The organism is Geothrix rubra, from assembly GCF_030268065.1.
GTDB classification, from domain to species: Bacteria; Acidobacteriota; Holophagae; order Holophagales; family Holophagaceae; genus Geothrix; species Geothrix rubra.
This window is the reverse complement of the sequence record NZ_BSDD01000005.1, coordinates 55,984-168,659: the sequence shown is the minus strand read 5'-3', so window position 1 is coordinate 168,659 and position 112,676 is coordinate 55,984. Positions and strand designations below refer to the sequence as shown.

Genomic DNA, 112,676 nt, shown 5'->3' with positions numbered 1-112,676 from the left:
GGTGAGGCAGAGCTGGGCCCCGGCCTCGGCCACCTTCTGGGTGATGCCCCAGGCGATGGAACGCTTGTTGGCCACGCCGATGATCAGGCCCCGCTTGCCTTCCAGCAGCCCGCCCTTGATGGTCATGGGTTCTCCTCCAGAGCCGTGTCCAGACAGTCACCCAGCATACCGCAAACCCGCGCCACTGCGCTATACCCGGAGTAAAGAGCCAGCAATCCCATCCTGAATCCTGTTCATCCGGCCCCGCAATCCTGCTAATCCTGTCCCAGCGTTTCCCGAGGGCCACCATGCTGCTTCCCGCCCCGCCCGCCCTCCTCGCCCAGGCCCCGACCTATCGGGCCGACCTGGACGTCGGCCACTACCTCCAGGTGCTGGCGGCCGCCGAGGCCCGCCTAAAGCAGGACGCTGGCGATGCCCCGGCCTGGGCCGCCAAGTCCCAGGCCCTCGCCAGCCTCCAGCGCTTCGGCGAGGCCCGCGCCGCGGCGGACCGCGCCCTGGCCCTGAACCCCGGCCTTGCCGACGCCCTGCTGGCCCGGGGCCTCGCCCGGGCCGGCACCGCCATCGCCCAGCGGAACCTGGGATCGCTGCGCAAGGCGCTGGGCGCCATGGACGATCTCCGGGCCGCCACCCAGGCCGACCCCACCCTCGGCGACGCCTGGATGAGCCTGGGCCTGGCCTACGAGATGCTGCCGGGGCTCCTCGGCGGCAGCACGAAGAAGGCCCTTGCCTGCGCCGAATCCCTCCGGCGGGTGGCCCCCGCCCGGGGCGACCTGCTCCAGGCCCTCGTCCTGGTGGAGGAGGACCGCTGGCGAGATGCCGAGCCCTTCTTCGGCCGCGCCCTGGCCCAGGCCCCGAAGGATCCCGAGGTGGTCGGCCAGTACCTCGACGCCCTGGACCGGCGACCGGCCAAGAAGGCCCTGGGCGAGGCCGGGAAGAACGCCCGCCTGCTCTCCGAGGCCGCGCGGCTGCTGCCCGGCGTGTCCACCCGGGCCCGGGGCGTGACCGCCGTTAGCGATGCCTACCTGAATGCCGGCCGCCCCGACCTGGCCTGGCAGGTGGTGCAGGACCACCTGGGCCGCACGGACGCCCCCAGCCTCCTCCGCCTCCAGCTCGGCAAGGTGGCCGCCCGGTCCGGCCAGCACCTCCCGGAGGGCCTCGCCGCCCTGGACCAGGTCCTGCGCGAGCCCCTCGAAGGCGGCAGCGCCGGCTACGCCGGCGCCTGGTGGCGCAAGGGCCAGGTCCTCCAGGCCCTCGGCCGCAAGGACGAGGCGAGGAAAGCCGCCCAGGAAGCCCTCAAGATCGACCCGAACCACCGGGGGGCGAGGGAACTGCTGGAGGCGCTGGGAGACTGATCAGCTCGCCCCGGCTTCCCTGAGAGACGGAATTGCCTCGGAGCCTGGTGTTCGAATCCGGCTCCACAGGGTCTGGCGCTTCGGAAGCTTCCCTTTCGACCGTTTGGACACGCCTTGGCCTTAGAATCACGCCATTGTCTAACACCAGACCAGGAGCGAGGTTGATGTCCAGCAGACGACCGGTTGAACCAAAGGACACAGAGAGATCAACCTTGGTGTCATCCACGGTCGCTGCGGTCTGGGGCCTCATGCTGGTCCTGTTCGCCTTCGTGTCCTGGCAGGCCCGGTTCGTCATGGACGAATTCAATCTGTTCCAGGGTCTCCGCAGTTTTTCGAAGCATACGCTCTACCAGACGCTCGATCCCATCAAGACCGTCTTCGGGACCGAGCTCTTCCGGATTGCCAACCTGGCCTCCGGTTCGGTCGGCATCATGCGGGCGGGTCGGATGCTCGGCCTGTGCGCCACCCTGGCGACGATGGCCGCCATCCTCCTCATCTCCCGCGAGCTGTGGCCGCACGCCCGGCATAGGCTGCTGGTACTCGTGAGCGCCCTCTCCTATTCCAACCTGTTCGAAGGGGCCTTCAGTATCCGTACGGACACGGTCGCTCTGACCTTCGCCGCCGGTTCGCTCCTGTTCCTGGTCCGGTCCAGGCGCCGAAGGTCCCACCTCGTGGTATCCGGCTCCCTCATGGGCCTCTCGTTCCTCTGCACCCAGAAGGCCGTCTACCTCCTGGCAGCCTACTTCATCGCCCTGGTCGTGGCCACCTGGCTCGATTCGGGCTGGCGCAGGGCGCTCCAGGACAGCCTGCTCTTTGCCGGCGGCTGGCTGGCGGTCTTCGTGGGCTATGCCATCTACTTCGGCGGCACCCACGGGTGGCGGGTCATCACCATGGTGCTCCTCGGACCGAGGTTCGTGCTGGAGGGCACGGCCGCCTTCTCGGGCCTCGGCATGTTCATCTACCAGACGCTGACGCGGAACCTGATCCCCTACGCCATCTCCCTGGCGGGCCTGGGCATCGCCCTCGCCCGCTGGAAATCGGCCGGATTCTCCATCCGCGTGGCCCTTATCGCGACGGTGATCGTCACCATCCTGATCTTCCACCACGATCAGCCCTGGCCGTATGTATTCGTTTGGCCCCAGATGCTCCTGTCCCTCTGGGTGATCCCGCTCGCGGACTGGGTTGCGGAGAGGAGGTGGCTGGCCCGCGACCAGGCGGTACTGGCCCTCACCTTCCTGGCTGCGCTTTCCCTGCCCCGCCAGGTCCGCTACCTCAACCACACCAATGCGGAGCAGATCTCCGTCATGGTCCAGGCGGAGAACCTGCTGGAACCGGGAAGCACCTACTTCGATGGAATCGGGATGATCGTGGACCGCGACATCGCCGGGGACTACCCGGGATGGTGGTGGGACACGCCCACGATCGCGCGCATCCGCGCCGCCCTGAGATCCGGGAATGTGAGCGCCCTCCAAAGCGTCATGGATGACCACCCGAAACTTTGGATCCTCAATTATCGGATCCTCATCATGTCCGACGTCGTCCAGCGGATGGTCGCGGGCGGCTATGTCCGCATTTCGCCGAATCTCCTGCTCAGCGGGGTCGAATTGAATCCCGGAGCTCCGGAAACGCCGTTCGCTTGCCACTGGGCCGGCCGTTATCGATTGTTCAATCGACATGGAGGGGCGGTGGCAGGCCCCGTAGGCCTCGACGGCCTAGCTCCGGCGGAGGTCGTCAGCATCTCGCCGGGCTTGCACCGAGTGCGTGGACCGCAGAGCAAGGAACCCCTCTTCCTGCTACCGGCAGACACCCCCGTGAGAAACCCCTTGGCCCCCCAAGGGCCGGTGCCCGATTTATTTGCAGAAGTCTACACCTATTAAATTCAATAAATTGCGTCCAAGACTTCATGTAATACATATGAAAACGGATCGACAATAAGGGGCCTATTGATGGTCAATTCTAGCCAAACCAAAGAATATGCAGATCGATTGGTTCGGCTGCAGCAGAGCCCATGGAAACGCCTCTTGGATGTTCAGGCCCCGTACCGGTGGAACCTTAAACGCCTCAAGCCAGGGAAAACACTGGATATTGGATGTGGGATTGGCAGGAATTTGATAAATTTAAGCCAAGGGGTCGGCATCGACCCAAATACCCGTGCAATCGAGGTTGCTCGCTCCTTCGGGTTGACGGCCTACACACCGGAAGATTTTGAAAATTCGCCCGATTACCAACAAGAATTCTATGATTCGCTTCTGCTAGCACATGTTGCCGAGCATATTGGCTTGGACTCAACCATTTCACTGATTGGACGCTATTTAAACCTATTGAAATTCAACGGCAAGCTGATCATCATCACCCCGCAAGAGGCGGGCTATCAAAGTGATGTAACCCATACTGAGTTCATCGACTTTGACAAACTAAGCACAATCAATAAAGCATTAGGGCTTTTGGAAAGTCGCCGCTACTCGTTTCCATTCCCTCGCATCTTTGGTAAACTATTCCGTTATAATGAGTTCGTATTCGTATCCAGAAAAATGGCATGAAGATCGACGCGAACCAGATGATGAGGTACCTCCTGGTCGGTGCCTTCAATACCCTCCTGGCCTACGGCGTGTTCTCCCTCCTGCTCAGTCTGGGAGTGCACTACACCTGGGCGACGCTCCTCGGAGGCATCAGCGCCATGCTGGCGGGATACAAGTTCATGAAGGAGCTGGTCTTCAAGAACAAGTCCAGGTATGCCTTCCTGAAGTTCATCCTCATCTTCGTGACGATGTACTTCGTGAACATCCTCACCCAGTATGTGGCCCGGAAGACCCTGAATCCCTACCTCGCCGGAGCCGTCGCCAGCCTCGTCTGCGCGGCGCTCTCCTATGTACTCAACCGGAAGTTCGTCTTCGGGGCCCGGACGCCCCCACTGACTCAGGACGACGGCCTGGGGTGAGGCGCTCCCTTCTCAGCGCCCGTTCCTGAAGGTGCCACCCGCCAGCCGCCGCACCCAGGCGTTCAGCCGGACCGTAGGATGGAGCCAAGCCATCGCGGCGGCCATCCACCAACCCTTTTCCTTCGAAAGCCGGCCCATGCTCAGACTCAAGGCCCGCTCATTTCCGAAGCGCACACCGCGTCCCGCTGAGACCTCGGAAGCGCTGCTCGCATGGCGCCGGTAGAGGAAGACCTTGGTCCGGTTGTCCACCACGACAGACCTGCCTTCCATCGCGCACACAAACAGCCGATGCCAATCCGCCGCATCCGACCACGCCGGGTCGAAGGGTCTCCGCTGCAGGTCCTCCGTCCTCCAGCACAAGGCCGGAAAGTAGAGGAAATCGCCGATGGCGAGGCGAAGGGCCAGGCGGCTCCCACTTAATTCGACCATGCGGAACCGCGCCAGAAGGGGGGAGATGGCCCGCTTGATGAGAAAGGAGAGTGAGATCCGCCGTCGTCCGCCCGCATCCACCTCCGCGACCCCGGGGGCATAGACCCCTGCGTCGGGGTGCCTGGCGATCATGGCCTGGGCCGCTGGCCAATAGGAGGGGAGCACCAGATCGTCGGCCCCCAGGAACATCACCAGGGGGGCCCGCGCCAGGCTGACGCACCGGTTGAAGTTCGGGATGATGCCGAGGTTCGTCTCATTCCGGACGTACTCCACCCAGCCACCGCCGCTCGAGTGCACCACCGGCTCCAGGGGCTCGGGACTGGCGTCGTCCACGCAGGTGGCGAGGACCTCACCTTCGCGCAGCTCCGGGCCCATGGCCCTGACCAGAGCCTCCAGGGTTTCCGCGAGCAGGCCCGGGTTCCGGTAGCCGGGGATGAAAACATGGAGCCGGGCCGGCTGTGCTTCCCGGACCCGGTTCATGGCCTTCCCAGCGGCCTTCGGGGCACGGAGGCGATATCAAAGGCCAGAAACGCCAGCAGCAGCTGGACCCCCAGCAGGAGGGGCAGGACGGAGAGCATCACGGTCCCCGTGGGCGTGGGCCGCGTGCCCCCGATCGCCTCCATCCACTTGACGCCCCCGAAGACGAACCCAAAGACCGACAGCCCCAGCCCCACCGGCAGCTCGATGGAGGCGATGGACATGTCCCGGAGGTAGTAGTTGTAGACGATCCGCTTCAGGAGGTTACGAGCATGCTTGGCCAGGAACTCGCCGAGGATCACGCGGATCCGGAGGCTGCTGACCTCTCCCGAATACCGGGCCGGAAGGGGCACATCGGCGACCACGGCCCGGGTTGTGTTCAGCCGGAACAGCATGTCGGTTTCAAAAAAATAGCTGTCGCTGATCTTGTCCAGCGGCAGGTGCTTCAACGCCGTGTCGGTGATGGCGGTGTACCCGTTCGTGGGGTCGAAAATATCCCAATAGCCCGTGGAGAGCTTGGTCATCAGCGACAGAACGGCGTTCCCGAACAACCTTTGGCCGGGCATCTGCCGAACGTGCTCGATGTCAAAAAAACGGTTGCCTTTGGCATAGTCGGCCCGCCCGGCCAACAGGGGCGCGATGAGGCGTGAGAGATCCTTCGGGTCCATCTGCCCGTCTGCATCAAGCTTGACGATGATGGCTGCACCCTCCTCCAAGGCCACCAGGTAACCCGCCTTGACCGCGCCGCCAACCCCCAGGTTCCGTGCATTTCGGAGGACCCTCACGCGAGGATCGGTGCAGATCTGCTGCACCCAGTCACCCGTGTGTTCGGGGCATCCGTCGTCGACGACATAGATCCTGCCGACCTCGGGTCCGATCCCTCCGAGCACATGCTCGATGGTGGACCGGGCCCGAAAGCATGGGATGACTACGGCCACCGATCCGCAATCGGCCTGACGGTTAGAGATGGGTTCTTGTCTGCTCATCGGAAATGGACGGGGGGTTCAACCAAGCGTGCGTAAGATCCTGGGGCAGGGGTGAACCTTGTAAGGTATCGCCGAGCGAGTCGAAGGGTGTCCAGTTCTTTCTACCCCACCAGAGCACCTGCGGGATCCAGCGGATAGGGTTAGGGCATTCGCCCAGTTTCACCCCCCCCTGCGCCTCCTGCGTCACCCCGGTGACGCAGGAGGGCTCCAATCGACCGATCCAGCACATGGTCCGTGTTCCCAGAAGCGGATCCCACAGCTCGGAGGGCTTGAATTACCCTGGGACCCCTGCCAGATTTGGACACCCCCACTTCCTGGCACGAGACTTGAAACCAGAGCTCGGCCCTATCCAAAGGAGACGCCCATGAAGAAGCAGTCCGGCTTCACCCTCATCGAGCTGCTGCTGGTCCTCGCGATCATCGGCATCATCAGCGCCATCGCCATCCCGGCCCTGCTCAGCCAGCGCGCCCGGGCCCGCGACAAGGCCGCCATCGACAACACCGTCGGCCGTGTGGGCGACCTCGTGGGCCAGTGGGACAAGTCCCGCGAATCCGGTATGTCGGCCGCCTCCGCCATCACCGCCATGCAGACTTACCTGACGAACACTGGCAACGCCGATAAGAACCCCTGGAATGGGACCGCCGGTGCCCCCTCTACGGCTTTCAATTACACCTTTGCCACCGTGGCGGGAACCACTGCCAGTACCTTCGCCACCAACCTCGAGACCAAAGCCACCACGGCCACCCTTGGCCAGGCTCAGTTCGGCTACGTGCTGCCCACCGCCTCTGGCCAGCCTGGCTTCTTCGGTGGCGCCGTCTACGTGCAGGGCAAGATCAACAACAAGAACGTGGTCTCCAAGGTCTCCAGCCTCGAGTAGGGTGAACGCCAGATCGCACCACCGGAACGGGGGGCCACGGCCCCCCGTTCCTTTGCTGGAGCCCCCATGCCCCTGTCGCGCCGCCTGCGCCTCCTGGCCCCCTTCGCCGCCGGGGCCCTCGTCCTGCTGCTGAGCCTGCTCGCCCTCGGGGCTTACTATCAGGGTCCCTCGACCGGTCTCTCGGGCTTCGTGGCGGACGGATTGCACAATCCCACGGCTCAGGCCTTCGCCTTGCGGCTGTTAGCCCGGGAGGTCCTGCCCCTCTACCTGGGTGGCGGCATCCTGCTGTGGCTGCTCACCCTGGCCTGGGGCGTGCTGCTGGACCGGGGCTGGGCCCACCAATGGGGCTTCGGCACCGCCTTCGGTCTCACCTTGGCGGCCTTCGGTTGGATCCACCTTGTGCTCTGGTGGCGGGTGCCCACCACCCTCTGGGTGATCCCCGTGGTCCAGCACCTGCCCTTCGCGCTCGGCCTCCCCCTACTGGTCCTGGTCATCGCGGGCCCCGTGGCCCACCGGGCCTTCCACCACTGGGGCCGCCGTGCCTGGCTGATAGTGCCCGGCTGGCTGCTGCTTTGGACCCTCCTGGCCCAGGCTCCTCTGGTGCTGGGGCGGCGGGTGCCTACGGATCCCCCCGGCCACCACCCGGTTCAGGCTCTCCTGGTGGGGGTGGATGCCCTCCGCCCGGACGTGGCCGAGTCGCAAGGCATGGCCGCCTGGACGGGCACGCACTACCCCAATGCCTACACGATGGTCCCCGCCACCCGTCTGTTCTACAGCCTGCTCTGGGGGGGCGACCCCGCTGAATATTCCATCGGCAACGCCCTACCCTCCGAGGAAGAGCTGAATGGTCAGCTCCGCTACGCCCTGCTGGACGCCTACAAAGCGAAGGGGCTGAAGGTCCGGTTCTACATCGACGACGGCGGCACCATCGGCCTGGCGGGCCGGGGTTCCGGCTTCTTCGATGAGGTGGCCATGCCCGCCGCCGGCTGGGAGAACTTCGTCAACTCCAACCTGGCCGTGCATCTCCCCTTCTACGCCAGCTGGATGGATGCCCTGCGGGTGTTCCCCTCCACCAACCCCTGGGCGGGCCTGGACGCGGGACTGCGGGAGGCCCTGGAACGGGGCCGGGGCGCGGACCTGGTGATGTTCCACACCTGTCACCTGCACCAGCCCATCTTCCTCAGCCGATCCGAACTCCAGGACCTGCCCCGCTGGTGGACCCTGAAGCCCCTCGACCTGCGCCCCGTGGCGGGCCTGCCCCTGGTGACGCCTTCAGAACTGGCGAACACGGATCCCCGCCGGGACCCCCTCCTGGCCTACCGCATCCGGGTTCGGCACCTCCTGGCGGCCTGGAAGCCCCTCTGGGAGGGCCTGGCCAAGGATCCGGACTACGCCCAGGCAACCCGGGTGCTCTTTTCCGACCACGGCGAGCGCTTCTACCACGTGACGCCCGAATTCCAGCTCCAGGGCATCCACGGCTACGATCTGGACCCCTGGGAGCTGCGCATCCCCTTCCTGGTGGCCGGTCCCGGCTTCCCCAACGGACCGGGCACGGACCGGGCCGTCGACACCCTTGAGCTGCGGGATGCCCTGGCGGAGAAGCTCCTCGGGAGCAAACCCATCTCCCCGTCCAGTTTTGGCACCCGGCCCTTCGCCGCCGTGCGCTACCACACCATCCGAGCAGACTTCCTGCGGCCCGAACCGGAAGGGGTCCACTACCTGAGCTACGACTCCAAGAAGATCGTCCAGGGTGCGGCCCTGCTCCCCCACGGTGTCTGGGTGATGCGCTACCAGGCCACCCTGGCGGAGCGGCAGCACGAGGTCAGCGTGGCCCGGGCCGAGGGGGACCATCTGGACGTGTACAAACCCCTGGAAGGGGGCGGGGCCCACCACTTCAGCTACCACGGCTACCGGCTGGAGGGCGTGGAACCCATCACCCAGGCCGATTTCGAGAAGGTGAAGGCCCAGATCGACGCTGAATACCTCCGACCGGTGCCGGAGGTGCCCGGCAAGTAGGAGGACCCCGGGCCGGGACGGATCAATACTTGATCAGGACCGATCCGGCCCCGGCCTGGTTCAGGGTGTACACATTGGCGCCCAAGCTGGGGTCGTTCACGGTGATGGTGTAGCCCACCCCGCCGTTGGTCACGGCCACGCTGTAGTTCATGCGGGAGGCGCCCTTGGCCGAGAAGACCGGGGCGCCCACGCTGGCGGTGGGGGCGGTGCCGCTGGCGGTCCAGCTCCAGGACGTGCCGGAAGCGGCGTAGAGCCCATTCTCGGCCCGCCGGCTCTCCAGGGCCATGGCCAGGGCACGGGCGTTGGCCTCTGCATCCCCGATCATCATGGCCCGGCGCCGCTGCCCCAGGTAGGCGGGGATGGCGATGGCGCTGATGATGCCGATGAGGGCCAGCACCAGGAGGAGTTCCACCAGGGAGAATCCCTGGACGCGGGAGGAGCGGCGGGTCAGTCGGGGCATGGGGCGACCTCCGGGGGTTCCGGGAAGGATAGCAAGGTCCGTGCTGGGAATCGCGGAGGGCGCCCCGGAATCCTCAATCCTTGCCGAAGACGTTGGCCAGGTTGAAGATGGGCAAATACATGGCGATGACGATGAAGCCGATGATGCCGCCCAGGATGGCGATCATGATGGGCTCCATGAGGCTGGTGAGGTTGGCCACGGCGTTGTCCACCTCGTCCTCGTAGAAGTCGGCCACCTTGGACAGCATGGCGTCCAGGGCGCCCGTGGCCTCGCCCACGCCCACCATCTGCACCACCATGGCCGGGAAGACCTTGGTCTCGGCCAGGGGGGCGCTGATGTTCCGCCCCTGCTCCACGGCATCCTTCGACTTGAGAATGGCGTTGTGGATGACCTGGTTGCCCGCGGTGCGGGCCGTGATGTCCATGCCCTCGAGGATGGGCACGCCGGAGCTGATGAGGGTGCCCAGGGTGCGGCAGAAGCGGGCCACGGCCACCTTCCGCAGCAGGTCCCCGATGACGGGGATCCGCAGCAGGACGGTGTCGATCTGGAGCTTGCCCGTGGGCGTCTTGTAGTACTGGCGCAGGCCGATGACGATGCCGGCGATGGCGATGGCGAGCAGGTACCAGTAGTTGATGATGGCGTTGGACAGGGCGATGCAGACGAGGGTGGGATAGGGCAGCTTGCTGCCCAGGCCCTCATACATGGCCGAGAACACGGGGATGACCTTCACCATGATGATGACCACCACGATGATGGCGATGGAGATGACGGCGATGGGGTAGGTCATGGCCCCCTTCACCTTGGCCGTGAGCTTGACCGCCTTCTCGATGTAGCCGGAGAGCCGCTGGAGGATGACGTCGAGGATGCCGCCCGTCTCGCCGGCCCCCACCATGTTCACGTAGAGGTCGTTGAAGGCCTTGGGGTGCTTGGAGAGGGCGGCCTGGAGGGTGAGGCCCTTCTCCACGTCGTCCCGCACGGCCTCGATGATGCGCTGGAAGCCCTTGTGCTTCTGCTGGGCGCCGAGGATCTCCAGGCACTGCACGAGGGGCAGGCCGGCGTCGATCATCACGCTGAACTGCCGGGTGAAGATGGCGAGGTCCTTGGCGGGCACCTTGCCGAAGGACTTGCCGCCCTCGGAGGCCATGAGGCGCACGTTGATGACCTCGATGCCGTTCCGCTTGAGGGTGTTGGCGGCGGCATCCCGGGAATCGGAGACCAGGACCCCTTCCTGGACCTCGCCCAGCCTGTTCTTGCCTTTCCATGCATATGCGGGCATGTGGACCTCGGGGTGCGGGCAGGGATGGTGATGGATTCAGGATAGGCAGGAATGGCTGGCTGGTGAAGTCCTAGGTGTACTTGATGTTGGGGTTCCGCCCGCCCAGCAGGGGGCTGCCGGGCTTGGCGGCGGGGGCGGGGGCGGCGCCCCGGCCGCCCGCGGCGGCGGTGCCCACCCCGCGGTTGATGAGCTCCCGCAGCTCGTCGGTGTTGGAGCTGTACTCGTAGGCCTGCTCCTGGGTGATGTCGCCCTTGAGGACGAGGTCGGACAGGCTCTGGTTGAAGGTCTGCATGCCGTACTTCGCCTGGCCGGACTGCATGACGCCGTAGATCTGGTGGATCTTGTCCTCCCGGATGAGGTTCCGGATGGCGGGGTTGGGGAGCATGATCTCGAGGGCCAGGGCCCGGCCCTTCCCGCCGGCCTTGGGGATGAGGCTCTGGCAGATCACGCCTTCCAGCACCAGGGAGAGCTGGGCCCGGATCTGGGCCTGCTGGTGGGAGGGGAAGACGTCGATGATGCGGTTGATGGTCTGCACCGTGCTGTTGGTGTGCAGGGTGCCGAAGGTCAGGTGGCCCGTCTCGGCGATGGTGAGGGCCGATTCGATGGTCTCCAGGTCGCGCAACTCGCCCACCAGCACCACGTCGGGGTCCTGGCGGAGGGCCGAGCGGAGGGCCTTCTTGAAGCTGTGGGTGTCGGCGTGGATCTCCCGCTGGTTCACCAGGGCCCGCTTGTGCCGGTGGACGTATTCCACGGGATCCTCGATGGTGAGGATGTGGAGGGGCTCCTCGGTGTTGATCTTGTCCACCATGGCGGCCAGCGTGGTGGACTTGCCCGAGCCGGTCACGCCCGTGACCAGCACCAGGCCGCGGGGCTTGTCGCAGAGGGCCTGGACCGAGGGCGGCAGGCCCAGCTCGTCGAAGCTGCGGATCTTCTCGGGAATGGTGCGGAAGACGCCGGCGGTGGCGCCCCGCTGGTTGAAGACGTTGGCGCGGAAGCGGGCCACGCCCTGCAGGCCGAAGGAGAAGTCCACCTCCAGGTCCTCCTCCAGGCGGTGCTTCTGCTGGTCCGTCATGACCCCGTAGCAGAGCCAGCGCGTCTGGGAGGCGTCCAGGGGGGGCAGCTTGAGGGGCACCATGCGCCCGTCGATGCGGATCTGCGGCGCCGTGTCCGTGGTGAGGTGCAGGTCCGTCCCGCCGTACTCCACCATGGTCTTCAGGAGCTGCTGCAGGGGGACGACGTAGTTGGAACCGACTTCGCTCATGGATGGCCTCGGGAAGGAGTGGGGGCGATCGATCGGGCGGTACTTTAGAGCACGGTTTCCCGGATGATCTCCTCGATGGTGGTGACGCCGTCGAGGACCTTGCGGCAGCCGGAGCGGCGGAGGGTGATCATGCCCTCCTTCTGGCCCTGCTCGCGCAGCTCGATGGCGGAAGCCCCGGTGAGGATCATGTCCTTGAGGGTCTCGGAGATCTCCAGCACCTCGTAGAGGCCCACGCGGCCCTTGTAGCCGCGCTTGTTGCAGGCCTCGCAGCCCACGGGCTTGTAGAAGGTGATGCCCTTCTGGATCTCCTCCGGGGTGAACCCCACCTTCATCAGGGCGTCCTCCGGCTGGTGGTGCGTATCCACGGCCTTGCAGTTCGGGCAGAGGCGGCGGACGAGGCGCTGCGCGCAGATGATGTTCACCGAGGTGGCCACCAGGAAGGGCTCCACGCCCATGTTCATGAGGCGGTTGATGGTGCTCGGCGCGTCGTTGGTATGCAAGGTGGAGAGCACCAGGTGGCCCGTGAGGGAGGCCTTGATGGCGATCTCGGCCGTTTCGAAGTCGCGGATCTCACCCACCAGGATGATGTTCGGGTCCTGCCGGAGGAAGGAGCGGAGGGCGGCCGCGAAGTTGAGGCCGATCTGCTCCTTCATCTGCACCTGGTTGATGCCGGGGAAGTTGAACTCCACCGGATCCTCGGCCGTGAGGATGTTGGTGTCCGGCGTGTTCAGCTTCGCGATGGACGAGTACAGGGTGTTGGTCTTGCCGGAGCCGGTGGGCCCGGTCACCAGGACCATGCCGTAGGGCTTGGAGATCTGCCGGTCCCAGCGGTCCAGGCTCTCCTGCTCGAAACCCAGCTTCGTGAGGTCCAGCATGAGCTTGTCGGAATCCAGCAGCCGCAGCACGATCTTCTCGCCGAAGAGGGTGGGGAGGATGCTGACGCGGTAGTCGATGACCTTCTGGCGGCCGCCCATGTTGACCCGCAGCTTGATGCGGCCGTCCTGGGGCAGGCGCTTCTCGGCGATGTTGAGCTTGGCCAGGATCTTCACGCGGGAGGTGAGGGGATCCTTCAGCTTCAGGTTCGGCCGCATGACCTCCATGAGGATGCCGTCGATGCGGAACCGGATGCGGTAGTTCTTCTCGTAGGGTTCGATGTGGATGTCCGAGGCCCCGCGCTTGATGGCGTCGATGAGCACCATGTTCACCAGCTTGACGACCGGCGCATCCTCGCTGCCCCGCTTGAGGGCCCCGACGTTGATGCTCTCCTCGTCGTCGTCGGTGGTGTCGAACTCCGCGTCGGCATCGAGCTGCTGCTCCAGCTCGGAGAGGTCGATGTGCTCCTCGGCCTCGTCGAAGGCGCTGAAGGCCGCCGCTGCGGAGCCGGCTGGCGGCCCGCCCATGCCGGACCCGCCACTGGTGGCCGAGCCACCCCGGGTGGCGGTGCCATCCCCCCGGAGGGCCACCTGGCTCGATCCCCCGTAGTAGCGCTCCACGGCGCGAATGAGACCCATCTCGCTGGAGACCACCGGATCCACGTTGTAGCCCGTGTGGAACCGCACGTCGTCCATGGCGAAGATGTCCGTGGGATCGGACATGGCCAGGGTCAGCACGTTGCCGGTGCGCTGGAGGGGCAACACCTTGTGCCGCTGGGCGAGTTCCGCGGGAATCAACGCCACGACGGCCGGATCGATGGGCGGCCACTGCTCCAGGTCGGCCGCCGGCACGCCGTACTGCATGCCCAGGAAGCTCACGATGTCCTGATCGGAACAGTAGCCCTGGCGGACGACGATGCTCCCCAGCTTGCCGCCTTCCCGCCGCTGAACTTTGATGACTTCTTCCAGCTGGGCCTCAGTGATGAGCTGGGCCTTGACGAGCATTTCGCCGAGCTTGCTGACCACCGAACGCCTCCGGGATTGGGGTGAGGGGATGGTAACACCCTTAACTTGCATCCAATGTATGCTTTTGCCATGTCCTCCCCAGGGAGCCAGCCCCAGCGCCTGCTCTTGGCCCGGCAGCTCGTCCGGGAGAAAGGCCTATCCCGGGGCGATCTGGCCCTGCTCGAGGATGTCCTGAAGGCCGGCGCCGGCGACCTCGAGCCCCTGGTGGAGGCGCCGCCCGCGGGTCCGCGGCCCGGGGAGGAATCCCCGGCCCAGGCCACCCTCCGGCGGAACCTCGGCACCTTCCTCGCCTTCCTGCACCAGTTCTCCCCCCGGAGGCTGGGCGAGGCCCGACCGGCCATGGGGCTGGTGCTGCAGCACAGCCTCGCGCGCCTCGGCATGCTGGCGGAGGCCGCCCACCGGGAGCTGCTGGCCGAGCAGGAGCAGCCCGAGTGGGTGAGCCTCCTCCTGGACCTGCTGGCCTCCCTGCGCGCCATGTCCCTGGCCCCCACGGAGGACGCGGACCACCTGCGGGCCCTCTGGAGCACCTTCCTGGCGGACCACAAGGCCCCCTTCCGGCGCATCCTCGGCGCCCTCCAGGCCTGCGAGAACGGCCCGGCCGCCGTGGCCCGCCTCAATGCCCAGATGAAGGCCGTGAACCGCGCCATCCAGGGCCAGGGGCGGCTGGAGGAGGCCCTGGCCCGCCTGGCGGAGCTGCTCGAGGCCTGCATCCCCTCCGAGATCCACGCCCGCGTGGCGCCGCTGCTCCTGCTGGAGCACGTGGTGTCGAACCTCCGCCTGAGCCTCATCCGGCCCCTGGACCGGGGCGTCCACTGGCCGGCCGTGGAGCAGGTCCGGGGCAGCCTCCGCTGGCTCTGGGATCATCTCGGCTGGACCCTGCCCCGCATGGAGGGCGACCGGCTGAAGGAGGCCATGCCTCCCGAAATGCGCCGCCTGCTCCAGCAGCTGCGCCGGGAGGATCAGCCCACCTTCACCCTGGTGGCCCGGGCCCTGGCCAGCCACATCGCCTTGACGGGGCTCATCGAGTCCCTCGAGCCCGCGGCCACGGCGAGCCCCAGGGACCGCTACGCCACCGTGCCCACCTGCCTCGTCATCGAGTCCGAGCTGGGCCGCATGGCGGACCGCGCCTACCATCCTTCGGGCATCGAGTCGCTCCCGCCGGAGGCGGAGGACACCCCCCGGCTGCGGACCTTCTTCCGCCAGGCCGTGCTGGCCCTGCGCCAGGACCAGAGCACCCTCAGGAGCCTCCTCCAGCAGGCGCTCGCGGGCCAGGACGCCGACCAGCTGGCCCAGACCCTCGACAGCCTCCGGGGCCTCCTCCTCAACCACCAGCGGCAGCTCATGGGCGGCCTCGTGGGCATCTTCTCCCCGGAGCTGCAGCAGCGCCTCTTCCCCGATTCACCCAACCTCATGGAGGAGGGGGAGCGGCTCCGCCAGCGGCTCCAGCGGCTGTGGGAGCAGGTCTCGCCCCTGCACGGACAGCTGCTGCTCCACCTTGAGCTGCAGGACTGGCCCCGCCTTGCCCTCGGCCTCTCCCAGGCCCACCAGCACGTGCAGTCCTTCCGCCGCAGCCCGGAGTTCCCCCTGATGCGCCGCCCGGACCGGGAGGAGGCCGAGGGGCTCGTGCAGCAGCTGAGCCGGCTGCTGGAGAGCCCCGAGGACGTGCCGCAGGCCCTCCGGGACGGCATGGACCTGCTGGGCGACCTCCTGCGCTTCCTCGAGCTGTTCCTCCTCCGGATCAACGCCCGGATCCCCCTCATCCGCCAGGACCTGGAGGTGGCCCAGGAGGCCCTCCGGCTCGTGGCGGAACTCAAGGAGACCCCCGATGCGGAGCGCACCCGGCTCTCCCACAAGCTGATCCAGACGGCCAAGCGGCTGGGGGTCCGGGATCCCCAGTCGCTGGCCCTGCTCAAGCGGTGGATCCGCGCCGAGCGGGGCCAGAAGGACACCCTCCCGGCCCTCGAGCAGTTCGCCTCCCACCTCAGCCACCTCGCCCTGCGCCTGGAAGCGGCGCTCGGCTGAGCCCGCCGATCCCCCCGACCATGTCCATCCACTGGCTGGAACCCCACCCCTCCCCGGCTGGCGACGCCCTCCGGAAGGCCCTGGCCGCCTGGGGCCATCGGGTGGTGGACGGGGCCGGCAAGGGGACCGTGGTGCTGGTGGCGGAGCGCCCGGATCCCCGGCTCATCCCCATGGAGGGGACGGAACTGCTCTGGTGGGTGCAGGAGGGCGATCCCGAGGAGGTGAGCACGGTGCTGAACCTCCGCCCCGGCTGGGTGCTCCGGCAGGACCGCCCCCTCGAGGCCGCCCGGGCCGCGCTGGAGCACCTGCGGCAGCGGGACCTGGGCACGGACGGCTGGCTCCGGCGCATGCTCCACCAGGCCACCCTTGATGAGCTGCTGCGCCTGGTGCTGGACCGCGCCATCCGCCTCTCCGGCGCGCGCGGGGGGGCCATCTGGCTGCGCCGGGAGGACACGTTCTACCAGCAGGCCGGCGACGGCAGCTACCCTGAGGCCCCGCTGCCCGGCCAGGAGGCGGCCGACTTGGTGCGCCGGGGAGAGGCCACCCTGCTCTGCCCCTCGGAACAGATGGGCATCCTGCGCCTGCGCGACCCGCGGGAGCGTCCGGAGGCCCTGCTGGCGAGCATCGCGGACGTGGAGCCCCTGCTCCTCAACGCCTGGCGCCTAGAGGAGAGCCGTGCCCTCTCCTTCAAGGACGACCTCACCGTGGCCCAGAACCGGCGCTGCCTGGAGGCGGAACTGCCCCGGGCCGTCCGGGCCGCCGCCGCCAAGGGCGAGCCCCTGTCCCTCCTCTTCCTGGACGTGGACAACCTCAAGGCCGTGAACAGCCGCTTCGGCCATCCCACCGGCAGCCACATGCTGGAGCGCGTCGCCCGCACCGCCCAGCGCCTCTGCCGCGCGCACGACCGCCTCTACCGCTACGGCGGCGACGAATTCTGCATCCTCATGCCCGGCACCACCAGCCAGGGCGCCCGCAAGCTGGGGGAGCGCCTGATCCAGGTGCTGAAGGAGGCGCCCCTGGATCTCGACGGCGTGCAGGTGCCCGTGTCCCTCAGCGCCGGGATCGCGGCCTTCCCCGACCAGGCGGATGGCGCGGAGCACCTCATCGAGCGGGCAGACCGCGCCCTCTTTCAGGCGAAGTCCGCCGGGAAGGGGCAGGTGGTGGTGGCGGAGTAGCGGGAAGGGTCCCGCCTACTTCCGCTTCTTCTTCCCGTTCTTCTCCGAGCCGCCGAACACCTTGGAGAGGAAGCCCTCCTCGGACTCGCCGGCCGCCTCGCCGTCCAGGCTGCGCCGGAGCTGCTCGAGCAGCTCCCGCTGTTCGGCCGTGAGGGTCTTCGGCACCGCCGCCCGGAGGTGGAGGTAGAGGTCGCCCCGACCGCCGCCCTGGAGGCGCGGCACGCCGGCGTTCACGAGCTTCACGACGTGGTCGGCGGGGGTGCCGGGAGCCACCTTCACCTTGTCGGCGCCGTAGGGCGTCTCCACGGGGAGCGTCCCGCCCAGCACCAGGAGAGGCCAGGAGACATCCAGCCGGCGGTGGAGGTCGGAGCCGTCCCGCTCGTAGGCCGGATCCGGCTCCACGTCGAACACGATGTAGAGGTCCCCGGCCCGCCCGCCGAAGCGGCCCGCCTCGCCCTGGCCCTGGAGCCGCAGCCGCGTGCCGCGGTCCACGCCCGCGGGGATCCGGAAGCCGACCTTGGTCTTCCGGTGGACCCGTCCTTCGCCGCCGCAGGCCTTGCAGGGCTTCGGGATGAAGCGGCCCCGGCCCTCGCAGCGGGGACAGGGGGCCAGCATCTGGAAGAAGCCCTGGCGCACCGCCACCTGGCCCTGGCCGCGGCACTGGGGGCAGGTCTCGGGCCGGCTGCCGGCCTCGCAGCCGGACCCGTGGCAGGTGTCGCAGGCCTCGAGGCGGGGGATGGAGAGCTCCATGGCCTCCTGGCCGAAGATGGCGTCCTTGAAGCCGATGCGGAGGTTGTACTGGAGATCGGATCCCCGTTCCTCGCCCGTGGACCGCCGCCGCCCCCCGCCGAAGAGGTCGCCGAAGAGGCCGCCCCCGAAGAAGCTGCCGAGGATGTCCTCGAAATCCGCGAACTGGCTGGGATCGAACTGGAACTGCTGCCCGCCGCCGCCCCCGGCGCCACCCAGCCCGGCATGGCCGAACTGGTCGTAGACCTTCCGCTTCTCCGGATCGGAGAGGACGCTGTAGGCCTCCGCGGCCTCCTTGAACTTCTCCTCCGCTTCCTTGTTGCCCGGATTGCGGTCGGGATGCAGCTCCATCGCCAGCTTGCGATAGGCCTTCTTCAGCTCGTCGGTCCCGGCGTCCCGGGCCACCCCGAGCACCTCGTAGTAGTCACGCTTCATGCACCCATCCTGGCTTCCAGGATAGCCGATGACGCGGGACTAGTTGGGCGGCGCGGCGGCGTCCCCCTCCCCTTCCAGGGAGGCCATCATGGCCTCGCTCGCGGCGAGGACGGCGTCCGTCAGGAGGTTCTGCGCCTCCAGGAGCTGGGACTCGCAGGCCCGCAGGGCGTCGCTGTCCTGGGCCGCCACGGCCTGGCGGGCCCGGGAGAGCACGTCGCGCACCATGGCCTGCTGGTCATCCGCGAGGTACTTGCCGCACTCGGCGAAGCTCTTGTCGCAGGAGAAGATCAGCCCCTCCGCCGAGGCGATGTACTTCAGGGCGTCCCGCTTCTTGACGTCGGTCTCGGCATTGGCCAGGGCCTCGCGGATCATGCGCTGGATCTCCAGCTCGGACAGGCCGGAGCTGGGCCGGATGCTCATGCTCTGCTCCAGCCCGGTCATGAGGTCCCGGGCGGAGACCTTCACGATGCCGTTGGAATCGATGTCGAAGCTGACCTCGATCTGCGGTACGCCCTTCGGGAGGGGCGGCAGGTTGATGAGGTCGAAACGGCCGAGGCTCTTGTTGTGCTCCGCCAGTTCGCGCTCGCCCTGGAGGACGTGGATCTCCACCCGGGCCTGGTTGTCCGTGACCGTGGTGAACACCCGGGAGTCCCGGAGGGGGATGGTCGCGTTGCGCTGGATGATCTTCACGAAGCCGCCGCCCTGGGTCTCGATGCCGAGGCTCAGGGGCGTGACGTCCAGCAGGACCAGGTCCTTGATGTCGCCCTTGAGCACCGCCCCCTGGATGGAGGCCCCGGTGGCGACCACCTCGTCGGGGTTGATGTTCCGGTTGGGCTCCTTGCCGAAGAAGTCGCGGACCAACCGCTGGACGAGGGGCATGCGCGTCTGGCCGCCCACGAGGATGATCTCGTCCACGTCCTTGGCCGTCTTCCCCGCCTGCTGGAGGGCGTCCTTGATGGGCAGGAGCGTCATCTCGACCAGCCCCTTCACCATGCCCTCGAGCTGGTCCCGGGTGAGGGTGGCCTCCAGGTGCTGGGGGCCGCTGGTCCCCTGGGCGATGAAGGGGAGGCGGATGTCGACCTTGTCCAGGGTGGACAGCTCGCACTTGGCCTTCTCGCTGGCCTCCTTCAGGCGCTGGAGGGCCATGCGGTCCGTGGTGAGGTCGAGGCCGGTCTTGTCCCGGAACTGCTGCACCAGCCAGACCTGGATGGCCTGGTCGATGTCCTCGCCGCCCAGGAAGGTGTCGCCGCTGGTGGCCAGCACCTCGAAGACGCCGTCGTTCATCTCCATGAGGGTGAAGTCGAAGGTGCCGCCGCCGAAGTCGTAGATGGCCAGGATCTGCTTCACGCCCTTCTTGTTGAAGCCGTAGGCCAGGGCCGCGGCCGTGGGCTCGTTGATGATGCGCTGGACATTGAGGCCGGCGATCTTGCCGGCGTCCTTGGTGGCCTGACGCTGGGCGTCATCGAAGTAGGCCGGCACCGTGATGACGGCGTCCGTCACCTCCTCGTGGAGGAAGGCTTCCGCGGAGGCCTTGATGTTCCGCAGCACGATGGCAGCCACCTCGGGCGGGGCGTAGTCGCGGTCGCCCACGCGCAGCCAGGCGTCCCCGTTGGGGGCGGCCACGACGGGGAAGGGCAGCCGGGTCAGGGCCTCCTGCACCTTGGGGGCGTGGAACCGCTGCCCGATGAGGCGCTTGACGGCGAAGAGGGTGCGCTGGGGGTTGGTCACGGCCTGGCGCTTGGCGATGTGCCCCACCAGGACATCGCCCTTGTCGGTGAACGCCACCACGGAGGGGGTGGTCCGGCTCCCCTCACGGTTCGCGATCACGCGTGGATCACCGCCTTCCATGACGCAGACGCAACTGTTGGTCGTGCCCAGATCGATGCCGATCAGCTTGCCTGCCATGGGTTGAACTCCGGGGTTGTCGAATTCATGCTACCTAGATCTCCCTGGGCCAGCCAGCGCAAGGGCTCGCCCGCATCGAGACCGGACTAGGATTTTTCCGCATCGGAAAGGCGATTCACCACCACCCGGGCCGCCCGCAGGAGCTGTCCCTTGAGGTTGAACCCGCGCTCGTAGATGGCCGCCACCGCGCCGTCCGCCAGGGCCGGGTCGCTGAAGGTGGTGAGCGCCTCCGCGTGCAGGGCATCGAAGGGATCGCCCACCTGCAGGGGGAGGGGCTCGACATTGAGGCGCCGCAGGGCCTCCAGGAACTGCCGGCGGATGAGCTCCACGCCGGAGCGGAAGGTCTCCACATCCTGGTAGGAGGCGCCGAGCCCCCGGTCGAAGTTGTCCAGCACCGGAAGCATTTCCAGGAGGATGCGGCGCTCGGCCTGCTCCACGGCCAGGGCGATGTCCCGCTGGACCCGGTTCCGGAAGTTGTTGAAGTCCGCAGCGAGCCGGCGGTGCTGCTCCATGAGTTCGGCCTCGCGCTTCAGCATCTCCCCGAGCTGCCCCTCGGCCTCGGTGAGGGCAGACTCCAGATCGACCCGACGCTCCCCGTCCGGGGATTCGTCCCCGAGCTCGGCCAGGTCCATCTCCGGAACCATCTGGGTCTTGTATTCCGAGGCGGCCGCGTCGGCGAGGGCCTGGAGATCGGGCTCCCCCACTTCGTCCAGGTTCAGATCCACAAGGTCTTCGACCTCGCCGGGGGCGACGGATTTCGGGTCAGGATGGTTCGGCGTCTCGGGATTCATCGGAGCAGTATAAGCAGCAAAAGTGCCAGACAGAAAACGGGCCCGGGCGGTTCTACACCCGGGAGTGGCGTTTCAGGACCTGGCCCGACCACCAGCGGAGTCCGCCCATGATCCGGCCGTAATCCATGCGCAGGGGGCCCACCAGGGCGAAGGTGACGTAGCCGGCGGGGCCGAGGTGGAGGGTCCGGACGGCCGTGGCGAGGGGCATGCCCTCCAGGTAGGGGTTCTCCGACCCCAGCAGCAGCTGGATGTCCGCCGAGGCCCGCTCCGCGAAGGCGTCCAGGAGGCGCACCAGCCGCCCGTGCTCCTCGAAGGCGGCCACCAGTTCCCGGAACCGGGCCACGTCGTCGAATTCGGGAAAGCTGCCCAGCCGCCCGAGGCCCGAGACCACCACCGGCGCCTCCGTCGGGCCCGCCTCGCGGGGCCAGCGGACGGCCAGGTCGCGGAGCCGGGTCCGCAGCGTCTCCCCCTCCCGCGCGGCGGCCTGGAGGGTGTCCAGCAGGCGGGCCCGCATTTCGGGGAAGGTCAGCCCGGCGAATTGCGCCGTGGCATAGTTGCCCAGTTCCGTCAGCACCGACTCCCCGTAGGCCCAGGGGTTCTCCATGAGGCGGTGCTCCACCTCCCCGCGGCTGCCCACCCACACGGCCACCAGGCGTCCCGGCCCCACGGGCACGAATTCCAGGCGCGCGAGCCGGCTCTGGGAGAGCCCCTGGGGCAGGGCCACGCAAACCCCGCCCATGACCTCGGCCAGGGTGCGGCTCGCATGCCGGGCCCAGGTCTCCGGATCCAGGTCCAGGCCGTCCAGGGCCTCGGCCAGGCGGGCCTCCGCGGCCGGATCCGGCGGCGTGGGATCCAGCCAGCGGTCCACGTAGTAGCGGTAGGCGCGTTCCGTGGGCACGCGGCCCGCGGAGGTGTGCGGCTGGGCGACCAGGGCCTCCTCCTCCAGGTCGGAGAGGACGTTCCGGATGGTGGCGCTGGACAGGGGTTCGGGATAGCGCTTGGCCAGGAGGCGCGAGCCGACCGGCTCCCCCTCGCGGAGGTAGGTCTCGATGAGGGTCTTGAGGACCGACTCACCGCGGGGATTGAGGCTGGGCTGCGTCATGGATCAAAGCCGCTCCGGGCTGCCATACTATACGGCAAGTCCGCCCATCTCCTGGAGGTTCCCATGCCATCCGCCGCGTCCCACGCCTTCTCCCGGCTTTCGCTCGTCGCCGCCCTGACCCTGGGTCTCGCTTCGGGCATCGCCTGCAACCGCAAGAGCGAGGCCGCCCTCCAGGCCGAGGCCGCCGCCAAGGCCGCCGACGCCAAGGTGGCCCAGCTGGAACAGCAGCTGGCGGACGCCAAGGCCGGCAAGCACACCCCCGAGTCCGGCGAGACCGCCAAGGAACTCACCAAGGGCCAGGTGAAGTCCCTGGAGCGCCAGGTGGCCGATGCCAAGAAGCGGGCCCAGATGGCCAAGCAGGAGGCCGCCCAGCTGGAGACGGCTCCCGCGGCCAAGGCCACCCCCAAGGCCATCGTGGTGGACGTACCCGTGGGCACGAAGCTCGAGGTGGCCCTGGGCCGCGACCTGGCCACCGACAAGGACCAGGCCGGCGACCCCTGGGATGGCACCCTGGCCAAGGATGTGACCGTCAATGACCAGCTGGTCTGGAGCGCCGGCACCCGGGTCCGCGGGGTCGTTTCCCAGAGCGTGCCCACCGGCCGGCTGAGCAGCGGCAAGGGCGTCCTCAGCATCAAGGTGACGGAGATCGGCGGCGTGGGCGTGGACACCGACACCCATGCGATGGTGGCCGAGGCCAAGGGGACCCGGAACGCCAAGTACATCGGCGGCGGCGCGGCCCTGGGCGCCCTCATCGGCATCCTCTCCGACAAGAAGAACCAGGGCGACCATGCCCTGGGCGGCGCGGCCCTGGGCGCCGCCGCCGGCACCGCCGTGGCCGCCGGCACCGCCGACACCATCATCCGGATCCCCGCTGCCCAGCCCCTCACCTTCAGCCTCACCTCGCCCGAGCAGGTGACCCTGAAGAAGTAGCCGTCATCCTCGATCGGCCCGCCGCCGATCGGTACCGAAAACGGGAGGCTCCGCCTCCCGTTTTCGCATGTTCAGGCCTCGATCGCCTGCAGGCGCTCCGCTTCGAAGGCGGAGCGCAGGGGCTCGAGGATGGGTTCGATCTGGCCGGACATGGGGGGACCCGCTCCGTGAGCGCAGCGCCCGCAGGGCCCAGCGAACGGGAGGGCGGTCCGGGGGACCGCCCGATCGCGGGCTGCCAGCTGCCGCGTGCGCGAGTCGCCCCGCGGCGAGCGCCCAGCGGCGGGGCTTCAGGCCTCGATCGCCTGCAGCCGCTCCGCTTCGAAGGCGGAGCGCAGGGGCTCGAGGATGGGTTCGATCTGGCCGGACATGAAGCTGTCGATCTGGTGGATGGTGACCCCCACCCGGTGGTCGGTCACGCGGCCCTGGGGGAAGTTGTAGGTGCGGATCTTCTCGCTCCGGTCGCCGCTGCCCACCTGGGACTTGCGCAGGGCCGAGTGGGCCGCGTCGGCCTCGTCCTGGGCCTTCTGCAGGAGGCGGCTGCGGAGCACGGTCATGGCCTTGGCCATGTTCTTGATCTGGCTGCGCTCGTCCTGGCAGCTGACCACGGTGTTGGTGGGCAGGTGGGTGAGGCGCACGGCGGAGTAGGTGGTGTTCACGCTCTGGCCGCCCTTGCCGCCGGAGCAGAAGGTGTCGATGCGGAGGTCCTTCTGCTGGATGTCGATGTCCACCTCTTCGGCCTCCGGCATGACGGCCACGGTGCAGGCGGAGGTGTGGATGCGGCCCTGGGTCTCGGTCTTGGGAACCCGCTGGACCCGGTGGACGCCCGATTCGAAACGGAACAGCGAATAGGCGCCGTCGCCCTGGATCTCGGCCACCACTTCCTTCAGGCCCCCCTGCTCCGCCTCGCTCTCGTCCAGCACCGTGACCTTGAAGCCCCGGCGCTCGGCGAAGCGCACGTACATGCGGAAGATCTCGGCGGCGAAGAGGGCCGCCTCCTCGCCGCCGGTGCCAGCCCGGACCTCCAGGATCACGTTCTTGGCGTCGGCGGGATCCTTGGGCACCAGCAGCCGGCGCAGCTCCGCCTCGCCCTCGGCGAGGGCCTTCTTCAGGTCGGGGATCTCGGCCAGGGCCATGTCCCGCAGGTCGGCATCCATGGACTTGTCCGCCAGGATGCCCTCGGCCTCCTCCAGCTGCTTCAGGATGCTCCGCTGGGCCTGGAAGGCCTGCACGACCGGCTCCAGCTCCGCCCGGAGCTTGGTCAGCTCCCGCAGCCGCTTGGGGTCCGAGACCACGGCCGGATCCTGGAGCTGCGCCTCCACTTCCTGGAAGCGGGCATCCACGGCTTCAAGCTGGTCGAGCATCGGTCCCTCCCCTTGCGCTGCGCCCAAACAAAAAGGACGGGCCGAGGATTCGGCCCGTCCTTCGGAATGCAGCAGCTAGGCTTCGGTCGTCTCGGCGGCAGCCGGGACGGCCTCCTTCTTCGCATACTTCTTGTTGAACTTCTCCACACGGCCCTCGGTGTCCATCAGCCGCTGCTTGCCCGTGAAGAACGGGTGGCAGGCGGCGCAGACTTCCACGCGGAGCTCCTTCTTGGTGGAGCGCGTCATGAATTCGTTGCCGCAGGCGCAGTGGACCTTCACGTCGTGCAGCTCGGGGTGGATCTTTTCCTTCATCTTGGCCTCCTGGGACCGACCGGATGCCCCCGGGAATGGGGTGCGCGCACGCGGCTTGTCCACGCAAGACAGCCAGTCTACCGTCCGGGGGCCTGCAGCTCAAGGGGGAAGGCCCAGGGGGCCCCTACCCCTGTTCCTGGGGCATGAACACCCAGCGCTCCGAGAGGAGCCGCTTGAGGCGCAGGGCCCCGAGGACGCTCAGCAGAAGCGTGCCGTTGAAGCTCAGCTCGTACAACACTTTCCACCACTGGAAGCGGACCCGGCCGAGGAGCACCACCTCCACGAAGAACATGAAGGCCGTGAAGAGGACCGGCTCGAGCATCGCCTGCCAGAGGGGGCGCTCCTGGGAGTGGCGCTCCAGCAGGTAGCCGGTGTAGGCCCCGTAGAACAGGCGGGTGGGCTTGAAGCCGTGCATGGTGGTGAACCCGAGGGGGATGGAAAGCAGCGTGGTGATGACCACGGCCACCAGCATCCGGGCCACCGGGCCGAGCCGCGCCCAGCGCCGCCGGGCCCAGAAGAAGCCCGCCCCCACCGCCAGCCCCTGGGCCGCGGCGAAGGGCAGGCAGATGAACCAGTGCCAGCCCTCGATCCACATGTGGCCGCCGGTGGCGAGCCCGATGATCATCCCTGCCACCAGGGCCGTGCTGCCGCGGTGGTTGGCGTCCTGGCCCTCCCCGCTGGAAAGCTCCAGGGCCAGGGCGCCCGGGCGCTCCTTCTCGGCCAGGAGCACGGCCATGCCGTTCTCGCCCTCCAGTCCGCGGGCCTCGGCTTCGTCCATCAGATGGGATTCCAGCTCCCGGAGCAGCATCGCCCGGCGGCGGCGGGAAACCCCCCGGAGGCCCGCCTCCACCTGCGACAGATAGCTGGTGAGGGCCCGGGTCATGGTGTCGTCAGGCCCTCGGCCCCACGAAGGCCTCGACCATGTCCACGAACTGGTTCCACTCCTTCTTCTTGGCCTTCAGGAAGGCCGCGCCCGCGGGCTGGATGGCGTAGTAGCGCCGCTCCCGGCCGTTCTGCTGGGTCTCCCAGTAGGAGGTGATGAACTCGGCCGCCTCCAGCTTGTGGAGCGCCGGATAGAGGGCCCCTTCCTTGAGGGTGTACGTGCCGCCCGTGCGCTGTCGGACGGTCTCGATGATCTGGTAGCCGTACATGGGCGCCTCGGACAACAGCGACAGCAGGAGCAGGGGGGTGCTGCCCTTCAACAGTTCACGGTCCACGGTTGCCTCCAGTTTAGGCTCTGATTCGTGGAACATTGTGCCTCGCAACACGATACGGCGCAAGGGCCAGACCGGCACATTCCAGCGACAGTCCAGCCGGCAACCAGCTCCGCCGCCCCCTCAGGCCCCGGGGGAGGGCCCACGGAGGCGGGCCAGGACGCGGAAGAGGGGCAGGAGCAGGAGGCCCACCAGGATCACCCCGAGGGGGGCGAGGATGAGCCAGCCCAGGCAGGCGTGCCCCAGGAGGGGACCGAGGCCCGCCAGGGCCTTGAGCGGCTCAGCCCGGGCGGAAGCCACCAGGCTGCCCAGGGACAGGGGCATCCGCGGGGACCCCAGGAGCCACTCCCCCAGCCGCACCTCTGGCACCAGCAGGGCCAGCTGGAGGGGGTAGGCCAGGTAGTTGGCGGTCTGGAGGGCCGGATGGTTCAACCGGAAGGCGAGGCCCGCCCCCAGGCAGAGGAGGGTCGTGGTGCCCAGCACCGGGAAGGTCCCCAGGCCGAGGCCCACCGCCAGGCTCCAGGCCAGGCCGGCCGGGCTGAGGCCCTGTCGGACCTGGCTCAGCAGGGGATCCACCACCCGCCGGCGGAGCCGCGCCTTCACGGCCTCCTCCGGCTCATCGAGGAACCATGGGGAGGGAAGGGACGGTGCATGGGGCTCCAGGCTGCCCCCAGGTTACCCCGGGCGGTAGCATGGGGGCTTCGTCAAGCCCCCGACGCCGGCGCAGGTCGCCCCGGCGCACGTCCCAGGAGAATGTCCCCCATGCCTTCGATCCGACCCGTTCCCCTTCCCCTGGCCTGGGCGCTCACCGCCTGTGCCATCGCCTTCGCAGGCACCCCGCCCGGAGCGCCCTTCATGAAGCCGAGCCCCCTGCCCTTCCAGGCCCCCCAGTTCGACCGGATCCAGGACAGCGACTTCCTCCCCGCCCTCGAGGCCGGCATGAAGGCCCACCTGGCCGAGGTCGCGAAGGTCGCGGCCAATCCGGCGGCCCCCACCTTCGAGAACACCCTCGTGGCCCTGGAGCGCTCCGGCGCCGAACTGACCCGCGTGAAGAAGGTCTTCTTCCACCTGACTGCGGCCAACACGAACCCCGGGCTGCAGAAGATCCAGGAGGAGGTGGCCCCCAAGCTGGCCGCCCACGACGACGAGATCTACCTCAACGCCCGCCTGTTCCAGCGCATCAAGGCCATCCACGACCAGCGCGCCCACCTCAAGCTCGGGCCCGAGGGCCAGGAGCTGGTGGAGCGCTACTACCAGACCTTCGTCCACGCGGGCGCCGAGCTCTCCGCCGCGGACCAGACGAAGCTGCGCGCGCTGAACCAGGAAGAGTCGAAGCTCACCACCGAATTCAGGAACCGCCTGCTGGCCGCCACCAAGGACGGCGCCCTCGTGCTCGACCACGAGGCCGACCTGAAGGGCCTGTCCAAGGGCGAGATCGAGGCCGCCGCCGCCGCGGCCAAGGCCCGAGGCCTGGAGGGCAAGTTCGTGCTCGCCCTCCAGAACACCACCCAGCAGCCGGCCCTGGCCTCCCTCGAGGATCGCGCCGTCCGCGAGCGGCTCTTCAAGGCCTCCGTGGACCGGGCCAGCCTGGGCAACGCCGACGACACCCGTGCCATCGACCTGCGCCTGGCCCAGGTCCGCGCCCAGAAGGCCGCCCTCTTCGGCTGCAAGGATTTCGCCACCTACGCGATGTACGACCAGATGGCGAAGACCCCCGAGGCCGCGGAGAAGCTGATGACCTCCCTCGTGCCCGCCGCCACGGCCAAGGCCCGGGCCGAGGCCGCGAAGATGCAGGCCCTCATCGACCAGCAGAAGGGCGGCTTCCAGCTGGCCCCCTGGGACTGGCAGTACTACGCCGAGCAGGTGCGCAAGGCCGAGTACGACCTGGACGAGGCCCAGATCAAGCCCTACTTCGAGCTCGACCGCGTGCTGCAGGACGGCGTCTTCTATGCCGCCCACCAGCTCTACGGCCTCACCTTCAAGGAGCGGAAGGACATCCCCGTCTACCAGCCCGACGTGCGGGTGTTCGAGGTCTTCGATGCCGACAGGAAGCCCCTGGCCCTCTTCTACGCCGACTACTTCAAGCGCGACAACAAGTCCGGCGGGGCCTGGATGGACAGCTTCGTGGACCAGTCCGGCCTGCTGAAGACGAAGCCCGCCGTCTACAACGTCTGCAACTTCAGCAAGCCCGCCCCCGGCCAGCCCGCCCTGCTCAGCTTCGATGACGTGACCACGATGTTCCACGAGTTCGGCCACGCCCTGCACGGCATGCTCTCGAACGTGAAGTACCCCCTGCTCGCCGGCACCAACGTGCCCCGGGACTTCGTGGAATTCCCCTCCCAGTTCAACGAGAACTGGGCCCTCCAGCCCCAGGTGTTCGCCCACTACGCGAAGGACTACCGCACCGGCAAGCCCATGCCCGATGCGCTGGTGCAGAAGATCCGCAAGGCCCGCACCTTCAACCAGGGCTACGCCCTGACGGAGTACCTGGCCTCCGCCCTCCTCGACATGGCCTGGCACACCCTGCCCGCCACCGAGCAGGTCAAGGACGTCCAGGCCTTCGAGGACCAGGCCCTGAAGGGCTTCCACCTCGACCTGTCCCAGGTTCCGCCGCGCTACCACACCCCCTACTTCGCCCACATCTGGACCGGCGACTACGCCGCCGGCTACTACGCCTACCTGTGGAGCGAGGTGCTGGACCATGACGCCTACGCCTGGTTCAAGGCCCACGGCGACCTCACCCGCGCCAACGGGGACCGCTTCCGCCGGATGATCCTCTCCCGCGGCAGCACCGAGGACATGGCCAAGCTGTACCGGGCCTTCCGCGGCGCCGACCCCAGCGTCGAACCCCTCGAGGTGGCCCGGGGCCTGAAGGACGCCCCGGACGGCAAGTAGGAAGCGAAAGGCTGAAGTCGTGCGAAGGGGGCCCTCCGGCCCCCTTCGCGCGGCTGGGCAGGAACTGCAGCGGGCGACCGATCCTTCCGTTGGGCCCCCGGATTGATACCGTTCGGGGGAATCGCTGATGGCCGGGCCGGGGCGGCCGATGAGGCCTCCATGCCCAAGGTCTTGGTGATCGACGACTGCCAGATGATGCGGACCTACCTGCGCCGGTCCCTGGAGAAGGGCGGCTACGAAGTGGAGGAGTGGGTCCCCGCCAGTGCCGGAGAGATCCCCGATCGCATCCAGGACTCCGCCCCGGACCTCCTGCTCACGGACTTCTCCATGGCGGGCTTCAACGGAGCCACCGTGGTCCGCCTGGCCCGGAAGGCTAACCCCGGACTCCCTGCCATCGTCCTCACGGCCTTCCGGACCGAGGACATGGAGGCCAGCCTGCTGCGCCTGGGGGCCCATCGCGTCTGCGCCAAGCCCATCGCCCCGGACGCCCTCGTGGAAGCCGTCCGGACGACCCTGGAGGACCTCCAGGACTAGAAGCGGAGGGACGGTCCCCGGTCGCCCCCTCCGCGGCCAGGGCCGCCGGTAGGATCGAGGGACAACTCCCGGAGAAAGGTCCGCCGATGCCCCCTGCTCGAATCGCCTGGCCCTGCATCCTGGTGCTCCCCCTCGTCCTGGCCTGCGTGCCGGCGGTCTACCCGCGGACGCAGCCGGACGGCCCGCGGGTCTCCGCAGCCCTGGTCGCCTACGGCCAGCCGGAGCAGCATCTCTGCATCCTCAAGATCCCGCGACAGGAGGGCGAACCGACCTGGCAGGGCCTGTTCACGGACGGTTCCACGGACATCCTCCAGGCAGAGGACATTCCTGGTCTGACCCTCCTGAAATGGCCCGTCACCCCCGACCGGATGGCTACGCTGACCCGGAGGCCCTACCACCTGCGGATCCAGAACGGGAAACAGGCGTTCGAGGTGACCCTCACCTTCACGTCGGCCGGTCGGGACTTCACCGCCAAGCTCCTGCTGCAGTTGATCGCCGCCGGAGTCCGGTAGGCAGGAGATCTCACTGCATCTTGAAGGCGTCGTTCGTGATCAGCGTGCCCAGTTCCTCGCGGATCACTCGGGGCGTCTTGGGGTCCTGCCTCCATGCATCCACGTAATCTGCGACCAGCGGATGGTTCCGGAAGAAGGACCCCAGGGACCAGCCGCCCGCGCCGTACGCCAGCCCATGCAGGAGCCCTGGCGTGATGGCATCGATCTTCTTCTTCGACTTCCTGATCTCCAGGACGGCCTTGCCGTCCTCTCGCCACGCCAGGGTATCTGCGATGGCACGAACAGGCTTCTGATCGCCTGTGGCGAGAAAGAGGCTCCAGAGCATGTCCATGCGGGTGGTGATCTGATAGGGATCGTCCAGGTTCACCGAGAAGTCGTAGGGATCCGGCAGGGGCGAAGCCGAGGTTCGGATCTGCTTGAAGGTGTCCTGATCCTCCCGGGGCAAGGCGGCAAGGCAGCCTGAGAGGTCGCATCCCGCCTCGCTCAACACGAGCAGGGCGTAGATCCTGAGCGAGCGATCCTCCTGCGCCAGACGCTTCATCAGGTCCCCGGCGGCGAGGGGCGACGACTTCAGGATCTGGACGTAGAACGCGAGGATGTTCGGCTGGGTGGCGGTCCTGTCTCCCTTCATGGCTCGCAGTTCGTGAAGGAGCCGGAAGGGATTCGGATGCTGGTAGTAGGTCATCATCCATTCCCCGCCCGCCTTCGGATCCTTGAAGGCGCCGTCCTTGGCGACCCGGTCGGCGGACTGGATTTCCAGAGTGGCGGGCTTCAGGGGCACGGTCTTTCCGTCTGCCATCGTGACGCTGCCGGTGAACGTGGCAGTGCCATCGTGAGCATCGGCGGGCACCTGCCAGTCCAGGTCGAAGAGCCCGAGACTCACCAAGGAGAGCATGTTGTCTAGGTCCTTCGTCGGTGACTGAACCTCTCCCGCCTCAAGGACTCGTCGCACCATGTCCGCACCCTCCGCCTTGATTCGGCGGACCTGGCTCGGGTGGATCGCCTTGAACGCCTTGGTGGTGCCCGCGAAGGAGACGGTGAACGTACAGGTGGAACCCGCCAGGAGCGTGTCCCGTCCCTCGCCCTGGGCGCCGAGGGCAACCGTGAGGTGCTGCCCCGGGAACGCCTGGGTCCGCAGATCCGGGGCGTTGACGGTCAGCGGAAGCCCCTTCCAGTGGTCTGCCGTCTCGGATCCGATGATCCACGGCGTCGTCCTCAGCTCGGTGGGCTGCGGCTTGGCTGGCTGGACTTTGCCCTGCGCCGACAGCGAAGCAGGTGTTAGTGAACAGACGAGGAGGAGGAACAGGGAGAAGAAACGCATGCCAGGGCTCCGGCTTGAAGGGGGGTGTTCCCTGGAGCCTAGCTGGGTACCGAAGCAACCGGGTGAAGAGGCCCGTGGTGGTTGCCTCCCGCCCCGATCACCGATATTACAATATATTGCCTGTTTTCATCGCTTTATGACTATCTTTCCGGGTATCCTCAGCAGTGCTGATCCCGAGGGGAAGATCTACACTTAAGGCTCACTCGCGGGTGGCGACCGGGAACTTTGGCTGGAATAGGGGAAACCCCCGAAACCGTTGATTCACAAGGTTTCAGGGGTTCCGGTGGTGCACCCGACTGGAATCGAACCAGCGACCTTTGGCTTCGGAGGCCAACGCTCTATCCAACTGAGCTACGGGTACCGCAGCCCTCCATGATGACGATGTTCGCGGTTCCATTCAAGGTCACCGCCTACTTCGGCCCCTCCACGGCCCGCCGGCGGACGGTGCCGTTGCCGGCCGCGAAGTAGCGGCGGACGCCCTGGGCGATGGCATCGCCCACCTTGGCCACGAACTTCGGATCCTTGAGCTTCTGCTCCTCCCGGGGGTTGGAGATGAAGGCGGTCTCCACCAGCACCGCGGGCATGGCGGCGCCGCGGAGGACGATGAAGGGGGCCTGCTTGACGCCCCGCTCCTTGATGCCCGCCAGGCGGTTGAGCTGGTTCTGGATGGCCACGGCCAGGCGCTCGGAATCTTGGAGGTAGGCCTTCTGGGCGAGGTCGTCGAGGATGCTGGCCACCACGCTGTCCGGGCTGGAACCGCCCGGCCCCATGCCGGCTCCGGCGTTCTCCGCCGCGGCCAGTTCGTCGTCGTCCCCCTGCCCCAGGCTCAGGAAATACACCTCCGAGCCCCGGGCAGCCCGGGCCCGGGCGGCGTTGAGGTGGAGGCTGATGAAGAGGTCGGCCCCCTCCTCGTTGGCCTTCCTGGCCCGGTCCCACAGGGGGATGAAGGTGTCGTCGTCCCGGGTGAAGTCCACCTGGAACCCCGCCGCCTCCAGCTTGGCGGCCACGGCCCGGGCAATCTCCAGGGCGGCGGCCTTCTCCGCCAGGCCCTTGGGCCCGTGGGCGCCCCGGTCCTCCCCGCCATGGCCCGGATCCAGCATGATCCTGAGGCGGGGTGCGGGGGTGCGGGGGATCGGCTTGGGGGTCTCGCCCCATGCCAGTAGGCTGAAGGTGGCGAGCAGGATGCTCGGGAGTCGGATCATGGCCCAGTCGGTGAAAGGCATGCGGGATCTGTTCGGGGCGGAGCTGCGCTGGTTCCAGCATATCGAGGATACCGCCCGGAAGTGCTTCGAGCGCCACGGCTACCGGGAGATCCGCACCCCCATCCTGGAGGAGCTGGAGGTCTTCAAGCGCTCGGTGGGCGACAGCTCCGACATCGTCAAGAAGGAGATGTACGACTTCGTGGACAAGGGCGGCCGCCACGTGGTGATGCGCCCCGAGAACACGGCCGGGGTGGTGCGCGCCATGGTCGAGCACAAGCTGCTCCAGACCAGCGATCCCCAGCTCCTCTACTACATCGGGCCCCAGTTCCGGTACGAGCGCATGCAGGCGGGCCGCTACCGGCAGTTCTGGCAGATCGGCGCCGAGAGCTTCGGGGTGGCCAGCCCCGAGAGCGATGCCGAGAGCCTGGTGATGCTCTACGACTTCCTCCGGGAGCTGGGCCTTGAGAAGCTCAGCTTCAGCCTCAACTCCGTGGGCACCCCGGAGAGCCGGCCCGCCTTCCAGGCGGCCTTCCGGGCCTTCTTCGCCGAACGGGAGGCCCAGTTCTGCGGCGACTGCCACCGGCGCATCGAGGAGAACCCCCTGCGGGTGCTGGACTGCAAGGTGCCCACCTGCCAGAAGGCCCTGGCGGGGCATCCCCTCATCTCCGAGTTCCTCGACGAGGCCTCCGAGAAGCACCATGCCCGGCTGAAGGAGCTCCTCCGGGACCTGGGCGTGCCCTTCACGGAGGACCCCCGCCTGGTCCGGGGCCTGGACTACTACACCAAGACCGCCTTCGAGGTGCTCAGCGGTGACATCGGCGCCCAGAGCGCCATCCTCGGCGGCGGCCGCTACGACCTGCTGGTGAAGCACCTGGGCGGGCCCGATGTCCCCGCCTTCGGCTGGGCCATCGGCCTGGACCGCCTGGCCATGGTCTGCCAGACGCTCCGCGGGGAGGCGCCCCACCGGCCCCCCGCCCTGCTCATCCCCCTGGGCGACCGCGCCACGGGGGAGGCCATGAAGCTGGCGCGCAGCCTGTGGGCCGCCGGCGCCTCCGTCCAGCTGGAGACCCGCGGCGTCGCCCTGAAGAAGGCCATGACCACCGCGAACCGCACCGGCATCCAGACCGTCCTCATCCTGGGCGACGGCGAGCTGGACGGCGGTACCGTCACCGTGAAGCACATGGCCACCGGGGAGCAGGAAGCCTGGCCCCTGGCCGACCTCGCCACGCACCTCAAGACCCTCTAGGAGACCCCATGGACACCCGCCACAGCGGCTTCAACACCAAGCTGGTCCACGCCGGCATTCCCCACGACGAGCACGGCAGCGTGGTCACGCCCATCTACCAGACGAGCACCTTCGCCTTCCGGAATGCCCAGGAGGGCGCCGACCGCTTTGCGGGCCGCGCCGAGGGCTACATCTACACCCGCATCGGCAACCCCACCGTCACCGCCCTGGAGCAGAACGTCGCCCAGCTGGAGAACGGCTTCGGGGCCACGGCCATGGCCAGCGGCATGGGCGCCGTGAGCACCGTGTACCTGGCCCTGCTGAGCTCGGGCGACCACGTGGTCAGCACGGATTCCGTGTACGGCCCCAGCCGTGGCCTCATGGAGAAGCACCTGAGCCGCTTCGGCGTGACCTCCACCTACCTCGACACCACGGACATCGAGAACCTCCGGCGGGCCATGAGGCCCAATACCCGCATGGTCTACGTGGAGTCGCCCTCCAACCCGGCCATGGCCGTGACGGACATCGCCGCCGCGGCGGAGATCGCCCATGCCCATGGGGCCGTGCTGGTGGTGGACAACACCTTCGCCAGCCCGCACCTCCAGAAGCCCCTGGACCTGGGCGCGGACCTGGTGCTGCACTCCATCACCAAGTTCATCAACGGCCACGCGGACGTGGTGGGCGGCATCGTCATCGCGAAGACCGAGGCCCTCCACAAGCAGGTCCGCAGCATGATGATCAACCTGGGGACGAACATGGATCCCCACCAGGCCTACCTGGTGAGCCGCGGCCTGAAGACCCTGGCCCTCCGGGTGGAGCGCGCCGAGCAGAACGCGGCCCCCCTGGCCCAGTGGCTGGAAGGCCACCCCGCCGTGGCCTGGGTCCGCTACATCGGCCTGCCCAGCCACCCCCAGCACGAGCTGGCGAAGCGCCAGATGACCGGCTTCGGCTCCATGATCGCCTTCGAGCTGAAGGGCGGCCTGGAGGCGGGCCGCATCCTCATGGACAACGTCAAGCTGGCCGGGCTAGCGGTGTCCCTCGGGGGCGTGGAGACCCTCATCAGCCACCCAGCCTCCATGACCCACGCGGGCATGGCCCGCGAGGACCGCCTCGCCGCCGGCATCACCGACGGCCTGGTCCGCCTGTCCGTGGGCATCGAGGACGCCGAGGACATCCAGGCCGACCTGGACCAGGCCCTGGCCAAGGCCGGCGGCCGGTAGCGGCGTCCAGGCGGGAGACCGGGGTATCCTCGGGGGCATGTCCCCTCTCCCCGGTCTCCCGCCGCGGCTCGGCCTGCATCTGGCGGTCCTGGCCCTCGGCCTCGTCGCGACGGCCTTCCTCCTGGGGCGCTTCGCACCCCCGCGACGGCGGAAGGTGCGCCGGGCCCTGATCCCCTTCGCCCTCTGGCTCGCCGCCCTGGGCCTGGGCTTCGGCCTCTCCGCCACCGGGCTCGAGGCCCGGGCCCGGGACGCCTTCGCGGCCGCCGGCCTCCTGCGGGACCTCACGCTCATCAACCTGGCGGGGCTGCTGCTCTTCGACCTGGCCCTGCCGCGCCTGGGCCTGGGGGTGGCCGACATCGTGGCGGACCTGACTCTGGGGGCGGCCTACCTCCTGGCCATCCTCGGCACGCTGCGGGCCTCGGGCGTGAACCCCTCGAGCCTGCTGGCCACCTCCGCGGTGGTCACCGGGGTCATCGGTCTGTCCCTGCAGGCCACCCTCGGCAACATCCTGGGCGGCGTGGCCCTGCAGCTGGACCACTCGGTGCGTGTGGGCGACTGGCTCCAGCTGGAGAACGGCCGCCAGGGCCGCGTGACGGCCATCCACTGGCGCCACACCGTGCTGGAGACCCGGGACTGGGACACGCTCATCGTGCCCAACGCGGCGCTGCTGGCGGGGAACATCCTCATCCTCGGCCAGCGGGAGGGCCAGCCCGTCCAGCACCGCATGTGGGTGTACTTCAATGTGGACTTCCGGTTCGCGCCGGGGGAAGTCATCGCGGCCGTGGACCGGGCCCTGCAGGAGGCGTCACTCCCCAACGTGGCCGCCGACCCGAAGCCCCACTGCATCTGCTACGACTTCGCCAAGGACACCCGCGACAGCTTCGCCTACTACGCCGTCCGCTACTGGCTGACGGACCTGGCCAAGGACGATCCCACCAGCTCCCTGGTGCGCCAGCGCATCCATGCGGCCCTCAAGCGGGCCGGCATCCCCCTGGCCGTGCCGGCGGCCTCGGTGTTCCTCTCCCAGGACGACCCGGAGCACGCCCACCGCAAGGAGGCCCGGGAGCTCGACCGGCGCCTGGCGGCCCTGGAGAGCATCTCCCTCTTCGAGGCCCTGACGCCGGAGGAGAAGGCCCGCATCGCCCCGCGCATCCGGCCCGCCCCCTTCACCGCCGGCGAGGTCATCACCCGCCAGGGGGCGGAGGCCCACTGGCTCTACGTCCTGGTGAAGGGCGAGGTCGAGGTCCGCCTCCAGTCCGAGGGCGGCGAGGCGCGGGTGGTCGGCATCCTCCGCGCCCCGGACTTCTTCGGCGAGATGGGCGTGATGACGGGCGCCCGCCGCTCCACCACCGTGGCGGCCCTGGGCGAGGTGGAGTGCTTCCGCATCGAGAAGGGGGACTTCCAGCAGATCCTCGAGGACCGCCCGGAAGTCGCCGGGGCCCTCTCGGACATCCTGGCCCGACGCCGGGTGGAACTGCTGGCCCTCCAGGAGCGCCTCGGCGCCGAGGAGCGCGAGCGGCGGTTCCGGGACGAGCACGGGCGCATCCTGGCGGGCATCCGGACCTTCTTCGGCCTGGATGCGTGAAGCTTTCCCCCAAAATCCTGACAAACCCGATAAACTATCTTCTTCGTGATCGCAGGCGACCCCCGGTCTCCGCCTCTTTTCAGTCCGAAATCCCCCTTCATGCCCTGACCGGGCCCCCGAAACCCTGATTCCGCGGGCGGGCCCCACCAGGAGCACCTGATGTCCTTCGAATCCCTCGGGCTGATGCCCGAGCTCCTGCGCGCCGTACGCGAGCAGGGCTACGAAACCCCCACCCCCATCCAGGCCCAGGCCATCCCCACCGTCCTGGAGGGCCGCGACCTCATGGGCCGCGCCCAGACCGGCACCGGCAAGACGGCCGGCTTCACCCTGCCCATGCTGCAGCGGCTGGCGCACCACGCGAACACCTCGGCCTCGCCCGCGCGCCACCCCATCCGCGCCCTCATCCTCACCCCGACCCGCGAGCTGGCCATGCAGGTGGAGGAGAGCGTCCGCACCTACGGCCGCCACATCCCCCTGCGTTCGACCACCATCTTCGGCGGCGTGAACATCAACCCCCAGACCAAGGCCCTGCGCGCCGGGGTCGAGATCCTGGTGGCCACGCCGGGCCGACTGCTGGATCACCAGCAGCAGGGCAACCTCAACTTCAGCCAGCTGGAGATCGTGGTCCTGGACGAGGCCGACCGGATGCTCGACATGGGCTTCATCCGCGACATCCGCAAGATCATCGCCCTGCTGCCCACCCAGCGGCAGACCCTGCTCTTCTCGGCCACGTTCACGGACGAGATCAAGCAGCTGGCCGGCGCCTTCCTGAAGAACCCCGCCCTGGTGGAGGTCACCCCCCGCAACACCGCGGCGGAGCTGGTGAGGCAGATCGTCCATCCCGTGGACCGGGAGCGCAAGCGCGCCCTGCTCGCCCACCTCATCCAGAGCCGCGGCCTGGAGCAGGTGCTGGTCTTCACCCGCACCAAGCACGGCGCCAACCGGCTCTCCGAGCAGCTCGACAAGGACGGCATCTCGTCCATGGCCATCCACGGCAACAAGAGCCAGCCCCAGCGCATCAAGGCCCTCGAGGAATTCAAGAAGGGCTCGGTGCGGGTGCTGGTGGCCACGGACATCGCCGCCCGGGGCCTGGACATCGACCAGCTGCCCCATGTGGTGAACTACGAGCTGCCCCAGGTGCCCGAGGACTACATCCACCGCATCGGCCGCACCGGTCGGGCCGGCAGCGAGGGCGAGGCCACCTCCCTGGTCTGCGTGGATGAGCACAAGCTGCTGCGCGACATCGAGAAGCTCCTCCGCAAGGACCTCCCCAAGCAGGTGGTCACGGGCTACGCCCCGGATCCCAGCATCCCTGCCCAGCCCATCGAGACGGGCCGCCAGGGCGGCCGTTCCTCCGGCCGTCCGGGCGGGCGACCCGGGGGCGGCGCGCCTCCGAGCCATCGCGCCCGGCCCGGCGCCCGCGGCAAGTAGGGATCGGGGCGCGCGGAAGGCACTCCGGGCTTCCGCTATGATCGGAAAAACCCGGAGCCCCGATGCGCCTGTCCCTCCCCGCGCTGGTCCTGACCCTCGGCATCCTCGCCGCCCAGGCGGCAGCCCCGCCGCTGCCGGCCAGTCCGACGGACGACTACGTCTTCCCCCAGCGCAGTCCCTGGGCCAGCGTCCAGCAGACCATCGGCACCACGGTGATCGCCATCGACTACCACCGGCCTGCGGTCCGGGGCCGGCCCATCTGGGGCAGCCTGGTTCCGTACAACCAGGTGTGGCGGGCCGGGGCCAACGAGGCCACCACCATCCGCTTCAGCGACCCCGTGCGGATCCAGGGGCACGAGGTGAAGGCCGGGACCTACTCGCTCTTCATGATCCCCCGGACCGGGGCCTGGACGGTGATCCTCAACCGCCAGGCCCGGCAGTGGGGGGCCTTCGCCTATGACCCCCGGCAGGATGTCCTGCGCATCGACGTGATGCCCCGCACCTGCCCCCAGACCGAGTGGCTCACCTACGCCCTGGACCCCACCAGCGATTCCACGGCCTACGTCCAGCTCCTGTGGGAGCGGGTGAAGGTGAACTTCCTGGTGGAGGTGGACGTCGAGGGCATCGTCGCCGCGCGGATGAAGCACCTCTTCGCCCAGCGTCCCAACGACTGGAGGGTCTACGCCGAGGCGGCCGAGTACGGCCTCCAGGAGACCGTTCCCCTGAGCCAGGCGATCACCTGGGCGGACCGCTCCCTGGCGCTGCAGGAGAACCCCACGAACCTGGCGGTCAAGGCCCGGCTGCTCCACGAGGCCGGCCAGCGGCCCCAGGCCCAGGCCCTGATGGAGAAGGCCCTGCGGCTGGCCCGGGCCCGGAAGGAGCCCGTGACAACGACCGGCCCCATGGAAAAGGACCTGGCCTACTGGAAGCAGGGCGGTTGAGGCCTTTCCCGGAACCCCGTTGACAGGTGCGACAATGGGTCGCACCTTGTTGCTTATGCAAGAACAACCCCTCACCCCCCTCACCAAGGTCGGCCTCGGGTTCCTCGTGGCGGCCACCCGCCGCAGGGTCAAGCAGGTGGTCTGGGCCCGCCTGGCCCCCATGGCCCTCACGCCCCAGCAGTTCTGGGTGATCCTGGTGATCAACCGGAAGGGGCCCCAGTCCCTGCACACCCTGGCCCGGGAGGTCTGGATGGACGACCCCACCGCGAGCCGGGTGGTGAAGGCCCTCTGCGACCGGGGCCTGCTGCACAGCGACCCCGATCCCGCCCATGGCCGGCGGATCCTCATCCGCCTCACCCCCGAGGGGACCGGGATGGCCCGGGAGCTGGAGACCATCTCGGAGGAGATCCGGGTCCGCCTGGCCGGAGGGCTCAGCGAGGAGGAGCAGGCCGTCCTGCGCCGGGGGCTGGCCCAGATGATCACGAACATGGACAACCTGGCCGAGGAGCTGCCCCGGCCCAGCCGGGTGCCCCAGCGCCGCCTGAAGGTGGGCAACCTGTAGCCGGGGTCGCCCGACCCCGACCGGAGTTCCCATGCGCGCCCTTCCCGTCCTGCTCGCCCTCGCGACCCTGGCGCCGCTGCCCCTGGGCGCCCATGCCCGCCACCGCCTGCCCGCCCGGGCCGAGGGCGCACCCCGGGTCCACCGGGTGGAGAAGCTGGCCGACCACGTCTACTGCATCTTCGGCCAGGGCGGGAACATCGGCCTCGTGGTGACCGCGCGGCACGCGGTGCTCATCGACGACCAGTTCGAGCGGCTCGTGCCCGGCCTGCTGGCCGCCGTGCGCTCCGTCACCGACAAGCCCATCAAGTACCTCATCAACACCCATGCCCACCCCGACCATGTGGGCGGCAACCCCGCCCTGGAGAAGCTGGTGACGGCCATCGTGGCCCACACCAATGTGCTGAAGCGCATGGAGACGGAACAGGCCAAGCTGGAGCCCGCGAAGCGCGGCGGGCTGCCGGAGCTGGCCCTGGGTTCCGAAGACCCGGCCGAGAAGGCCCGCCTGGACATCCACCTGGATGGCACCGAGATCCACCTCGTCCACGCCGGGCCAGGCCACACGGACGGCGACGTGATGGTGGGGATCCCGTCCGCCCGGGTCCTCCACATGGGCGACCTCTTCTTCAACGGCATCCTGCCGTTCATCGACACGGAATCCGGCGGCAGCTTCGAGGGCCTCCTGGCCCAGGTGGCCTGGGTGGCCTCCTGGATCCCCGGGGACACGAGGATCATCCCCGGCCACGGCCCCGTGTGCGGGAAGAAGGAGCTGCTGCGGTACCGGGACCTCCTCCTGGCCGTCCAGGCCCACGCGAAGGCCCACCCCGGCCTGGATCCGAAGGCCCTCGCCGCCGGCTTCGACACGACCGCCTGGCCCGACTGGAAGCCCATGCCCACCTTCGTGACCTGGGAGACCCTCTTCGCCGCCGCCAGCGGCAAGGGCCCCGGACGCGTCAAGGCCGCCTGACCGCCCCCGGCCCGCCCGGAAGATCCTTCTCAACCCGGATGACAGCGACCGGGTCATACCTCAAAATGCGATAGCCTACCCGTCCCGCACGGGCCTCCCGCCGCGCCCTCCTCTCTTGGATGCCCCATGGATTCCTTCGACGCCGCCCCCTCCCTCCCGACCGAAGGCGCAGCCTCCCCCCGCCGCCGCTGGATCTGGTTCGGCGGGCTCGGGCTGGCGGTGCTGGCGGGCCTGTTCCTCGTCCGCGGGAAGAAGGACGGCGACCCCGCCGGCAAGGCGGCTGGGCGACCGGTGCCCGTGCTCGTGGCCACCGCCCGGACCGGGGACATGCCCCTGACCCTCACGGGCCTCGGCACGGTCACGCCCCTCGACACCGTCACCGTGCGCAGCCGCGTGGACGGCCAGCTCGTGCGGGTGGCCTTCACGGAGGGCCAGGAGGTTCACCAGGGCGACCTGCTCGCGCAGATCGATCCGCGGCCCTTCCAGGTGCAGCTCATGCAGGCCGAAGGCCAGCTCGCCAAGGACGAAGCGGCCGCGAAGAACGCCAGGACGGACCTGGCGCGGTTCCACGACCTGGCCCGGCAGGGCATCCTCGCCCAGCAGCAGCTGGACGCCCAGACCTCCCAGGTGAACCAGTACGAGGCGGCCCTGAAGGCGGACCAGGCCCAGGTGGAAAGCGCGAAGCTGAACCTGACCTACAGCCGCATCACGGCGCCCATCTCGGGGCGCGTGGGCCTCCGCCTGGTGGACACGGGCAACATGGTGCACGCCTCCGACGCGAACGGGCTGGCCGTCATCGCCCCCGTGAAGCCCATCAACGTGGTGTTCACCATCCCCGCGGACAGCATCCAGCGGGTGCTGGCGCGCAGCCGCAAGGACGCCCGGCTCCCGGTGGAGGCCTTCGATCGCGACCTGAAGCAGCGGCTGGCCCGGGGCGAGCTGCTGGCCATCGACAACCAGGTGGATCCCGCCACGGGCACCATCCGGCTCAAGGCGAGGTTCTCCAACGAGGACGGAGCCCTCTTCCCGAACCAGTTCGTGAACGCCCGCCTGCTCGTGGACACCCTCAAGGGCGCCGTCCTGGTGCCCACGGCGGCCCTGCAGCAGAGCCCGCAAGGGGCCTTCGTCTACGTGGTGAAGGCCGACGGCACCGTGGACATGCGGGTCGTGGAGATCCAGGCTACCGAGGGCGACGACACCGCCCTGAAGTCCGGCCTCCGGGCCGGCGAGGTGGTCGTCACCGATGGGCTGGAGAAGCTGCGCCCCGGCAGCAGGGTGAGCGTGGCCAAGCCCGAGGCCCCTGGGACCGCCAAGGCCAAGCCTTGACCAGGGCCGCGACGTGAATCCCTCCCGCCCGTTCATCCTCCGCCCCATCGCCACCTCCCTCCTGATGGCGGGCCTGCTCCTGGTGGGGGCCCTGGCCTTCCGCCAGCTGCCGGTCTCGGCCCTGCCCCAAGTGGACTACCCCACCATCCAGGTGGTGACCTTCTACCCCGGCGCCAGCCCGGATGTGATGGCCTCGGCCATCACCGCGCCGCTGGAGCGCCAGTTCGGCCAGCTGCCGGGCCTGAACCGCATGTCCTCCACCAGCTCCAACGGCAGCTCCATCATCACGCTGCAGTTCGTGCTGGACCTCAACATCGACGTGGCCGAGCAGCAGGTCCAGGCCGCCGTGAACGCGGCGGGCACCTACCTGCCCAGGGACCTCCCGAACCCGCCGATCTACAGCAAGACCAACCCGGCCGACGCGCCGATCCTGACCCTGGCCCTCACGTCGAAATCCCTGCCCCTGTCGAAGGTCGAGGACTTCGCCGACACGCGGCTGGCCCAGAAGATCTCCCAGCTGCCCGGCGTGGGGCTGGTGAGCATCAGCGGCGGCCAGAAGCCCGCGGTCCGCATCCAGGCCAACCCCTCGCAGCTGGCCTCCTTCGGCCTCACCCTGGGCGACGTCCGCACGGCCGTGGGCCAGAGCAACGTCAACCAGGCCAAGGGCAGCTTCGACGGGCTGCGCCAGGCCTATGCCATCGGCGCCAACGACCAGCTGCTCTCCAGCGACCAGTACCGCCCGCTGGTGATCGCCTACAAGAACGGCGCCCCGGTGCGCCTCTCGGACGTGGCCACGGTGACCGACGGCGTGGAGAACGCGCGGCAGGCCGCCTGGATGAACCAGGTCCCGGCCGTCATCCTCAACATCCAGCGCCAGCCGGGGGCGAACATCATCGCCGTGGTGGACCGGGTGAAGCAGCTCCTGCCCCAGCTCCAGGCCTCGCTCCCCGCCGCCGTCCAGCTCTCCATCCTCACGGACCGCACCACCACCATCCGCGCCTCCGTGGCGGACGTGGAGTTCGAGCTGATGCTGACCATCGCCCTGGTCGTGATGGTGATCTTCCTGTTCCTGCGCACCCTGGCGGCCACCATCATCCCCAGCGTCGCCGTCCCCCTCTCGCTGGTGGGCACCTTCGGCGTCATGTACCTGCTCGGCTACAGCCTGAACAACCTGACCCTCATGGCGCTCACCATCTCCACCGGCTTCGTGGTGGACGACGCGATCGTGATGATCGAGAACATCATGCGCTACATCGAGGAGGGCGAGCCGCCCCTCCAGGCGGCGCTGAAGGGCTCCGGCCAGATCGGCTTCACCATCCTCTCCCTGACGGTCTCGCTGATCGCGGTGCTCATCCCGCTGCTCTTCATGGGCGACATCGTGGGCCGGCTGTTCCGCGAGTTCGCGGTGACCCTCAGCGTGACCATCCTCGTGTCCGCCGTGGTGTCCCTCACCCTCACGCCGATGATGTGCGCCCGCCTGCTCCATCACAAGCGGCCCGAGGAGCAGGGCCGGTTCTATGTGGCCTCGGAACGGGTGTTCCAGCGCATCATCGCCTTCTACGGGCGGACCCTCAGCTGGGTGCTGGACCACCAGAGGGCCACCCTGATCGTGGCCGGGGCCACCCTGGTGTCCACCATCCTGCTCTACCTGGCCATCCCCAAGGGCTTCTTCCCCGTGCAGGACACCGGGGTGATCCTCGGCATCTCAGAGGCCCCCCAGTCCGTGTCCTTCGAATCCATGGCCGCGGCCCAGCAGACCCTCACCCGCGTGATCCTCAAGGATCCCGCCGTGGCGAGCCTCTCCTCCTTCATCGGCATCGACGGCACCAACACCACCCTCAACAGCGGGCGCATCCAGATCAACCTGAAGCCCCTGGAGGAGCGCGGCCTCAGCGCCGACCAGGTCATCCGCCGCCTCCAGCCGGAGCTGGCCCAGGTCCACGGGATCAAGCTCTTCCTGCAGCCTGTCCAGGACCTCACGGTCGAGGACCGGGTCAGCCGCACCCAGTACCAGTACTCGATGGAGGACGCCGACCCGAAGGAACTGGCCCAGTGGGCCCCGCGGTTCCTGGACCGGCTCCAGACGCTTCCCGAGCTGCGGGACGTGGCCAGCGACCAGCAGAACTCGGGCCTCCAGGCCCGGCTCATCCTGGACCGCACCACGGCCTCCCGCCTGGGCATCACGCCCCAGATGCTCGACGACGCCCTCTACGACGCCTTCGGCCAGCGGCAGATCTCCACCATGTTCACCCAGCTCAACCAGTACCGGGTGGTCCTGGAGGCCGCGCCGGGGCTGCAGCAGCACCCCGAGGACCTCCAGAACATCTACGTGAAGTCGGCCTCCGGCGGCGCCGTGCCCCTCAGCGCCTTCACGCGCCTGGAAGTGGGCACCGCGCCCCTGGCCGTGAACCACCAGGGCCAGTTCCCCACGGTGACCTTCTCCTTCAACCTGGCCTCCGGCGCCTCCCTCGGCGACGCGGTGAAGGCCATCAACGCCGCCAAGCGGGACATCGACCTGCCCCCCAGCATCAAGGCGGGCTTCCAGGGCACGGCCCAGGCCTTCGGCGCCTCCCTCTCCAACACGCCCTTCCTCATCCTCGCCGCCATCCTGACGGTCTACATCCTGCTGGGCGTGCTCTACGAGAGCTACATCCACCCCATCACGATCCTCTCGACCCTGCCCTCGGCCGGCGTGGGCGCCCTGCTCTCGCTGATGCTCTTCCGCACGGACTTCAGCGTGATCGCCCTCATCGGCATCATCCTGCTCATCGGCATCGTCGAGAAGAACGCGATCATGATGATCGACTTCGCCCTCGACGCCGAACGCAAGGAGGGCCGGCCTCCGACGGAGGCCATCTTCCAGGCCGCCCTCCTGCGCTTCCGGCCCATCGTCATGACCACCATGGCGGCCCTGCTGGCCGGCGTGCCCCTGGCCCTGGGTTCGGGCGTGGGCTCGGAGCTGCGCCGCCCCCTGGGCATCGCCATCGTGGGCGGCCTGATCTTCAGCCAGGTGCTCACGCTCTATACGACGCCCGTGATTTATCTCGCCTTCGACCGCCTCGCTGCCCGCGCGCGCCGCTGGCGCGGTGCGCCATGAGCATCTCGGCCCCCTTCATCCGGCGCCCGGTCGCCACCACGCTCCTGACGGTGGCCCTGGCCCTGCTGGGGGGCATCGCCTACCAGTTCCTCCCAGTCTCCCCGCTGCCCCAGGTGGAGTTCCCCACCATCCAGGTGTCCGCCGGGCTGCCGGGAGCCAGCCCCGACACCATGGCCTCCTCCGTGGCCACACCCCTGGAACGCCAGTTCGGCCGCATCGCGGGGATCACGGAGATGACCTCCTCCAGTTCCCTGGGGTCCACGAACATCACCCTCCAGTTCGACCTGAGCCGGAACATCGACGCCGCCGCCCGTGACGTGCAGGCCGCCATCAACGCCGCCCGTGGGGACCTGCCGGCGGCCCTGCCGAACAACCCCTCGTACCGGAAGGTGAACCCGGCGGATGCCCCCATCCTGATGCTCTCGCTCACGTCCAAGGTCGTCCCGCGGGAGAAGATGTACGACCTGGCCTCCTCCGTGCTGCAGCAGAAGCTGTCCCAGGTGCAGGGCGTGGGCCAGGTCTTCGTCTGGGGCGGGGCCCTTCCCGCCGTGCGGGTGGACGTGAACCCGGTGGCCCTGAACAGCCACGGCCTGAGCCTGGAGGACGTCCGCACGTCCCTCGCCAGCGCCAACCTCAACCGGCCCAAGGGCGACCTGTCCGGCGTCCACCACACCTGGTCCCTGGCCGCCACGGACCAGCTCATGACGGCCGCCGAGTACCGGCCGCTGGTCCTCGCCACCAAGAACGGCGCCGCCTTGCACCTCTCCGAGGTGGCCCGGGTCCAGGATTCGGTGGAGAACATCCGCAACCTGGGCATCTCCAACGGCGCGCCGGCCATCATCATCCCCATCTTCCGGCAGCCCGATGCCAACATCATCGACACCGTGGACCACGTGAAGGCCCTGCTTCCCCAGCTCCAGGCCTCCATCCCGCCCACCATGGAGCTGAACGTCCTGATCGACGCCACGCGCACCATCCGGGCCTCGGTGAAGGATGTCCAGTTCGCCCTGAGCATCTCCATCATGCTCGTCATCCTCGTGGTGTTCCTGTTCCTGCGGAGCCCCCGTTCCACGCTCATCCCCAGCGTGGCCGTGCCCATCTCCCTCATCGGCACCTTCGGGGCCATGTACCTGCTGGGCTACACCATCGACAACCTCTCCCTCATGGCCCTGACGGTGGCCACCGGGTTCGTGGTGGACGACGCCATCGTGGTCGTGGAGAACATCACCCGGCACCTCGAGGGCGGCATGTCGCCCATGGAGGCCGCCCTCCACGGGGCCAAGGAGATCGGCTTCACCGTGGTCTCCATCAGCATCTCGCTCATCGCCGTCTTCATCCCCATCCTGCTCATGGGCGGCCTGGTGGGCAGGCTGTTCCGCGAGTTCGCCGTCACCCTCTCCATCGCCATCGTGGTGTCCCTGGTGGTCTCGCTCACCACCACGCCCATGATGTGCGCCCGACTGCTGCGCCCGCACGCCGAGGAGCACCACGGCCGCCTCTTCCAGGCCAGCGAGCGGGGCTTCCAGTGGATCATGGCGCGCTACGAGCGTTCCCTCGCCTGGGTGCTCCGCCACCAGCCCCTCACCCTGGCGGTGGCCGTGGCCACCATGGTCGCCACCATCGGGCTCTACATCGTCGTCCCCAAGGGGTTCTTCCCCCAGCAGGACACGGGCCGCATCGTGGGTTCCATCGTGGCGGCCCAGGACGTCTCCTACCAGGGCATGGAGCGGCTGCTGAGGCAGTACGTGGCCGTGGTCCAGTCCGACCCCGGCCTCGAGAACGTGACGGGCTTCGTGGGAGGCGGCAACACCGGCCGCATGTTCTGCTCCCTCAAGCCCGCGGACCAGCGGAAGGACAGCGCCGACCAGATCATCGCCCGCCTGCGGGCCAAGACCGCCCACATCCCCGGCGCGGCCCTCTACATGCAACCCGTGCAGGACCTCCGCATCGGCGGCCGTCCCGCCAGCGCCCAGTACCAGTACACCCTCCAGGGCGACGACGCCCGGGAGCTCTTCGAGTGGGCCCCCCGGGTGCTCCAGAAGCTGCGCACCCTGCCCCAGCTGGCGGACGTGAACTCCGACCTCCAGAACAAGGGGCTGGAGGCCACGGTGGTCATCGACCGGCCCACCGCCTCCCGCCTGGGCGTCACGCCCCAGGCCATCGACGCCACCCTGTACGACGCGTTCGGCCAGCGCTTCGTCTCCACCATCTACACCCAGCTCAACCAGTACCACGTGGTGATGGAGGCCGAACCGGCCTTCTGGCAATCCCCGGACGGCCTGAAGTACATCTACGTGCGGTCCACCACGGGATCCCTGGTGCCCCTCAGCGCCTTTGCCCACTTCGAGCGCAAGGACACGACCCTCTCCGTCAACCACCAGGGCCAGCTGCCCTCCGTGACCCTCTCCTTCAACCTGCCGGTGGGAGTGGCCCTCGGCAACGCCGTGGACGCCATCGACCGGGCCGAGCAGGAGATCCGCCTGCCGGGCACCATCCACGGCAGCTACATGGGCACGGCCCAGGCCTTCCGGGCCTCCCTGGCCAACCAGCCCCTCCTCATCATCGCGGCCCTCCTGGTGGTGTACATCGTGCTGGGGGTGCTCTACGAGAGCCTCATCCACCCGCTGACCATCCTCTCCACCCTGCCCAGCGCCGGCGTGGGCGCGCTGCTGGCCCTGCTCATCTTCCGCACGGACCTGAGCGTCATCGCCTTCATCGGGATCATCCTCCTCATCGGCATCGTGAAGAAGAACGCCATCCTCATGATCGACTTCGCCCTGGAGGTGGAGCGCCGGGAGGGGGTCACCCCGGAACGGGCCATCTTCCAGGCCGCCCTCCTGCGGTTCCGGCCCATCACCATGACCACCCTGGCGGCCCTGCTGGGGGGGCTGCCCCTGGCCATCGGCATGGGCACGGGCTCGGAGCTGCGCCGCCCCCTGGGCATCGCCATCGTGGGCGGCCTCATCTTCAGCCAGCTCCTCACCCTCTACACCACCCCCGTGATCTACCTCTACATGGACCGGCTCCACCTGGGGTGGGTCCGGTTCCGGGCGAGGCGGAAGGCCCCCCTCCCGGCTTGAGCCTGGCCCCTCCGGGTGCGATCCTGGAAGGCTATGAGACTCGACCGGCTCGGCGACTTCCAACGCACCCACCGCAACGGGGACCTCCGCCTGGACCACGCGGGCCAGGCCGTGCGCCTGCTCGGCTGGTGCCGCCGCGTCCGGAACCTGGGCTCCCTGGTCTTCCTGGACCTGCGGGACCGCTGGGGCCTGGTGCAGCTGGTGGCCAACGAGGAGACCGCCGATCCCTCCCTGCTGGCCAAGCTGAAGGCGGTGCGCAGCGAGTTCGTCCTGGCGGTCGAGGGCGTGGTGGCCGAGCGCGAGAGCAAGAACTCGAACCTGTCCACCGGCGACGTGGAGGTGCGGCTGACGGATCTGAGGATCCTCAACACCGCCGCGCCCCTGCCCTTCCCCCTGGAGGACGAGGGCGTGGGCGAGGACCTGCGGCTCACCTACCGCTTCCTGGACCTCCGCCGGGAGCAGCTCCAGCGGAACATGGTGCTGCGCAGCGAGGTGGCGAACCTCACCCGGAACCACTTCCGCGAGCTGGACTTCATCGAGTTCGAGACGCCCATCCTCACCAAATCCACGCCCGAAGGCGCCCGGGACTACCTGGTGCCCAGCCGTGTGCACCCCGGGGAGTTCTTCGCCCTGCCCCAGAGCCCCCAGCTCTTCAAGCAGCTCCTCCAGGTGAGCGGCTTCGAACGCTACGTCCAGATCTGCCGCTGCTTCCGCGACGAGGACCTGCGCGCCGACCGCCAGCCCGAGTTCACCCAGGTGGACGTGGAGATGAGCTTCGTGCGCCAGGAGGACGTGCAGGGCGTCATCGAGCCCCTCATGGTCAAGCTGGCGAAGGTTGTCGGCAAGGAGATCGCCGCGCCCTTCCCCCGCCTGCCCTACCGGGACGCCATGGAATGGTACGGTTCCGACAAGCCGGACCTCCGCTGCCCCGTGAAGATCCAGGACGTCACCGGGCTCTTCGCCGCCAGCGGCTTCAACCTCTTCCGCGCCGCCGCCGAGAGCCACGGCCACCGGCGGGTCCGGGCCCTGTTCTTCCCGGGGGAGGGGCCAGGCGCCCTCAGCCGCAAGCAGCTGGACGAGCTGGGCGAGGTCGCGAAGCAGCTCGGCGCCGGGGGCCTGCCCTACGCCAAGTGGGGCAGGGACGGCCTCGCCAGCAGCTTCAGGAAGTTCCTCGAGCCCGCCGACGAGGCCGCCCTGAAGGCCGGGCTCGGGGCCGAGGGCGAGGGCCTGGCCGTCTTCGCCGTCGGCACCGATGCCCAGACCAGCCGCGTGCTGGGCGAGCTGCGCCTGCGCCTGGCCCGCCAGTTCGGCCAGCTGGACGAGTCCCGTTTCGCCTTCCTGTGGGTGGTGGACTTCCCCCTGCTGGAGTGGGCCGAGAACGAGCACGGGGAGCCCGGCCGCTACGTGGCCTGCCACCACCCCTTCACCAGCCCCCATCCCGATGATCTCGAGCTGCTGGAGACCGATCCCGGCGCCTGCCGCGCCGTGGCCTACGACCTGGTGCTGAACGGCTTCGAGGTGGGCGGCGGCAGCATCCGCATCCACGACGCGGAGACCCAGAACCGCATGTTCCGGGCCATCGGCATCGGCCCCGAGGAGGCCCGCGCCAAGTTCGGCTTCCTGCTGGACGCCCTGGCCTTCGGCGCCCCGCCCCACGGCGGCCTGGCCCTGGGGCTGGATCGCCTCGTCATGCTGCTGGCCGGCGCCGACAACATCCGCGAGGTCATCGCCTTCCCCAAGACCGCCCAGGCCCGCTGCCTCATGACCGACGCCCCGAGCCCCGTGGACGACCGCCAGCTCCGGGAGCTGCACCTGGCCCAGGAGGCCCAGCAGACCTACCGGGTGGGCGCCGTCTTCTTCGAGAGCGCGGAAGGAGGCACGCCCGAGCTGCGCGGCCAGGCCCTCCAGCAGCTGGGGCAGATGACCCCCCGCCAGGCCCAGGGCCTCGTGACCCTGGACGCCCAGGGCCAGATCCTCGACGCCCGGACCCTCAGCGGGCCCACCTTCGAATTCTGAAGCCCGAACCCCAGGACCGGGGCACCTCCTCCCGTCCGGCCACACAAGAAGGGAGGACCGGGACCTCCCGGTCAACCTCTGCCCTGCCATCGGGGTCCCTTGCCTGGGAGGTTTCATGTCCATGGACTTCGTCTGCCCGAACGGCGCCCGCGCCCTTCCAAGTCCCTGGCGCCGGGTCGGGCGCCTGCTCCGGAAGGGCCCGGTCCTCCTCTTCCTGGCCGCCCTGGCCCTGCTCGCGGCGGGCTGCAGCCATTCCAGTTCGGACACGGCCCCGGCGATCACGGCCCAGCCCCAGAACGCCTCGGTGATCACCGGGCGCCCCGTCTCCTTCAGCGTCACCGCCACCGGCACGGGCGCCCTCACCTACCAGTGGGCCAAGGACGGCAAGGCCATCCTCGGCGCCCAGGCGGCGACCCTCACCCTCTACAACCCGGGCCTGCAGGACGCCGGCCAGTACGTGGTCACCGTGTCGAACACCCTGGGCACGGCCACCAGCGCGCCGGCGACCCTCACCGTGGCGGCCGGGCTGACCTTCATGTCCCCCTTCGGCGTCGTCTCCGACGCCACGGGCAACCTCTACGTCTCGGACGCGGAGGATCACGCCATCTGGAAGGTGGACGCCACGGGCCGGAAGACCCTGCTGGCCGGAAGCCCCGGCGTGCCCGGGTCCGCCGACGGGGTCGGGAGTGCCGCCCAGTTCCGCTTCCCGGGCGGCCTGGCCTTCGATCCCTCCGGGAACCTCCTCGTGGCCGACACGGGGAACGACACCCTCCGCCGCATCGCCCCCGACGGCACCGTCACCACCCTGGCCGGTGCCGCCGGGGTGCCCGGGAGCACGGACGCGGTGGGGACCGCAGCCCGCTTCAACGCCCCCATCGGCCTGGCGGTGGACGCCGCGGGCGTGGCCTACCTCGGGGATTCGGGCAACCACACCGTCCGCCGCGTGGCCACCGATGGCACCGTGACGACCTACGCCGGCCTCGCCGGCCAGCCGGGCTTCCTGAACGGGGCCGCCGGCACCTCCCAGTTCAATGAGCCCAACGGCGTGGCCCTGGCCGCCGACGGCACCCTCTATGTCGCCGACTACGGGAATTCCTGCATCCGGGCCATCTCCCCCGCGGGGACCGTCAGCACCCTGGCCGGACAGCCCGGCACCCACGGATCGGCGGACGGAACCGGCGCCTCGGCCAGCTTCTACTGGCCCGTCGGCCTGGCCGTGGACCCCTCCGGCACCGTCTGGGTCGCGGACACCTACAACCACACCCTCCGGAAAATCCTCACCGGCGGCACCGTCAGCACCGTGGCCGGCTCCGGCGGCACCCTCGGGAACCTCGACGGGACCGGCACCGCCGCCCGCTTCGACCTGCCCTGCGGCGTCGCCGTCACCCCCTCCAGCGACCTGGTGGTGGCGGACACCGGCAACCACTTCCTGCGCCGGGTCACGACGGCCGGCCTGGTGACGACCTTCACCGCCCCCTGACGGCCCGCGGTCCAGGGGAGGGCGGGGCATGGCCCCCGTCCTCCCCGCGCGTACCCTTGGGGGCGTGCTGCCGCTGCTGCTCCTCCCCGTCCTCCTGGCCCAGGCCCCGCGCCACCCGGGCCGGGAGGGGCGGGCGCCGCGCAAGGAGGCCCCCATGGAACTCCGGATCCCCGCCTTCCCCGAGGGCGGTCCCATCCCGCGCGCCCACACGGCGGACGGGGCCGACCGCTCCCCGGCCCTCCAGTGGGGGGACCCGCCCCCCGGCACCCGGGCCTTCGCCCTGGTCGTGGACGATCCCGATGCGCCCGTCGGGACCTGGGTCCACTGGGTGCTGTACGACCTGCCGGGCGGCGCCCGCTCCCTGGCGGAGGACCAGCCCCGCACGCCGGACCTCCCGGGCGGTGCGCACCAGGGCAGGAACAGCTGGGGCCGGGTGGGCTGGAACGGCCCGTCGCCCCCGCCGGGCCCGCCGCATCGCTACATCTTCCGGATCAGCGCGCTCTCGGCGCCCCTCGGGCTCCCGGCGGGCGCCACCCGGGACCAGGTCGAGGCGGCCCTGCGGGGCAAGGTCCTCGCCCAGGCCACCTGGATGGGCACCTACGGGCGCTGAGGCCCGGATCAGGGCATCCCCGACTTCAGGCGGAGCGTCTCCCCGTCCACCACGAATGTGCCGTGGCCCCGGTGGTGGAGCGTCTTCGCGGCCCGCCGCCTCGGATCGATCCAGGCCTGGACCACTTCCAGGACGAAGAAGTTGTACTTCGGCACGAAGCGCGTATCGACCACCCGGCACTCCAGGTCGGCGAAGCACTCGGCCACCAGGGGCGCGGCCACCTTCTTCGCCGGCCTCGGGGTGAGCCCGAAGGCCTCGAACTTGTCGAGGTCCCGGCCCGAGGCGTTGCCGACCTGCACCACCTGCGGGGCCAGGGCCGCCGGGGGGATCGCGATCACGCACTCGCGGGTCTTCCGCAGGGCCGCGAAGCTGTGGTTGGCGCCGCTCACGAGGCAGCCGACCAGGGGCGGGGAGAATTCCATCATCAGGTGCCAGGACAGGGTCATCACGTTGGCGCGACCCCGGTGGGCCGTGGTCAGGAGCACCACCGGGCCCGGCTCCAGCAGGCAGTACACCTCGGACAGTGGCAGGGGCTTCAGCATGGCGGCCGCCCTCCCTCCCCTGGGGAGCACCCTACCGCCTCGCCGGCCCCTCCGGGCGGGAAGGTCAGGCTCCCCGCCGATCCCCTGTCAGCCGGGCCGAAAAAGGCGTGTTTTCCGACCCCGGGGGCCGTAGGTTGGGATCCTCCTGCGAGGTGTCCCATGCCGGGATGCCGCCTGCCGATGGGCCGCCTGGCCCTCGCGTTCACCCTGGCCGCGCTGGGCGGCCTGCCGGTCCGGTCCGGCGGCGAGGCCCGCGGGCGCGTGTGCGTGGCCCGGGTCCAGGGCACCATCGGTCCGGCCACGGCCACCTACCTGGCCCGGGCCCGGGAGGAGGCGGCGGGCCTGGGGGCCCAGTGCCTCGTCATCGAACTGGACACCCCGGGCGGGCTGCTGGAGGCCACCAAGGAGATCGTCCAGGGGTTCCTCGGCTCGCCCGTCCCCACGGTCGTGTACGTGTCGCCCCCGGGCGCCTGGGCCGGCAGCGCGGGCTGCTTCATCACCCTGGCCGCGGACGTGGCGGCCATGGCGCCGACCACCAGCATCGGGGCGGCGCACCCGGTCCGCCTTGGACCTTCCGGGGACAAGCAGGACGACGTGATGCGCCAGAAGCTGGAGAACTTCACCGCCAGCTACCTGGAGGCCATCGCCGCCAAGCGCCACCGCAACACCGCCTGGGCCCTGGCCTCGGTGCGCGAGAGCGCCTCGGTCACCGCCGACAGGGCCCTCGAGCTGGGCGTGATCGATGTCATCGCCCGGGATCTGCCGGACCTCCTGGCCCAGCTCGACGGGCGTGGGGTGAACGGCAGGACTCTGAAGACCGCCGGGGCGGCCACCATCGATCTCCCCATGACGGCCCGGGAGAAGGCTCTCCAGGTCCTCGCGCACCCGCAGGTCATGCTGATCCTGCTGCTGGTGGTGATGTACGGGGTCATCGGGGAACTGACCAGCCCCGGGGCCATCCTGCCCGGCGTGGCCGGCGTGATCGCCCTGGTGCTGCTGCTGTACCTCGCCTCCGTCCTGCCCGTGAACCTCGCCGGCCTGGCCCTCGTCGCGGTGGCGGTGGCTCTCTTCGTCTTCGACGTGTTCGCCCCGACCCACGGCGTCCTCACGGTCGGCGGGATGGTGGCGTTCTTCCTCGGGACCCTCCTGCTCTTCGACCGCAGCGAGCCCTTCCTGCGGCTATCCCTGGCGTGGCTCCTGCCCGCCACCGTGGTGACGGCCCTCTTCTTCACGTTCGTCGTCGGCGCCGGCATCCGCGCCCAGCGGGCGCCGGCGAAGACCGGTGCCGAGGCGATGATCGGCCGCACGGTCACCGCCCTGGAGCGCATCGATGCCGGCGGCGGCCGGGTGTTCCTCGAGGGCGAGTACTGGACCGCGGAAAGCCCGGAACCCGTGGAGGCCGGGCAGGACGCCGAGATCGTCGCCCGGGAGGGCCTGACGCTGAAGGTCAAACCCCGCACCCCTTCGAGGGAGGAACCGCCATGAACCCCTTCTTCACGATCCTGTTCCCCTGGGCCGTCATCCTGATCGTCGTGGGCGCGATCATCCTGCCCCAGGCGGCCCGCATCCTGCGGGAGTACGAGCGGGGCGTCATCTTCCGCTGGGGCAAGCTCAAGGGCGCCAGGGGGCCCGGCCTCATCTTCCTCATCCCCTTCATCGACCGGATGGTGCGGATGGACCTGCGGGTGGTGACCATCGACGTGCCCAAGCAGGAGGTCATGACCCGCGACAACGTGCCGGCGACGGTGGATGCCGTGGTCTATTTCCGCGTGGTGGACCCGGCGGCGGCGGTGGTGAAGGTGGAGAACTTCCTCAAGGCCTCCTCCCTGATCGCCCAGACCACGCTGAGGAAGGTGCTCGGCCAGTCGGAGCTGGACGAGCTGCTGGCCCACCGGGAGAAGATCAACCTCCAGCTCCAGGAGATCATCGACCGGCAGACCGCGCCCTGGGGCGTGAAGGTGAGCACCGTGGAGGTGCGCGACGTGGTGCTGCCCGACGGGATGAAGCGCGCCATGGCCAAGCAGGCCGAGGCCGAGCGGGAACGCCGCGCCAAGGTCGTCAATGCCGAAGGCGAGTTCCAGGCCGCCGAGAAGATGGTGCAGGCCGCGGCCATGATCGCCGAGCAGCCCATCGCCCTCCAGCTCCGGTTCCTCCAGACCATGGTCGAGATCGCCAGCGAGCACAACACCACCACCTTCGTGCCCCTCCCCAGCGAGCTCTTCGGCCCCTTCATGAAGAAGACGATCTAGGAAGCGCCTCCCGGAGGTTCCGACCGGGCCGGAAGGACCGTCGCAGCAGTGTGCGACACTGGTCCCGGCCCCATCGCGCGACGAGGAACCCCCATGACGGCAGCCCCCGGCAAAGCCCCCAAGAAGGAAAAAGAGAAGAAGCAGACGCCGGAGGAACGGCTCCAGGCCCTGCGCTACAACCACATGATGTACGGCCCCACGGCGGGGGAGATGCGCCCGGCCGCCAAGAAGGTCAACTACGGCACCGCCTACCTCAACCACCCCAAGTTCCAGAGCCTGCTGGCGGCCTTCAAGAAGGGGACGGCCTTCAGCTTCGAGGTCACGGACAAGGGCAGGGCCTACCCCATCGCCACCGGGGAATCCCACCTGTCCTTCGATGGCAAGGTCGTCTTCTACTCGCGCCACCTGAACAAGTACGAAGACCATCTGCTGATGGACCGGAGCGTGGCCGTCCATTGCCAGGGGATCGAGGCCTTCGTCCACCTCGTCTTCGCCGTCCTGCGGAGCTTCCCCGACCTCGAAGGCCCGGCCCTGTCCTATTTCCAGAACCAGTTCTACCTCGGCGGCGACACCCTGGACGCCGGGATCGCCGAATCCGGCCCGAACCTCCTGCTGGGCTCCTTCCGGCACGGGCAGGCCGCCGAGAAGGCCCGGAAGTAGGCCCCCCGCCCTGGAAGCCATGACCATCACCCTCCGCCAGCGGGCCCAGCTGATCCTCCGGGAGGCGGGCTGGGAGCTGCCGGCGCCGCCGGTGGTGTGGTCGCCCAGGATGGCGCGGTGCGCCGGGCTCTTCGTGATCGAGAAGGATTTCCGGGGGAAGTGGCACCCGGAGATCCGCCTCAGCATCCCCCTGCTCCGCCGCCGGGACTGGCCCTGGCCCCAGCCGGTCTGCGGGATGCACTGCCACGACCCCGAGCAGGTGCAGCGCCGCATCCTCGAGCACGAGCTCATCCACTACAAGCTCTGGATGGACCGGGAGCGGGACTGGGGCCACAGCGAGCGGTTCCGGCGGCTGGCCTTGGAGGCGTTCGGGCACCAGAGCATCACGCACGGCATCGGCACGGAGCCGGAAGGCTGACGGCGCGCGGTCTCGGCCTGATTCGCTCCTTGCGGGGGCCCCGCTCCGCAGGCTCCCCCGGAGCCTGTTCCGCGACCCGCATGGTCGCGACCCACGGCATCGGCACGGAGCCGGAAGGAGGCGGGTGCGTGGCTCCGACCCCGGGACGCGGGAGTAGACTCGCTCCATGACGTCCTGGGACCCCGCCCTGCTCACCGCCCCGCCGCTGACGGGCGGGGAGGAACGGCTGCCGCCCGCCCACAAGCTCTTCGCCCTGCGCACGCTGCCCCTGGGGGAGATCAAGGCCGTGGGCTTCGACATGGACCACACCCTGGCCCGGTACCGCTCCCCGGAGATCGACGAGCTGGCCTTCAAGAAGGCGGCGCGGCTGCTGGTGCGGGAGCACGAGTACTCCCCCTGGCTGCTGGGGGTCGAATACGACCCGGCCTTCGCCGTGCGCGGGCTGGTGCTGGACGGCCTGCGCGGCAACCTCCTCAAGCTGAACCGGGAGCGCCAGGTGGTGCGGGCCTGCCACGGCAGCCGGCCCCTGGGACGCGCCGAGATGGAGGGGGTCTACGGCCGCCGCCGCCTGGCCACCACGGCCAAGGGCTTCCGCAGCATCGACACCCTCTTCGAGATCCCCGAGAGCCACCTCTTCGCCCAGATGGTGGACGGCTTCGACCAGGGATTCCTGAAGGCCGACAACTACCTCCAGCTCTTCCACCAGGTCCGCTGGGCCATCGACACCGCCCACCGCAATGGGGAGATGAAGGCCGAGATCCTGACCCACCGCGACTACTTCGTCCACCAGGATCCCCAGCTGGCCCTGGCCCTGGACCGCCTCAAACGCTCCGGCAAGAAGCTCTTCCTGCTCACCAACAGCGAGTGGACCTTCACCGACGGGGTGCTCTCGCACCTGCTGGACGGCCAGGACGAGGCGCGGCCCCGGTGGACGGACTACTTCGACCTCATCGTGGTGAGCAGCCGCAAGCCCGGCTTCTTCACGGAGGCCCCGGAGGCCCTGCCCCTGGAGGGCCATCCCCGGTGCTTCTCCGGGGGGCACACCGCCTGGCTGGAAGGCCAGCTCCAGGCCGAAGGCGAGCAGATCCTCTACGTGGGCGACCACATCTACGGCGACGTGCTGCGGTCCAAGAAGAATGCCTCCTGGCGCACCCTGCTGCTGGTCCCGGAGCTCGAACGGGAGCTGAAGCTGCTGGAGGCCAAGGCCGGGGACCTGCGGGAGTCCCTGCGGCTGGAGACCATGCGCCGCCGCACCCTGCGCCGGTCCTCCGTGCTCTTCGACCAGTGGAAGCGGAACCGGGTGCGCCGGCACGTGCTGGGTCCCCGCCTCAGCCCCGAGGCCACCACCGCCCTGGACCACGAGGCCGCGCACCTGGCGGCCACCGCCGAAGCCCTCCAGCGCCGGGCCGAGCTGCTGGCCCTGGGGCTCGACCGGCTCACCCGCGAGATCGAGGCCGCCTTCAACCCCATGTGGGGCCCCATCTTCCGCGACCGCGACGAGCAGACCCGCTTCGCGGACCAGATCCAGCAGTACGCCTGCGCCTACACCGGCCGGGTGGCCAACCTGTACATGTACGATCCCGGGGCCACCGTCTACGCGCCGATGCCCGCCCTGCCCCACGAGCGGACGCCGCTGGGCTGACCGGGGATCGCCGGCCTACCTCACCACGCGGTGCGTGGCCCTGGCCTTCGCCAGCACGTGCTTGATGGCGTCCACGGTCTGGTCCTGGTCCGCCTCCGTGAGGCCCGGCCACAGGGGCAGGCTCATGAGGCGCTCGCCGCTCCAGTCGGTGTGGGGCAGGCCCTCCTTGGGCAGGTGGCTCGGGTTCGCCGCGTAGAAGTCGCGGTACCAGGGGTGGACATGGGCCGGCCGGTAGTGGATGCCGGTGCCGATGTTCTCCTCCTTCAGTGCGGCCACGAAGGCGTCCCGGTCCAGGCCCGCCTTTTCGGGATGCAGGCGGGCCACGAAGAGGTGGAAGCAGTGGCCGTGGTCGGCATCGCCCGCCCAGGGCAGCATCAGCTCCTCGACGTCCTTCAGGAGGTCGAGGTAGCGGTGGAACAGCACCCCCCGCCGGGCGTTGAAGCCGTCGAGCTTGGGGATCTGGTGGATCCCGATGGCCGCCTGGAGATCCATGAAGTTGGCCTTGCGGGCGGGCTCGTAGACTTCCGTGTGCGGGCTGCCCTCCTTGGCGAACCGCTTCCAGGCGTCCCGGTCGATGCCGTGGAAGCGCAGCCGCTTGATGCGGCTCTCGAACGCGTCGTCGAAGAAGGCGATGGCCCCGCCCTCGCCCGTGGTCATGTTCTTGTTGGGGTGGAAGCTGTAGACGCTCATGACCGAGCGCGGGTCGCCGCCGATCTTCGTGCTCTTGTACGAGGCGCCCATGGCCTGGGCCGCGTCCTCGATGACCCAGAGCCCGTGCTTCTCGGCCACCGCCCAGATCGCCTCCATGGGACACGGCAGCCCCGTGAGGTGCACGGGGATGATGCCCTTCGTGCGCGGCGTGATGGCGGCCTCGAGCTTCGCCGGGTCGAGGTTCAGGGTCTTCGGGTCGATGTCCACCAGCACGGGCACGCCCCCCTGCAGGACGATCGTGCTGAGGGTGCTCACCCACGTCAGCGAGGTGGTGATGACCTCGTCGCCCGGCTGCAGGCCCAGCACCTGCAGGGTGATCTCCTGGGCCGTGGTGGCGCTGTTCATCACCAGGCAGTGGGGCACGCCGTTGTAGTCCTGGAGCGCCTCCTCGAACTTCGCGGACTTGGGCCCCGTGGTGATCCATCCGCTGTGGATGGTGTCGATGATCTCCGCGATCTCCTCCTGGCCCACCATGGGGCGGGTGAAGGGCAGGAACTGCGGCCGGCGCACATAGGACATGGGAACTCCGAACACGAATCCGTATTCTCCCATACCGCGAGGCGAAGCCCAGGGCTCAGGCGATCGGCACCGTGATCCGCATGGTGGTGCCGCAGCCGAGGCCTTCGCTGTGGAGGGTGATGGTGCCGCCCATCATCTCCATGAGGTGCTTGCAGATCACGAGGCCGAGGCCCGTCCCCCCGTACTCCCGGGCGTGGCCGCCCTCGGCCTGCGCGAACTTCTGGAAGAGCCGGGTCTGGGCCTCCGGGCTCACGCCGATCCCCGTATCCACCACGCTGAGGACCAGGTGGCCCGGCCGCCGCTCCACCTGGACGCTGACGCTGCCCTCCTTGGTGAACTTCAGGGCGTTGGAGAGGAGGTTCAGCAGCACCTGCTTGAGCCGGCTGGGATCCACCATCACCTCGGGCAGGTCCCCCGTCTCGGGCCAGACCAGCTCCACCTCCGGCTTGCGCGGGTAGGCTTCCGCGATGGGCCTCACCTCGTCCAGCAGGGCCGCGAGGCCGACGGATTCGACGTGGACCTCCAGCCGTCCGGATTCGATCTTGGCCAGGTCCAGGATGTCGTTCAGCAGGCCCAGGAGGTGCTGGCCGGAGGAGTAGCTGTCCTGCAGCATGGAGCGCATCTCCTCGGCGTCGTCGTAGAGACCGTCCATGACCAGCCGGGTGAAGCCGAGGATGCCGGTGAGGGGGGTGCGCAGCTCGTGGCTGGTGAGGGCCAGGAATTCGCTCTTGAGCTGGTCGGCCTCGCGCAGGGCGGCGTTGACCCGTTCCAGCTCCAGGGCCTGCCGCTGGAGGGCGTCCCGCTGCTCGGAGAGGTCGCGGAACAGCCAGGCATTGTAGAGGGACACGGCGGTCTGCCGCTGCAGGATGGAAATGGAATCCTGGTCCTCGTCCTCCAGCTTCCGGTCGGAGGGCATGGCCAGGATCGCGAAGCCGAGCAGCAGGAGCTGGTGCTCGAAGGGCACGAAGTAGAGGGGCGCATCCTCGGGGCCCCGGAGCAGCTTCAGGGACTCGGGGCCGCAGGCCGCGTCCAGGAACTGGCTCTGGAAGAGCACGAGGGGCACTTCCGGGAAGGGGTTGGGGGCCAGGAGGCGGAGGGCCGACCACTCGGGCCGGGCGAGACCGGCGCCCTCGCGCGGGATGTAGCCGCCGCCGCCGTCCTCCAAAGTCCAGACCGCGCCGCGCCGGCACTGGAACTCCTGCACGAGGACGTCCAGGACCACGCTGGCCACCTGCCCGCCCTTCGAGGTGGCCGCCAGGATCTCCGACACGTGCTGGAGCACCTGCATCTGGTGGGAGCGGCGGCCCAGGCGGGCCCGGAGGTCCCGGGACTCGTGCATGGCCTGGGTGAGCTGCCGCTGGGTCTGCATCAGTTCCGCCAGCAGCTCGGCGCCCTGGGGCCGGGGCGCGGGCTGGCCCGGCGGCACCTGCTTGGGGCCGGAACTCCCCTTGCCCTGGGTGGACTGGGGGCCGGTGGGTGGGTTGGAGACCATGGTTTCCAGGATGGCGGCACGCGGGATCGCTGCCAAGGGTCGGGATTTGAGGCAAGAATGGACCGATGCCGGTCGACCAGAAGGCTGTCTCCGCCCAGAAGTTCATCTTCCTCTCCGTCACGCTGGTGGTCTGCCTGCTGGTGGGCTGGTGGATCACCCTGCAGATCCGGGAATCGAAGGCCCTCCAGGAGGCCAACATCGAGAACCTGAAGGCGGGCCGGGCCATGGCCTGGCAGATGGACAGCCTCCGGCTGCTGGCCATCACCTACCAGCCCGATCCCGCCTCGCGCCCCGGAACCATCGAGGGGCGGATCCTGAAGCTCCCCAGCCTCCAGGAGCGCAAGTGGGCCATCGAGACCCTCTATCCCCATGTGGCGGTGGTGCCGGCCCCCCTGGCCGAGGATGACCCGCCCCTGCTGGACAAGGCCGCCTACCTCACCCTGCGGCCCGAACCCCTGCGCGCCATCGAGAAGGCCCGCCGCACGGACATCATCCGGGCCGCCTCCGAGGGCAGCTTCCTGGCCCTGGTGGTGCTGTTCGGCTTCGGCCTCGTCTACCGCAAGCTGGCCGAGGAGATGGACCTGAAGCTGCGGCAGCACAACTTCATCGCCGCCGTCACCCACGAGCTGAAGACCCCCATCTCGGCCCTGCGGGTGTGGACCGAGACCCTCTTTTCCCGGTCCCTCACCGAGGAGCAGCGGGCCCGCATCCACGGCCTCATGGACCGGGACCTGGAGCGCCTCACCGAGCTGGTGGGCAACCTGCTGGACGTGGCCCGGGCCGAGGCGGGGAGCCTGGACCTCCACCCGGAGCCCCTGGAACTGGGGCCCTGGGTCCGGACCGTGAGCGAGGGGATGGACCAGCGCCTGGGCGCCGGGGCCCTCGGGCTCCAGCTGGAGCTGTCCCCGGCCGTGTGGGCCGTCGTGGACGCCAAGGCCATGGCCACGGTGCTGGAGAACCTGCTGTCCAACGCCTTCAAGTACGCCGCCGAGCCTCGGCGGACCGTCGTCACCCTGGGCGAGGACGGCGAGGAGGCGGTCCTCGTGGTGAGCGACCGGGGACACGGCATCGGCGCCAAGGACCTCTCCCGCCTCTTCCAGCGGTTCTACCGGGCGGGGGACGAGATGACCCGGCAGGTCCCCGGCACCGGCATCGGGCTGTTCCTCGCCCGGGAGATCGTCCTCCGCCACGGCGGCACCCTCCAGGCCGCCAGCCGGGGCCACGGGCTGGGATCGGCCTTCACCATCCGGATCCCCCGGATCCCGCCCCCGGGGGATGAAATTGTCGCGACAGGGTAGTATCGAGGCTCACCTCCTGGAGTCTCCTTGCCCCTCCAACCCGGCGAACGCCCCGAGGCCCCCCTGGTCCGGCGGGCCAGCGAGGGGGATTCCGAGGCCTTCGAGGACCTGGTCCGGCCCCACCTGGGAATGTTCTACCGGGTGATCGAGCGGATCCTCGGGAACGAGGCCGAGAGCCAGGACGCCCTCCAGGACGCCCTGCTCACCCTGCACCGGGAGCTCCCGGGATTCCAGGGCGCCAGCCGCTTCAGCACCTGGGCCTACCGCATCTGCGTGAACCAGGCCCTCATGGCCCGCCGCAAGCGGGTCCGGCGCCGGGAGGACGCCCTCGAAGATCTGATGCCACGTTTCCAGGACGACGGGCATCACATGGACATGGATGCGGTCCTCGCCTGGAGCGAGGAGGCGGAGGCCCTGGTGCGAGCGGAGTCGGAGGAGCTGAGGACGAGGGTGAAGGCGGGCCTGGACCGCCTGTCCGACGACCAGCGCGCCGTCTTCGTCCTCAAGGACCTGGAGGGCTGGGACTCCGACGAGATCAGCCGCCACCTGGGGATTTCCCGCGAACTGGTCCGCCAGCGGCTCCACCGGGCCCGGCTCGCCCTGCGGGCCCTGCTCACGGACTTCGCCCCGGCCCCGAAGGGGAACCTCCCATGATCGGCATCCCCACCTGCGCGCGGGTCACGGACCTCCTCACGGACCTGGACGAAGGGGCCCTGGGCCCCATGGCCTGGACCGGCGTCCGGATCCACCTGGGCCTGTGCCCGCCCTGCCGGGCCTTCCTGCGGTCCCTGCGGCGCACCCCCGCCCTGCTCCGGGGCCTGCTCCAGGAGGATCCGGCCGGAGCCCCCGGCTCCGCCGCGGAACGCGCCCTCGCCGGAGTCCTCGGCGCCCTCCGGCAGGGAAGCCTGCCCCAGGGCCCGCGGCTCCACCCGGGCCCTGCCGACTGGGCGGCCCTCGGGCCGGAAGGCGATCCCTTCACGGCCCTGCTCCTCCGCCTCCACCTGGGCTGGTGTGGTGCCTGCCGGGCCCACCACGGGTCCGAGGCGGCCCTGGAGGCCGATGGCGAGCCCCTGCCCCGCAGCCTCCTGGCCCTGCTCCCACCCCAGGACCAGTGGCGCCGGGTGCGCCGGGGCCTGGGCGGCGGCGAGGCGGCCCGGGTGCTGAGGGACCCGGTCTCCGGCACCGCCCTGCACCTGGTCCGGCTTCCCGGGGGCCGCGTCTTCCCCGCCCACCGGCACCTGGGCACGGAAACCACCCTGCTGCTGGCCGGGGGCCTCCAGGACGGCCCGGCCCACCTGCACCCCGGCGACTGGATCACCCACGGCCCCGGCACCTTCCACCGGCCCGAGGCAGACCCCGGCGGGGACTGCTGGGCCATCGTGCGCCTCGAAGGCCCCGTCCAGTTCAGCGGCTGGCGGCGGCTGCTGGTCTGAACGCCTCTAGCAGATCCGCGGGAGCTGCTCCCCGCTGAGCAGGTCCAGCAGCCGCGCGGTGCCCAGGGAGGTGCGCAGGGTCACGCGTCCGGCGGGCCCGTCGAGGACGCGGCCCACCACCGCCGCCCCGGCACCCTCGGGGTGCGCCCGCAGCAGGTCCAGGGCCCGCGCCGCCTGGGCCTCGGGCAGGAAGGCCACCATGCGGCCCTCGCAGGCCACGTAGAGGGGGTCCAGGCCCAGGATCTCGCAGGCGGTGGCCACCGCCTCGTCCACGGGCAGGTCGTCCTCGCGGGCCTCGATGGCCACGCCCGCCGCGGCGGCGATCTCGTTGAGCACGGAGGCCAGGCCGCCGCGGGTGGGATCTCGCAGGCAGTGGACGTCCAGGCCCGCCTCCAGCAGGGCCGCGGCCAGGTGGTGCACCGGTCCGCAGTCGCTGGCGATCGGGGTCTCGAAGGCCAGGCCCTCGCGCACGGACATCACCGCGATGCCGTGGCGACCCAGGTCCCCGGTGACGAGCACCGCGTCGCCGGGCCGCACGCGGCGGGGATGCACCTCCACCCCGGCCGGCACCAGGCCCAGGCCCGTGGTGGTGATGAAGGCCCCATCGCCCTTGCCCCGGTCCACCACCTTGGTGTCGCCGGTGACGATGCGCACCCCGCAGCGGTCCGCCGCCGCCTTCATGGAGGCCACCAGCCCCGCCAGCTCGTCCAGGGGCAGGCCCTCCTCCAGGATGAAGGCCGCGGCGAGGGCCAGGGGCCGGGCGCCGGCCATGGCCAGGTCGTTCACCGTGCCGTACACGGCCAGCTCGCCCAGGTCCCCGCCGGGGAAGCGCCGGGGATGCACCACGAAGCCGTCCGTGGTGAAGGCCAGCCGGCCGCCCCCGGCCTCCACCACCGCGCTGTCGTGCAGGCCCTGGGGATCGGCCCCCAACGCCGGGAGGAAGACCCCCTCGATGAGTTCCTTCATCAGCCGCCCGCCGCCGCCGTGGGCCATCTGCACCGTGTCCGGGACCAGGGGCCGGGGGCAGGTCAGGGCGAAGGGATCCGGGCTCACGGGGCCTCCACGGGCGCGAAGCGGCGGTAGCGGAAGTAGGCCGCGCAGGCGCCCTCGGAAGACACCATGGTGGCGCCCAGGGGGTGGTCCGGCGTGCAGGCCTTCCCGAAGGCCGGGCAGTCCATGGGCTTCAGCAGGCCCTGGAGCACGAGGCCGCTCTGGCATTCGGGCGACTCGGGCCCGCCGACGCCTTCGACACCGAAGCGCCGGGCGGCGTCGAAGGCCACGTAGGCCGGGCGCAGGCCGAGCCCGCTGTCGGGGATCGGGCCGATGCCGCGCCAGGTGCGGTCCACGCCCTGGAAGACCTCCCCGATGAGGGCCTGGGCGGGGCGGTTGCCGCCGGCCTGCACCAGGCGGGCGTACTGGTTCTCCACCTCCGCGCGGCCCTCCTCGAGCTGGCTCACGGCCATGAGGATGCCCTGGAGCAGGTCCACGGGCTCGAAGGCGGTCACCACGATGGGCACGCGGTGCTTCGCGGCCAGGGGCAGGTACTCCTCCGTGCCCATGACGGCGCAGACGTGGCCTGCGGCCAGGAAGCCGTCCACCCGCCGCTGCGGCGAGGCGAGGATGGCCTCCAGGGCCGGCGGCACGCGCACGTGGGACACGAGGATGGAGAAGTTCGCCAGGCCCTCCCGCTTCGCCTGGGCCACGGCCAGGGCGTTGGCGGGGGCGGTGGTCTCGAAGCCCACGGCGAAGAACACCACCTCGCGGTCCGGCAGCTCCCGGGCCAGGGCCAGGGCGTCCAGGGGGGAGTACACCACGCGCACGTCGGCGCCGCGGCTCTTCACGGCGAAGAGGTCCTCCGCGCTGCCCGGCACCCGCAGCATGTCCCCGAAGGAGCAGAAGGTGACCCCGGGCCGCGCCGCGATGGCCAAGGCCTGGTCGATGATCGCCACGGGGGTGACGCAGACGGGACAGCCGGGCCCATGGAGGAGGCTCACCTCCGGCGGCAGCAGCTCGTCCAGGCCGTAGCGCACGATGCTGTGGGTCTGGCCCCCGCAGACCTCCATGAGGGTCCAGGGCCGCGTCACCCTGCGCCGGATGGCCTCCGCCAGGGTGCGGGCGGCGGCGCCGTCCCGGTACTCGTCCACGAACCTCATGGCCGCTCGCCCCAGCCGGCTTCCAGCTCCGCCAGGCTCTCGAAGACCCGCCGGGCCTCGGCTTCGTCCAGCCGCTCCAGGGCCAGCCCGGCATGGACCACCACCCACTCCCCGGGGACGGCCTCGGGCACGCAGGCCAGGCTCACCTCCTTCACCGTGGGGCCGAAGGCCACGCGCCCCAGGCGCAGGGGGCCCTCCTGCAGGTCGAGGATCCGGCCGGGCACGCCGAGACACATGGGGACCTCCCGCCGGAAGGGTAGGTCCGGCGCGGCCGCACCGGGGTCACAAGATCACCGGCTCCGTGGTCCAATGGCCGGATGGAGCGGATGGAGGATGCCCGGCGCGGCGCGGCCCTGGTGGCTGCGGCGGCGCTGCTGTGGAGCTCCAGCGGCCTCTTCATCAAGGTGCTGCCCCTGGGGGCCCTGCAGATCGCCGGGGCCCGGAGCCTGGTGGCCGCCCTCACCATCGCCGCCGTGGTGCTCGGGCGCGGCCGGGCGGGCGCCCTGCGCCTGGACGCCCTGGGCTGGGCCTGCGCCGCGGCCTACGCGGGCGTGCTGGTCTGCTTCGTGGCCGCCACCAAGCTCACCACCGCCGCCAACGCGATCTTCCTGCAGTTCTCGGCCCCCATCTACCTGGTGTTCCTGGAACCCTGGGTCTTCGGGCGGCGCCTCCAGGGCAGGGATCTCGCCGCCGTGGGCCTCACCCTGGGGGCCATGGCCCTCTTCTTCGTGGGGCGGCTGCAGGCGGGCCGGCTGGCGGGGAACCTGCTCGGCATGGCCGCGGGCCTCTGCCTGGCCCTCTTCACCCTCACGCTGAAGCTGCGGGGGCAGCGGAATCCCGGGCAGGACCCCATCGGCGCCATCGTGGCCGGGAACCTGCTGGTGGCGGTCCTCTGCGCGCCCCTGGCCCTGCCCGGTTTCCGCCCCACCCTGCCCCAGTCGGCCATCCTGCTCTACCTGGGCGTCTTCCAGATCGGCGTGGCGTACCTCCTCTTCAACGCCGGCATGCGCCACCTCTCGGCCACGGCCGCCGTGGTGACGGGCACCCTCGAGGCCGTCTTCAATCCCATCTGGGTGTTCCTGGGCCTCGGCGAGCGGCCCTCCCCCTGGGCCCTGCTGGGGGGCGCCATCACCCTGGGCGTCATCGCCTGGTACGGCCTCGGCCGGCGCCCCGTCCGGACCGCCCCGGCGGGGACCTGACGGTCCGTCACCCGGATCGCTCCCATCCGGCCGAGGTCGCAGAAATCCCTGGGGAACCGTGCTGGAATCGAATATTCCTAAGGGACCGACGGCCTTGCAGGCCTGGGGAGGAAGGGATGACTCAGCCACAGACCGTCATCGTCGGAACGGGAAGCTGCATCCCCAGCCGCCGGGTCCCGAACGAGGCCTTCCTGGAGCACACCTTCTTCCAGGAGGCCGGACTGCCCTACCCGGCCGGCGAGACGGCGCGGATCGTCGCGAAGTTCGAGGAGATCACGGGCATCTCCGAGCGGCGCTACGCCGCGGAGGACCAGGTGGCCTCGGACCTGGCCTTCGAGGCCGGAACCCAGGCCTTGGCCTCGTCCGGCATCGACCCGGAGACGCTGGACTACGTCATCGTCGCCCACAATTTCGGGGACGTGAAGGCGGACCACCGGCGGTCGGATTTCGTCCCGACCCTGGCCGCGCGGGTCAAGGCGAGGCTCCGCATCGCCAATCCCGCCTGCATCGCCTACGACCTGCCCTTCGGCTGTCCGGGCTGGCTCCAGGCCGTGATCCAGTCGGACTACTACCTGCGCTCCGGGGATGCGAAGCGGGCCCTGGTGATCGGCGCGGAGACCCTCTCCCGGGTGTGCGATCCCTGCGACCGGGACAGCATGATCTACGCGGACGGCGCGGGGGCCGTGGTCCTGGAGGCCCAGTCCCACCCGGAGCGGGTGGGGATCCTCTCGCACGCCGTCCGCTCCGACACCCTGGAGCACGCGGGGCTGCTGCGGATGGACCGGTCCTTCGACCGCGAGGCCGAGGACGACCCGCTCACCCTCAAGATGAAGGGGCGCACGCTCTACGAGTACGCCCTCGCCACGGTGCCCGGCGTGGTCCAGCAGAGCCTGGAACGGGCGGGGCTCACCCTCGCCCAGGTGGACAAGGTGCTGATCCACCAGGCCAACGGCAAGATGGATGAGGCCATCCTCAAGCGGCTCTTCAAGCGCTACGGCGTGGCGGAGGTGCCGGCGGGGATCATGCCCATGACCGTGTCCTGGCTGGGCAACAGCTCGGTGGCCACCGTGCCCACGCTCCTCGACCTGCTCCTGAAGGGAAAGCTGGACGGGCAATCCCTCCGGCCCGGGAACCACGTGGTGTTCGCCTCCGTGGGCGCGGGCATGAACATCAACGCCGTGGTCTACCGGGTTCCGTGAGCCCTCGCCGGGATCACGCCGCCCGGGCCGCCCGCATCTCCACGGCCCCGGTGGTGAGCGGCACCAGGAGCACGGCCCCGCCGAGGGCGGCCACACCCTGCCAGCCCGAGCGATGGTAGGCGTACCCGGCCGAGGTGATGCCCGCCGCCCCGCCCAGGTAGTAGAAGAGCACGTAGACGGCGTTGGCCCGCCCCCGCCCGGCGGTGAGCTTGCGGTTCAGGGCCCCGGTGGCTGAGGCGTGGATGGTGAAGAAGCCGGCGCAGACCAGCGCCAGGGCCAGGGCGATGGCCCAGGCCTCCGGCACCAGGGTGAGCGCGATGCCCAGGGCGAACACCAGCGACCCCGCCACCATGGCGGCCCCGTTGCCCACGCGGTTGCTGAGCTTCCCCGCCAGGGGCCCGGCCACCACGCCCACGAGGTAGGACAGGTAGAGCAGCGTCACCGCCCGCGTGGACCAGCCGAAGGGCGCCGCGTGCAGGTAGAAGGGGAGGAAGTTGAACACGGAGGAGAAGACGAAGAAGGCCCCGGCGCTCACGCAGTAGAGACGGAAGAGGTCGTGCCGGAGGAGCACGTCGCGGAAGCGGACCTCAGCCCTCCCGGCGCCCGGGGGCGCTCCCTCCGCCGGCAGCCCGGCGTGGGCGGCCAGGGTGGCGGCCAGCAGGAGGGCCGAGGCCACCAGGAAGGCCCAGCGCCAGTGCTGGGGCGGGAAGACGAAGCCCCCCAGCAGCCGCCCCCCCAGCCCGCCCACCACGGTGGCCGACACGTACGAGCCCATCACCACGTTCAGCCGCGCGGCCGGCATGGTGCGGGCCAGGTAGGCTGCGAGGCAGGTCGTGAGGGCCGGGACGAAGAGCCCCTGGACGAACCGGGCCGCCACGAGCAGCGGCAGCGTGGGCGCCAGGGCGGCCCCGACGCCGCAGGCCGTGACCACCAGCCCCCCCGTGAGCAGGATGGGCCGGATGGGGAGGCGGTCCGCCAGGGCCCCGAAGGGCAGGTTGGCCAGGGCGATGCCCAGCACCACCCCGGACACCGCCAGGGAGGCGCCGGACACGCCCACTCCGAATTCCCGCCCGAGCACCGGCAGCACCGGCTGGGGGATGTAGATGGTGGTGAAGACCGCGCTCACGAGGGCGAAGACGAGTCCCTGGAGGCGGGTGGAGGGATCCTGGGCCATGTCCCGATTCTGGACCCCTCTCCGGAGGTCCGGAATCACGGATCGGCCCGGGGTTGCCGAAGACAATCCCCGGCACACCGTCCTCCCGGAGGCGACATGTTCAAGCGGCTCTCCATCTACCGCAAGACCCTGGTGCTGGGCCTGGCCCCCCTGGGCATCTTCCTGCTCGTGGTCTACGCCTACCTCCTGCCCGCCTTCGGGCGCCGCTACCTGGAGGCGAGGAAGGACGGGGCCCAGCAGGTGGTCGAAGCGGCCTACAACCTGGTCCAGGCGCTCGAGGCCCGGGTCCAGAAGGGCGAACTGAGCCGCGACCAGGCCCAGCAGCAGGCCATGGGCGACATCCTGGCCATGCGCTACGACGGCGACAACTACCTCTGGATCCAGGCCCCGGGGCCCCGCATGGTGGCCCATCCCATCAAGCCCGAGCTGAACGGGAAGGACCTCGGCCAGACCAGGGACGCCAACGGCAAGCGGCACTTCGCCGCCATGGACGAGGCCGCGGGCAACCCCCAGGGCGGCTTCGTGGACTACGACCAGGTCCTCCCCGGCGGGAAGGTCCGCCCCAAGATCAGCTTCATCCGCCGCTTCGCCCCCTGGGGCTGGGACCTGGCCACCGGGGTCTACGTGGACGATGTCCAGACCGAACTCCGCACCCTGGCCCTCTCCTCGGCCATCCCCCTGGCCATCCTCGCCATCCTCGTGGTCCTGGCCAGCCTGGCCATGGCCCGCGGGGTCTCGGCGCCCATCCTCGCCATGGCCCAGGGGCTCCGCACCTCCGACCTCACGCTCCGCCTGCCCGTCCTCACCCAGGACGAGGTCGGCGAGGTGGCCCAGGCCTTCAATGCCTACAACGCCCAGCTCCACGGCACCATCAAGGAGTTCGCCGCCTTCAGCGAGCGGGTGGCCGCGGGATCCACCGAGCTGGCCGCCTCCTCCGACGAGATGTCCCGCGCCGTGGCCCAGATCGCCGAGGTGAGCGAGCGGCTCCGCGTCTCCGGCGAGCAGGTGAACGACGCCATGGCGCAGCTGAAGGCCAGGGCCTCGGACGTGGCCGACCACGTGAGCGACTCGGCGCGGGAGACCCAGGGTGCCGTGGCCGCCACCGCGCGCAGCGCCGAGGCCGGCGAGACGGCGGCCCGGGGCATCTCGGACATCCGCGGCGCCACCGCCGAGATCGTCAAGGCCGTGACCGTCATCCAGGAGATCGCCCGGCAGACCAACCTGCTCAGCCTGAACGCCGCCATCGAGGCCGCCAAGGCCGGGGCCATGGGCAAGGGCTTCGCCGTGGTGGCCGAGGAGGTCCGCAAGCTGGCGGACCGCTCCCGCAGCGCCGCGGGCGAGATCGAGCTGCTCATCCAGCGCACCCAGGAGGCGGTGGAGGCCGGCGTGCAGGGGGTGGACACCACCCTGGGCAGCCTGGACGACATCCGGCAGCGCATCTCCGATGTGGCGGGCCAGTTCCAGGGCATCGGCGCCGCGGCCAAGGCACAGTCGGACACCAGCGCCGAAGTGAACGTGCTCGTGGCGGAGAACAATTCCCAGCTGGCCCAGAACGCCTCGGCCACCCATGAGCTCTCCGCCACGGTCCAGGAGATCACCCGCACCGCCGCCGACCTGGCCCAGGTGGCCGAAGGGCTCCGGGCCGCCGTGGAGGGCTTCAAGCTGTAGCCGCCACCGCCGCCTGGCCCAGCGCGAGGGAGCCGTCGTTGGGCGGGAAGCGGCGGTGCCGGTGGACGCGGAAGCCCGCCTCCGAGAGCCGTGCCGTCACCAGCGTCGTGAGCAGGGCGTTCTGGAAACAGCCGCCCGCCAGCGCCACGTCCCGAAGGCCCGCGTGGCGCGCCCAGGCGAGGGCCAGGTCCGCCAGGGCGGCGTGGAAGCGCCGGGCCAGCGCCTCGGGGGCCGCCCCGGCGGCCCGGTCCCGCAGCAGCTCCGCCACCAGGGGCGCGGGATCCGCCACCCGCACCTCCTGGCCGGAGAAGGCCCAGCCATAGGCGTGTTCGGGTGCCGCCCGCTCCGCCGCGAACTCCAGCTCCATGGCCGCCTGGCCCTCGAAGCCGCGCCGCTCCCGGATCCCCGTCAGGGCGGCCACGGCATCGAAGAGGCGGCCGAGGCTGGAGGTCCGGGGACAGTTCAGATCCCGGGCCAGCATGGCCTGGAGGACACCCAGCTCCGCCTCCTCGAAAGCCGCGAGGAGGGACGCCGGGATGCGCCCGGGCCCGAGGACGGCCCCCACCAGGCCCAGGGCGCTCCGCTTCGGATCCCGCACGGCCGCATCGCCGCCCGGCAGGGGGAAGGGCCTCAGGTGGCCCACCCGGCGGAAGGTGGCGCCCGCCACCACCAGGGCCTCGCCGCCCCAGATCGTGCCATCGGCCCCGTAGCCCGTGCCGTCCCAGGCCAGGGCCAGCACGGGCCCCCGCAGCCCGTGCTCGGCCGCGCAGGCCGCACCGTGGGCATGGTGGTGCTGGACCCGGAGCAGCGGCAGCCCCCACTCCGCCGCCAGCCGCTCGGCGAGGCGGGTGCTGGCGTAGTCCGGGTGGAGGTCGCAGGCCAGGCGCTCGGGCCGGATCCGGAAGAAGGCGAGGAGATCCGTCACCGTGCGGGCCAGCAGGTCGGCGCCCTCGGCGCTGGCGAGGTCCCCCAGGTGCTGGCTCAGCACGACCTGCCCGCCGGCGAGCAGGGCCACCGTGTTCTTCTGGTGCCCGCCCAGGGCCAGCACGGGCGGCCCCCCGTCCCCGAGGGGCACGGCCAGGGGCGCGTAGCCCCGGGCCCGCCGCAGGAAGGTGGGGCCGTCCGCATCGAGGCGCAGCACCGAATCGTCCACGGGGCGGACGATGGGCCGGTCGTGGACCAGGAAGGCATCCGCCAGCGCGCCCAGCCGGCTCCGGGCCTCGTCGTCGCCGAAGGCCATGGGCTCGTCGCTGAGGTTGCCGGAGGTGCAGACCACGGGCCCCCCGACCGCCTCCAGCAGGAGGCGGTGCAGCGGCGTGTACGGCAGGAAGGCCCCCAGGCGGGGGTTTCCCGGGGCCACGGCCGCGGCGACGGGAGCCCCCGGGCGGCGCCGCAGGAGCAGGATGGGCGCCTCGGCCCCCGTGAGCAGGCCCGTCTCCGCCGCCCCGGCCTCGCAGGCCGACTGCAGGGACGCCAGGTCCTGGAACATCACGGCAAAGGGCTTCTCCTCCCGATGCTTGCGGTGGCGCAGGCGCGCCACCGCCGCGTCCGAGGTCGCGTCCACCAGCAGCTGGTACCCGCCCAGCCCCTTGAGGGCGAGGACCCCTCCCCGCCGGAGGATCTCCGCCGCGGCCTGCAGCGCGGCCTCGCCCTCGGCCCGCGGGGCGCCGCCGGGGGCCACCAGGCTCAGCCGCGGCCCGCACACGGGACAGGCCACGGGCTGGGCGTGGAAGCGGCGGTTCCGGGGATCCCGGTACTCCTGCTCACAGGCGGGACAGAGGGGAAAGCCCTTCATCGAAGTGCGGGGCCGGTCGTAGGGCAGTCCCTCGATGATCGTGTAGCGGGGTCCGCAGTAGGTGCAGTTGGTGAAGGGATACCGGTGGCGCCGCTCGCCGGGGGTGCCCACCTCCCGCGCGCACTCGGGGCAGGTGGCCAGGTCCGGCGGCACCACCGGGCGCACCTCCTCCCCCGCCCCGCTGTCGCGGATCTCGAAGGCGGACTCCTCCGCCCGCTCGGCGAGCGCCTGGGTAACGATCCGGTCCACCCGGGCCGGCGGCGGCACCTCCTCCCGCAGGGCCCGCAGGAAGGCCGACGTCGCGGGCTCCGGGCCCTGGACCTCCAGCTCCACGCCCTCCGGCCGGTTCCGGACCCAGCCCGTGAGCCCGTGCGCCTCGGCCAGGCGGAAGACCGCGGGCCGGAAGCCCACGCCCTGGACGATGCCCTCGACGGCGACGCGGAGCCGCGCCATCAGGCCTTCTGGGCGACGGCCCGGCGGGCCTCGATCCAGCCGATCCAGGCCTCCAGGCCCTCGCCGGTCTGGGCGGAGACCCGCAGGATCTGGAGGTCGGGCCGGATCCGGCGGGCGTGGGCGAGGCACTGCGCCACGTCGAAGCGCAGGTGGGGCAGCAGATCCACCTTGGTGAGCAGCATGAGCCCCGCGGCGGCGAACATGTCCGGGTACTTGAGGGGCTTGTCCTCGCCCTCGGTGACGGAGAGGATCACCACCTTGGCGGCCTCGCCCAGGTCGAAGGCCGCGGGGCAGACCAGGTTCCCCACATTCTCGATCATCAGCACCGAGCCTTCCGTGGGATCGAGGTGGTCCAGGGCGTGGCCCACCATGTGCGCGTCCAGGTGGCAGCCCTTGCCCGTGTTGATCTGCAGGGCCGGGGCCCCCGTGGCCCGGATGCGGTCCGCGTCCTGGCTGGTCTGCTGGTCCCCTTCGATCACGCTCACGGGGATCCGCCCCTGCAGCCGCAGGATGGTCTGCTCCAGGAGGGTCGTCTTGCCCGACCCCGGGCTGCTCACCAGGTTCAGGGCCAGGATCCCCCGCTCGGCGAAGCGCCGGCGGTTCCCCGCCGCCAGGGCGTCGTTCTTGGCGAGGAGGCTCTCCTCCAGGCTCACCCGGCGCCGGCCGCCACGGTCACTTCCGAGTCCGTGCCCATGGCTGTGGGCATGGGCCTTCCCGTCCAGCCTCAGGTCCGCCTGGCCGCAGCCGCAGGTCGTGCACATGGGCGCCCTCCCCTACTCAACGTCGATGTCCTTGATGCGCAGTTCCGTGCCGCCCGTCACATCCACGAAGCCCTCGCCGCAGGCGGGACAGGGATCGAACCGGGCCCCGATCTCCACCTCCGCGCCACAGGCCCGGCAGAGGCCCGTGCCGGGCGCCTCCAGGAGCACCAGTTCCGCCCCCTCGGCCAGGGTGCCCTCCGTGGCGGGCCCGAAGGCGAAGCGCAGGGCCTCCGGCTCGGCCCCCGAGAGGCGGCCCACCTCCAGGCGCACCTGGTGGATGCGGACGAAGCCCTGCCGGCGGGCCTCCTCCTCGAGTCCCTGGACCATGCCTTCCAGCAGGGAGAGCTCATGCATGAAGGCAGGGTAGCTTGGCTGTCCAGGCCGCCGGGCGCGGGTCCTCCAGGAGGTCCTCCAGGAAGGCCCAGGCGGCCTCCAGGTGGACTTCCGCGGCGGGGCTGAGCGGTTCCCCCAGGTCGAAGCGCTCGCCCCGGACGCTCAGGACGTAGGCCGGCGGGGGGGCTTGGCCCTCCACGGCGCGGTAGACCTGGAGCACCGCCCCCGGGCTCAGCTCGTGGGTGCTGTAGCTCGAATCCCGGGCGGGTCCCACCGGCGCGAAGGCGAAGGCCCCCGTGCAGCCGGCGTCCGCGTCCAGGAACAGGACCAGTTCCCGGTCCTTCAGGTCCAGGGCGTGCTCGATCTGCAGCTGGAAATCGGCCACGGTGGCCACGTCGAGCCCGGGGCGCTCCGCCAGCCAGGCGTCGGCCCGCTCCAGCAGGCGCGGGCCCAGGGCGTCATCCCCCCGGCTGGGATTCCCGTACCCCAGGACGACCGCGCCCATCAGGCCTCCCCGCAGGACAGTCCCCCGTCCGCGTCCTTCACCAGCCGGTCCAGCAGCCGCCCTTCCGCGTCCAGCAGCTCCACTTGCAGGGGCATGCGGCCCAGGGCGTGGGTGGCGCAGGAGAGGCAGGGATCGTAGGCGCGGATGGCCACCTCGATGTGGTTGAGGAGCCCCTCGGTGAGGGTCTTCCCGTCCAGGTAGCGGGCGGCGACCTGGCGCACCGCCTCGTTCATGGCCTGGTTGTTGTTCGTGGTGCTGACGATGAGGTTGGCCTTCTCGATGACGTCGGATTCGTTGATCCGGTAGTGGTGGAACAGGGTGCCCCGGGGCGCCTCGATGACGCCGATGCCCTCCAGGGCGCGCTCCCCCTTGGTGACCAGGTCCGTCCCCAGGATCTCGGGGTCGTTCAGGAGCCGCTCGATCTCCTCGGCGGCGTGGAGCATCTCGATCATGCGGGCCCAGTGGTAGGCCAGGGACGCGTGCTGCATCCCGCCGCCGGCCGCCTCCCGGAAGGTCCGGCGCTCGGCCTCGGCCAGGGGCGTGGTGATGCTGTCGCAGTTGTTCACGCGGGCCAGGGGCCCCACGCGGTACCAGCCCCCCTCGGCGCCCTGGCTGATGATGAAGGGGAACTTCATGTAGGACCAGGGCTTCACCTCCTCGCGGATGAAGCGGTTGTAGTGCGCGTAGTCCACGTGGTCGAAGATGGCCGACCCCTGGGCATCCCTGGCCCGGAGGCCGCCGTCGTAGAACTCCAGTTCGCCCGCGGGGCCGGTCAGGCTCATGAAATTGGACGGGAACACGCCGAATTCGCGGTGCTGCTCCGCGCTGGCCTCGAAGACCTTCCGGCTGAGGGCCACCGCTGCGCGGCTCCACTCGACCACCGGCCCGATGTCGCGGAGCAGGAGGTCCCGCTCCTCCACCTTCAGCGCCTTGTTCATGCCTCCCGGAATGGCGGCCACCCCGTGGACACGCTTGCCGGCGATGTGCCGGATCACCTCCTGGCCGTACTTCCTGAGCTTCACGCCCTGCACCGCCAGGTCCGGGTGGGCCTCGATGACGCCGATGACGTTCCGCTTGGCCACGTCCGAGTCGAATCCGAAGAGCAGGTCCGGGCTGGCGAGGTGGAAGAAGTGCAGGGCGTGGGACTGGAGCATCTGGCCCACGTGCAGCAGGCGGCGGAGCTTCTCGGCCGCGGGGGTGAGCTTCCGGGCCCCCACGAGCATGTCCACGGCCTTGCCGGCGGCGAGGTGGTGGCTCACGGGACAGATGCCGCAGAGCCGCTGGACCATGACCGGGACTTCCCAGTAGGGGCGTCCCTGGATGAACTTCTCGAAGCCCCGGAACTCCACGATGTGCAGGCGCACCTGGTGGATCCGGTTCTCCTCGTCGAGGAGGATGGTGACCTTGCCGTGGCCCTCCACGCGCGTGACGGGCTCGATGACCACCCGCTTCAGGTCCGCGGGCTGGGCGGCGGTTTCTAGGGTTGGGCTCATGGGGTCCTCGGGTGTTGGGACGGCGGGCAGGGCGCGGGGGACGTCGCGAGCAGGTCGGGCCTCAGTCGTAGCGGAGGAGCTGGAGGGGCAGGCTGGGATCCCGGCCGGCGATGAGTTCGGTGAGGAAGTGCCAGAAGGCCTCCGCCGAGGGCGGGCAGCCCGGCAGGTAGTAGTCGATCCTCACCACCTCGTGCAGGGGCCGGAGCTTGTCCAGCAGCAGGGGCAGCTCCGGATCGGACGGGATCTGCGCATTCTCCACCCCGACGCCCCGGATGTAGGCCTCGTCCAGGCACTCCCGAAGGGTGTAGTGGTTCCGCATGGAGGGGACGCCGCCGGTCACGGCGCACTCCCCCACGGACACGAGGATGCGGCAGTGCTCCCGGAAGTGCCTGAGCACGTGGACGTTCTCCGCGTTGCAGAGGCCGCCCTCGATGAGGCCCAGGTCCACCATGCCCTCGATGCGCTTGAGGTCGTTGATGGGGCTGCGGTCGAACTCCACCACCTCGAGCAGGTCCAGCAGGCGCTCGTCGATGTCCAGGAGGCTCATGTGGCAGCCGAAGCAGCCGGCCAGGGAGCAGGTGGCGACCTTCAGTTTGCTAGCCATGGCGCCGCTCCTCACGGATCCTGAAGTTCTTCACCGAATCCACCCGGATGGGGGCCTTGTCGTAGGGGCGCTCCCCGATGGGGACCTGGAAGCCCTTCCGCTTGGGCATCAGGGCTCCCACGGGGCAGACGTTCGCGGCCTCGTCCTCCATGGTCAGCCGGCTGTCCTTCAGCAGGCCCGTGGGGGAGTCCACCACGATCTCGGTCTTGATCCCCCGGTGGGTCATGGCGAAGACGCACTTCCGGTCCACGTCCCGGCTCACCCGGACGCAGTGGCCGCAGAGGATGCAGCGGTCGCGGTCCAGCACGAAATCGGGGTGGGAGGCGTCCACCTCCCGCTTCGGGAAGAACTGGGGGAAATGGTTGTCCTGGAGGCCCAGGTCGTAGGCCGTGGCCTGGAGCTTGCAGTGGCCGCTCTTCTCGCAGGTGGGGCAGTAGTGGTTCCCCTCCACGAAGAGCATCTGCGTGAGGGTCCGCCGCATCTCCCGCAGCTCGGGGGTGTCGTTCTGGATCATCTGCCCGGCGACGGCCGGCTGGGTGCAGGCGGCGAAGGGCCGTCCGTTGACGATCACGGTGCAGAGCCGGCAGCTGCTGTGGGGCTCGTAGTCCGGGTTGTGGCACAGGTGCGGGATGTAGACCCCGGCGGCCATGGCCGCGTCGAAGACCGTCTGGCCTTCCTTGAAAGGGATCTCCTGGCCGTCGAGAAAGAAGGTCTTGGTATGGTCCATGGCGGATCCCCTCACAGGTGGGCCTCGGCGTCGTCCCGCCCGGAGAGCTGGCGGGCCTCCTCGAGGGCCTCGTCCAGGTCGAAGGCGGGCTCGAACTCGGTGGTCATCATCCGGGCGTCCCAGACGGTCCGGAACTTCAGCAGGCTGTCCAGCAGATGGTTCGGCGCCGTCTGGCCGAGGCCGCAGTGGGCCGTGGTCTTCATGATGTGGCTGAGCTTCTGGATCTCCTCCAGGTCCATGGGACTGCCCTTCCCGCAGGCGACCTTGTCCACCAGGTTCACCAGGAGGCTGGTGCCCACCCGGCAGGGCGTGCAGAGGCCGCAGCTCTCGTGCTGGAAGAAGTGCGAGAAGTTCTCCACCAGTTCGAACATGTCCCGCTTCGGGCCGAGCACCATCATCGTGCCCACGGTGGCCAGGTCCTCGAAGGCCAGGACGCGGTCGAACTCGGAGCGGGTGATGGTGGTGCCCGAGGGACCGCTCACCTGGACGGCCTGGGCGCTGCTCCCGCCGCAGTCGCGCAGGATCTCCCGCACGCTCACGCCGAACGGGTATTCGTAGATGCCCGGCCGCTCGCAGTCCCCGGACACGCAGAAGAGCTTGGTGCCCGTGGAGTGCATGGTGCCGTGGGCGGCGAACCAGGCCCCGCCCTTGAGGGCGATCATGCCCGCCGCGGCGAAGGTCTCCACGTTGTTCACCACCGTGGGGCACTTCCGGACACCGGCCACCACGGGCAGCGGCCAGCGCTTCCGCGGCTTGCCGCGCCTGCCCTCGATGGACTCGATCATCGCGGATTCCATGCCGCAGATGTAGGCCCCGGCACCCCAATGGAGGTCGATGTCGAAGGCGTAGCCCGTGCCCAGGATGTTGCTTCCCAGCAGGCCCGCCTCCCGCCGCCGGGCCAGGACCGCCTCCAGGTGGGGCTTGAGGTACCAGTATTCCTGCCGGATGTAGAGGATGCCCTGGCCGGAACCCACCACGTAGCCGCAGACGGTCATGCCCTCGAAGACCATGTCGGCGTAGCTGGTGAGCAGCACCCGGTCCTTGAAGGTCCCCGGCTCGCCCTCGTCGGCGTTGCACACCACGTAGCGCTCCCCTCCGGCCGTGTCTCGGCAGGTCTCCCACTTGATGGCCGCCTTGAAGCCCGCCCCGCCCCGCCCACGGAGGTCCGAGCGGTAGAGTTCCTTCAGGGTCTCGTCCGCGCCCCGTTTCCAGAGCTTCCCGGAGGCCGGATCCAGCGCCTCTTCCAGCTGGATGTCCTTCAGGGTCTCGTCGCCGCCCCGGAGCATGGCCGCCTGGATGGCCGAGCCGGGCTCGAAGGGCCGGCGGAAGAGCACGTCCGAACGGCGGAAGTTGTCCTCCACCTCGAAGAACTCGGTGGGCCAGGCCGAGACCGGCGTCCGGGCCGTGATGAGCTCCACCATGCGGTCGATGCGCTCGCGGGAGAGCCGGGTGACGGGCAGGCCGTTCACCAGGGCCGCGGGCCCCTGGTCGCACATGCCGGTGCAGGAGGTGAAGTTCACGCTCACGCGGCCGTCGGCCCTCACCTTCCCCAGCTTCACCCCCAGGCGGCTGCAGAGGTACTCCGCGAGCTCGCGGTTCCCCAGCATGCGGTCCGTGATGTTGTCGGAGAGGTGGATGACGAAGTCGCCCAGGTACTGGTCGCTCAGGAAGGCGTAGAAGCCCACCACGCCCCGCACATGGGCCCGCGTGGCGCCGAGGTGGTCGGCCACGAGGTCCACCGCCTCGGGCGGCACGCAGTGGAGGGCATGCTGGACCTCCACGAGGATCTGGAGCAGGTTCTGCGGATCCCGATCGTACCGCTGGAGGATCGGCAGGATCGCGTCCTGGACGGGGGCGACGGTGGCGTGGGGCATGGAGGGCATCTCCCTGGGGATGGGACGGGGCCGCACCTCGGAGAACGCGCCGCGGAACTGGACGGGTCTTCAAAGATTACCGAGGCATCGGCAATCTACGCCCGGGAGCCCCCGACCACAACAACGGGCGCCTCGAATGTGATGTTTGTCTAGTTTTGGGCCGGGGATGATTCCCGGTCCGGATAGCAACCCGGGGGACCCGCGGCCAGGCCCCGTGGGGATCGCCACCGATCCCACCGTCCCAGGGGCCGACCCGCCCGGATTTGACAGACCGGAAAATCAGTCCTGGGACGCGAGCCGGTACAGCTCCGAGGCGTTCACGCCGAGGTGCTTGGCCAGGGGCTTCACCGCCTCGCGCAGGGTCATGCCCCCCTCCCGGGCCGCGGCCAGGAAGGCGCGGGCCCAGTCCGGCAGCGAGAGCCCATCGAATTCCGCCGAGGCCTCCGTCACCAGCCGCTTGGCGCCCGCCCCCGCCAGCACCAGCACCATCTCGCCCCGGTCCTCCCGGCCGAGTTCGGCCTTCACCTGGGCGGGCGTGCCCCGGTACCAGGTCTCGTGGAGCTTGGTCAGCTCGCGCCCGAGGGCGATCTCCCGGTCCGGCAGCAGCGCCTCCAGGTCGGCCAGGGTCTCGTGGATGCGGTGGGGGGTCTCGAAGACGACCACCGTCTCCTCCTCCGCGCCGAGCCGCTTCAGCATGGTCCGCCGGGGTTCCCCCCGATTGGGCAGGTAGCCCCAGAAACTGAAGGCGTGGCTGGGCAGTCCCGAGGCCACCACCGCCAGCAGCACCGCGGAGGCCCCTGGCAGCACCGTGACCCGGGCCCCCTGGGCGCGGGCGGCGCGGGCGATCTCGAACCCGGGATCGTTGATGCCGGGCATGCCGGCATCGCTGCAGTAGGCCACGGTCCGCCCGGAGGCCAGCTCCAGTTCCAGTCGCCCGAAGGCCTCCGCGCTGGCGTGGTCGTCGAAGCGGAGCAGGGGCTTGTCGATCCCCAGGTGCTTGAGGAGCCCGCCCGTGCGCCGCGTATCCTCGCAGGCCACCAGGTCGGCCTCCGCGAGGGCCTCCTTGGCCCGGCCCGTGAGGTCGCCGAGGTTTCCGATGGGCGTGGGGACGAGGATGAGGTGGCCGGTCATGACCCCTCCAGTCTGGCAGCCCTCGATCGGACGCGACATTCGGTCGCGTCCTCCCACTCAGCCTGCGCCTTCGCTTGGCTTCGCGGAGAGGGGCCCCCGGTTTCCGATGGGCGTGGGGACGAGGATGAGGTGGCCGGTCATGACCCCTCCAGTCTGGCAGCCCTCACGTCACCCGCTCCAGCTGGCGCCGGGACCGGATGAGGCGGCTGTAGGCCAGGCCCGTGTGGTACCAGTGCAGGAGGAAGGCCTCCTGGGCCGCCCGCCGGTACCAGGCCAGGGAGCCCCGGGAGGGCGGGCCATCCGATGCCGGGCTGCGGCGGACCCGCAGCCCCAGGCCCCTCGCCAGGGCGCCGGCCCGGGCCAGGTGCAGGCCATCCGACACCAGGATCAGGTCCCGCCAGCCCTCGGCGCGGAGGGTGTCCCGCACATGGAAGAGGTTCTCGAGGGTGTGCTGGCTCTGATCCTCGACCCGCACGGCCTCCGCGGGGATGCCCTGGGCCAGGAGCCAGGCCCGGCCGGCCTCGGCTTCGCTGAGGGCGGCCTGCCCCGTGACCCCGCCGGCCACCAGGATCCGTGGCGCCAATCCCCGTCGCCAGAGCTCGACGGCATGGGCGAGCCGGGCCTCGAAGACAGGGGTCGGACGATCGTCCTGGAGGCGCCGACCCAGCACGAGGATCAGGTCGGCCGGGGCCAGGGGCTCGCCCTCCGCCTCCCGCAGCACCCGCCTCAGGCGCCAGCCCACGGGCAGCCCCAGCAGCAGCACACTTCCTCCAGCGGCCAGGAGAAAGGTGGCGAGCCCCCCAGGCCCGAGTTTCTGCCAGAACGTCGAACGGGGGGGCGCGGTGTACGCCCCGGCCGATGCGCGTGCCACCATGCCACCTCCTGCACCCACCAGTATCGCCGTGGGCGGGAGGGAGGAACAGGCTCAGGGGTGGCGCATGGGCTCCGGGGTGAGGGCCTCCACGTCCAGTTCCCCGGTGCGGATGCGGATCACCCGCTCGAGGGGGCGGACGAAGATCTTCCCGTCCCCCACCTCGCCGGTGCGCGCCGCGCCCAGGATGGCCTGGACCGTGATCTCCACGAAGGGCTCGGAGACGGCGATGTCCAGCTGGATCTTCTCGTGGAACTCGTAGACGATCGGGGCCCCCCGGTAGGTCTCCAGCGCGATCTTCTCGCCGCCGTGCCCGGCGACCCGCTGGAGGGTGAGCCCGGTGACCTCGGCCTCGAAGAGGGCCGCCTTCACCTCCTCGAGCTTCTCCGGACGGATGATGGCCGTGATGAGCTTCATGCCTCACCTCCCAGCGGCAGGGCCGTGGGCGCAGGAACGGCCTGGGTCGGGGGCGGGGCCGCCTTCGGGGCCCTGGGGATCACCAGGACGGGGGTGTTCACCGTGGCCCCGTCGCCGGGATAGGCCGGCGCGGAGACTTCATGGAAGTCGAGCCCGGCCATCTCCTGCTCGGGTGTGACCCGCATGCCCAGGATCCGGTCGATGAGCTTGAAGAGCGCGAAGCTGGTGGTGCCGACCCACAGGAGGTTGGCGCCGATGCCCACGAGCTGGGCCAGCAGCTGGCGTCCGTCGCCGTAGAGCAGGCCGCGCACCCCGGCGGCCCCGCCGTTCAGGCCCTGGCCATAGGTGCCGTCGGCCAGCAGGCCCAGGGCCAGGAGGCCCCAGGCGCCGTTCACGCCATGGACCGCGATGGCCCCCACCGGGTCGTCGATCTTCAGGGTGTTCTCGATGAAGAGGGCCGCCGCGACCACCAGGACGCCGGCCACGCCGCCGATGAACACCGCCGCCGGGGCGTTCACGTAGGCGCAGGGCGCCGTGATGGCCACCAGGCCCGCCAGCATTCCGTTCACGGTCATGGAGAGGTCCGGCCGGGCGAACTTCCACCAGGTGAAGAGGTACGCCGTCACCGCCCCGGCGCCGGAGGCCAGCATGGTGTTGGTGGCCACCACGGCGATGCGGAGATCGGTCCCGGCCAGCGTGGATCCGGCATTGAAGCCGAACCAGCCGAAGGCGAGGATCAGGCAGCCCAGCACGGCCATGGGCAGGTTGTGGCCGGGGATCGCCTGGGCCACGCCCCTCACGTACTTCCCGATGCGCGGGCCCAGCACGAGCACGCCCGTGGTGGCCATCACGCCGCCCGTGAGGTGCACCACCCCCGAGCCGGCGAAATCCACGTAGCCGTGGCCGAGGCCGAGGGTCCGCCCCAGGGCCGACAGCCAGCCGCCGCCCCAGGCCCAGCAGGCGAAGACAGGGTAGATCACCATGGAGGCCACCAACCCGTAGACGAGGAAGGCCGAGAGCTTCCAGCGCTCGGCCATGGCCCCGGTGGGGATCGTCAGGGCCGTGTCCATGAACACCATCTGGAAGAGGAAGAGGCAGAAGGCCGAGACGTCGTAGGCCCCGCCCGAAAGGAAGAACCCCTTCCCGCCGACCAGCCCCCAGACGTTCCCCGCGAGGGTCGGCCCCAGGAGGCGGGACATGCCCTCGGGAGCTGACAGCGACGCGCCCATGGCCGCGCCCGAGCCGCCCATCTGCAGGGCGAAGCCCACCGCCCAGAAGCCGAGGAGGCCCACCCCGTAGACCATCAGGTTCATCATCATGGTGTGGGCGGCGTTCTTCGCGCGGGTGAAGCCGGTCTCCGCGAGGGCGAAGCCGGCCTGCATGAACATCACGAGGAAGGCCGTCAGGAGGGTCCAGACGAAGTTGAGGGCGACCCGGGTCTGCCCCACGGCCGCGCCGAGCTCCTGCAGCGTGGGCGCCCCCGGGTTCTGCGCGGGGACGTTCTGGATCCCCCCGGTGGACCCGCCGGTGGGATCCGCCGCGATGACCGCGGTGGACAGGGCCGCGAAGGCGATGGACAGCAACAGGATCCGGACCAGGTTTCGGCGTCTCATCCCCACTCCTCCTTCCGGGGAGGAGCAGGCTTCATGCCGGGGCGTGAGTCGGGGACCCAGGACTTGATAAACGTTCTATTATCAATCCCTACATCAAAAAGGCCAGAATGGGATCGATCAAGATCATCCTACATTTCCGTTAGATCTTCGATTTAGTATTACTTTTTTGTCGGATTCCTGGGCTCCGGGGCCGTCCGGAACCGATCCGGCTCCAGGCCGTACTTGCGGACCTTGTAGTTGAGGATCCGCTCCGTGGTCTGCAGCAGGCGCGCGGCCCGGGCGCGGTTGCCCCGGGCGGACTTGAGGGCGTCCTGGATGAGGTCCCGCTCGAAGGCGGTGACGGCGGCCTCGAGGTCCTGGGCCGGGAGGGTGCCCGACACCTCCGCCGTCTGCAGGCTGGGAGGCAGGTGGTGGCCGTGGATCACCCCGCCCTCGCACACCAGGATCGCCCGCTCGATGCAGTTCTCCAGCTCGCGCACGTTTCCCGGCCAGTGGTAGGCCATGAGCATGTCGATGGCGGAGGTGGAGAGGCGGCGGACCTCCTTGCGGTGCCGGATGGCGAACTTCTCCACGAAGTGGTCCGCGAGCAGCAGGATGTCCGTGCTGCGCTCCCGCAGGGGCGGCACGAACACCTCGAACACGTTCAGGCGGTAGTAGAGGTCCTCCCGGAAGGTGCCCGCCAGGGTAGCGGCCTCCAGGTCCCGGTGGGTGGCGGCGAGGAGGCGCACGTCGACCTTCACGGGGTGGACGCCGCCCAGGCGCTCGAACTCCCGCTCCTGCAGCACCCGCAGCAGCTTCACCTGGGTGGCCGGGCTCAGCTCCCCGATCTCGTCCAGGAAGAGCGTGCCGCCGTCCGCCAGCTCGAAGCGCCCCAGCTTCTGCTTCCGCGCATCCGTGAAGGCTCCGGGCTCATAGCCGAACAGCTCCGACTCGATGAGCCCCTCCGGCAGGGCGCCGCAGCTCACCTTGACGAAGGGCCTGCCGGCCCGGGGGGAGCTGTAGTGGATGGCGTGGGCGATGAGCTCCTTGCCCGTGCCCGATTCCCCGCGGATCAGCACCGTGGTGTTGGCCGGGGCCGCCTGGGCCACCTGCTCGTAGACCCGCTGCATGGCGTGGCTGTTCCCGATGAGGTTCCGCAGCTCGTAGCGCTCCCGCAGCTCCTCCCGAAGCTGCCGGTTCTCCTCCGCCAGGCGCTGCCGGTCCGCGGCCACCAGACGGGCCACCTTCAGGGCCATGCCCACCATGGCCGCGGCGATCTGGAGGATCCGGGTCTCCCCGTCATAGTCCCGGTCCGCGAGGTAGGGCGCGGCCAGGGAGAGGGCCCCTGCCACGCGGCCGTCCACGAAGAGGGGGACGCAGAAGAAGCTCAGCTCACCCTTCCGCCGGAGCTGTTCGCGGAGGAGGCCGGTGCGGTCGAGGTAGAGGGGCTCCTGGCTCACCTTCGGCACCACCACCGCCTTGCCCCCCTTGAGGACGCGCCCGGTGATGCCCTCCCCCGGCTGGTACCGGGCCCGCTCCAGGGCCCGGGAGCTCAGCCCCCAGGCCGCCTCGATCCGCGCCCCGCCGCCGGCCTCGTCCGCCAGCAGGATGGCCCCGCTGAGGGCCCCGAAGGCCTCGGCCAGGATCTCCAGCGCCAGGGGCAGCGCGGCCCGGAGGTCCGAGGTCGCCAGGGCCCGGCTCAGCGCCACCAGGGGGGCGAGCTTGGCCGGATCCTTCTTGGCCGCCATGGGACCTCCAGAAGGGCTGCTACAAAATTGTAGGCCCGTCCCTTCAGGATTTCAAATCTGTACCCTGGAAGCTGGGGGCTCGGCTCAGCCCTCGGCCCACTTTTCTGACTTCCTCTCCGCATCCTGCGGATGCGGAGGCGCCGGCTCCGGACGGGGGAGCCGGCGCCTCCGGGGGGCTCGGCTCAGCCTTCCGACCGCTTTTCCGACTTCTTGCGCTCGTTGGTGTCGAGCACCCGCTTGCGCATGCGGATGAAGTTCGGGGTGACCTCCACCAGCTCGTCAGCCTCGATGTACTCCAGGGCCTGCTCCAGGGTGTGCTCCCGGGGCGGGGTGAGGCGGGTGGCCTCGTCGCTGCCGCTGGCACGCATGTTGGAGAGCTTCTTGCCCTTGGCCACGTTCACCACCAGGTCGTTCTCGCGGGCGTGCTCGCCCACGATCATGCCCTCGTAGCACTTGGTGCCGGGGTGGATGAAGATGACGCCGCGCTCCTCCAGGTTCATGAGGGCGAAGCCCACGGATTCGCAGGTCTCCATGCTGATGAGCACGCCGTTCTTGCGGCCCGGCAGCTCGCCCTTGTAGGGGCCGTAGTGGCTGAAGAGGCTGTGGAGGATGCCCTCGCCGCGGGTGTCGGTCATGAACTCGCTGCGGAAGCCGATGAGGCCGCGGCTGGGGATCTTGAAGTGCAGGCGCAGGCGTCCGCCCTCGTTGCCCATGTCCTGCATCTCGGCCTTGCGGTTGCCCATGTGCTCCATCACCACGCCCATGAAGGCCTCCGGGATGTCGATCGTCACATCCTCGTAGGGCTCCAGCTTGTCGCCCGTGACCGGATCCGTGTGCAGGATCACCTCGGGGCGGCTCACGCAGAGCTCGAAGCCTTCGCGGCGCATGGTCTCGATGAGGACGGAGAGGTGCAGCTCGCCGCGGCCGCTCACCTTGAAGGAATCGGGGCTGTCCGTATCCTCCACGCGCAGGGCCACGTTGTGCTGCAGCTCCTTCTGGAGCCGCTCGCGGATGCGGCGGCTCTGGACGTGCTTGCCGTCCTGGCCGGCGAAGGGGCCGGCGTTCACCATGAACATCATGGAGATGGTGGGCTCGTCGATGTCCACGTAGGGCAGGGCCACGGGCGAGGTGGCGTCGGCGATGGTCTCGCCCACCCGGATGTCCGCGATGCCCGCGATGGCCACGATCTCGCCGGCGGTGGCCTCCTGGAGCTGGATGCGGGTGAGGCCCTCGAAGCCGTAGAGCTGGGTGACCTTGTGCTGCTGGAGGCTGCCGTCCCGCTTCACGAGGCTGACCGCATCGCCCACCCGGAGCCGGCCGTTCACGATGCGGCCGATGCCGATCTGGCCCACGAAGTCGCTCCAGTCCATGAGGGTGACGAGCATCTGGAGGGGCGCGTCGGAGCTGCCCGTGGGGTGGGGGCAGTGCTTGACGATGGTGTCGAAGAGGGGATCCAGGTTCTCGCTGGCGTCGTTCATGTCCAGCATGGCGTAGCCCTGCTTCGCGCTGGCGAAGACGCAGGGGAAGTCCAGCTGCTCCTCGGTGGCCCCCAGCTCGATGAGCAGGTCGAAGACCTGGTCCTGGGCCCAGAGGGGGCGGGCGCCGGGGCGGTCCACCTTGTTGATGACGACGATGGGCCGAAGGCCCAGGGCCAGGGCCTTGCGCGTGACGAACTTGGTCTGGGGCATGGGCCCGTCGAAGGCGTCCACCACGAGCAGCACGGAATCCACCATGCTCAGCACCCGCTCCACCTCTCCGCCGAAATCGGCGTGGCCGGGGGTGTCCACGATGTTGAAGCGGTAGCCCGCCCAGTGGAGGGACGTGGTCTTGGCCAGGATGGTGATGCCGCGCTCGCGCTCCTGGTCGTTGCTGTCCATGGCGCGTTCCTGGACGCGCTGGTTGTCGCGGAACATGTGGGCGCCCTTGAAGAGGGCGTCCACCAGGGTGGTCTTGCCGTGATCGACATGGGCGATGATGGCGATGTTGCGGATCTTTTCGAGGGGGGTCATCAGGCTCCCGGAGCAGCCCCGGCACAGGCCGGGCAGAACCCTCGATTTTACACGAATCCGGCCCGCATTCCGAGCGCAATTCGCCCCTCCAGGCCCCTACGGGACGCGACGCCGCCCCGTTCGGGGGTAAGATGGTCGGACCCTCCCCGGGAGAAGCCCATGCACATCAACGAACTGCTCACCGTGGTCTGCGAGCAGGGCGCCAGCGACCTCCACCTGAAGGTCGGCAACCACCCCATCGCCCGCATCCGGGGCAAGCTCACCCCCCTGACCCAGTTCAAGCGGCTGGTGCAGGAGGACACCATCGCCATGGCCTACGCCATCATGGCCAGCGACAAGCAGAAGGCGAAGTTCAAGGAGAACCTGGATCTCGACCTCGCCTATTCCGTGCCGAGCCTGGGCCGGTTCCGCTGCAACGTCTTCAACCAGCGCGGGACCGTGGGCCTGGTGCTCCGCGTGATCCCGCGGAAGATCTACACCATCGACGACCTGATGCTGCCCAAGGTCCTCAAGAACATCTGCCAGGAGCAGCGCGGCCTGGTGCTGGTGACGGGCACCACGGGCTCGGGCAAGTCCACCACCCTGGCGGCCATGATCGACCTGATCAACGCCACCCGCACGGAACACATCCTCACCATCGAGGATCCCATCGAGTACCTCCACCGGGACAACCTGAGCATCGTGAACCAGCGCGAGGTCGAGGCCGACTGCCGGACCTTCGCCACGGCCCTGCGGGCCGCCCTCCGCCAGGATCCCGACGTCATCCTCGTGGGCGAGATGCGCGACCTGGAGACCATCGAGACGGCCCTGCACGCCGCGGAGACGGGCCACTTGGTCTTCAGCACCCTGCACACCCTGGACGCCACGGAGACCATCAACCGCGTCATCTCCGTGTTCCCGCCCCACCACCAGAAGCAGATCCGCCTCCAGCTGGGCGCCGTGCTCAAGGGCGTCATCTCCCAGCGCCTCGTGCCCCGGGCGGACGGCCAGGGCCGCGTGCCCGCCGTGGAGGTCATGGTGGCCACCGAAACCGTCCGCGGCTGCATCGAGGACAAGGACAAGACCAAGCTCCTGAAGGATGTCATCGCCGCGGGCACCAGCCAGTACGGCATGCAGACCTTCGACCAGAGCCTCTACTTCCTGCTGCGCCAGGGCCTCATCACCGAGGAGGAGGCCCTCCTCCGGGCCACCAACGTCGGCGAGTTCAAGCTCAAGCTGGAGGGCATCGCCTCCACCTCGGACATGGCCCGGTCCAACATGGAGCGCGGCATGTCCATCTCCCAGGGGGGAGGCCGCGAGGGGGTTCCCGCGCCTCCGCCGGTGGTGGTGTCCCCGGGCGCCCCCATGCCCATGCCCCCGCCCGGGGACGTGAAAATCACCCTGGCACGCTAGGCGCCGTTCCCCTATTCTGGCTCTCCCATCCCCGGACCGAGGTCGCCGATGATCAAGATCGACATCGCCAACGCGCTGATGAAGGTGCACCCCTGCTCCCGCTCCACCGCCCTCCAGGTGGTGGACCTGCTGACCGAGCGCCTGAAGGACGCCCTCCTCAACGGCCACCGCATCGAGATCCGCGGCTTCGGCGTCTTCGAGCCCCGCCCCCGGAAGCGGGGCATGGGCCGCAACATCAAGACCGGCGCCAGCGTCCAGATCCCCAAGGGCAAGAGCATCCGCTTCAAGCCCGGCAAGGACCTGCGCGAGATCGAGGTCAAGTAGCGGGAGCCCCTAGGCCAGCGCCGCCGCCGCGGTCCGGAGGCGGTCCAGGGCCTCGTCCACCTGGGCCCGGTGGGTGCGGGCCGCAAGGATGGCCAGGCGCAGGTGGAAGGCGCCCCGCAGCCGGGTGCCGCTGAGGAAGACGCGCCCCTCGGCCGTCAGCCGGTCCAGCACGGCCTGGTTGAAGGCGTCCGGATCGCCTGTTCCGGGCAGGAACCGGAAGGCCAGGACGCTGAGCTGGGGCGCGGGTCCCGGATCCACGCCCGGCAGCGCCCGCAGGCGCTCATGGGCGTAGCGCGCCAGCAGCAGCTTCTCCTCCAGGGCCGCCCGGAAGGCCGAGACGCCGTGCAGCTGGAGGGGCAGCCAGAGGCGCAGGGCCCGCGCATGCTTGCTGAACTCCAGGGTCGTCTCGGAGGGGCTCAGCTCCTCCAAGTCCTCCGGCGGGGACGGCAGGTAGTCGGCCCGGAAGGCGTGGGCCTTCCGCAGGGGGTCGAGGTGGCGCACAAGCACGACGCCCAGCCCCAGGGGCGTGAACAGGCCCTTGTGGGGGTCCAGCACCAGGCTGTCGCTGCGCTCCAGGCCCCGGAGGGCGGTCCTTCCTTGTTCCGTCAGGGCGAAGGAGGCCCCGTAGGCGCCGTCCGTGTGCATCCACAGGCCGTACCGCGCGGCCAGGTCGGCGCAGGCTTCCAGGGGATCCACGGCCCCCGTGTTGGTGGTACCGGCGGTGGGCACCAGCAGCCAGGGGCGCAGGCCCGCCCGGAGATCCTCCCGGATCGCGGCCTCCAGCGCCTCGGGTCGCAGGCGGAAGTCCCCGTCCGAGGGGATGCTCCGCACGGGAGCCTCCGCCATGCCCGCCACGCGCAGGGCCTTCTCGATGCAGTGATGGGCCTGGTCCGACAGGTACACGCAGGCCCTGGGGTAGTCCACGGCCCTGAGACCGGCCGCCTCGCGGGCCGTGCAGATCCCCACCAGGTGGGCCATGCTGCCCCCGGCCGCCAGGTTGCCGGAGCTGCCTTCGGGCAGGCCCATCTCCCGGGCCAGCCACGCGATCACCTGGTTCTCCATCCGCACGGCGCCGGGCCCGGCGAAGAAGTAGCCCGCGTAGCGGTTGGTGAGGGCCGCCAGCAGGTCGCCCAGCGCCCCGGCGAAGAGGGACGAGGGCGGGATGAAGGCGAGGTGCCGCCCCGACGCCCCGTTGGCCCCCACGCCGTCCACCTGGTCCGAGAGGGTCTCCAGGATGCGGGGGAGGGGCCGCCCCGCCTCCGGGATCGGCAGGTCGGCCAACCCGGCCCCGGGCCGGTCCCTCAGCACGAAGGCCGGGGCCTCGGGCAGGGCCTGCAGGAAGGCCTCGCCGTACTCCCGGGCGGCCTCCCACAGCCCGGCCCGGGCCTCGACGCCGGGGTCAAGGGCGAGGGACCGCGCCTCGAGGTCCTTCAGCCGCGCCAGCATGGGCCCCCTACCGCATCCGGCCACTGGCGAGGATGATCAGCTCCCGCAGGGTCTTGGCCATGGTGATGGCCGAGACGCCGGTGGGATCGTAGTGGGGCGCCAGCTCCAGGCAGTCCATCCCCACCAGGCGACGGCCCTTGAAGAGCTTCAGCCCGGCGATGAGCAGGTCCCAGGTGATGCCGCCGGGCTCGGGGGTGCCGGTGCCGGGGTAGAGGCTGGGGTCCAGCACGTCCATGTCCAGGGTGAGGTAGATGGGCCGGTCGCCCAGGCTGTCCAGGTGGGCCCGCAGGGCCTCCACCGTGAAGGGGCGCAGGGTGTCGTGGGCCCGGGCCAGGTCCCACTCCTCCTTCGAACCGGAGCGGATGCCGAACTGCTTGAGGTTCCCGTAGCCGATGCGGTCCGCCACGCGGCCCAGGATGGTGGCGTGGGTCCACTCGTCGCCCCAGAGGTCGGGCCGCAGGTCCGCGTGGGCGTCGAAGTGCACCACGGCCAGGTCCGGGTGGTCCGCGTGGGCTTCCATGATCAGCGGATAGGCCAGCAGGTGCTCGCCGCCGAAGGCGAGGGGGAACTGGCCCTTCCCGCGGATCTCCCGCACGGCCGAGCCGATGTCATCCAGCACCCGGGCCTTCTGGCCGGGAGGCAGGAACAGGTCGCCGTAGTCCGCGTACTTGATGTCCAGGAGCGAGGCCTGCTGGTAGAAGCTGAACTCCTCCATGCCGAAGGAGGCCTCCCGCACGGCGAAGCCCGCGAAGCGGCTGCCGGCCTTGAAGGAGGAGGTGCCGTCCCAGCAGACGCCGAAGAGGGCGATGTCGGCCTCCTCCGGCTCGCAGGAACCCAGGAAGAAGGGGGGGACGAACTCGTGCGCCATGGCGGACCTCGGACCCTCCAGGGTAGCAAACGGGCCTGAAGGGCCCCTCCTCTCCTTCAAAAAGACCTCCACGAAGGGCACGGAGGAAAAGCGGGTCAAGCACACGAAGAATGAGCAGGATTAAGGGTTTGATTCGTGTTCTTCGTGCGCCCGAAGGGCGTCTTCGTGCCCTTCGTGGAGATCCTTGGCCCTGGCTTCTAGAATGAAGCCATGGACGCCTGCCGCCGCCCCGAAGTCACCTATCCCCACCGCGTGCCCCTGAAGGTCATCGGCCGCCAGGAGGAGCTGCGCCCGGACATGGTGATGGACCTGATCCTGGCCCACCTGGGCCCCCAGCCCGACGGTGACAGCCAGCACCAGGCCAACTGCAAGGGGGCCTTCATCAGCTACACCTTCTGGGTGACCCTGCCCCACGAGCGGGCCGAGACGCCGCTGCGGGAGGCCATCCAGAAGCTGCCGGGCGTGGTGATGCAGCTGTAGGGGCTGCCCAAGTTCCACCCGCGAATCCGATCGGCCGATGAGACGGAGGTGACCTCCTTCCGTCCCCTCCTGGCGCTGCTGGCGCTGCTCCTGGCCATGCTCCCGGCCCGGGCCCAGGACTACCCGGAGGGCCGGCCCTACCTGCACGCCATCGGCACCAGGGACGGCCTGCCGCAGACCAGCGTCATGAGCCTGTCCATGGATGCCAAGGGGTTCCTGTGGGTGGGCACCGCGGACGGGGCGGCCTATTCGGACGGGACGGCCTGGACCCAGGTCGCCATCCCCGACAAGGCCCGCAGCAACTATGTCCAGGCCATCCTCCACGCCTCGGACGGCTCCACCTGGTTCGCCCGCCAGGACGGCGGCGTGGCCCGCCTCGGGGGGGGGACCTGGACCAGCTTCAACACCTCGAACGGCTTCCCCCAGGACCGGGTCAACGCCCTGGCGGAGACCCGGGACGGCGACGGGAGCGTGCGCATCTGGGCCGGCCTGCACGGCGAGGGGCTGGCCTGTTACCACGGCGGGACCTGGACCCTGCTGGGCCCCCGCGAGGGCCTGCCCGACGGCCGGGTCTGGTGCCTCAGGCCGGCCCTGGGGGGCTCGGCCCTGTGGATCGGCACCGACAACGGCGGCCTGGCCCGCTGGGAGGCCGGGCGGCTCACCCGGCTGCCCGGCCTCCCCCCGGCCAGCGTGAACAGCCTGGTGGAACGGCGGGCCCCGGGCGGGGGTACGGAGCTCTTCGTCGGTACCTACGGCTTCGGCGTGGCCGAGCGGACGGAGACCGGCTGGCGCTTCTTCACCACCCGGGACGGCCTGCCCAGCGACTTCGTCACGGACCTGGGCGGCCTGGTGGATCCCACGGGAGCGGAGACGCTCTGGGCCACCACCCTCAATGGCCTGGCCCGGTACCGCCTGGGGCACTGGACCGCCTTCACGCGCCGGAACGGGCTGCCCACCTCCACCCTCTACCGAGTGCTCCCCAGCCGGTCCCCCGAGGGGCGGGGCCGGATCTGGATCGGATCGGGCGGCGCAGGGCTGCTCCGCCTGGACCTGGGGGGCTGGAAGACCCTGGACATCCAGGACGGCATGGAAGACGACAACGTGTGGTGCGAGGCCGAGACCCGGGGCCGGGATGGCCTGCCCGTGCTCTGGGTGGGCACCTCCAAGGGCCTCCTCACCTGGCACCGGGGCCGGTGGTCCCACGTGGCCGGCCGGGAGCGCGTCATGTGCCTGGCCGTGGACGGGGGCGGCGCCGTCTGGGCCGGCACCCTGGCGGGCCTCTACCGGGTGGCCCCGGACGGACGGGTGGACCACTTCGACACGCGGACGGAGCTGCCCAACAACCGGGTCTCCTGCGCCCTGGCCACCCGCGGAGCGGAAGGCGGGGGGCGCCTCTGGTTCGGCACGGAGGGCGGCGGGCTCGTCTGCCACGAGAAGGGGGCCTGGCGGGTCGTGGACACCCGGAACGGGCTGCCCTACCCCACCATCAACTGCCTGCTGGAGACCGAGGACCGCACCTTCGGTCGGGTGCTCTGGGTCGGCCTGCGCAGCCAGGGGCTGGCGGGCCTGAGGCCCGACGGTTCCTGGATCCGCTTCACCATGGCCGACGGCCTGCCCAACGAGAACATCACCGCCCTGCAGGAGATCCGGACTTCCTCCGGCGGCCGGGAGCTCTGGGCCGGCACCTTCGGCAAGGGCGCCGCGCGGCTCCCCCTGGATCGGCCCGCCCCCCGCTGGGCGCCCGTGGTGGTCACCGATCAGCCGCGCCAGGACGTCATCCAGGGCATCCACCAGGACAGGGCCGGGTACGTCTACCTCTACAGCCTGCACGGCATCCTCCGGCTCGATCACGCCAGCCCCTCGGCACCGGCCCCCCCCCGGGCCATCCTGTTCGGCGGCGAGGACGGCCTGCCCTCCGAACAGATCAACCCCCGGGCCGGGTTCGTGGACCGCCGGGGCTGGCTCTGGGCGGGCACCACCAGCGGTCTGGCCGTGCTGAACCCCGCGGCCGTCATCCCCGACGCCACGCCGAAACCCCTCCGGCTCAGCGCCACCCTGGCCGGCCCGGGGGCGCCGCCCCTGGCGCCCGGCGCCTCCCTCTCCCACCGGGAGGGGGATCCCCTCTTCCGGTTCACCCTGATCGACTTCTTCAAGACGGGCGAGCACCGGTACCGGAGCCAGCTGGAGGGCCTGGAGGACGAGGCCACGCCCTGGGGGCCCGGCACCTCCCGGGAGTTCACCCACCTTCCGTACGGCACCTACACCTTCAAGGTCTGGGGGTGCGACGCGTCCGGGAACATCAGCGGACCCGAGGCCTTCCGCTTCCGGGTCCGCCCCGCACCCTGGCGGACCCCCTGGTTCCTGGCCCTGGCCGCGGCGGCCCTCGCCGGCCTCATCGTGACCGGGGGGCGCTGGCGGGAGCGGAGGCTGCGCCAGCGCAACGAGGAACTCAGGGCCCTCGTGCTGGCCCGCACCCAGGATCTGCTGCGGACCAACCAGGACCTCCGGCGTGAGGTGAAGGAGCGCGAGGCCGCCGAGCGGGCGAAGGGGGACTTCGTGTCCGCCGTCAGCCACGAGCTGAGGACCCCCCTCACGTCGATCCGGGGCTCGCTCGGAATGCTGGCGGGAGGGGTGCTGGGCTCCCTGCCCGAACCGGCCCACAACCTGGTGGACATGGCCCAGCGGAACACCCTCAAGCTGCTCTCGCTCGTCAACGACCTGCTGGATCACCAGAAGATCGAGGCCGGGCGCATGGAACTGGTCCTGGCGCCGCTGGAACTGGGAGGGTTCCTGCAGCAGGCCGTCGAGGACCATGCCGGCTATGCCGCCGACTTCCAGGTGACCTGCCGCCTCTACCGCCCGACCGGGGGCGTCTGGGTGCTGGGCGATCCCCAGCGCCTCCACCAGGTCCTGGCGAACCTGCTGTCCAATGCCACGAAGTACGCCACCCGGGAACGGATCGTGAAGGTGGACCTGTCGACCCGGGAGCACTGGGCGCGGATCGCGGTCACCAACCACGGCGAGCCCATCCCCGAGCCCTTCCGTCCGCGGATCTTCCATCCCTTCGAGCAGGCGGACCAGGGCGATGCCCGCACCGCCCGCGGCACCGGCCTGGGGCTCCACATCTCCAAGGCCATCGTCGAGCTGCACCACGGCCACATCGGCTACGAGAGCACCGAAGCCGCCACCACCTTCCACGTGGAGCTGCCGCTCATCGATGGGCCGGCGAAGGGCTGAGGGCCAGATTCGTCCAGGCGGAATTCGCGGAGCGAATCCGTTAACGCGCGGGCGCAGCCCGCGCGCAGGGAACGGCCAAGAGGATGACTACGGACGCAACGTCCCCTTCACGTGGCCCCTCCTGGGCCTCGCCCTCCGGGCCATGCCTCCGGCACGGTGGGCCTCCCCTCCATCTGACGCACGCTTTGCGTGCTCCCGCTCAGCTGTGCTTCGCGGAGGTGGAGCCTCCCTGCTTCGGCCTCATGCGGGGGTACGGGATGGTCTCGCGTACGTGCGGCGAGGGACGAAGCGGGTCGCAGAGCGGGCTGCATCGGCAGCCCGCGGCGCGGGGCCCCGCCGGCCCGAGTCGGAGCAGGGCGAAGCCCTGCGGAGGCTGCCGCCCGCGATCGCAAGCCGAAGGCGCGGCGGGAGCGGATTCCTGACCGATCCCTACGGCCTGAGCGTCCCCATCATGCGGGGGTACGGGATGGTTTCCTTCACATGCGGCGAGGGCCGAAGCGGGTCACAGAGCGGGCTGCATCGGCAGCCCGCGGCGCGGGGCCCCGCCGGCCCGAGTCGGAGCAGGGCGAAGCCCTGCGGAGGCTGCCGCCCGCGATCGCAAGCCGAAGGCGCGGCGGGAGCGGATTCGTGACCGATCCCTACGGCCTGAGCGTCCCCATCATGCGGGGGTACGGGATGGTTTCCCTCACATGCGGCAGCTTGCAGATCCACGCCACGGCGCGCTCGAGGCCCATGCCGAACCCGGCGTGGGGGACGCTGCCGTACTTGCGGACATCCAGGTACCACTCGTAGTCGGCGCGGTTCAGGCCCTCGTGGGCGATCTGGTCGAGGAGGTACTGGAGGCTGGAGGCGCGCTCGCCGCCGCCGATGACCTCGCCGTAGCCCTCGGGGGCCAGGAGGTCGGCGCCCAGGGCCAGGCGGGGATCCTGGGGATCCGGCTCCATGTAGAAGGCCTTGAAGGCCTTGGGGAACCGGTGCACCCACAGGGGCCGGTCCGTGGCGTTCATGAGGATGGTCTCGTCGTCGTTGCCGAAGTCCTCGCCCCACTGGATGTCGCTGCCCAGGGTCTTCAGCTTCTCCACCGCCTCCGTGTAGGTCATGCGGTCGAAGGTGGTGTTGAGGGCCGTCTCCAGGGGCGCAGTGTCGCGCTCGAGGATCTTCAGCTCCTCCTGGCGGCCCTCCAGCACGCGCTGGAGGAGGAACTTGGTCATGCGCTCGCCCAGGGCCATCACATCGTCCAGGTGCGCGAAGGCCACTTCGGGCTCCACCATCCAGAACTCGGTGAGGTGGCGGCGGGTCTTGCTCTTCTCCGCGCGGAACGTGGGGCCGAAGCAGTAGACCTTGCCGAAGGCGGCGATGCCGGGCTCCTGGTAGAGCTGGCCCGACTGGCTGAGGAAGGCCATGCCCTCGTGGAAGTACTCGGTGCCGAACAGGGTGCTGGTGCCCTCGCAGGCGCTGGGGGTGAGGATGGGGGCGTCCAGGAGGGTGAAGCCGTCGCCGTCGAAGAAATCCCGGATGCCCTTCACCAGGGTGTGCCGGATGCGGAGGATGGCCCACTGGCGCTTGCTGCGCAGCCAGAGGTGGCGGTTCTCCATGAGGAACTCGGTGCCGTGCTCCTTGGGCGTGATGGGGAAGTCCACGCTCCCGCCGACGAGTTCCAGGGACTTGACCAGCAGCTCGGGCTGCCCCGTCTTCGGGTGCTGCTGCACCACGCCGGTGACGGTGATGGCCGACTCCTGCGTGAGCCTCCCGGCCAGCTCGTAGCTCTCCGGGTCGGCCTCGGCGGCGCCGACGACGCACTGGACGAAGCCCGAGCCGTCCCGCAGCTCGATGAAGCGCGTCTTGCTGGTGCGGGCATTGCGGACCCAGCCCCGCAGCCGGACAGTCTCGCCGACCTGGCCGGCGAGGAATCGGACTTCGGTGAAGGCGGGGCTGCTCACGGGGATCTCCGGGGCCAAAGCTCCATTGTGCCCGGGCTGGGCCCCCGGCTCCAGCGAGGGGGCGCTCAGCGCGCCTTCCGCTCCGCCCTCAGCTTGCCGCTGATGGCCACCTGCATCCCCCGGAGGTGGGCCAGGACCCGCTCCAGCTTCTGGCGGGCGATGTCCTGGAACTGGACCTGCTGGATGAGGGCGAAGACGGTGTCCTGCAGCTCCTGGTTGGTCCGCTCCAGGTCCGCCACGACCTTCTCATGCCCCTTCAAGCGCCCCAGTCCGACCTCCTGCTTGAGGAAGCCCAGGCCCTGGAACACCCGGTCGGCCCCGGCCAGCATGGCCTCCACCCGGTCCAGCACCTTGGCCATCTCCTGTTCGGTGTACGAGATGGAGGTCTCGATCTGGGGGATGACCCGCTGGCCCTCCTCCTTGGGCGGGGCGAGCTCGATGAGCCGGCGGAGGTCGGCGTCCAGCCGCTCCTCCAGGCTGAGGGTGGCCAGGGCCTCCCGCGACTGCTGGCCCCGGGCCGCGCCCTGGCTGGCCACCAGGGCGGCGTCGAGGATGGCCACCACCCGTTCGCCCTCCACGATGAATCCTTCCACCCAGGCGCCCTCGATCCCGGCCAGGAGGGGACTGGCGGGGACCAGGTGCTCCTCCTCCACCGAGAGGACGGCGTCCACGCTGTCGACCAGCAGCGCCGAAGGGGTCCCGGCCAGGTCCAGGACGAGGATGGACCCCTGCTTCCCCTCCTCGAGGGGGGGCAGGCCCATGCGGACGCGCAGGTTCACCACGGGGATCACGCGACCCCGGAGGTCGAGCAGCCCCTCCACCGCCTTGGGCATGTGGGGCATCCGGTTCAGCTCCCGCCAGGGGCTGATCTCGGCCACGAACCGCAGGGGCAGGCCGTAGGTGCGCCCGTCCAGGTGGAAGGTCATGAACCGCTGGAGGGCGGCCGCCTCTCCCGCCCGCGCCGCGCCACCCTGCCGCTGGGGCTGGGTCCTGGACGTGGCCTGAGCGGGCGCAAGGCTCACACGGCCTCCTGGACGGCCAGCTGGAGCAGCTCGGCGGGATCCAGGATCAGCACCACGCCGCCATCGCCCATGATGGAGGCCCCGCTGATGCCGGGCAGGCTGGCCAGGTAGGGGGCCAGGGGCTTGATGACGATCTCCTGGCGCCGCACGAAGGTGTCCACGATGATGCCCATGCGCCGTCCGGCGGAGGACACCACCACCACCGAGAGCCCGTCGGTCTCCTCGGAGGCCAGGTCCCCCTGCTCCGACCGCAGCAGGGTCCTGAGGCGGGCCACGCCCAGCACCTCGCCCCGGAGGTCGATGGCCAGGCGGCGGGTGAGGTGGGACACCCGGTCCGCGGGCACGATGAGCGTCTCCTCCACGGCCGTGCCCGGCAGGGCGAAGACCTGGCCCCCGCTCTTGACGAGCAGGGCGTCGATGATGGCCAGGGTGAGGGGCAGCCGGATGGTGAAGATCGAGCCCTTGCCCACCGCGGAGCGGACCCCCACGCGGCCGTTGAGCTTGCGGACATTGGAGCGCACCACGTCCATGCCCACGCCCCGGCCCGAGATGTCCGTCACCTTCGCGGCCGTGCTGAAGCCCGGGAGGAAGATGAGGTCCACGGCCTCGTCGTCGGACATCTGGTCGGCCCGATCCTGGCTGATGAGGCCCTTCTCCACGGCCTTGGCGCGGATGATGGAGGGGTCGATGCCCTTGCCGTCGTCCTCGATCTCCACCACCACGCTGTCGCCCTCGTGCCGGGCCCGCAGCACCACGGTGCCGGTCTCGGCCTTGCCGGCCTTCAGCCGGGCCTCCGGGCTCTCGATGCCGTGGTCGGCGCTGTTGCGGATGAGGTGGATCATCGGGTCGCCCAGCTCCTCGATGATGCTCTTGTCGATCTCGGTCTCCTCGCCGGTCATCTGGAGATCGATCTTCTTGCCGCTGGCCTTGGCCAGGTCCCGCACCATGCGCGGGAATTTCGAGAAGACGGTCTTCACGGGAACCATGCGGATGCCCAGCACCGAGGCCTGGATCTCCTTGCTGACGTGGTCCAGGTACACCGAGGCGTGGGCCAGCTCCTTGGCCACGCCGGCGGCCTCCTGCCCGCTGACCAGGGGGGTCAGGCGCTCGACCAGGTGGCTGATCATGGTCTTGCTGATGATCAGCTCCGCCACGATGTTCATGAACTGCTCGAGCTTGGCCTGGCTCACGCGGATGGTGTCGGAGGCGCCCTTGTCGTCCGAAGCGCGGCGGCCGGTCTTCCGGCGGTCCTCGGCGGGGGCCGCTTCGGGACCGGCCGCGGCCGCACCCAGGCCGAGGGGGTGGATCGTCACGGTGGCGTTGGCCACGGCCCCGAAGACCTTGCGGACCTCCTCCATGGGCTCGGTGGCCTCGATGAGCATCACCAGGTCGAGGTGGAAGCTCCCGGGCTCGAAGGTCTCCAGGTCCACCAGGGGCTGGCGCGGAACCATCTGGCGGTGGAGCAGGCGGCCCACCAGGTCCGCGAGCTGGAAGAGGGAGATGGGGTTGAAGGCCGAGCCGTAGATGGCGCTGCCCAGTTCCACCTGGACGCCGAGGACGGTCTTCCCCTCGGCGAGGGCCGCGGCGGCGGCCTTCCGGCCCGCCTCCTCCACCCCGGCCAGGGCGGCGGGCAGGTGCAGCTCCCCCGTGAGGGCGGCGGCCTTCGCGGTCGCGGCGGCGGCCTCGCCCTTGCGCAGGGCCTCGAGGGCGCGGATCAGCTCGCTCGGATCCGGATCCTCCGGCTCCCCCTGCTTGCGGACCTGGATCCGCACATCGTCCACCAGGACCTTCAGCATGTCCACGGTCTCGAAGAGCAGCTCCATGACCCGGTCGCTGAGCTCCATGCGGGACTTCCGCAGGTCATCCAGCACGTTCTCGCCCACGTGGGCCACGGATTGGACCTTCTGGAGCCCCAGGAAGCCGGCGGCGCCCTTGATGGTGTGGACGCTGCGGAAGATGGCGTTCAGCAGGTCGAGGTCCCCGGGGGCCTCCTCCAGGGCGAGGAAGTTGGCCTCGATCTGCTCGAAGTGCTCCTGGGCCTCGACGAGGAAATCCTCGTAGAAACTGGGATCATCGAGGGCGAAGTCGCTCATCGCTCACCCCTTCCGGCCTGGGGGGCCTGTCCTGGATCGGCCGTTTTCCGGCCCTGCAGGCCCTGGAGCTGCTCGGTCTCGGCCTCGGTCAGCAGCTGCTGGATCTGGAGGAGGAAGATCATCCCCGCATCCAGGCGGGCCACCTTCTCGATGTAGCGGTTGGCGCCGACCGCGGTGACCGCCGGGGGCGGGCCGAAGCGCTGCAGCTCCACGGGACGCACCTCCTCCACCGCATCCACCACCAGGCCCGTGAAGACCCCGCCGATGGCGGTGATGAGGATGCGGGAGATGGAGGTGGCCTCCACCCGAGGCAGGCCGAAGCGGGTGCGGAGATCCACCACCGGCATCACCTCGCCCCGCAGGTTGATGACCCCGTCCACGAACTGCGGCGCCCGGGGGACCGGCGTGATCTGGCCGACCATGACGATCTCGCGCACCTCGTGCAGGCGCAGGCCGTAGCTCTCCGGCCCGAGCCGGAAGACCACCAGGTCCATGGACGGGACCGTTTCGGTGGCCCGGGTGTCCGCCAGGCCGAGGCCCTGGCCCATGGCCGCGATCTTCTCCTGGTCGTCGCCGGTGATGATCTTGAGCACGTTGATGAGGCTCACCATCCGGCCAGGCAGCAGGAGGATGCCCTCCAGGTGCTCCCGCTCCAGGTCGGAGAGGGTCTGGGGCGGAGGCAGGATCTGCTCCTCCTCCACCCGGAGGATCTCCTGGATCTCGTCCACCACCACGCCGATCTTGGCGGCCCCGAAGGAGAGCAGCACCACCATCTCCCGGCGGCGCTCCGCCTGCCCCTGCTCGATGGCCAGGATCTCGGACAGATCCACCAGGGGCAGCACCTGGTCCCGCAGGCAGATCACGCCAAGCACGTACTCGGGGGCGTCGGGCACCTTTGTGACGGCAGGCAGCTCGACGATCTCCTCCACCTGGTGCAGGGCGATGCCGAAGGACTCGGCCCCGAGCCGGAAGGTGACGTAGGGGTTGCCATCCTCCTCGATCTCCTCGTCCGTCTCGTCGCCGGTACCCATGCTTCCGGCCACCGAGAGCTCTTCCAGCTGGCGGCGCTGGCTCAGCTCGGAGCTGTCCAGCAGCTTCTCCAGATGGATCAGGGTGATCAGCCGGGACCCGACCGTCACCATGCCGGCCAGGTACTCGGCCCGGATGCCCGCCACGAGCGGGGGGGTCTCCCGCAGGGTGTGATCCTCCAGCTTCACCACCTCGGCCACGGAATCCACCTGGAGTCCCGTGGGCCCGCTGGCCAGGCGGAGCACGATGATGCGCGTCCGGCCGGTGGCCTCCTTGGGGGCCAGGTGGAAGCGGATGCGGCTGTCGATGACGGGGATGATGAGGCCTCGGAGGTTGATCACGCCCAGGATGAAGCTGGGACTGCCCGGCACGGGGGTGACGTCCGTGCGGTGGGTGATCTCCTGCACCCGATCGATGTCCAGGCCGAATTCGACCCCGTCCAGGGTGAAGGTCACCAGCTGGCCCGAGGGGACCAGTTCGCTGGCCAGGAGGGCCTGGGTGGACTCGGCGGACATGGATCAGCCCTTCTTCTGGGACTTGAAGGCCTCGATCACGGAATCCGCGTGGGCCTTGTTCTCGTCGGGGGTCGTGCCGGTCTGGGCGATGGTGTGGCTGATGGAGGCCCGCTCCGAATCGCTCTTCAGGCCCGCGCCCAGCAGGTCCACGATGTAGTCGTGGATCTGGCGCAGGTGGTGGACGATGCGCTCCAGCTTCTGGCGGGTGATGTCCTGGAACTGCATGAGGTCCATGGCCTCGAAGACCTTGTCCTGGATCTGCTTCCCCGCGCTCATGACCTCGTGGATGGCCTGCTGGACGCCGGGCGACTGGGCCCCCTCGTGGCGCATCATCTCGGTGATCAGCTGCTGCTGGCGGGACACGAGCTGGCTGATCATGTCCAGCTGGTCCATCACCTTGTTCGACTCCCGCTCGGTGACGGCGGTGACCGTGTCCAGCTCGGCGATCACATGGCCGCTGCCGTCCTGGTGGGGGGTGGCCTGGGACGCTGCCGCGGCCGGGGCGGCGGGCACCGGGGCCGGGGGCACCGGGGCGGGGGCGGCTGCTGACGCTTCCGCAGCAGGAGCCTTGGCGGCCTTGGGCTTCTTGGGAGCCTTGCCGCCTCCGGCGAGGAGGGCGTCGATTTCGGACTGGTCCATGGCTGCTCCCTACCCGAGGAGGGACTCGATCTTTTCCTTCAGCGTCTCCGGGGTGAAGGGCTTCACCACGTAGTTGTTCACGCCGGCCTGCAGGGCCTCGACGATGTCCTCCTTGGCGGCGTTGGTGGTCACCATGAGGATGGGGATGGCCGGGTTCTGGCCGCGCACGGTCTTGACGAACTCGAGGCCGTCCATCTCCGGCATGTTCCAGTCGGTGATGATCATCTCGACGCCACCCTGGCCCAGCTTCTCCAGGCCCGACTTGCCGTTCTCACCCTCCACCACGTCGGTGTAGCCGATGCGGGACAGGGTGTTGATGATGATGCGCCGCATCGTCGAGGAATCATCCACGATGAGGATCTTCACGGGGGGCCTCCTGGGTGGAAAGTCGGGTCAGGTCGTCCTATTGGGGGGAAGAAGCCGAGGCTTCCACGAACTTCATGAGCGCTGCCAAGTCATCGGGGTAGACGTTCTGGAACTTGATCCCCAGCTCGTACCCCCCCTGATCCAGCTGCTCGATCCGCACCACGGCGCCCAGGGCCACCAGGGGGCGGCTGTCGGCGTCCTGGACCGGACCGAAATGGTTCTGGAACCGGCCCCACCCGGGTACCCGGATCTCCAGCTTGAGGAGGGTCCCCAGGGGGTAGGCCCGGGTGGACTCCAGGAGCAGGCCTCCGACGGAGACGTCCTTGTAGCTGCTCTGGGCAGGCGCGTCCCCCTTGTGGAAGCTGAGCTCCTGGAAGCTCACGGTGGCCTCCAGGGGCATGCGGCGGTACTGTCGGCGTTCCTGGGACATGCGGGGCATCCTCAGGAGGGGCATCGGAGGGGGGTCGTCCCGACTTGAATCCTGCACCGCCGGGCCGGTCCCGGGACGGGCTCGGCTAGAATCTCCTGGGAACACGCCCCCCGCCAGGGCGCTTACGGAGGTTCCATGCCCGCTGCCCCAGGCCCCTGCCCCATGGACTCCGGCCAGATGGAGGGGGTCCTCCGCCGCCTGGCCGATGAGCTGGCGGCCCAGCTCCAGGCCGGAGAGGAGGTGGTCCTGCTGGGCATCCGGTCCCGGGGCCTGCCCCTGGCCGAGCGCCTGGCGGTCCTCCTCCGGACCGCCACCGGGGGGCCGGTGCCCGTGGGGGCCCTGGACATCACCCTCTACCGGGACGACCTCACCGAGATGGTGGGCAGCCCCATCGTCCGGCCCACGGAGATCCCCTTCACCCTCAAGGACCGGACCGTGGTCCTCGTAGATGACGTCCTCTACACCGGCCGCACCGTCCGGGCCGCCCTGGACGCCCTCCTCGACCACGGCCGGCCCCGGCGGGTGCTGCTCATGGTCCTGGCGGACCGGGGCGGCCGGGAGCTGCCCATCCAGGCCGACTTCGCCGGCATCCGGGTGGACGTGGCCCCGGGCCAGCGGGTGGCCGTGCGCGTGAGCGAGATCGACGGCGAGGATCGCGTGACCGTGGAGGCCTGCTGATGTCCGCCGAGCGCTACACCTTCCCCCACAAGCACCTGCTCGGCATCGAACCCCTGTCGGCCCGGGACATCACGGCCATCCTGGACCAGGCCCGGGCCTTCGAGGAGGTCTGCGAGCGGCCCGACATCAAGATCGTCCCCGCCCTGCGCAAGAAGCTGGTGGTGAACCTCTTCTTCGAGAACAGCACCCGCACCCGGAACAGCTTCGAGATCGCCGAGAAGCGGTTGTCGGCCGAGATCATCAATTTCGACGCCGACACCAGCAGCCTGAACAAGGGGGAGACCCTCGTCGACACGGCCCTGAACCTGGAGGCCATGCACCCGGACCTGATCGTCATGCGCCACAGCGCCCCCGGGGCCCACGCCCTCCTGGCCCGGCACATGAAGGCCAGCATCGTGAACGCCGGCGACGGCGCCCACGAGCACCCCACCCAGGCGCTCCTCGACGCCTACACCCTGCGCAAGAAGCTCGGCCAGCTGCAGGGCCTCCGGATCGCCATCGTGGGCGACATCCGCAACAGCCGGGTGGTGCGCAGCAACCTCTGGCTCCTCACGAGGATGGGAGCCAAGGTCACCCTGGTGGGCCCCCCGACCCTGGTGCCGCGGGAGATGCAGGCCACCTGGCCCACCGTGGACATCAGCCATGACCTGGACGCCATCCTGCCCCAGCAGGACGTCGTCATGATGCTGCGGGCCCAGTTCGAGCGCGGCACCGGCGCCTACATCCCCGGCCAGGGCGAGTACAGCCGCTACTACCAGCTCAACCGCGAGCGCATGGCCCGAGCCCGGAAGGACGTGGTGGTGCTGCACCCCGGCCCCATCAACCGCGGCCTCGAGATCACCTCCGAGGTGGCCGACGGCCCCAACAACCTCATCCTCGACCAGGTGACGAACGGCGTCCCCGTCCGCATGGCCGTCCTCTACCTCCTGTCCCATCCCCACGGGGAGCAGGTGCCCTGATGGCCGCCCCGGTGGAGATCCTCTCCCGCCTGCTCTGGCTCCGCGATGCCGCGGCCCTTCCGGACACGGTCCTGGCGGACCAGCTGGGCCTCGAGGTCAAGGCCCTGGCCGCCCTGGTGCAGGCCCACCCCGACCGCTTTCCCGAGCCCCTGGTCTTCCACCTGACCGCCGAGGAGCGCCAGAAGATCCCGGAGGCCCCGGTGCTGGCCTTCACCGAGGCCGGGGCGGCCCTGCTCACCGGCCTGGTGCCGGACAGGGAGGCGGCCCTCCTCGTCCTCCTGCCCGCCTTCGCCGAGGCCCGCCACCTCCTCACCGCCCAGGCCGAGCTCTCCATCCGCCTCACGGCCCTGGAGCACAAGCTGGACATGGTCATGAAGGTCCTCGAGGGCGAGGAGGTCGAGGGCGCCCCCAGGGAGCGGCCCATCGGCTTCGTCACCGAGACGGACCTGCCCCACGGCCTGAAGGCCCGCGACCGGGCCGCGAAAGGCCGCCCGTGAGCCGGACCGAGGACGCGGAACTGACCCGGCAGCTGGAGGCGATCATGGCCGCCAAGACCCGGGCCCAGCGGGCGTCCTGGCTCTGGTTCGCCCTGGCCCTGGCCGCCATCGTGACGGCCTTCCTCGCCCCCCGCCATCCGGCGGCCCTCCTCGGCGAGGCGGCCCTGCTGGCCGTGGCCCTCTGGCAGGGCGGCCGCGCCCACCTGCAGGCCGACGCCTTGCGCAACCAGGCCATGGAGAAGATCCTGGCCGAGGCCTTCCGCCGCGAGCGCCAGAAGGGGAACGCTTGATTCCAGACCTGATCCAGGGCCCCGTCACCCTCCTGATCCTCGACGGCTTCGGCGACGGGCCGCGGAATGCCTTCGACGCCACCTTCGTGGCGGGGATGCCGCACTTCAACGCCCTGCGGCGGACCTACGCGGCCACCCAGCTGCTCACCAGCGGCGAAGCCGTGGGCCTGCCGGAAGGCCAGTTCGGCAACTCCGAGGTGGGCCACATGAACCTGGGCGCCGGCCGCGTGGTCTGGCAGGAGCTCACCCGCATCGACGCCGCCATCCGCCGGGGCACCTTCCGCCAGAACCAGGCCATCGGCGGCCTGCTGGCGGGCCTCAAGGCCTCCGGCAAGCGCCTGCACCTGCTGGGCCTCGTGAGCGACGGGGGCGTGCACAGCCACCAGACCCACCTCGTGGCCCTGGCCCAGTGGGCCCAGGCCGAGGGCGTGCCCACCACCCTCCACGCCTTCACGGATGGCCGGGACACGGCCCAGAAGAGCGCCGACGGCTTCCTGCAGTGGCTCACGTTCCAGCTGCGGGAGTGCCCGCTGGTGTCCCTCGGGTCCGTCTGCGGGCGCTACACGGCCATGGACCGCGACAAGCGCTGGGAGCGCACGGAACTGGCCTGGAAGCTGCTCGTGGACGGCGAGGCGGCCCACACGGCCCCGGACGCCCTGGCGGCCATCGCCGCGGCCTATGCCCGGGGCGAGACCGACGAGTTCGTGTCCCCCACCCGCCTGGACGCCTTCCACCCCATCGCGGATGGCGACGGCGTCCTGTACTTCAACTTCCGCGCCGACCGGGCCCGCCAGATGTGCCACGCCCTGGTGCATCCCGCCTTCGCGGGGTTCACGCCGCGGCACCGGCCCGCCGTGAAGCTCGTCACCTTCACGGCCTATGACATCGAGCTGGATCCCTACCTCACCGTGGCCTACCCGCCCCAGAGCCTGGACCTGATCCTGGGCGAGCTCGTCAGCGCCCGGGGCTGGAAGCAGTTCCGCACCGCCGAGACGGAAAAGTATGCCCACGTGACCTACTTCTTCAACGGCGGCCGCGAGGCGCCCTTCGAGGGGGAGGACCGGCGGCTGGTGCCCTCGCCCAAGGTGGCCACCTACGACCTGCAGCCGGAGATGAGCCTCCATGACGTGGTCCGGGGCCTGGAGGCGGCCATCCGAGGCGGCGATTACCGGTTGCTGGTCTGCAACCTGGCCAACCCCGACATGATCGGCCACACGGGGGACCTCTCCGCCGCCGTGAGCGCCTGCGGGGCCATCGACGACGCCGTGCGCCGCATCGCCGAGGCCACCCTGGCGAAGGGCGGCGCCCTCTTCATCACCGCCGACCACGGCAACTGCGAGTGCATGCGCGACGAGGCCGGGAACCCCCACACGGCCCACACCCTGAACCCCGTCCCCGCCGTCCTCGTGGCCGCGGGCTTCGAGGGCCGCCAGCTCCGCGCCGGCGGCGCCCTCAACGACGTGGCGCCCACCCTGCTGAAGCTGTTCGGCCTGCCCCAGCCCGAGGCCATGGACGGGAAGAGCCTGTTCTGAGGAGGGTAGGAATGAGCGCGGAGCAGGAGCGGAGCGCCACTTTGCGCAGCGAAGCCCTGCAGGGGCGAGGCACTGGAGGTGCCGAGTGAAAGTGGCGTTCATCGGCACCCACGGCGTCGGCAAGACGACCCTCTGCTACGAGCTGGCGGGGGCCCTCAAGCGGGAGGGCATCCACGTCGACATCGTGAAGGAGGTGGCGCGGCTCTCGCCCCTGCCCATCAACCAGAAGACCTCCCTGGAGGCCCAGACCTGGATCTTCCTCACCCAGATGGCGGAGGAGATCCGCTCCGGCAGCCAGCACGACGTGGTCGTCTGCGACCGCAGCGTGCTGGACAACTACGCCTACATGATGTTCGCCTTCGGCCGCCAGAAGCCCATCGAGCGCTACATGCACCACTGGATGAAGAGCTACGACCTGCTGTTCAAGGTGCCCTTCTCCGGCGCCGTCGCCGCCGATGGCGTCCGGGACACCGACACCTTCTTCGCCGAGTCCATCGACCACCTGGTGGACGACCTGCTGGCGGAGCGGGACCTCCCCCATGAGCGCCTGGATCCTGGAAATCGCCCGGGGTGGATCCACCGGGTGAAGGACGTGGTCCTGGCCCATCCCAAGGGCCAGAAGCGCCTGCTCAGCTGAATTCCGCGCTCCACAACCCGATGCGCATGTCTGCAATCGGTGCATTCCGAAAGTTCTGAGCCGCCGAACCGAAGCGTTGGAGTGGACCAAGATCCGCGCAGGGAGGCTCCATGTTCGCCCAGGCCCGCAGCATCGGCACCCGGCTCCTCGCCGCCACAGGCGCGGCGGGCATGCTCTTCTCGGCCGCCCTCGCCGTGGCCCTCTGGGGGCTCTGGACCGGCCGCGCCACCTTCCGGAACTACGCCGAGGAGCAGGCCCCGGAGCTGCTGATCTACACCCAGCTCTACGCCAACGGCCTCCAGACCGGCCAGGCCCTCCGGAACATCGTGCTGGACCCCACCAATCCCAAGGCACCCCAGAACTACGAGGCCGCCGTGAAGGAATTCGGGGACGCCATGGCCAGCGGCCTGCGGATCACCGCGGACACACCAGACCGCCAGGCCGCCCTCCGGCAGGTCCAGGCCAGATGGGAGGCCCTCCTGGCGCTCCAGGAACCCCTCAAGGCCCGCTCGCTGGACCAGGCCGCGACCCTGAAGCTCCTCAACCAGCAGGTCACGCCGGCCTGGCGCGACATCCGCCAGCAGCTCCTGGACTTGATGAAGGCCCAGCAGGCTCGCATGGCCCAGGTGAAGGTGGATTCCCTGAACCGGTTCGGCCAGACCATGGCCATCGCCCTCGTGGCCGGGCTGGTGGCCGGCGCCCTGGGCACCCTCCTGCTGATCCTCACCATCCGGAACCTCCAGCGCCGGCTGGGGGACCTGCACTCGGCCATGGCCGGGCTGGCCAGCGGCAAGGGCGACCTCACCCGGCGGATCCCCGTGGAGGGCCAGGATGAGATCTGCGGCATCTCCGCGAAGGCCAACCAACTCACCGAGTTCTACCAGGGCTTCTTCGGACGCCTGGGCCTCAACGCCCAGGGCATCGCCAGCGGCTCCACCCAGCTCTCCGCCACCTCCGAGTCCCTCTCCAGCACCGCCGCGCAGCTGGACGCCCACACCCAGGCCACCCGGACCACCTCCCAGAGCATGGCCGCGGCCATGGACACCCTCTCCGCCTCCCTGGAGGAGGTGATGGCCCTGGTGAAGCAGTCCCGGACCCTGGCCGACTCCTCCGAGCAGGCCATCCAGCACGGCATCACCACGGGCCAGGACACGGCCCGCGCCATGGAGGACATCAGCCACGCCACCTCCGAGATGATCAAGGCCGTCTCCGTCATCCAGGAGATCGCCCGGCAGACGAACCTGCTCTCCCTCAACGCGGCCATCGAGGCCGCGAAGGCCGGGGCCATGGGCAAGGGCTTCGCCGTGGTGGCCGAGGAGGTCCGCAAGCTGGCCGAACGCTCGGCCCAGGCCACCCACCAGATCAACCAGCTCATCGCCGCCACGGACGAGGCCCTCGGCAAGGGCACCGTCACCGTGGAGGCCACCACCCGGGCCCTGCAGGAGATCCATGCCCACATGGCCGACGCGTCGGAGACCACGGGCCGCATCGGCGCCTCCGCCGGGGAGCAGGCCCGGATCACCCGGGACGTGGCCGGGCTGGTGGACCAGGTCTCCGGGGACGTGGCCCGGAACGCCGCGGCCAGCCACCAGCTTTCCGCCACGGTGTCCGAGGTGGCCGACACCGCCGCCGAGCTGGCCCGGATCGCCGAGAGCATCCGGGGCGAGGTGGGGAGCTTCCGCGTCTAGACGGGGATTTGTGATCCACGTCCCTCCCTGGCCCCTGGCCCGACCCTGACTTCGGGTAGATGATCCTGGGCATGGAGGACCCCATGGTCATCAGTGAGGCCCAGCTTGTCCGCGGCGGCAGCTTCCTGTTCCATCCCGCCGGCTCCCTGCCCCAGGCCACCCCCGAGGACTGCGACGCGGAGGCCCTGGCCATCGCCGAGGCCGCCCGGGACTTCGTGGACGGCGAGGTGATGCCCCGGGACGAGGCCATCGACCACCTGGACCTGGACCTCACCCGCGACCTGCTCCGCAAGGCCGGCGAGCTGGGCATCCTGGGCATCGAGATCCCCGAGGCCTACGGCGGCCTGGACCTGGAGAAGAAGACGGCCCTCCTGGTGCTGGAGCAGATGGCCCGCCAGGCCAGCTTCTCCACCAGCTACGGGGCCCACACCAGCATCGGCACCCTGCCCATCGTCTACTTCGGGAACGAGGCCCAGAAGGCGAAGTACCTCCCAAAATTGGCCACGGGCGAGTGGCTGGCGGCCTATGCACTCACGGAAGCCGGCAGCGGCTCGGATGCCCTGGGCGCCAAGACCACCGCGGTGCTGGAGGACGGCCACTGGGTGCTGAACGGCACCAAGGCCTGGATCACCAACGCCGGCTTCGCCGATGTCTTCGTGGTGTTCGCCAAGATCAACGGCACCCACTTCAGCGCCTTCATCGTGGAGCGCACCGATCCCGGCCTGAGCACCGGGGCCGAGGAGAAGAAGATGGGCATCAAGGGCAGCTCCACCCGCACCGTCATCCTGGAGAACTGCCGCATCCCCGAGGACCGCCTGCTGGGCGGCAAGGGCAAGGGCGCGCGCATCGCCTTCGGCATCCTGAACGTGGGCCGCTTCAAGCTGGGCGCCAGCTCCGCCGGGGCGGGCAAGCGGGTGCTGGAATACACGCTGAAGTACGCCGGGGAGCGCCACCAGTTCGGCAAGCCCCTCACGGCCTTCGGCCTCATCCGCCAGAAGCTGGCCAACATGGCCGTGCGGATCTTCGTGGGCGAGAGCATGAACTTCCGCACCATCGGCTACCTGGACGAGGCCCTGGCCCGGACCAGTTGGGAGAGCGAGACCGGCGGCACCGACAAGATGAAGGCCATCGAGGAGTTCGCCGTGGAGGCCTCCATGGCCAAGGTGTGGGGCAGCGAGGCCCTCTGGGCCACCGCCGACGACGCCGTGCAGAGTTTCGGCGGGGCGGGCTTCAGCGCCGAGTACCCGGCGGAGAAGATCTACCGGGACTGCCGCATCAACCGCATCTTCGAGGGCACCAACGAGATCAACCGCCTGCTCATCGCGGGCACCTTCCTCAAGCGCTGCGGCGGCCCGGACGGCCTGCCCCTGGCGGAGCCCCCCGCCCCACCGTCCCGGGCCGAGGATCCGGCCCTGGACCTGGCGGAGCGGATCAAGGCCCAGGCCAGGATGCTGGCCGCCCTGGTCCAGCGGGAGCAGGGGCCGAAAATCCTGGACAACCAGGAGGCCGCCGCCCGCCTCAGCAACCTGCTGATGGAGGCCTATGCCACGGAATCCGCCGCCATCCGGGCGGCGCGCATGGCCGCCTCGGGCCACCGCTGGGCCGGCCTGGCCGGGGACCTGGCCCTGGTCCAGGCCCAGGAGGCCTGGGCCCGCGTGCAGGCCGAGGGCGCCCTGCTGGCCGCCGAACTGGTCGAGGGCGAGGCCCTGGATGCGGTGCTGGCCGGCCTCCGGGACGGCGCCCCTCGGCCCCGGCCCCTCGCCCCGGTGCGGGCCCGCATCGCGGAGGCACTGGTGGCGCAGGGACGGTATCCGGTCACAACCCTGTGATCAAAACTCAAAAGCGGTCCAAGCGATCCGAAGAAGCCGCCAGGAGTCCCCATGTCCGCCGTGCGCCCCACGCCCACCCAGCAGGAGAAGGTCCTGAACGACGAGGACTTCATCGTGTCCAAGACGGACCTGCGGGGCATCATCACCTACGGCAACCGGGTCTTCATCGGGATCTCCGGCTACGAGGAGTCCGAGCTGCTGGGGGCGCCCCACAACATCCTCCGCCACCCGGACATGCCCCGGGTCGTCTTCAAGCTGCTCTGGGACACCATCCAGGCCGGCCGGGAGATCAACGCCTACGTGAAGAACCTCGCCAAGGACGGCAGCTTCTACTGGGTCTTCGCGAACATCACGCCCGCCTTCGACGAGCGGGGGGCCGTCTCCGGCTACTACTCCGTGCGCCGGAAGCCGAAAGCGGCTGCCATCGAGACCTTCACGGGCATCTACCGGGCGATGCTCGAGGCCGAGCGTCGGGCCGGGGGCGGTCAGGCCGCCATGAAGGCTTCCCAGGCGCTGCTCGAGCAAACCCTCCAGGAAAAAGGCGTAAGTTATGACGAATTTGTCCTTGGGGTCTAGGATCCACCTCCTCGCGGGGGTGGCCTTCCTTCTCTACGTCGCCTTCGCCTTCCTGGGCTTCCGGGCGGCGGGAGCCAACGGCTGGATGATCACCCTGATGACCCTCTCCGTGGTCGTGTTCATCCTCATGCTGTATACCCTCCACCGCATCCAGGTGGCCCTGGCGCGCATCACCGCCCGCATGGAGGAGGCGGCCGGGGGGAACCTGGCGGGGCGGATCACGGGGATCCGGAAGGGGGCCGCCACCGAGGCCGCCGCCTGGGCCCTGAACGACCTGCTGGACCAGGTGGAGGCCTACTTCCGGGAGACCAACGCCGCCTTCGAGCACGCCCAGAAGGGCCTCACCTTCCGGAAGGCCATGACCTCCGGCCTGCACGGCGCCTTCCGGCAGTCCCTGGAGCGGGTGAACGTCTCCGTGGAGGCCATGGCGGACTCCCAGCGGCTGGTGCAGAAGGAGCGCCTCCTGGCCCGGGTCGGCGAACTGAGCGCCGTGAACCTCGTGAAGGACCTGAAGACCATCCAGGACTTCCTGGTCGCCCAGAACCAGGACATGAGGGTGGTGGCCAACCTGTCCCGGGAGACGGCCGAGGAGGCCGAGGCCAGCACCGCCGGCATCCAGGCCATCGTGGCGGACCTGAACCGCGTCATCGACCTGATCGACTCCACCCACGGCCAGATCACCCAGATCCACGAGAAGAGCTCCGAGATCCAGCAGATCATCCAGGTCATCACCGAGGTGGCCGACAAGACCAACCTGCTGGCCCTCAACGCCGCCATCGAGGCCGCCCACGCTGGGGAAGCCGGCAAGGGCTTCGCGGTGGTGGCCGAGGAGGTGCGCACCCTCAGCGAGAACACCAAGGACGCCGCGGCCAGCATCGCGGCGAGCATCGGGTCCTTCGGCCTGGCCACCACCCGCATGATGAATGACGCCGGCCACATGAAGGAGATCGCCGACACCTCCCGCAGCGCCATCACCGAGTTCGCGGGCCAGTTCCAGCGCTTCTCCGAATCCGCCCGCACCAGCCTGGCCCAGGTCACCCGGGCGCAGGACAAGGGGTTCACCTCCCTGGTCAAGGTGGACCACTTCGTGTTCAAGCAGAACGGCTACCGGACCCTCCAGGCCGGCCTCGACTCCGCGGAGGCGAAGGCCGCGAGGACGGACCACCACCAGTGCCGCCTGGGCCTGTGGTACGAACAGGGCGAGGGGAAGAAGGCCTTCGGCCAGCTGGCCTGCTATGACCGCCTGGCCCTGCCCCACGCCCGGGTCCACGGGAACGTCCATGCGGCCATGGGGCTCCTGAATGAGCGCTGGGAGTCCGACCCGGCCCTCCAGGAGGACGTCGTGGCCGCCTTCCAGGCCGCCGAACAGGCCAGCGACGAGGTGATGGACGCCCTGGACTGCATGGTCACCGAGCGCCACGGAGGCTGAGGCTCAGCCCTCCTTCAGGCCCGTGTGCAGGGCCACGATGCCTCCGGTGAGGTTGGTCCAGCGGACCTCCCGGAAGCCGGCGGCGGTCAGCTCCCCGGCGAGGGCCGCCTGGTCGGGAAAGCCCCGGATGCTCTCGGGCAGGTAG

General features: G+C 69.9%; 99 protein-coding genes and 1 tRNA gene (2 of these 100 only partly in view). 50 read left to right on the top strand and 50 right to left on the bottom strand.

Translation table 11 applies throughout. The features are described from left to right. A protein-coding gene (locus QSJ33_RS13105) for an enoyl-ACP reductase FabI (protein WP_285726888.1) crosses the window boundary here: on the bottom strand, nt 1-126 show its 5' portion. The gene continues 654 nt to the left of window position 1, outside the view; only the first 126 of its 780 coding nucleotides appear in the window; its start codon is at nt 124-126; its stop codon lies beyond the left edge, outside the window. 161 nt (nt 127-287) lie between these two features. Between QSJ33_RS13105 and QSJ33_RS13100 the strand changes: the two genes are divergently transcribed. The 4 genes from QSJ33_RS13100 (at nt 288) to QSJ33_RS13085 (ending at nt 4,290) form a co-directional block, all read left to right on the top strand. Next, the gene (locus QSJ33_RS13100; protein ID WP_285726886.1) at nt 288-1,352 is read left to right on the top strand and encodes a tetratricopeptide repeat protein; all 1,065 of its coding nucleotides are present in this window, start codon (nt 288-290) and stop codon (nt 1,350-1,352) included. 248 nt (nt 1,353-1,600) lie between these two features. After that, complete coding sequence (locus QSJ33_RS13095) at nt 1,601-3,229, top strand: DUF7056 domain-containing protein (RefSeq protein ID WP_285726884.1); 1,629 nt, start codon at nt 1,601-1,603, stop codon at nt 3,227-3,229. A gap of 69 nt (nt 3,230-3,298) precedes the next feature. Beyond that, nucleotides 3,299-3,892: a class I SAM-dependent methyltransferase gene (locus QSJ33_RS13090; protein ID WP_285726882.1), complete on the top strand. Its 594-nt coding sequence runs from the start codon at nt 3,299-3,301 to the stop codon at nt 3,890-3,892. After that, on the top strand, nt 3,889-4,290 hold the full coding sequence (locus tag QSJ33_RS13085; protein WP_285726880.1) for a GtrA family protein: 402 nt from the start codon (nt 3,889-3,891) through the stop codon (nt 4,288-4,290). The genes QSJ33_RS13090 and QSJ33_RS13085 overlap by 4 nt, the downstream gene beginning before the upstream one ends. Nucleotides 4,291-4,302: 12 nt before the next feature. Here QSJ33_RS13085 and QSJ33_RS13080 read toward each other — a convergent pair whose 3' ends face one another. Further along, nucleotides 4,303-5,199 carry a glycosyltransferase family 2 protein gene (locus tag QSJ33_RS13080; RefSeq protein ID WP_285726877.1) on the bottom strand — a complete coding sequence of 299 codons (897 nt, stop codon included), beginning with the start codon at nt 5,197-5,199 and terminating at the stop codon, nt 4,303-4,305. After that, complete coding sequence (locus QSJ33_RS13075; protein ID WP_420801401.1) at nt 5,196-6,182, bottom strand: glycosyltransferase family 2 protein; 987 nt, start codon at nt 6,180-6,182, stop codon at nt 5,196-5,198. The genes QSJ33_RS13080 and QSJ33_RS13075 overlap by 4 nt, the downstream gene beginning before the upstream one ends. 364 nt (nt 6,183-6,546) lie before the next feature. Here QSJ33_RS13075 and QSJ33_RS15575 point away from each other — a divergent pair, with 364 nt between their 5' ends. Together QSJ33_RS15575 and QSJ33_RS13065 are read left to right on the top strand one after the other, a co-directional pair. After that, entirely contained in the window at nt 6,547-7,059 is a 513-nt protein-coding gene (locus QSJ33_RS15575) for a prepilin-type N-terminal cleavage/methylation domain-containing protein (protein WP_309564093.1), read from the top strand. A 66-nt stretch (nt 7,060-7,125) separates the two neighbouring features. Further along, nucleotides 7,126-9,075, top strand: coding sequence for an alkaline phosphatase family protein (locus QSJ33_RS13065; protein WP_285726873.1), 1,950 nt, complete (start codon nt 7,126-7,128; stop codon nt 9,073-9,075). A gap of 22 nt (nt 9,076-9,097) precedes the next feature. Here the strand turns inward: QSJ33_RS13065 and QSJ33_RS13060 are convergent, their stop codons facing one another. The 4 genes from QSJ33_RS13060 to QSJ33_RS13045 form a co-directional block, all read right to left on the bottom strand. Next, nucleotides 9,098-9,535: a type IV pilin protein gene (locus QSJ33_RS13060; RefSeq protein WP_285726871.1), complete on the bottom strand. Its 438-nt coding sequence runs from the start codon at nt 9,533-9,535 to the stop codon at nt 9,098-9,100. Nucleotides 9,536-9,608: 73 nt separating this feature from the next. Further along, the gene (locus tag QSJ33_RS13055; protein ID WP_285726869.1) at nt 9,609-10,811 is read right to left on the bottom strand and encodes a type II secretion system F family protein; all 1,203 of its coding nucleotides are present in this window, start codon (nt 10,809-10,811) and stop codon (nt 9,609-9,611) included. A 70-nt stretch (nt 10,812-10,881) separates the two neighbouring features. Continuing rightward, nucleotides 10,882-12,072 (bottom strand): type IV pilus twitching motility protein PilT, encoded by a 1,191-nt coding sequence (locus QSJ33_RS13050; RefSeq protein ID WP_285726867.1) that lies wholly within the window; start codon nt 12,070-12,072, stop codon nt 10,882-10,884. A 44-nt stretch (nt 12,073-12,116) separates the two neighbouring features. Further along, nucleotides 12,117-13,970 carry a GspE/PulE family protein gene (locus QSJ33_RS13045; RefSeq protein ID WP_285726865.1) on the bottom strand — a complete coding sequence of 618 codons (1,854 nt, stop codon included), beginning with the start codon at nt 13,968-13,970 and terminating at the stop codon, nt 12,117-12,119. Between the two features lie 69 nt (nt 13,971-14,039). Here QSJ33_RS13045 and QSJ33_RS13040 point away from each other — a divergent pair, with 69 nt between their 5' ends. Together QSJ33_RS13040 and QSJ33_RS13035 are read left to right on the top strand one after the other, a co-directional pair. Beyond that, complete coding sequence (locus QSJ33_RS13040) at nt 14,040-15,992, top strand: hypothetical protein (protein ID WP_285726863.1); 1,953 nt, start codon at nt 14,040-14,042, stop codon at nt 15,990-15,992. Nucleotides 15,993-16,012: 20 nt separating this feature from the next. Further along, on the top strand, nt 16,013-17,167 hold the full coding sequence (locus QSJ33_RS13035; protein WP_285726861.1) for a GGDEF domain-containing protein: 1,155 nt from the start codon (nt 16,013-16,015) through the stop codon (nt 17,165-17,167). 15 nt (nt 17,168-17,182) lie between these two features. Here the strand turns inward: QSJ33_RS13035 and dnaJ are convergent, their stop codons facing one another. The 4 genes from dnaJ to hrcA form a co-directional block, all read right to left on the bottom strand. Further along, complete coding sequence (dnaJ, locus tag QSJ33_RS13030; protein WP_285726859.1) at nt 17,183-18,349, bottom strand: molecular chaperone DnaJ; 1,167 nt, start codon at nt 18,347-18,349, stop codon at nt 17,183-17,185. Nucleotides 18,350-18,388: 39 nt separating this feature from the next. Then, a complete protein-coding gene (gene dnaK / locus QSJ33_RS13025; RefSeq protein WP_285726858.1) occupies nt 18,389-20,254 on the bottom strand; it encodes a molecular chaperone DnaK in 1,866 nt (621 codons plus the stop codon). An 86-nt stretch (nt 20,255-20,340) separates the two neighbouring features. Next, on the bottom strand, nt 20,341-20,979 hold the full coding sequence (locus QSJ33_RS13020; RefSeq protein ID WP_285726855.1) for a nucleotide exchange factor GrpE: 639 nt from the start codon (nt 20,977-20,979) through the stop codon (nt 20,341-20,343). A 118-nt stretch (nt 20,980-21,097) separates the two neighbouring features. Further along, nucleotides 21,098-22,147 (bottom strand): heat-inducible transcriptional repressor HrcA, encoded by a 1,050-nt coding sequence (gene hrcA, locus QSJ33_RS13015; RefSeq protein ID WP_285726854.1) that lies wholly within the window; start codon nt 22,145-22,147, stop codon nt 21,098-21,100. A gap of 63 nt (nt 22,148-22,210) precedes the next feature. On the opposite strand from hrcA, the gene QSJ33_RS13010 reads away from it, so the two are divergent. Next, nucleotides 22,211-23,077: a hypothetical protein gene (locus QSJ33_RS13010; RefSeq protein ID WP_285726852.1), complete on the top strand. Its 867-nt coding sequence runs from the start codon at nt 22,211-22,213 to the stop codon at nt 23,075-23,077. A gap of 287 nt (nt 23,078-23,364) precedes the next feature. Here the strand turns inward: QSJ33_RS13010 and prfA are convergent, their stop codons facing one another. The 5 genes from prfA to QSJ33_RS12985 all read right to left on the bottom strand — a co-directional run bounded on the left by prfA (nt 23,365) and on the right by QSJ33_RS12985 (nt 26,567). Then, a complete protein-coding gene (gene prfA, locus QSJ33_RS13005) occupies nt 23,365-24,438 on the bottom strand; it encodes a peptide chain release factor 1 (RefSeq protein WP_285726851.1) in 1,074 nt (357 codons plus the stop codon). Between the two features lie 75 nt (nt 24,439-24,513). Then, complete coding sequence (gene rpmE / locus QSJ33_RS13000) at nt 24,514-24,750, bottom strand: 50S ribosomal protein L31 (RefSeq protein WP_285726849.1); 237 nt, start codon at nt 24,748-24,750, stop codon at nt 24,514-24,516. Between the two features lie 124 nt (nt 24,751-24,874). Beyond that, a complete protein-coding gene (locus tag QSJ33_RS12995; protein WP_285726847.1) occupies nt 24,875-25,633 on the bottom strand; it encodes a hypothetical protein in 759 nt (252 codons plus the stop codon). 7 nt (nt 25,634-25,640) lie between these two features. After that, nucleotides 25,641-25,967, bottom strand: coding sequence for a PadR family transcriptional regulator (locus tag QSJ33_RS12990; protein ID WP_285726845.1), 327 nt, complete (start codon nt 25,965-25,967; stop codon nt 25,641-25,643). A 120-nt stretch (nt 25,968-26,087) separates the two neighbouring features. Beyond that, nucleotides 26,088-26,567, bottom strand: coding sequence for a DUF2062 domain-containing protein (locus QSJ33_RS12985; RefSeq protein ID WP_285726843.1), 480 nt, complete (start codon nt 26,565-26,567; stop codon nt 26,088-26,090). A gap of 252 nt (nt 26,568-26,819) precedes the next feature. On the opposite strand from QSJ33_RS12985, the gene QSJ33_RS12980 reads away from it, so the two are divergent. The 3 genes from QSJ33_RS12980 (at nt 26,820) to QSJ33_RS12970 (ending at nt 29,905) form a co-directional block, all read left to right on the top strand. Beyond that, nucleotides 26,820-28,859 (top strand): M3 family metallopeptidase, encoded by a 2,040-nt coding sequence (locus QSJ33_RS12980; RefSeq protein WP_420801405.1) that lies wholly within the window; start codon nt 26,820-26,822, stop codon nt 28,857-28,859. A gap of 159 nt (nt 28,860-29,018) precedes the next feature. Further along, nucleotides 29,019-29,393 carry a response regulator gene (locus QSJ33_RS12975; protein WP_285726839.1) on the top strand — a complete coding sequence of 125 codons (375 nt, stop codon included), beginning with the start codon at nt 29,019-29,021 and terminating at the stop codon, nt 29,391-29,393. An 86-nt stretch (nt 29,394-29,479) separates the two neighbouring features. After that, nucleotides 29,480-29,905, top strand: coding sequence for a hypothetical protein (locus QSJ33_RS12970; protein ID WP_285726837.1), 426 nt, complete (start codon nt 29,480-29,482; stop codon nt 29,903-29,905). A 10-nt stretch (nt 29,906-29,915) separates the two neighbouring features. Here the strand turns inward: QSJ33_RS12970 and QSJ33_RS12965 are convergent, their stop codons facing one another. The 3 genes from QSJ33_RS12965 to QSJ33_RS12955 all read right to left on the bottom strand — a co-directional run bounded on the left by QSJ33_RS12965 (nt 29,916) and on the right by QSJ33_RS12955 (nt 32,428). Next, the gene (locus tag QSJ33_RS12965) at nt 29,916-31,226 is read right to left on the bottom strand and encodes a hypothetical protein (protein WP_285726835.1); all 1,311 of its coding nucleotides are present in this window, start codon (nt 31,224-31,226) and stop codon (nt 29,916-29,918) included. 284 nt (nt 31,227-31,510) lie between these two features. Next, nucleotides 31,511-31,587: transfer RNA gene (locus QSJ33_RS12960), tRNA-Arg, on the bottom strand. Between the two features lie 49 nt (nt 31,588-31,636). Further along, entirely contained in the window at nt 31,637-32,428 is a 792-nt protein-coding gene (locus tag QSJ33_RS12955) for an N-acetylmuramoyl-L-alanine amidase family protein (protein ID WP_285726833.1), read from the bottom strand. On the opposite strand from QSJ33_RS12955, the gene hisS reads away from it, so the two are divergent. From hisS to QSJ33_RS12890, 13 genes are all read left to right on the top strand, one after another. Then, nucleotides 32,427-33,674, top strand: coding sequence for a histidine--tRNA ligase (hisS, locus tag QSJ33_RS12950; protein ID WP_285726831.1), 1,248 nt, complete (start codon nt 32,427-32,429; stop codon nt 33,672-33,674). The genes QSJ33_RS12955 and hisS overlap by 2 nt on opposite strands. Before the next feature lie 8 nt (nt 33,675-33,682). After that, complete coding sequence (locus tag QSJ33_RS12945) at nt 33,683-34,873, top strand: trans-sulfuration enzyme family protein (RefSeq protein WP_285726829.1); 1,191 nt, start codon at nt 33,683-33,685, stop codon at nt 34,871-34,873. Between the two features lie 37 nt (nt 34,874-34,910). Beyond that, nucleotides 34,911-36,458 (top strand): mechanosensitive ion channel family protein, encoded by a 1,548-nt coding sequence (locus QSJ33_RS12940; protein ID WP_285726827.1) that lies wholly within the window; start codon nt 34,911-34,913, stop codon nt 36,456-36,458. 159 nt (nt 36,459-36,617) lie between these two features. Next, nucleotides 36,618-37,889 (top strand): DEAD/DEAH box helicase, encoded by a 1,272-nt coding sequence (locus QSJ33_RS12935; RefSeq protein WP_285726825.1) that lies wholly within the window; start codon nt 36,618-36,620, stop codon nt 37,887-37,889. Between the two features lie 62 nt (nt 37,890-37,951). Further along, nucleotides 37,952-38,830 carry a DUF2911 domain-containing protein gene (locus tag QSJ33_RS12930; RefSeq protein ID WP_285726823.1) on the top strand — a complete coding sequence of 293 codons (879 nt, stop codon included), beginning with the start codon at nt 37,952-37,954 and terminating at the stop codon, nt 38,828-38,830. A gap of 55 nt (nt 38,831-38,885) precedes the next feature. Further along, complete coding sequence (locus QSJ33_RS12925) at nt 38,886-39,392, top strand: MarR family winged helix-turn-helix transcriptional regulator (protein ID WP_285726821.1); 507 nt, start codon at nt 38,886-38,888, stop codon at nt 39,390-39,392. Nucleotides 39,393-39,423: 31 nt separating this feature from the next. Continuing rightward, entirely contained in the window at nt 39,424-40,356 is a 933-nt protein-coding gene (locus QSJ33_RS12920; RefSeq protein WP_285726819.1) for an MBL fold metallo-hydrolase, read from the top strand. A gap of 126 nt (nt 40,357-40,482) precedes the next feature. Then, nucleotides 40,483-41,682, top strand: a complete 1,200-nt coding sequence (locus QSJ33_RS12915; protein ID WP_285726817.1) for an MdtA/MuxA family multidrug efflux RND transporter periplasmic adaptor subunit — start codon at nt 40,483-40,485, stop codon at nt 41,680-41,682. 13 nt (nt 41,683-41,695) lie between these two features. After that, nucleotides 41,696-44,779, top strand: a complete 3,084-nt coding sequence (locus tag QSJ33_RS12910) for a multidrug efflux RND transporter permease subunit (protein WP_285726816.1) — start codon at nt 41,696-41,698, stop codon at nt 44,777-44,779. Beyond that, nucleotides 44,776-47,859: a multidrug efflux RND transporter permease subunit gene (locus QSJ33_RS12905; RefSeq protein ID WP_285726814.1), complete on the top strand. Its 3,084-nt coding sequence runs from the start codon at nt 44,776-44,778 to the stop codon at nt 47,857-47,859. The genes QSJ33_RS12910 and QSJ33_RS12905 overlap by 4 nt, the downstream gene beginning before the upstream one ends. 33 nt (nt 47,860-47,892) lie before the next feature. Continuing rightward, a complete protein-coding gene (gene aspS, locus QSJ33_RS12900; RefSeq protein ID WP_285726812.1) occupies nt 47,893-49,875 on the top strand; it encodes an aspartate--tRNA ligase in 1,983 nt (660 codons plus the stop codon). Between the two features lie 115 nt (nt 49,876-49,990). Continuing rightward, nucleotides 49,991-51,355, top strand: coding sequence for an immunoglobulin domain-containing protein (locus QSJ33_RS12895; protein WP_285726810.1), 1,365 nt, complete (start codon nt 49,991-49,993; stop codon nt 51,353-51,355). A 28-nt stretch (nt 51,356-51,383) separates the two neighbouring features. Beyond that, entirely contained in the window at nt 51,384-51,965 is a 582-nt protein-coding gene (locus tag QSJ33_RS12890) for a YbhB/YbcL family Raf kinase inhibitor-like protein (protein WP_285726809.1), read from the top strand. Nucleotides 51,966-51,973: 8 nt separating this feature from the next. Here QSJ33_RS12890 and QSJ33_RS12885 read toward each other — a convergent pair whose 3' ends face one another. Beyond that, a complete protein-coding gene (locus tag QSJ33_RS12885; protein WP_420801404.1) occupies nt 51,974-52,504 on the bottom strand; it encodes a flavin reductase family protein in 531 nt (176 codons plus the stop codon). Nucleotides 52,505-52,666: 162 nt separating this feature from the next. On the opposite strand from QSJ33_RS12885, the gene QSJ33_RS12880 reads away from it, so the two are divergent. From QSJ33_RS12880 to QSJ33_RS12860, 5 genes are all read left to right on the top strand, one after another. Then, on the top strand, nt 52,667-53,992 hold the full coding sequence (locus QSJ33_RS12880; protein WP_285726804.1) for an NfeD family protein: 1,326 nt from the start codon (nt 52,667-52,669) through the stop codon (nt 53,990-53,992). Continuing rightward, nucleotides 53,989-54,756 carry a slipin family protein gene (locus tag QSJ33_RS12875; RefSeq protein ID WP_285726802.1) on the top strand — a complete coding sequence of 256 codons (768 nt, stop codon included), beginning with the start codon at nt 53,989-53,991 and terminating at the stop codon, nt 54,754-54,756. Before QSJ33_RS12880 ends, QSJ33_RS12875 begins: the two co-directional genes overlap by 4 nt. A gap of 93 nt (nt 54,757-54,849) precedes the next feature. After that, nucleotides 54,850-55,416, top strand: coding sequence for a hypothetical protein (locus QSJ33_RS12870; protein ID WP_285726799.1), 567 nt, complete (start codon nt 54,850-54,852; stop codon nt 55,414-55,416). A gap of 19 nt (nt 55,417-55,435) precedes the next feature. Next, the gene (locus tag QSJ33_RS12865) at nt 55,436-55,834 is read left to right on the top strand and encodes a SprT family zinc-dependent metalloprotease (protein ID WP_285726797.1); all 399 of its coding nucleotides are present in this window, start codon (nt 55,436-55,438) and stop codon (nt 55,832-55,834) included. A gap of 166 nt (nt 55,835-56,000) precedes the next feature. Continuing rightward, on the top strand, nt 56,001-57,476 hold the full coding sequence (locus QSJ33_RS12860) for an HAD-IG family 5'-nucleotidase (protein WP_285726795.1): 1,476 nt from the start codon (nt 56,001-56,003) through the stop codon (nt 57,474-57,476). 15 nt (nt 57,477-57,491) lie between these two features. Here QSJ33_RS12860 and QSJ33_RS12855 read toward each other — a convergent pair whose 3' ends face one another. Together QSJ33_RS12855 and QSJ33_RS12850 are read right to left on the bottom strand one after the other, a co-directional pair. Further along, nucleotides 57,492-58,706 carry a DegT/DnrJ/EryC1/StrS family aminotransferase gene (locus QSJ33_RS12855; protein WP_285726793.1) on the bottom strand — a complete coding sequence of 405 codons (1,215 nt, stop codon included), beginning with the start codon at nt 58,704-58,706 and terminating at the stop codon, nt 57,492-57,494. Between the two features lie 55 nt (nt 58,707-58,761). Next, on the bottom strand, nt 58,762-60,198 hold the full coding sequence (locus tag QSJ33_RS12850) for a sensor histidine kinase (protein WP_285726791.1): 1,437 nt from the start codon (nt 60,196-60,198) through the stop codon (nt 58,762-58,764). Nucleotides 60,199-60,263: 65 nt separating this feature from the next. Between QSJ33_RS12850 and QSJ33_RS12845 the strand changes: the two genes are divergently transcribed. From QSJ33_RS12845 to QSJ33_RS12835, 3 genes are read left to right on the top strand one after another with little or no spacing between them, the layout of a single operon-like run. Further along, nucleotides 60,264-61,496: a sensor histidine kinase gene (locus tag QSJ33_RS12845; protein ID WP_285726789.1), complete on the top strand. Its 1,233-nt coding sequence runs from the start codon at nt 60,264-60,266 to the stop codon at nt 61,494-61,496. 27 nt (nt 61,497-61,523) lie between these two features. Next, nucleotides 61,524-62,150, top strand: coding sequence for an RNA polymerase sigma factor (locus QSJ33_RS12840; protein WP_285726787.1), 627 nt, complete (start codon nt 61,524-61,526; stop codon nt 62,148-62,150). Further along, nucleotides 62,147-62,929, top strand: a complete 783-nt coding sequence (locus QSJ33_RS12835; RefSeq protein ID WP_285726785.1) for a cupin domain-containing protein — start codon at nt 62,147-62,149, stop codon at nt 62,927-62,929. The genes QSJ33_RS12840 and QSJ33_RS12835 overlap by 4 nt, the downstream gene beginning before the upstream one ends. 6 nt (nt 62,930-62,935) lie before the next feature. Here the strand turns inward: QSJ33_RS12835 and hypE are convergent, their stop codons facing one another. The 3 genes from hypE to QSJ33_RS12820 are packed head-to-tail and all read right to left on the bottom strand — an operon-like array spanning nt 62,936 to nt 65,318. After that, entirely contained in the window at nt 62,936-63,922 is a 987-nt protein-coding gene (hypE, locus tag QSJ33_RS12830) for a hydrogenase expression/formation protein HypE (RefSeq protein ID WP_420801403.1), read from the bottom strand. Between the two features lie 56 nt (nt 63,923-63,978). Next, nucleotides 63,979-65,082 (bottom strand): hydrogenase formation protein HypD, encoded by a 1,104-nt coding sequence (gene hypD, locus QSJ33_RS12825; RefSeq protein ID WP_285726780.1) that lies wholly within the window; start codon nt 65,080-65,082, stop codon nt 63,979-63,981. Further along, nucleotides 65,079-65,318 (bottom strand): HypC/HybG/HupF family hydrogenase formation chaperone, encoded by a 240-nt coding sequence (locus tag QSJ33_RS12820; protein ID WP_285726778.1) that lies wholly within the window; start codon nt 65,316-65,318, stop codon nt 65,079-65,081. Before QSJ33_RS12820 ends, hypD begins: the two co-directional genes overlap by 4 nt. 90 nt (nt 65,319-65,408) lie before the next feature. On the opposite strand from QSJ33_RS12820, the gene QSJ33_RS12815 reads away from it, so the two are divergent. Continuing rightward, nucleotides 65,409-66,281 carry a DMT family transporter gene (locus QSJ33_RS12815; protein ID WP_285726776.1) on the top strand — a complete coding sequence of 291 codons (873 nt, stop codon included), beginning with the start codon at nt 65,409-65,411 and terminating at the stop codon, nt 66,279-66,281. Between the two features lie 116 nt (nt 66,282-66,397). Further along, complete coding sequence (locus tag QSJ33_RS12810; RefSeq protein WP_285726774.1) at nt 66,398-67,480, top strand: 3-oxoacyl-ACP synthase III family protein; 1,083 nt, start codon at nt 66,398-66,400, stop codon at nt 67,478-67,480. 13 nt (nt 67,481-67,493) lie between these two features. Here the strand turns inward: QSJ33_RS12810 and QSJ33_RS12805 are convergent, their stop codons facing one another. Further along, the gene (locus tag QSJ33_RS12805; protein WP_285726772.1) at nt 67,494-68,654 is read right to left on the bottom strand and encodes an MFS transporter; all 1,161 of its coding nucleotides are present in this window, start codon (nt 68,652-68,654) and stop codon (nt 67,494-67,496) included. Between the two features lie 96 nt (nt 68,655-68,750). Between QSJ33_RS12805 and QSJ33_RS12800 the strand changes: the two genes are divergently transcribed. Further along, nucleotides 68,751-70,322: a methyl-accepting chemotaxis protein gene (locus QSJ33_RS12800; RefSeq protein ID WP_285726770.1), complete on the top strand. Its 1,572-nt coding sequence runs from the start codon at nt 68,751-68,753 to the stop codon at nt 70,320-70,322. Here the strand turns inward: QSJ33_RS12800 and hypF are convergent. The 14 genes from hypF to typA all read right to left on the bottom strand — a co-directional run bounded on the left by hypF (nt 70,312) and on the right by typA (nt 86,635). Next, nucleotides 70,312-72,570, bottom strand: coding sequence for a carbamoyltransferase HypF (gene hypF / locus QSJ33_RS12795; RefSeq protein WP_285726768.1), 2,259 nt, complete (start codon nt 72,568-72,570; stop codon nt 70,312-70,314). The genes QSJ33_RS12800 and hypF overlap by 11 nt on opposite strands. Then, nucleotides 72,570-73,331, bottom strand: coding sequence for a hydrogenase nickel incorporation protein HypB (gene hypB, locus QSJ33_RS12790; RefSeq protein WP_285726767.1), 762 nt, complete (start codon nt 73,329-73,331; stop codon nt 72,570-72,572). Before hypB ends, hypF begins: the two co-directional genes overlap by 1 nt. Nucleotides 73,332-73,343: 12 nt before the next feature. Beyond that, nucleotides 73,344-73,685: a hydrogenase maturation nickel metallochaperone HypA gene (hypA, locus tag QSJ33_RS12785; protein ID WP_285726766.1), complete on the bottom strand. Its 342-nt coding sequence runs from the start codon at nt 73,683-73,685 to the stop codon at nt 73,344-73,346. After that, complete coding sequence (locus QSJ33_RS12780; protein ID WP_285726765.1) at nt 73,678-74,169, bottom strand: hydrogenase maturation protease; 492 nt, start codon at nt 74,167-74,169, stop codon at nt 73,678-73,680. The genes hypA and QSJ33_RS12780 overlap by 8 nt, the downstream gene beginning before the upstream one ends. Beyond that, nucleotides 74,169-75,662 carry a Ni/Fe hydrogenase subunit alpha gene (locus tag QSJ33_RS12775; protein ID WP_285726763.1) on the bottom strand — a complete coding sequence of 498 codons (1,494 nt, stop codon included), beginning with the start codon at nt 75,660-75,662 and terminating at the stop codon, nt 74,169-74,171. Before QSJ33_RS12775 ends, QSJ33_RS12780 begins: the two co-directional genes overlap by 1 nt. A 61-nt stretch (nt 75,663-75,723) precedes the next feature. Continuing rightward, the gene (locus QSJ33_RS12770; protein WP_285726761.1) at nt 75,724-76,266 is read right to left on the bottom strand and encodes an NADH-quinone oxidoreductase subunit B family protein; all 543 of its coding nucleotides are present in this window, start codon (nt 76,264-76,266) and stop codon (nt 75,724-75,726) included. Further along, nucleotides 76,259-76,993, bottom strand: a complete 735-nt coding sequence (locus tag QSJ33_RS12765; protein ID WP_285726759.1) for a 2Fe-2S iron-sulfur cluster-binding protein — start codon at nt 76,991-76,993, stop codon at nt 76,259-76,261. The genes QSJ33_RS12770 and QSJ33_RS12765 overlap by 8 nt, the downstream gene beginning before the upstream one ends. A gap of 11 nt (nt 76,994-77,004) precedes the next feature. Continuing rightward, nucleotides 77,005-78,867, bottom strand: a complete 1,863-nt coding sequence (locus QSJ33_RS12760) for an NAD(P)H-dependent oxidoreductase subunit E (RefSeq protein WP_285726756.1) — start codon at nt 78,865-78,867, stop codon at nt 77,005-77,007. A gap of 279 nt (nt 78,868-79,146) precedes the next feature. Next, nucleotides 79,147-79,998 carry a 16S rRNA (cytidine(1402)-2'-O)-methyltransferase gene (gene rsmI / locus QSJ33_RS12755; RefSeq protein WP_285726754.1) on the bottom strand — a complete coding sequence of 284 codons (852 nt, stop codon included), beginning with the start codon at nt 79,996-79,998 and terminating at the stop codon, nt 79,147-79,149. A gap of 163 nt (nt 79,999-80,161) precedes the next feature. Continuing rightward, nucleotides 80,162-80,872, bottom strand: coding sequence for a YdcF family protein (locus QSJ33_RS12750; protein ID WP_285726752.1), 711 nt, complete (start codon nt 80,870-80,872; stop codon nt 80,162-80,164). Nucleotides 80,873-80,923: 51 nt separating this feature from the next. Further along, on the bottom strand, nt 80,924-81,286 hold the full coding sequence (locus QSJ33_RS12745; RefSeq protein WP_285726750.1) for a P-II family nitrogen regulator: 363 nt from the start codon (nt 81,284-81,286) through the stop codon (nt 80,924-80,926). Further along, nucleotides 81,283-82,899, bottom strand: coding sequence for an ammonium transporter (locus QSJ33_RS12740; protein WP_285726748.1), 1,617 nt, complete (start codon nt 82,897-82,899; stop codon nt 81,283-81,285). The genes QSJ33_RS12745 and QSJ33_RS12740 overlap by 4 nt, the downstream gene beginning before the upstream one ends. Before the next feature lie 158 nt (nt 82,900-83,057). Further along, nucleotides 83,058-84,626 (bottom strand): sigma-54-dependent Fis family transcriptional regulator, encoded by a 1,569-nt coding sequence (locus QSJ33_RS12735; protein WP_285726746.1) that lies wholly within the window; start codon nt 84,624-84,626, stop codon nt 83,058-83,060. Nucleotides 84,627-84,808: 182 nt separating this feature from the next. Further along, nucleotides 84,809-86,635 carry a translational GTPase TypA gene (typA, locus tag QSJ33_RS12730; RefSeq protein ID WP_285726744.1) on the bottom strand — a complete coding sequence of 609 codons (1,827 nt, stop codon included), beginning with the start codon at nt 86,633-86,635 and terminating at the stop codon, nt 84,809-84,811. Between the two features lie 159 nt (nt 86,636-86,794). Here typA and QSJ33_RS12725 point away from each other — a divergent pair, with 159 nt between their 5' ends. Both QSJ33_RS12725 and QSJ33_RS12720 read left to right on the top strand, forming a co-directional pair. Beyond that, a complete protein-coding gene (locus QSJ33_RS12725; protein WP_285726741.1) occupies nt 86,795-88,027 on the top strand; it encodes a type IV pilus twitching motility protein PilT in 1,233 nt (410 codons plus the stop codon). Nucleotides 88,028-88,075: 48 nt separating this feature from the next. Continuing rightward, the gene (locus tag QSJ33_RS12720) at nt 88,076-88,351 is read left to right on the top strand and encodes an HU family DNA-binding protein (RefSeq protein WP_285726739.1); all 276 of its coding nucleotides are present in this window, start codon (nt 88,076-88,078) and stop codon (nt 88,349-88,351) included. Between the two features lie 9 nt (nt 88,352-88,360). On the opposite strand, the gene QSJ33_RS12715 is transcribed toward QSJ33_RS12720, so the two are convergent. Together QSJ33_RS12715 and speB are read right to left on the bottom strand one after the other, a co-directional pair. Beyond that, nucleotides 88,361-89,797: a pyridoxal phosphate-dependent decarboxylase family protein gene (locus QSJ33_RS12715; RefSeq protein WP_285726737.1), complete on the bottom strand. Its 1,437-nt coding sequence runs from the start codon at nt 89,795-89,797 to the stop codon at nt 88,361-88,363. 7 nt (nt 89,798-89,804) lie between these two features. Continuing rightward, a complete protein-coding gene (gene speB / locus QSJ33_RS12710; protein WP_285726735.1) occupies nt 89,805-90,665 on the bottom strand; it encodes an agmatinase in 861 nt (286 codons plus the stop codon). 210 nt (nt 90,666-90,875) lie between these two features. Between speB and QSJ33_RS12705 the strand changes: the two genes are divergently transcribed. Continuing rightward, nucleotides 90,876-91,145, top strand: a complete 270-nt coding sequence (locus QSJ33_RS12705) for a DUF493 family protein (protein ID WP_285726733.1) — start codon at nt 90,876-90,878, stop codon at nt 91,143-91,145. Between the two features lie 48 nt (nt 91,146-91,193). Next, nucleotides 91,194-94,382 carry a sensor histidine kinase gene (locus QSJ33_RS12700; RefSeq protein WP_285726731.1) on the top strand — a complete coding sequence of 1,063 codons (3,189 nt, stop codon included), beginning with the start codon at nt 91,194-91,196 and terminating at the stop codon, nt 94,380-94,382. A 638-nt stretch (nt 94,383-95,020) separates the two neighbouring features. On the opposite strand, the gene asnS is transcribed toward QSJ33_RS12700, so the two are convergent. The 7 genes from asnS to QSJ33_RS12665 all read right to left on the bottom strand — a co-directional run bounded on the left by asnS (nt 95,021) and on the right by QSJ33_RS12665 (nt 102,416). Then, entirely contained in the window at nt 95,021-96,322 is a 1,302-nt protein-coding gene (gene asnS / locus QSJ33_RS12695; protein WP_285726728.1) for an asparagine--tRNA ligase, read from the bottom strand. Between the two features lie 65 nt (nt 96,323-96,387). Beyond that, complete coding sequence (locus QSJ33_RS12690) at nt 96,388-97,344, bottom strand: chemotaxis protein CheW (RefSeq protein ID WP_285726726.1); 957 nt, start codon at nt 97,342-97,344, stop codon at nt 96,388-96,390. Then, on the bottom strand, nt 97,341-99,437 hold the full coding sequence (locus QSJ33_RS12685; protein WP_285726723.1) for a chemotaxis protein CheA: 2,097 nt from the start codon (nt 99,435-99,437) through the stop codon (nt 97,341-97,343). Before QSJ33_RS12685 ends, QSJ33_RS12690 begins: the two co-directional genes overlap by 4 nt. Next, nucleotides 99,434-100,981 carry a chemotaxis protein CheW gene (locus QSJ33_RS12680; RefSeq protein WP_285726721.1) on the bottom strand — a complete coding sequence of 516 codons (1,548 nt, stop codon included), beginning with the start codon at nt 100,979-100,981 and terminating at the stop codon, nt 99,434-99,436. The genes QSJ33_RS12685 and QSJ33_RS12680 overlap by 4 nt, the downstream gene beginning before the upstream one ends. Nucleotides 100,982-100,984: 3 nt before the next feature. Beyond that, a complete protein-coding gene (locus QSJ33_RS12675; protein WP_285726719.1) occupies nt 100,985-101,620 on the bottom strand; it encodes a hypothetical protein in 636 nt (211 codons plus the stop codon). 9 nt (nt 101,621-101,629) lie between these two features. After that, nucleotides 101,630-101,986, bottom strand: coding sequence for a response regulator (locus tag QSJ33_RS12670; RefSeq protein ID WP_285726717.1), 357 nt, complete (start codon nt 101,984-101,986; stop codon nt 101,630-101,632). 37 nt (nt 101,987-102,023) lie between these two features. Then, entirely contained in the window at nt 102,024-102,416 is a 393-nt protein-coding gene (locus QSJ33_RS12665) for a PilZ domain-containing protein (RefSeq protein WP_285726714.1), read from the bottom strand. Nucleotides 102,417-102,551: 135 nt separating this feature from the next. Between QSJ33_RS12665 and pyrR the strand changes: the two genes are divergently transcribed. From pyrR to QSJ33_RS12615, 10 genes are all read left to right on the top strand, one after another. Then, complete coding sequence (gene pyrR, locus QSJ33_RS12660; RefSeq protein WP_285726711.1) at nt 102,552-103,094, top strand: bifunctional pyr operon transcriptional regulator/uracil phosphoribosyltransferase PyrR; 543 nt, start codon at nt 102,552-102,554, stop codon at nt 103,092-103,094. Then, nucleotides 103,094-104,053, top strand: coding sequence for an aspartate carbamoyltransferase catalytic subunit (locus tag QSJ33_RS12655; RefSeq protein WP_285726709.1), 960 nt, complete (start codon nt 103,094-103,096; stop codon nt 104,051-104,053). Before pyrR ends, QSJ33_RS12655 begins: the two co-directional genes overlap by 1 nt. After that, on the top strand, nt 104,053-104,550 hold the full coding sequence (locus QSJ33_RS12650; protein ID WP_285726707.1) for an ORF6N domain-containing protein: 498 nt from the start codon (nt 104,053-104,055) through the stop codon (nt 104,548-104,550). The genes QSJ33_RS12655 and QSJ33_RS12650 overlap by 1 nt, the downstream gene beginning before the upstream one ends. Further along, nucleotides 104,547-104,840 (top strand): hypothetical protein, encoded by a 294-nt coding sequence (locus QSJ33_RS12645; protein ID WP_285726705.1) that lies wholly within the window; start codon nt 104,547-104,549, stop codon nt 104,838-104,840. Before QSJ33_RS12650 ends, QSJ33_RS12645 begins: the two co-directional genes overlap by 4 nt. After that, nucleotides 104,837-106,372, top strand: a complete 1,536-nt coding sequence (gpmI, locus tag QSJ33_RS12640; protein ID WP_285726703.1) for a 2,3-bisphosphoglycerate-independent phosphoglycerate mutase — start codon at nt 104,837-104,839, stop codon at nt 106,370-106,372. The genes QSJ33_RS12645 and gpmI overlap by 4 nt, the downstream gene beginning before the upstream one ends. Before the next feature lie 85 nt (nt 106,373-106,457). Beyond that, nucleotides 106,458-107,009 carry an ATP/GTP-binding protein gene (locus tag QSJ33_RS12635; protein ID WP_285726701.1) on the top strand — a complete coding sequence of 184 codons (552 nt, stop codon included), beginning with the start codon at nt 106,458-106,460 and terminating at the stop codon, nt 107,007-107,009. A 110-nt stretch (nt 107,010-107,119) separates the two neighbouring features. Next, nucleotides 107,120-108,697: a methyl-accepting chemotaxis protein gene (locus QSJ33_RS12630; RefSeq protein ID WP_285726699.1), complete on the top strand. Its 1,578-nt coding sequence runs from the start codon at nt 107,120-107,122 to the stop codon at nt 108,695-108,697. Between the two features lie 83 nt (nt 108,698-108,780). Continuing rightward, complete coding sequence (locus QSJ33_RS12625) at nt 108,781-110,526, top strand: acyl-CoA dehydrogenase family protein (RefSeq protein ID WP_285726697.1); 1,746 nt, start codon at nt 108,781-108,783, stop codon at nt 110,524-110,526. 51 nt (nt 110,527-110,577) lie between these two features. Next, the gene (locus tag QSJ33_RS12620) at nt 110,578-111,102 is read left to right on the top strand and encodes a PAS domain-containing protein (protein ID WP_285726695.1); all 525 of its coding nucleotides are present in this window, start codon (nt 110,578-110,580) and stop codon (nt 111,100-111,102) included. Beyond that, nucleotides 111,092-112,531: a methyl-accepting chemotaxis protein gene (locus QSJ33_RS12615; RefSeq protein ID WP_285726693.1), complete on the top strand. Its 1,440-nt coding sequence runs from the start codon at nt 111,092-111,094 to the stop codon at nt 112,529-112,531. The genes QSJ33_RS12620 and QSJ33_RS12615 overlap by 11 nt, the downstream gene beginning before the upstream one ends. A gap of 3 nt (nt 112,532-112,534) precedes the next feature. Here QSJ33_RS12615 and QSJ33_RS12610 read toward each other — a convergent pair whose 3' ends face one another. Further along, nucleotides 112,535-112,676: the end of a class I SAM-dependent methyltransferase gene (locus QSJ33_RS12610; RefSeq protein WP_285726692.1), read on the bottom strand. The gene runs 557 nt beyond the window's last position; only the last 142 of its 699 coding nucleotides appear in the window; the start codon falls outside the window, past its right edge — the gene reads right to left on this strand; the stop codon is at nt 112,535-112,537.

What these genes read in the sequence shown, in the direction of transcription:
- QSJ33_RS12775 (WP_285726763.1), bottom strand. Translation starts at nt 75,662, where the DNA reads ATGAGCCCAACCCTAGAAACCGCCGCCCAGCCCGCGGACCTGAAGCGG.
- QSJ33_RS12750 (WP_285726752.1), bottom strand. Translation starts at nt 80,872, where the DNA reads ATGGTGGCACGCGCATCGGCCGGGGCGTACACCGCGCCCCCCCGTTCG.
- QSJ33_RS13010 (WP_285726852.1), top strand. Translation starts at nt 22,211, where the DNA reads ATGCCATCCGCCGCGTCCCACGCCTTCTCCCGGCTTTCGCTCGTCGCC.
- rsmI (WP_285726754.1), bottom strand. Translation starts at nt 79,998, where the DNA reads ATGACCGGCCACCTCATCCTCGTCCCCACGCCCATCGGAAACCTCGGC.
- QSJ33_RS12835 (WP_285726785.1), top strand. Translation starts at nt 62,147, where the DNA reads ATGATCGGCATCCCCACCTGCGCGCGGGTCACGGACCTCCTCACGGAC.
- typA (WP_285726744.1), bottom strand. Translation starts at nt 86,635, where the DNA reads ATGACCCCCCTCGAAAAGATCCGCAACATCGCCATCATCGCCCATGTC.
- QSJ33_RS12815 (WP_285726776.1), top strand. Translation starts at nt 65,409, where the DNA reads ATGGAGGATGCCCGGCGCGGCGCGGCCCTGGTGGCTGCGGCGGCGCTG.
- QSJ33_RS12655 (WP_285726709.1), top strand. Translation starts at nt 103,094, where the DNA reads ATGTCCGCCGAGCGCTACACCTTCCCCCACAAGCACCTGCTCGGCATC.
- QSJ33_RS13065 (WP_285726873.1), top strand. Translation starts at nt 7,126, where the DNA reads ATGCCCCTGTCGCGCCGCCTGCGCCTCCTGGCCCCCTTCGCCGCCGGG.
- aspS (WP_285726812.1), top strand. Translation starts at nt 47,893, where the DNA reads ATGAGACTCGACCGGCTCGGCGACTTCCAACGCACCCACCGCAACGGG.
- QSJ33_RS12880 (WP_285726804.1), top strand. Translation starts at nt 52,667, where the DNA reads ATGCCGGGATGCCGCCTGCCGATGGGCCGCCTGGCCCTCGCGTTCACC.
- QSJ33_RS12920 (WP_285726819.1), top strand. Translation starts at nt 39,424, where the DNA reads ATGCGCGCCCTTCCCGTCCTGCTCGCCCTCGCGACCCTGGCGCCGCTG.
- QSJ33_RS12860 (WP_285726795.1), top strand. Translation starts at nt 56,001, where the DNA reads ATGACGTCCTGGGACCCCGCCCTGCTCACCGCCCCGCCGCTGACGGGC.
- QSJ33_RS13035 (WP_285726861.1), top strand. Translation starts at nt 16,013, where the DNA reads ATGTCCATCCACTGGCTGGAACCCCACCCCTCCCCGGCTGGCGACGCC.
- QSJ33_RS12895 (WP_285726810.1), top strand. Translation starts at nt 49,991, where the DNA reads ATGTCCATGGACTTCGTCTGCCCGAACGGCGCCCGCGCCCTTCCAAGT.
- QSJ33_RS12625 (WP_285726697.1), top strand. Translation starts at nt 108,781, where the DNA reads ATGGTCATCAGTGAGGCCCAGCTTGTCCGCGGCGGCAGCTTCCTGTTC.
- QSJ33_RS13040 (WP_285726863.1), top strand. Translation starts at nt 14,040, where the DNA reads ATGTCCTCCCCAGGGAGCCAGCCCCAGCGCCTGCTCTTGGCCCGGCAG.
- hypD (WP_285726780.1), bottom strand. Translation starts at nt 65,082, where the DNA reads ATGAGGTTCGTGGACGAGTACCGGGACGGCGCCGCCGCCCGCACCCTG.
- QSJ33_RS12715 (WP_285726737.1), bottom strand. Translation starts at nt 89,797, where the DNA reads ATGCTGGCGCGGCTGAAGGACCTCGAGGCGCGGTCCCTCGCCCTTGAC.
- QSJ33_RS13080 (WP_285726877.1), bottom strand. Translation starts at nt 5,199, where the DNA reads ATGAACCGGGTCCGGGAAGCACAGCCGGCCCGGCTCCATGTTTTCATC.
- QSJ33_RS12855 (WP_285726793.1), bottom strand. Translation starts at nt 58,706, where the DNA reads ATGTCCTATGTGCGCCGGCCGCAGTTCCTGCCCTTCACCCGCCCCATG.
- QSJ33_RS12945 (WP_285726829.1), top strand. Translation starts at nt 33,683, where the DNA reads ATGGACACCCGCCACAGCGGCTTCAACACCAAGCTGGTCCACGCCGGC.
- QSJ33_RS12965 (WP_285726835.1), bottom strand. Translation starts at nt 31,226, where the DNA reads ATGCGTTTCTTCTCCCTGTTCCTCCTCCTCGTCTGTTCACTAACACCT.
- QSJ33_RS12665 (WP_285726714.1), bottom strand. Translation starts at nt 102,416, where the DNA reads ATGTCCCAGGAACGCCGACAGTACCGCCGCATGCCCCTGGAGGCCACC.
- QSJ33_RS12770 (WP_285726761.1), bottom strand. Translation starts at nt 76,266, where the DNA reads ATGGCTAGCAAACTGAAGGTCGCCACCTGCTCCCTGGCCGGCTGCTTC.
- QSJ33_RS15575 (WP_309564093.1), top strand. Translation starts at nt 6,547, where the DNA reads ATGAAGAAGCAGTCCGGCTTCACCCTCATCGAGCTGCTGCTGGTCCTC.
- QSJ33_RS12650 (WP_285726707.1), top strand. Translation starts at nt 104,053, where the DNA reads ATGGCCGCCCCGGTGGAGATCCTCTCCCGCCTGCTCTGGCTCCGCGAT.
- QSJ33_RS12765 (WP_285726759.1), bottom strand. Translation starts at nt 76,993, where the DNA reads ATGGACCATACCAAGACCTTCTTTCTCGACGGCCAGGAGATCCCTTTC.
- QSJ33_RS13060 (WP_285726871.1), bottom strand. Translation starts at nt 9,535, where the DNA reads ATGCCCCGACTGACCCGCCGCTCCTCCCGCGTCCAGGGATTCTCCCTG.
- QSJ33_RS12630 (WP_285726699.1), top strand. Translation starts at nt 107,120, where the DNA reads ATGTTCGCCCAGGCCCGCAGCATCGGCACCCGGCTCCTCGCCGCCACA.
- QSJ33_RS12745 (WP_285726750.1), bottom strand. Translation starts at nt 81,286, where the DNA reads ATGAAGCTCATCACGGCCATCATCCGTCCGGAGAAGCTCGAGGAGGTG.
- QSJ33_RS12980 (WP_420801405.1), top strand. Translation starts at nt 26,820, where the DNA reads ATGAAGCCGAGCCCCCTGCCCTTCCAGGCCCCCCAGTTCGACCGGATC.
- QSJ33_RS12705 (WP_285726733.1), top strand. Translation starts at nt 90,876, where the DNA reads ATGGACGCCTGCCGCCGCCCCGAAGTCACCTATCCCCACCGCGTGCCC.
- QSJ33_RS12925 (WP_285726821.1), top strand. Translation starts at nt 38,886, where the DNA reads ATGCAAGAACAACCCCTCACCCCCCTCACCAAGGTCGGCCTCGGGTTC.
- hypE (WP_420801403.1), bottom strand. Translation starts at nt 63,922, where the DNA reads ATGGCCCACGGCGGCGGCGGGCGGCTGATGAAGGAACTCATCGAGGGG.
- QSJ33_RS12890 (WP_285726809.1), top strand. Translation starts at nt 51,384, where the DNA reads ATGGCCCCCGTCCTCCCCGCGCGTACCCTTGGGGGCGTGCTGCCGCTG.
- QSJ33_RS12780 (WP_285726765.1), bottom strand. Translation starts at nt 74,169, where the DNA reads ATGGGCGCGGTCGTCCTGGGGTACGGGAATCCCAGCCGGGGGGATGAC.
- dnaJ (WP_285726859.1), bottom strand. Translation starts at nt 18,349, where the DNA reads ATGAAGCGTGACTACTACGAGGTGCTCGGGGTGGCCCGGGACGCCGGG.
- QSJ33_RS12720 (WP_285726739.1), top strand. Translation starts at nt 88,076, where the DNA reads ATGATCAAGATCGACATCGCCAACGCGCTGATGAAGGTGCACCCCTGC.
- hypF (WP_285726768.1), bottom strand. Translation starts at nt 72,570, where the DNA reads ATGGCGCGGCTCCGCGTCGCCGTCGAGGGCATCGTCCAGGGCGTGGGC.
- QSJ33_RS13075 (WP_420801401.1), bottom strand. Translation starts at nt 6,182, where the DNA reads ATGAGCAGACAAGAACCCATCTCTAACCGTCAGGCCGATTGCGGATCG.
- QSJ33_RS12675 (WP_285726719.1), bottom strand. Translation starts at nt 101,620, where the DNA reads ATGGACCAGTCCGAAATCGACGCCCTCCTCGCCGGAGGCGGCAAGGCT.
- hrcA (WP_285726854.1), bottom strand. Translation starts at nt 22,147, where the DNA reads ATGACGCAGCCCAGCCTCAATCCCCGCGGTGAGTCGGTCCTCAAGACC.
- QSJ33_RS12975 (WP_285726839.1), top strand. Translation starts at nt 29,019, where the DNA reads ATGCCCAAGGTCTTGGTGATCGACGACTGCCAGATGATGCGGACCTAC.
- QSJ33_RS12865 (WP_285726797.1), top strand. Translation starts at nt 55,436, where the DNA reads ATGACCATCACCCTCCGCCAGCGGGCCCAGCTGATCCTCCGGGAGGCG.
- QSJ33_RS12805 (WP_285726772.1), bottom strand. Translation starts at nt 68,654, where the DNA reads ATGGCCCAGGATCCCTCCACCCGCCTCCAGGGACTCGTCTTCGCCCTC.
- QSJ33_RS13100 (WP_285726886.1), top strand. Translation starts at nt 288, where the DNA reads ATGCTGCTTCCCGCCCCGCCCGCCCTCCTCGCCCAGGCCCCGACCTAT.
- QSJ33_RS12800 (WP_285726770.1), top strand. Translation starts at nt 68,751, where the DNA reads ATGTTCAAGCGGCTCTCCATCTACCGCAAGACCCTGGTGCTGGGCCTG.
- QSJ33_RS12850 (WP_285726791.1), bottom strand. Translation starts at nt 60,198, where the DNA reads ATGGTCTCCAACCCACCCACCGGCCCCCAGTCCACCCAGGGCAAGGGG.
- QSJ33_RS12760 (WP_285726756.1), bottom strand. Translation starts at nt 78,867, where the DNA reads ATGCCCCACGCCACCGTCGCCCCCGTCCAGGACGCGATCCTGCCGATC.
- QSJ33_RS12970 (WP_285726837.1), top strand. Translation starts at nt 29,480, where the DNA reads ATGCCCCCTGCTCGAATCGCCTGGCCCTGCATCCTGGTGCTCCCCCTC.
- QSJ33_RS13095 (WP_285726884.1), top strand. Translation starts at nt 1,601, where the DNA reads ATGCTGGTCCTGTTCGCCTTCGTGTCCTGGCAGGCCCGGTTCGTCATG.
- QSJ33_RS12620 (WP_285726695.1), top strand. Translation starts at nt 110,578, where the DNA reads ATGTCCGCCGTGCGCCCCACGCCCACCCAGCAGGAGAAGGTCCTGAAC.
- QSJ33_RS12735 (WP_285726746.1), bottom strand. Translation starts at nt 84,626, where the DNA reads ATGGCGGCCAAGAAGGATCCGGCCAAGCTCGCCCCCCTGGTGGCGCTG.
- QSJ33_RS12935 (WP_285726825.1), top strand. Translation starts at nt 36,618, where the DNA reads ATGTCCTTCGAATCCCTCGGGCTGATGCCCGAGCTCCTGCGCGCCGTA.
- QSJ33_RS12820 (WP_285726778.1), bottom strand. Translation starts at nt 65,318, where the DNA reads ATGTGTCTCGGCGTGCCCGGCCGGATCCTCGACCTGCAGGAGGGCCCC.
- QSJ33_RS12875 (WP_285726802.1), top strand. Translation starts at nt 53,989, where the DNA reads ATGAACCCCTTCTTCACGATCCTGTTCCCCTGGGCCGTCATCCTGATC.
- QSJ33_RS12870 (WP_285726799.1), top strand. Translation starts at nt 54,850, where the DNA reads ATGACGGCAGCCCCCGGCAAAGCCCCCAAGAAGGAAAAAGAGAAGAAG.
- QSJ33_RS13055 (WP_285726869.1), bottom strand. Translation starts at nt 10,811, where the DNA reads ATGCCCGCATATGCATGGAAAGGCAAGAACAGGCTGGGCGAGGTCCAG.
- QSJ33_RS12930 (WP_285726823.1), top strand. Translation starts at nt 37,952, where the DNA reads ATGCGCCTGTCCCTCCCCGCGCTGGTCCTGACCCTCGGCATCCTCGCC.
- QSJ33_RS12940 (WP_285726827.1), top strand. Translation starts at nt 34,911, where the DNA reads ATGTCCCCTCTCCCCGGTCTCCCGCCGCGGCTCGGCCTGCATCTGGCG.
- hypA (WP_285726766.1), bottom strand. Translation starts at nt 73,685, where the DNA reads ATGCATGAGCTCTCCCTGCTGGAAGGCATGGTCCAGGGACTCGAGGAG.
- QSJ33_RS13085 (WP_285726880.1), top strand. Translation starts at nt 3,889, where the DNA reads ATGAAGATCGACGCGAACCAGATGATGAGGTACCTCCTGGTCGGTGCC.
- QSJ33_RS12725 (WP_285726741.1), top strand. Translation starts at nt 86,795, where the DNA reads ATGCACATCAACGAACTGCTCACCGTGGTCTGCGAGCAGGGCGCCAGC.
- QSJ33_RS12905 (WP_285726814.1), top strand. Translation starts at nt 44,776, where the DNA reads ATGAGCATCTCGGCCCCCTTCATCCGGCGCCCGGTCGCCACCACGCTC.
- pyrR (WP_285726711.1), top strand. Translation starts at nt 102,552, where the DNA reads ATGCCCGCTGCCCCAGGCCCCTGCCCCATGGACTCCGGCCAGATGGAG.
- hisS (WP_285726831.1), top strand. Translation starts at nt 32,427, where the DNA reads ATGGCCCAGTCGGTGAAAGGCATGCGGGATCTGTTCGGGGCGGAGCTG.
- QSJ33_RS12955 (WP_285726833.1), bottom strand. Translation starts at nt 32,428, where the DNA reads ATGATCCGACTCCCGAGCATCCTGCTCGCCACCTTCAGCCTACTGGCA.
- rpmE (WP_285726849.1), bottom strand. Translation starts at nt 24,750, where the DNA reads ATGAAGGAAAAGATCCACCCCGAGCTGCACGACGTGAAGGTCCACTGC.
- prfA (WP_285726851.1), bottom strand. Translation starts at nt 24,438, where the DNA reads ATGCTCGACCAGCTTGAAGCCGTGGATGCCCGCTTCCAGGAAGTGGAG.
- dnaK (WP_285726858.1), bottom strand. Translation starts at nt 20,254, where the DNA reads ATGGCAGGCAAGCTGATCGGCATCGATCTGGGCACGACCAACAGTTGC.
- speB (WP_285726735.1), bottom strand. Translation starts at nt 90,665, where the DNA reads ATGGCGCACGAGTTCGTCCCCCCCTTCTTCCTGGGTTCCTGCGAGCCG.
- QSJ33_RS12685 (WP_285726723.1), bottom strand. Translation starts at nt 99,437, where the DNA reads ATGAGCGACTTCGCCCTCGATGATCCCAGTTTCTACGAGGATTTCCTC.
- QSJ33_RS12915 (WP_285726817.1), top strand. Translation starts at nt 40,483, where the DNA reads ATGGATTCCTTCGACGCCGCCCCCTCCCTCCCGACCGAAGGCGCAGCC.
- QSJ33_RS12680 (WP_285726721.1), bottom strand. Translation starts at nt 100,981, where the DNA reads ATGTCCGCCGAGTCCACCCAGGCCCTCCTGGCCAGCGAACTGGTCCCC.
- QSJ33_RS12995 (WP_285726847.1), bottom strand. Translation starts at nt 25,633, where the DNA reads ATGACCCGGGCCCTCACCAGCTATCTGTCGCAGGTGGAGGCGGGCCTC.
- QSJ33_RS12810 (WP_285726774.1), top strand. Translation starts at nt 66,398, where the DNA reads ATGACTCAGCCACAGACCGTCATCGTCGGAACGGGAAGCTGCATCCCC.
- QSJ33_RS12845 (WP_285726789.1), top strand. Translation starts at nt 60,264, where the DNA reads ATGCCGGTCGACCAGAAGGCTGTCTCCGCCCAGAAGTTCATCTTCCTC.
- hypB (WP_285726767.1), bottom strand. Translation starts at nt 73,331, where the DNA reads ATGTGCACGACCTGCGGCTGCGGCCAGGCGGACCTGAGGCTGGACGGG.
- QSJ33_RS13050 (WP_285726867.1), bottom strand. Translation starts at nt 12,072, where the DNA reads ATGAGCGAAGTCGGTTCCAACTACGTCGTCCCCCTGCAGCAGCTCCTG.
- QSJ33_RS13090 (WP_285726882.1), top strand. Translation starts at nt 3,299, where the DNA reads ATGGTCAATTCTAGCCAAACCAAAGAATATGCAGATCGATTGGTTCGG.
- QSJ33_RS12740 (WP_285726748.1), bottom strand. Translation starts at nt 82,899, where the DNA reads ATGAGACGCCGAAACCTGGTCCGGATCCTGTTGCTGTCCATCGCCTTC.